Here is a 114,461-nt window from a genome sequence, read left to right as displayed (position 1 = left end):
CTGCCCGGGCTCGCCCTCAACGCCGGCAGCAGCGCGTGCGTGAGCAGCATCGGGGCGCGGAAGTTCACGTTCATGACGTGCTCGAACTGGTCCACGCCGACCTGGTCGAAACGTCCGCCCAGGGCCACGCCGGCGTTGTTGATCAGCAGACCGAGGGAGGCCGGGACGCGGCTCGCCACCTGGTCGACGGCCGCGCGGTCGGACAGGTCCGCCACGATCGTCTCCACCGACCGGCCGGGGTGCACATTGCGGATCCGCGTGGCGACCGGCTCCAGCCGGGAGCCGTCGACGTCGACCAGGACGAGATTGCTGCCGCGGTGCGCCAGGCCGTAGGCGAGTTGCTCGCCGATGCCGCTGGCGGCGCCGGTGAGCACTGCCGTGCGACCGGCGAACCGGTAGGGATCGAGACGGGTCATCGGACCACCTCAGGGTTGGGGACGGGAGCGGTACGCGGGGTGAACGTCATGTCCTGGGTCACGTCGGCGCGGGGCGTGGTGAGCACGTCGCGCAGGTAGTTCTGCCGGACCAGCCACGGGTCGCGGTCGCCCTGCCGGGGGAACTTCTCCAGCGCGCGCTGGACGTACCCGGAGGAGAGGTCGAGCAGGGGACGACCGGAACCGGTCAGCGGGACCGGGGTGGCGACGGCGAGATCGTTGCGGTCCAGGTGGTCGAGCAGCTTGAGGACGTAGCGGTGGGACAGGTCGGCGCGCAGCGTCCAGGACGCGTTGACGTAGCCGATGCAGTACGCGAAGTTCGGCACGCCGGAGAGCATCATGCCCCGGTACGCCGCCTGCTGACCGATCTCGATCGGGGTGCCGTCGAGGCTGACCCGGATGCCGCCGACCGCCTGCAGCGACAGGCCGGTCGCGGAGACCACGAGGTCCGCCTCCAGCACCTTGCCGGACCTCAGCCGGATGCCCTCCGGGACGAACGTGTCGATGTGGTCGGTGACGACCGACGCGCGGCCGGACGTGATGCTGTGGAACAGGTCGCCGTTCGGGATCACGCAGAGCCGCTGGTCCCAGGGGTCGTAGCGCGGCTTGAAGTGCTCGTCGACGTACCCCGGGTTCTTCAGGAAGCGGCCGGCCAGGCCCTGCAGGATGCGGCGGACCTGCTTCGGGCGCTTGCGCGCGAGCTGGTAGAAGAGCTGGGTGGCCAGGACGTTCTTGCTACGGGCGACCCGGTTCGCGGCCTTCGGCGGGAGGACGCGGCGGGCCAGGTTCGCGATGCCGTCCCGGTTCGGCAGCGGCAGCACGTACGTGGGGGAGCGCTGCAGCATAGTGACGTGCTTCGCGTCGGCGGCCATCGCGGGGACCAGGGTGACCGCGGTGGCGCCGCTGCCGATGATGACGACGCGCTTGTCCCGGTAGTCGAGGTCCTCCGGCCAGAACTGCGGATGGACGAGCCTCCCGCCGTACGACGCGACCCCGGGGAAGTCGGGCAGGTAGCCCTCGTCGTAGCTGTAGTAGCCGGCACAGGCGTACAGGAATCGCGCGGTGTAGACCTCGCCGCTCTCCGTTCTCAGCGACCAGCGCGCGTCCGCGGCGGACCAGTCGGCGCTCACCACCCGCGCCCCGAACCGGATGTGTCCCGTTATCCCCGCCTCGTCCGCCGTGTCCTCGATGTACCGCCGGATCTTGTCCCCGGAGGCGAGCGACTCCGGCTCCCGCCACGGCCGCCACGGATAGCTCAACGTGAACATGTCCGAATCGGATCGCACCCCGGGATAGCGGAAGAGGTCCCACGTCCCGCCGATCGCGTCCCGGGCCTCCAGGATCGCGTAGGTGTCGGCGGGCCGCTGCTTCTGCAGCCGCCAGGCCGCCCCGATCCCGGACAGCCCGGCACCGATGATCACCACGTCGAAGTCGTTCACGAGGCCACCACCGCGGGGAACCAGGGCGGCGTCCCGGTGCCGCTGATCCGCACCCCGCCCCACGGGTCGGGCTCGCTCAGCCGTACCGCCGTCTCCGCCGCTCCCGGGATCACGATGACCGCCTTGCGCAGGCCGCCGCTGACGCGTTCCCGCAGGTCCTCGACCGGGTTGGTGCGCCCGGCCCAGCGGAACCGGCCCTCGATCGGCTCGAAGTGCGCGGACATCCGCACCTCGACCGCCACCTCACCGTGGTCCAGCCTCAGCGTCGCCGGCCCGCGGTACTCCTCCTCGTCCGTCACGTGGTCGCCCACCCTTCCTGTTGAGCCGCCAAGCCGCCGGGCGTGTCCGCCGCGCGACTGATTCCGGAGACGCCACCCCAGAGGAACGTCGTCAGGTACTCGCCGAGCGCCTCGCGGCTGATCGGCTGCTGCTGCCGGAGCCACCAGTCGCCGACCGACTGGACGTAACCGACCACGCCGTACGCCCAGGGCAGTGACGCCCCGGAGTCCAGCCCGCGCGCTCGCAGCCGGTCGCCGAAGATCCGCGCCAGACCGCTGGCCACCGTGTCCACCACGTCGGCGACCACGTCGCGATGCCGGGCGATGTCCGGCTGGTGCACGACGAACCGGTAGAGGTTCAGATCGCCCTCGATGTGCGCCAGGTAGACGTCGATCGCCGCGGCGATCGCGGCCCGCTCCTCGCGCATCGCCGCGACCGCCGGGATCATCGCGTCCAGCACCATCGCGCCGGCCGCCTGCCCGACCGCGAGCCACAGCTCGGACTTGTCGGCGAAGTACCGGTAGAGCACCGGTTTGCTCACGCCGGCGTGCGCGGCGATCGCCTCCATGCCGACATCCGGCCCGTGCTGCCGGATCGCCTCGACGGCCGCGGCGGTGAGTTCCGCGCGGCGCTGTTCGCGATGACCGTCCCATCGACCGCGGCGACCGTCGGTGTTGACGGGAGGAGTGACCGAGTTCATAGTACTAGAAGTAACTGTTACCGCCGGTAACGTCAAGTACCTGGACCTTCTGGAGGGCCGATGACAGTGACAGATCGGGACCGCACCGCCACCCGGCTCCTGCGGTCCTCCGCCGAGCACTCCTACGACCCCGAGATCGAGATCGACTGGGAGGCCCCGTTCGCCGACGGGAAGTACTTCGTCCCCGCCCACCGGTCGAGCCTCTACGGCACCGCGCTCTGGGACCGGATGTCCGAGGACCAGCGGATCGAGCTCACCAAGCACGAGGTCGCGAGCATCGCCGGGCTCGGCGTCTGGTTCGAGACGATCCTGATGCAGTTGCTCATCAGGGGTTACTTCAAGCAGGACCCGACCGCCCCGCACGCGCAGTACGCGCTCACCGAGATCGGCGACGAGTGCCGCCACTCGGTCATGTTCGGCAAGATGATCGCCCGCCTCGGCACCCCGGTCTACCGCCCGCAGGGCATCGACGAGTTCCTCGGCAAGTGGATCGCGCACACCGCCACCGGCCCGCGCATGTTCGCCGCGATCCTGATCGCCGAGGAGATCCTGGACACGCTGCAACGCGAGGCGATGTCCGACGAGACCGTCCAGCCCTTGGTCCGGATGGTCTCCCGCATCCACGTCGTCGAGGAGGCGCGGCACGTCCGCTTCGCCCGCGAGGAGCTCGCCCGCCAGATCCGCCTCGCCGGCAAGTCCCGGCTCGCCTTCGACAAGCTCGTCATCGGCCGCGCCGCCTACCTGACCGGCACCCGCCTGGTCGACCCCCGCGTCTACCGCGCCGTCGGCATCGACCCGGAGGAGGGCCGCCGCGCCGCCCGCGCCAACCCCCACCACCAGGAGACGATGCGCTGGGCCGGCGAACGCATCGTCGCCTACCTCGCCGAGCTCGACCTCATCGGCGGCGGCCCGGCCCGCTCCCTCTGGAAGGCGAGCGGCCTCCTGCCCCGCTGAGAGACCCCGTTGAGAGACCCCAGCCCGCGGCCCGCGTCCTCCGAAGACGCGGGCCGCGCTCCTTCTCCCGATCAACCCCAAGATCAAATGCTTCATGTCCTACGTCCGCCGTGGTCCGGGCCGTCGCTCCCGCGGGGACCCTTGCGGGCTTCGCAGGGCCGTGGCCGGCCCAGAACGCGAAACCCTCCAGGGCGGCCTCCGTGGCGGGGCACGGTCACAGCACAAAACAACGGCGGTGTGAGCGAGGTCGCCCGGGTGCAGGACGGTTTCAGCTCGGTTGCCGGTGTGCGGATGCCGCCCGGTTGAGGGGGAGCGGCCGACGGGTGGAGGGATCGAGACCTACGGACGGTTCTGCGGTCCGGCCCGGCGTGCAAGATTGACGCCCGACGTATGCCGGATGGGGAGTGGGATCGATGGACGACGCGCTGGTGGCCTACAACGCCGGACGGGTGGACGGGGCTGCCGGACTGCGCGACCCGCAGATCGCCGACGACCCCGAGGTCGGCCCCGACTACCGCATCGGCCTGCTCGACGGCCGCATCGCCGCCTTCCACCTGCGCAAGGAACTCCGCGACCTGCTCGGCGCCGACTCCCTCTTCGACCACCCCGACGACCCCCGCTGACCCCTCGCCCGTCCCGACCAGCTCCCGCGCGCGAAGCCGTCGCCGCCGCGCGCGAGGTGGTCCCCACTCCAGCTCGCGGCGCGGCTAGCCCTCGCCAGCTGGTTCTCATGGGCGTTATCCGTCCCGGATAACGCCCATGAGAACCAGCTGTGGGGCGGGCGGCGTGTTGCGGGCGGGCGTCGGGCTGGGGTGGCGTCGGGCGGCTGAGGGGGCGGGGCGGGCTCGTCGGGCGTGGTCGCGCTGGGAGGAGTGGATCTCGGGCGAGCGACACTTGATCGGTGGGGCCTGATGATCGACTGCCCACAAGCGGGTTCGGCGGGGAAGTGAGTCGGCGTTATCACCGTGGAAACATTCACCTACCGTTCCCGAAATCAGGTCTTAGGAGTCTTGCAGCGGAAACGGCGGCACAGGATGGGGACCGGATGACCGAGGGCGCACTGGCCGGCTTCACCGTGGCGGTCACCGCGGAGCGACGCCGCAGTGAGATGACCGCGTTGCTGGAGCGGCGCGGCGCGCGGGTGGTCAGCGCGCCGGCGATCACCATCGTGCCGCTGATCGACGACGACGCGCTGCGCGCGGCGACCGAGGCCTGCATCGGACTGGAGCCGCATCTCGTGGTGGCGACCACCGGGTTCGGGTTCCGCGGCTGGCTGGAGGCGGCCGAGGGCTGGGGGCTCGGCGAGTCCCTGCGGGAGTCGCTGCGCGGGGCGAAGATCATCGCGCGCGGGCCGAAGCCGTGCGGGGCGATCCGGGCGGCCGGGCTCACCGAGGACTGGGCGGCGAAGACGGAGGCCTCCGAGGAGGTGCTCGAGCGGCTGCTGCAGGACGGCGTGGCGGGGCAGCGGATCGTGGTGCAGGAGCACGGCGAGCCGCAGATCGAGTTCGTGAACGCGCTGCGTGCGGCCGGGGCGGCGGTCGTCGAGGTGCCGGTCTACCGCTGGGCGCTGCCGCCGGACGTCGCCCCGGTGCGCAGGCTCGCCGAGCAGGTCGCGGCCGGGCAGATCGACGCGGTGACGTTCACCAGCGCGCCCGCGGTGAAGGCGTTCCTGCAGATCGCCGGGGACGCCGGGGCCGATGTGGCGCGCGCTTTCCAGGCCGGGACGCTGGCCGCCTGCGTCGGGCCGGTGACCGCGGCGCCCCTCGTCGAGCGGGGAGTCCCGGTCGTGATGCCGGAACGCTACCGGCTCGGCGCACTGATCAAGACGGTCACCGACGAGCTGCCGCGGCGGGTGGTGAAGCTGCGGGTGGCCGGTTCGACCCTGGAGGTGCGGGGGCACGCCGCCCTCATCGACGGCGTCCCGCACGTCCTGGCGCCGGCCGCGATGGCGATCCTGTCCGCGCTGGCCGCGCGGCCCGGGTCGGTCGTCTCCAAGGATCAGCTCGCGGCCGCCCTGCCGCGGGGCAACGACGGGCACGCCGTGGACGTGGCGGTCGCCCGGTTGCGGGCCGCGCTCGGCTCGGGCAAGCACATCGAGACGGTCATCAAACGTGGCTATCGCCTCCGGGTGGACGACGCCGCCTGACCGGATGCGCCGCGGGACGCCTTCCCGCACTCCGCAGGCGGAGCCCGATGTCCGTGCCGGGCCGCCGAACCGACTCCCACGGCGGGCCCGATGTGATGCCGGGCCGCCGTGACGCCCGGCGACGATGCCGGGCCGAAGACACATCGAGCCCACCGTGACGCCCGGCGACGATGCCGGTCCCGCCCCGGGAATCAGCGCCGATCGCCCGGGCGGTGTCGCCGGTCTGGCCGGCTGGCGCTCACGGTTGTATCCCGGCGCTGATGCAACCCTCAGCGCCAGCCGGCGGCGGAAAGCTGGCGCTCACGGTTGTATCCCAGCGCGGATGCAGCCCTGAGCGCCAGCCGGAACCGGGGGCGCGGCTGGGCCCCGGCCCGCAACCCGGCTCGCGTCAGCCCGGGCCCGGCGCGCGGGGGATACGCCGCTGCGGCCGTGGGCGGGTCTGCTGCTCTGACCGTGCCCCGCCACGGAGGCCGCCCTGGAGGGTTTCGCGTTCAGGGCCGGCCACGGCCCTGCGAAACCCGCAAGGGTCCCCGCGGGAGCAGCGGAGAAGGACCACAGCGGACGTAGGACATGAAGCATTTGATCTTTAAGGAGACCGTCGTGACCACTCTGATCGCTGTTGCCCACGGGACTCGCTCGGCGAACGGCCGGCGGCAGTTGCAGGAGCTCGCGGCCTCGGTCGCGCGGCGGCGGCGCGGGCTCGACGTGCGGCTCTGTTACGTGGACGTGCAGGAGCCGAAGGTCGCGGACGTCGTGCCGACGGTGACCGATGCCGTCGTCGTGCCGCTGCTGCTGTCGTGCGGGTATCACGTGCGGGTCGACATCGCGGAGGCGGTGGCCGGCACCGGCATTCCGGTGACCGCGCCGCTCGGGCCGGATCCGGTGCTGCTCGCGAGCCTGCTGCGCAATCTGCCGGACGCGGACGCGATCGTGCTGGCCGCGGCGGGCTCCTCGGACCCGGGGTGGCGTGCCGATGTGGCGGGCGTCGCGGCGCAACTGCCGGGCGGGGCACGCGTCGGTTACGTCTCGGGGACCGGCCCGCGGGTGCCGGACGTGGTCGCCCAGCTGCGCGCCGAGGGGGCGCAACGGGTCGCGATCGCCACGTATCTGCTGGCCGACGGCCTGTTCTACCGATCGCTGGCCACCGCCGGCGCGGACTCGGTGACGCCCCCGCTGTGCCGTGATGTTGCGGTGGCCGACCTTGTTCTGGGTCGGTTCGATAGCGCTCTCCTCACAACTGTCGGTAGCCGCTTGTAGTCACAACGGGTGCGGTCCGGTTGTAGGGATTTCCGAACAACAGCGTCACGGCAAGTGGTCCTCCGGGTTAACGGGCGGCCGACAGAGTTCCTCTCATGGCGGTGCCAACCAGCCAGAAGGGACCGAGTGCAGTGACTCAGAAACTTGTCGTCATCGGCAACGGCATGGCGGGGGCCCGCACGGTCGAGGAGATTCTCGCCCGCAACGGGGACTTCGCCGTCACGATGTTCGGGGACGAGCCGTACGGCAACTACAACCGGATCATGTTGTCCAACCTGCTCGCCGGGGTGGAGACCGAGGAGGGCATCTTCCTCAACGACCTCGCCTGGTACCGGGACAACGGGATCACGCTGAACGCCGGCGTCAAGATCGAGCGGATCGACGCGGCGGCCAAGACGGTCCACGACAGCAACGGCGTGGCGACCCCGTACGACAAGCTGATCATCGCGACCGGCAGCTACTCGTGGACGCCGCCGATGAAGAACGTGCACAACCCGAAGCGGGGTTACCACCAGGGCGTCTTCGCGTTCCGCACGCTCGACGACACCCGCGGCATGATCCGTTACGCCCGGGACCACGAGCGCGCGGTCGTGATCGGCGGCGGCCTGCTCGGCCTGGAGGCGGCGCGCGGCCTGCAGAACCACGTCAGCCACGTGACCCTGCTGCACGCCATGGGTCACCTGATGGAGCGCCAGCTCGACCCCAAGGCCGGCCAGATGCTGCAGGCCAGCGTCGAGGGCAAGCTCGGCATCAAGGTGATCACCAACGCGATGACCACCGAGATCCTCGGCAAGGACCGGGTCACCGGGGTGAAGCTCGCCGACGGCACGGTCATCGAGTGCGACGTGGTGGTGATCGCCGCCGGCATCCGGCCGAACACCGAGATGGTGGCGAACAGCGGCCTGCCGGTCGAGCGCGGCATCGTGGTCGACGACCAGATGCGGGTCGAGGGCCAGAGCGACATCTACTCGGTGGGCGAGTGCGCCCAGCACCGCGGCAGCCTCTACGGCCTGGTCGCGCCGCTGTGGGACCAGGCGAAGGTGCTCGCCGACCACATCACCGGCACGACCGACGTCGCCTACACCGGCTCGAAGCTGCACACCAAGCTCAAGGTGGCCGGCATCGACGTGGCCTCGATGGGGCTGATCGCCCCGGAGCACGACGAGGACGAGGTGATCGTCTACAACGAGCCGAAGAAGGGCGTCTACAAGCAGCTGATCATCCGGGAGGACGTGCTGGTCGGCGCGACCCTGGTGGGCGACAACAGCAAGGCTGCGTCGCTGATCCAGCACTTCGACCGGGGCACCCCGCTGCCGGAGGAACGCTCCGAGCTGATCTTCGACATCGGCGGCCCGGCCGGCGAGCAGTCGCCGGAGGAGATGCCGGACGACACCCAGGTCTGCAACTGCAACGGGGTCAGCAAGGGCGCGATCTGCGGCGTGGTGGCCGGTGGCTGCGGAACTGTCAGCGGCGTGATGGACAAGACCCGCGCCGGCAAGGGCTGCGGCACCTGCAAGCCGCTCGTGCAGCGGATCGTGGAGTGGGCCAACGGCGGTGCGGCCGAGGAGGACCCGGCGGCGTCCTGGTACGTCCCGGGCGTGCCGATGCCGAAGCCCGAGCTGATGGCGGCGATCCGGAAGTACGAGCTCAAGAGCGTCTCGTCGGTCTTCGCGAAACTCGTTCCGGGGCAGAAGGAGGACGCCAAGAGCAAGATGGGCCTCGCGTCGCTGCTCAAGATGATGTGGGCCGACGAGTACGTCGACGAGCGCGACGCCCGCTTCATCAACGACCGGGTCCACGCCAACATCCAGCGCGACGGCACGTTCTCGGTCGTCCCGCAGATGAAGGGCGGCGTCACCACGCCCGCCCAGCTGCGGAAGATCGCCGAGGTCGCGGAGAAGTACGACGTGCCGATGGTCAAGCTGACCGGTGGCCAGCGCATCGACCTGCTCGGCGTGCCGAAGGAGCAGCTGCCGGCCATGTGGGCGGACCTGGACATGCCCTCCGGGTACGCCTACGCCAAGAGCTTCCGCACCGTGAAAACCTGTGTCGGCTCGGACTTCTGCCGCTTCGGCGTCGGTGACTCCACGGCGCTGGGCATCGCGATCGAGGAGCGTTTCCAGGGGCTCGAGGGTCCCGGGAAGATGAAGCTGGCGGTCACCGGGTGCCCGCGCAACTGCGCCGAGGCGTACGTGAAGGACCTCGGTGTCGTCGCGATCGACGGCGGCCGGTGGGAGATCTACGTCGGCGGCGCGGCCGGCGCCCACATCCGCAAGGGTGACCTGCTCGCCACGGTGGACTCCGCCGAAGAGGTGATCCGGCTGACCGGACGCTTCCTGCAGTACTACCGGGAGAACGCCAACTGGCTGGAGCGGACCTACTCGTTCGTCCCGCGGATCGGCATCGACCGGATCCGGGAGATCGTCATCGACGACGCGGACGGCATCGCTGCCGCCCTGGACGCCGCTGTCGAGGAGGCCGTGCAGGCCTACAAGGACCCCTGGAAGGAGCGGGCCGAGCCGGCCACGCCCGGCCAGTTCCGTACCTCCCTTCCCCTGACCGTCCTCCCTCAGGTTCCGGTGCGCTCATGACCATCGCAGCAGTAGCGAAAACCATCCTCGGCCCCCTCTCGGACATCCCTTTCGGCGAAGGGCGCACCTACGCCGTCGGGGACGACATGATCGCGATCTTCCGCCTGCGCGACGGCTCCCTGCGCGCGGTCTCGGCGGTCTGCCCCCACAAGGGCGGGCCGCTGGCGGACGGGCAGATCGACAACTCCGTGGTCGTCTGCCCACTGCACCTGTTTGCCTGGGACCTCTCCACCGGGTGCTCCCAGTCCGGCCAGCCCTCGATCGACGTCTACCCGGTCCGGGTCGACGACGGTCAGATCGTCTTGGGAGAGTGACATGACCGCTGTTGCCGAACGCCCGGCAGCGTCCTCGATACGAGGCCACTGGATCGACGACTGGAACCCCGAAGACCCGGCGTTCTGGGCCAACGGCGGGTCGAAGATCGCCAAGCGCAACCTGATCTTCTCGATCTTCTCCGAGCACATCGGCTTCTCGGTCTGGTCGCTGTGGTCGGTGATGGTGCTCTTCCTCGGCCCGCAGTACGGGTTCGACCCGGCGCAGAAGTTCCTGCTGACCGCCGTGCCGACGCTGGTCGGGGCGCTGCTGCGGATCCCGTACACCTTCGCGGTGGCCCGGTTCGGCGGCCGCAACTGGACCATCATCAGCGCGTCGATGCTCCTGGTGCCCGCGGTGCTGGCGGCCTTCCTGATCGAGCCGGGGGTCTCGTTCACCACGTGCCTGATCCTGGGCGCGCTGGCCGGCGTCGGCGGTGGCAACTTCGCCTCGTCGATGGCGAACATCAACGCGTTCTTCCCGAACCGGTACAAGGGCTGGGCGCTCGGCATCAACGCGGGCGGCGGCAACATCGGGGTCGCCGCGGTGCAGCTGGTCGGCCTGTTCGTGCTCGCGGTCTTCGGCGCCGGCCATCCCGGGATCGTGGCGGGGATCTACATCCCGCTGATCGTGCTGGCCACGATCGGCTCGGCGATCTGGATGGACAACCTCTCCCAGGCCCGCAACGAGAAGCGGGGCATGCGTGACGCCGTCAAGGAGTCGCACACCTGGGTGATGTCGCTGCTCTACATCGGGACGTTCGGCTCGTTCATCGGGTTCGGGTTCGCCTTCGGGCAGGTGCTGCAGGTGCAGTTCCACGACCAGTTCGACACCCCGATCAAGGCGGCGTACCTGACGTTCCTCGGACCGCTGCTGGGCTCGCTGATCCGGCCCGTCGGCGGGGCGCTCGCCGACCGGCTCGGCGGGGCGAAGGTCACCTTCGTCAACTTCATCGCGATGGGGCTCGCCACCACCGTCGTCCTGGTCGCGGCACAGCAGCGTTCCCTGCCGCTCTACCTGGTCGGCTTCATCTCGCTCTTCGTGCTCTCCGGGGTCGGCAACGGCTCGACGTACAAGATGATCCCGGCGATCTTCAAGGCCAAGTACGCGGACGACGACCACCAATCACGGCGAATCTCGGGGGCTGTGATCGGGGTCGCCGGCGCGATCGGCGGGGTCGGCGGGGTGCTGGTGAACCTGGCGTTCCGGCAGTCGTTCCTGACCTACAAGGACGCTGACGCGGCGTACCTGGGCTTCATCGGGTTCTACGCCCTCTGCGTGATCGTCACCTGGGTCGTCTACCTGCGGCCGGGCGCTCGCCGGACGATCGCGGTCTGACCTCTCGTCACCACCTCGGGTGGCCCGGTGCGCTGTCGGCACCGGGCCACCGTTGTCTGCGGACCCGCTGTCCGTTGCCCGGGTGGTAGTTCGGTGAATGCGGAATGAGCTGCGAAAAGCTCCTATTGATCAAGATTCGTCGAAGATCGAATTGCACGCGGGGATCACCTGATCGTGGACGTGTGTCGCCAAGCCGAAAGCCACATGTCTCCTATGATCAGTTTGTCCGAAATTACCTTTCTGAACGAAATGGTGATCCCTATGAACAAGGTGATGCGCGGTGTCGCGATGTCCGGCCTGGCCGTCGCCGCCGGCTTGATCGTCAGCGCCGGCCCGGCCGCCGCCTCGTCCGCCGCGCCCGCGGCGCCGCAGGCCGAGCCGAAGGCGCCGGCCGTCGCGAAGGCCAAGATGCGTTCCCGCGTCCTCGGCTTCTACCGCAGCCCGGGCGCCTGCCACAGCGACGGCCGGCGTGGCGAGTTCCGCCGCCAGTGGGTCGACCACGACTGCATCCCGGTGCGGGAGCGCTTCCGCCGGGGTTACGTGCTCAAGGTCTACTACGGCTGGGGCGGTCCCGACTTCCACGACGGCCCGCACGGTGGGCCCCACGACCACGACCACGGTCACGACCACGGCCCGCACGGCCCGTGGAAGAAGAACTGACGCAGGTCGTTCCCGGCCGAGGGCCGCATCCGTCGAGGATGCGGCCCTCGGCCGTTTCCGATCTCTGTTCCCGAAGGGCCTGCCGGCCGACAAGTGATCAATTGTGCCGCGGGGTTTCGTACGACCTATTCCGGGAATACCGAACCTTTTCTGTGCAATTCTGTCCGAACGGACGATCGGCTATTGGCCCCTTTCGCCGACCCGGCCGGACGGCGCTCCCAGACCGGAGCCGACGCGCCGGCAGCGGATGCCGTGCCCAGAACGGCAGCTCCCGGACCGTGACCGCGCTGACCGGACCCGTCGCCGCTTTCCGGGGTGGCGGCGCGGCGCGTGCGGCAGCGCCTGGGCCAGGCACTTCCCATCGACACTTGTGGATGACAACGTGTCCATATGAGATGGCGAACCCCTTTCCTGGCGGCGCTCGTCGTGGCCCTGGTGACAGCGTCGGCGGGACCCGCCGGCGCGGCCGTGGCCGCCCCGCGTCTCGCTCACCTGGATCCCGGCGGTCAGCCCCGCCTGATCGAGAAGGTGCCGGTCAACGTGGTCTTCGTCGGCTACACGCCGGCGCAGGCGAACAAGAGCACGTTCCTCTCCGGGCTGGCCCGGACGTACGAGCCGGTCGTCCGTTCCCGGCTTCTCTACGGCGTGACCGAGAAGCTGGGCATCACCTACACCTACGACTACCGCCTCAACTACCCGAGCAGGTCGTACCAGGACACGTTCTTCACCCAGCTCGGCAAGCTGGCCACGCCGGCCCCGCTGACGGCGTACCAGCAGGCCTACAACGACCAGGCGAACAACGTCCTGGACGTCACGTCCAACAACTACATCGACGCGCCGAGCGTGGAGAAGTGGCTGGCCCTGCACCCGCCGGCCGGCGTGGACACCCGCCGGAACACGATCTACTTCATCAACTGGTTCGGGCGGTCGGACTTCAAGTTCCACGTCTACACCAAGACCGGTGAGCCGGACCCGGACACCGGCTACGACTTCGGCAAGAACCGCGACAGCCGGAAGATGATCGCGTGGGGCGGGACGACCGCCGACGACGAGGAGACCGGCCTCGGCACGACGCGGCGGGTCTGGTTCCACGACCTGTCGGCCGGCCCCGAGTCCTGGACGTCGAACTACGACGTGGACAACGCCGACGTGGACGGCGACGATGTCCCCGACTACCGGATGCCACCGATCTGGGAGTACGCGAGGAACGGCTACCGTGACCCGGCCCAGCTCGCCGGCGACCTCTCCAGGATCACCCGCTACGTGGCGCTGAACCTGCTGATGACCACGTCCCCGCTCTACCCGGTGGAGCTGCCCGGGGCGGGCCTGCCGAAGAGCATCAACGTGGACAGCAACACCTACGAGGGCTGGGCCGGCGTCGACGCCTCGGCGCAGTACCTCAAACCGGCGCTGGTCACCGAGGAGCTCTCCGAGCTGCGCTGGCGCAACCGGCTCAGCGAGGACCAGCAGGACCTGCCCTACACCGCCGAGAACCAGGCCTGTTACCTCGCCGAGCTGAACGGCGAGTCCTGCTACCCGGAGACCGGCTACCCGGCCTTCGCCAACCTCTACCTGTACACCCGCGACCACCTGGACGGCGTGCTCGACGGCAGGCCGGACTACGAGGTGCCGGTCTTCAACTACGCGGTCGGGCCGGGCATCGGCGTGCCGGCGCTCGGCTACGCCGACGACAACTACGAGACCGGTGACCAGACCTACGTCTTCTGCTTCATCTCGCCCGAGGTCGTGACCAGCGGATACGGTCTGACCACCACGCAGATCCACGAGGTCGGCCACCACCTGGGCATGTCGCATCCGCACGACGGGTACGACAGCGCGACCGGCGTCGCCTACGAGCCGACCGGCGACTTCCTGTTCGCCAACGCCGGCGACGAGAGCAACACGATGATGAGCTACATCGACGTGAACTGGGACTTCAGCCAGTTCGACAGGGACAACAGCGACCGCTTCCTGACCGCCGCGTACTGGGAGGCGGCGAACCGGGTGGCCGCGACCGTCCCGGCCGGCAAGGGCCGCACGTCGCTCAAGGTGGCGGACGCCCTGCTCGGCCTCGCCGCCAAGGCGTTCGCGGCGCACGAGTACCGCGCCGCCTACACCCTCGCCGAGAAGGCCTACTACACGGTCGCCGCGATCCCCGGCGCCCACACCGCCCAGGTGACCACGCAGCTCAAGGCCGAGGCGAACGCGGCCCGCCGCAACGTCGAGATCCACGACCCGCACGAGTTCATCGACACCCTGGCCCCGGACAGCCCCCGTAGCAAGCCCTAGAAAACTCCAGATCAAGACATTCCTTGCCGATCTCCGCTGTGGTCCGGATCGTCGCTCCCGCGGGGACCCTTGCGGGCCGAGCAGGGCCGTGGCCGGCCCAGAACGCTCAACCCGCAAGGGCGGCGTCCGCGGGTGGGCACGGTCAGAGCAGAAAACCGGCACGGGTTTCAGCTGTTCAGGCGCTGTGGCGGCCGCGGTCGGAGCGCAAACCCCACGCGACGAAGCGGGTGGTCACGGAGGCGCCGCGCCCGCTCTCCCGGCTGGTTCTCATGGGCGTTATGAGGCACGAATAACGCCCATGAGAACCAGCCGGGAACCGTGAGCCCGGCGCATGGCCGGCTGCGGGCGGAGCCGGGGAGTCGAACAGCGCGAACCGGGAGGAACGGAACGGCTCACGGGTGCGGGCACTCGCGGACCGTTCCCGTCTGGCAAGATCCGCCGCATGCTCGAAGCGGGGCGCCGATGGCGCTGATCCTCCGGCGTGCGGCGGCAGCCCGGGGACTGCTCGCCGCGGCGGCCGCGGTCATGATCGCCGCGACGCTCCTTCTCACAGGGCTGACCGCGTACGCCACCGCTTCGGCCGGTGCGGGCGTGCGCGCCGCGATCGCCGCCGCCGGCCCGGACGAGCGATCCGTGCTGGTGCGCGGCGCCGACCCGCAGGCCCACGACCGGGCCGTCCGTGACGCCTACGCCGGCGCGCAGGTCAGCGCCGCGCGGTACGGCTCCGGCTGGGCCGTCAAGGGCGCCGCCGGCAGCGCCGTCCCGGACACGTCAGGGGTCGTCTACGCCTCGCTGGTCCGCCTCGACGACCTGCGCGAGCACGCCGACCTGGTCTCCGGCGCCTGGCCGACCGGCACCGAGCTGGCGCTGGCCCAGCCGGCCGCCGCGGCGCTCGGCGTGACCAGTGGCAAGACGTTGCGCCTGGAGGACCGGCGCACCGGCAAGCTGGTCACCCGCAAGGTCGGCGCCGTGTGGCGCCCGCGGGACGCCGGCGACCCGTACTGGCTGCTCACCCCGGACGTCGCCGGGGGACATCTGCCTCAGACGTCGACCTACGGCCCGATCGTCAGCTCCGAGGCCGGCTTCTTCACCGGCGCGTCCGGTGGCTGGGTGGCCGAGCCGGACCTTTCCGCGCCGACGCTGGACTCCATCCGCCGTACCGCGGAAATGATCTCCTCGACCGGAGCGGACCTGCCGCGGTCCAGCGGCCTGGGGTCGTCGGCGACGATCACCACCGGCCTGCCCGATCTGGCCGGCCGCCTGGACCGCGCCGACCTGGTCCGCCGCTCCACGCTGGTCACGCCGATGCTGCTGGTCGTGGTCCTCGGCGGTTACGCGCTGTCGCTGGTCGCCCTGCTGCTCGCCGAGTCGCGCCGGGGCGAGACGGCGCTGCTGCGGGCCCGCGGCGCGTCCCGGCGTCAGCTCACCGGGCTGGCCGCCGCCGAAGGGCTGGCGCTGGTGCTGCCGGCCACGCTGATCGGCCCGCCGCTGGCCGTCGCGCTGCTGCGCCTGCGCTATCCCGAGGTGCGTCTCGACGGCGGGGTGTGGCTGGTCGCGGCCCTGATCGCGGTCGGTGGCGTGCTCGCGCTGACCGCCCCGGCGACCCGTCGCGGCGGCACCTACGTCGCGGAGACCTCGAGCCGCAAGCGGCTGCCCATCCTGCGCCGCGCCGGCCTGGACCTGGCGGTGGTCGCGCTGGCCGCGCTCGGCTGGCTGCAACTGCGGCAGTACTCGGCGCCGACCGGCGCGGGCGGCCTGGGCATCGACCCACTGCTCGCCGCCGCGCCGACCCTGGGCGTGCTCACCGGCGCGGTCCTCGCGATCCGGCTGCTGCCGCCGGTCGCCAGGCTCGCCGCCGCCCGCCTGAACCGCGGCCGGGCCCGCGCCTCGCTGCTCGGCACCTGGCAGGCCGGTCGCCGCGCACACGCCGGCCCGATGGTCATGCTCGCCCTCGCGGTCGCCGCTGCCACCGTCTCGTGGTGCCTGGCCGCGACCGCCGGCCAGTCCCGCGCCGACCAGGCGTTGCAGACCACCGGCGCGGACCTGCGCCTGGCCGAGGGATCCGGGGTCGCGCCGGCCGGCCGCGCCGAGGAGCTCGCGAAGCTGCCCGGGGTGCGCGCGGTCGTCCCGGCGTGGCGTGACTCGGTCACGCTGACCGCCGGGAAGGACCCGGCCGAACTGGTCGCGATCGACGCCGCCGCGGCCGGCGGCGTGGTCCAGTCCCGTGCGGACACCACCGGCGGACCGGCCTCCGACCTGCTCGCGAAGCTCGCCGCGGCCGGCGGGCCGGGAGTGACGCCGGCGCTGCGACCGGGCCGGATCACCACGTCCGGGCCGGCCCGCACCACCGCGATCTTCGCCGACGGGAACCACGTCGACCTGGGGGCCAGCGACCGCGGCGCGCCGCTGACGATCAGCGCGAGCCGGCCGGGCCTGCTCGGGTTCCGGGTCGAGGCGACCGGCGGCACCACCGTGGATTGGCAGGTCAGCGGCCAGGAGGGCAAGTGGCAGACAGCCGCTCAGTACCCGTCGCCCGGCCCGGTCTTCCCGGTGGAGGGCAGCGTCTCGATCGTGCAGGAGCAGGAGAAGGAACGGGTCCCGGTGCCGATCGCCATCACGCCGGCGACCCGGGAGGCACTCGGTGACTTCACCCAGCTGCTGGTCGGCGGCGCGTCGGTGCCGGTGCGGGTGGTCGCCACGATCGACCGGGTGCCCGGCACCACAGCGGACGCGGCGATCCTGGCCGACCGGGCCGCTCTGGACGCCAGGCTCTTCCAGGGGTACGGCATCTCCCACGCCACCGGCGAATGGTGGATCAGCGGGACCCCTGACGTCTCCGGGCTCAGCGGCCTGCAGGTCTTCGACCAGCGGGAGCTGGCCCGGGGCGGTGACCCGTTCGGCGACGCGGCCCGGGTCGCGCTGTTCGGCGCCGCCCTCGGGGCGATGCTGCTGGCCGCGGCCGGCATCGCCGCCGACGCCCGGGCCACCGCCCGCCACCGCGCGGTCGAACTCGCCGTCCTGAACACGCTCGGCGCCGGCCCGCGGCTCCTCGCCCGCTCGATGATCGTCGAGCAGGCGCTGCTGGCCGGGCTCGGCGCGCTCGCCGGTCTCGGCGTCGGGCTGCTGGTCGCGGCCGCGATGGCGCCGCTGCTGGTGCTCACTCCGTCGGCCCGGCGACCGGTGCCGGACGCGATCCTGCAGGTCCTGTGGGGCCGCACGGTCGGCAGCGCGGCGCTGCTGGTCCTGGTCGCTCTCGCGGTCAGCGCTTTCACCGCGGTGGCCGCGACCCGTCGTCTGCCGGCGTCCCGCCTGCGTCTGGGGGAGGACCGATGACCGTCCTGCGTCGTGTCCGGGCTTTTCTTGGTCAGCTCCTGCTGCTCGCGGTGCTGGCGGGACTGACCGCGTTCCTGGTCACCGGCCCGGCCCGGCTCGCGAACGGCCGCACCGACGACGGCCTGCGCGGTGACCTCCGCAAGCTGGCCGCCACGAACCGCGACCTGACCTTCTCCGGGTTCCACGTCAACGGCGAGGTCAGCGCGGCCATCGAGGCGGGTCGCCTGGAGGAGATCCAGCAGCAGTTGCCCGCCCCGCTGCCCGGCCTGATCGGCGGCGCCTGGTACATCGCCGAGAGCGGCCAGAACTCGATCGTCCCGGCCGGCGCCGCGACGCAGTCCTGCCCGAACCTGGCCGTGCTGCGCTACGAGCCGGCCACCACCGAGGCGTTCCGGATCGTCGGCGGCCGGGCCGCGGCGTCCCGGTCGACGACCGAGGTGGTGATCGGTCAGGACGCGGCGCAGATGCTCGGGCTCGAGGTCGGCGACGGCCTCGAGATGGGCGCCCGTTACGGCAGCGCCCCGTTGCGGGTCGTCGGCGTGTTCGCCCCGGTGAACCCGGACGACCCGATCTGGTCCGACCAGATGCCCCACCGCGCCGAGTGCCCGAGCCCGCTGGACGGTCTGCGCCAGCAGGCGGTGCTGCTGACCGATCAGGCCGGCGCGCGGCTGGCCGGGAACCGGATGAACGACCTCACCGACCGGTGGCGGTACCGGCTGGACGAGAACCGCATCACCGCCGACCAGGTGGACGGCATGACCAGGGCGGTCGCCACGATCAGGCGCACGCCGCCGGACCGGACCAGCATCCAGAGCAGCGTGGACAGCACCCTCGCCGACTTCGACCGGCAGGTGGGGGCCGTGCGGGCGCTGCTGGCCGTGGTGCAGGCCGGCATCCTGGCCACCGCGGCCGGGCTGATCCTGCTCGCGGCCCGGCTGATGACCGACCGGCGGCGGGCCGAGTTCGCGCTGCTGCGGGCCCGTGGGGGTACGGTCGGCGCGGTGGCCGGCCGTACGCTGCTGGAGGTCCTGGTCGTGGTCCCGATCGCCGTGGCGGCCGGCTGGATCGGCGGCACCCTGGCACCCGGTCGCGCCGACGACACCGAGCCGCTGCTGCTCGCCGCCGTCGCGGTGATCGCGCTGCTCGCCGCCCCGATCTCCGCGGCGCTGGTCGCTCGCCGGCCGTCGTTCTCCGGGCACCGCTCGGACGTGGTCGCGCTGCGCCCCTCGCTGCGCCGGATCACCGCCGAGGGCTTGCTGGTGCTGCTCGCGGCCGGTGGTATCTACCTGGTGCGGCTGCGCGGGCTGGACGCGGGGGCGGGCGTGGATCCGTACCTCGTCGCGGCTCCTGTGCTCCTGGCCCTGGCCGCCTCGGTCGTCGCGCTGCGCGGGGTCCCGTTCCCGCTGCGCTGGGCCGGCGACCTGGCCGCCCGGGCCCGCGGCGCGATCGCCTTCCTCGGCCTCAGCGGCGCCGGGCGCGCCCCACTGCACTCCGGGCCGCTCGCCGTGCTCGTCGTCGCGATCGCGACCGGCCTGTTCACCGGGACCGTGACCAGCACCGTCGGCACCGCCCGGGACCGGGCCGCGAACCTGGCCGTCCCGGCCGACGCCGTGGTCCGGGGCTTCTACTTCAGCCCGGAGACCGCGCCGCGGATCGCCGCGCTGCCGCACGTCACCAAGGTGGTGCCGATGCTGCTCGCCTCCGGCGCCACGATCCACGGCGACACCGCCGCCGCCATCCTGCAGGGTCAGGTGATGGTGGTGGACGCGTCGAGCGCCGGGCTGGACCTCCCGGCGGCGCTCACCGGCGCGCGGAGGTCGGACGGGCCGGCGCCCGCGGTCGTGTCGCCGCACCTCGCCGCGCAGGTCGGGACGGCCGGGACGGCCGGGACGGCCGAGGTGATGGGACGGACGTACCGCTTCACCGTCGCGCAGGTCAGCGAGGTGACGCCCGGGCTGCCGGCCGGCACCACCGACTTCATCGTGCTGCCGCAGCAGGCCCTGGCGGTCCCGGACTACCAGCCGATCCAGCCGAACCGGATCCTGATCGACGGGCACGGGTTCGACGCCGGCCAGGTGCGGGCGATCGCCGACGCCGGGCAGCGTGAGCAGTTGCAACGGACGACCGGCAAGACCGTGACGGATGCGCAGCTGGCCGTTCCGGCGACCGTGGTCACCTGGGACTCGTACCGGGAAAGCCTGGAGCAACGGGGTGTCGACGGGGCGCTGAGCTTCACGTTCGTCACCGGCATGGTCGCGGCGGCGGTGCTGTCACTGATGGCGGTGGCGCTCGCCGTGCTGACCGGGGCGCCGGCCCGCGGCCGTACGCTGTCCCGCCTGCGCACCATGGGCCTGTCCCCGGGCCAGGGCCGGCGCCTGCTGGTCTTCGAGCTGGTTCCGCTGATCGCCGTGGCGGTGATCGCCGGTGGCCTGGCCGGGTTCGCGCTGCCGCTGCTGATCGGGCCGGCGCTGGGACTGAGCGGGTTCACGGCGGGGGTGGCCGCCGGGGTCAGCCTCGACCCGTGGTTCGCCGGTGGGGTCCTGGCGCTCGCGGTGCTCGCCGTGGTCGCCGCGCTCGCCGTGGAGAACGTCGCCAACCGCCGCCTGCGCCTCGGCACGGTGTTGCGGCTCGGAGAGGAGCAGTCGTGATGGGTAGGTGGCAGTCGTGACCGATCTTGCCGATCTGGAGCGGAAGGCGGCCCAGCAGGCCGCGGCCCGTGCCGGTGGACAGGACCGGCTCAGTGGGCACATCGTCTGCGACGGCCTCGTCCGGATCTTCCGCACCGAAGGCGTCGAGGTCATGGCATTGCAGGGCCTGGACCTGGTGGTCGACCGCGGCGAGTTGCTCGCCGTCGTGGGCGCGTCCGGCTCCGGCAAGTCGACGATGCTCAACATCCTCTCCGGGCTGGACGAGCCGACCGCCGGGATCGCCAGGGTGGCCGGTTTCGATCTGCTCGGCATGACCGCGAAGAAGCGCCTGGAGTACCGTCGCCGGATCGTCGGCTTCGTCTGGCAGCAGACCGCGCGCAACCTGCTGCCGTACCTGACTGCGCGGGAGAACGTCGAGCTGCCGATGCGGCTGGCCGGCACCCGCAAGCGGAAGCGGGCCGACGAGCTGCTCGAGATGGTCGGCGTCGCCCACCGGGCCGGTCGCCGCCCGGCCGAGATGTCCGGCGGCGAGCAGCAGCGCGCCGCGGTCGCCGTCGCGCTGGCCAACGACCCCGAGGTGCTCTTCGCCGACGAACCGACCGGTGAGCTGGACGAGGCCACCGCCGACGAGGTCTTCGGGGCGCTGCGCACGGTCAACGCCGAGCTCGGGGTCACCGTCGTCGTGGTCACCCACGACAAGGCGGTGGCGGGCCAGGTCCGCCGGGCGGTCGCGATCCGCGACGGGAAGACCGCTTCCGAGGTACGGCGTTCCGCCCGTCTCGCCGCCGACGGCACCGAGCACCACGTCTCCGAGGAGTACGCCGTCCTCGACCGGGCCGGACGGCTGCAGCTTCCGGCCGCGTTCGTCGAGGCGCTGGAGCTGCGGGACCGCGTACGCCTGAATCTCGAACCCGACCACGTCGAAGTCCGTCCCGGAGAGTCCGCATGAGCGTCGTAGAGGTTGCCGGGCTGAACCGTGACTACGGCAGCGGCGAGCGCGTCGTCCACGCCCTGTCCGGGGTCTCGTTCACCGCGGAGAAGGGCGAACTGGTCGCGGTCCGTGGCCGTTCCGGCGCCGGCAAGACCACCCTGCTGAACCTGATCGGCGGCCTCGACAGCCCCACCTCGGGCAGCATCACGGTCGCCGGCCGCACCGTCACCGGCGCCGCCGAGTCCGACCTGCTCGACCTGCGCCGGGACACGATCGGGTTCGTCTTCCAGTCGTTCGGCCTGATCCCGATCCTGTCCGCGGCCGAGAACGTCAGCATCCCGATGCGTCTGGCCCGGCGCGACCCGCGCGAGCGCGACGAACGGGTGTCCGTGCTGCTGGAGCTGGTCGGGCTCGGCGGCCAGGCGAACCAGCGGCCCGGCGAGCTCTCCGGCGGCCAGCAGCAGCGCGTCGCCCTGGCCCGCGCGCTCGCCAACGACCCGGACCTGCTGATCGCCGACGAGCCGACCGGCCAGCTCGACTCGGACACCGGGCGGGCCATCATGGACCTGCTCCGGGCAGTCGTCGACGCCCGCGGGATGACGGCGCTGGTCGCCACCCACGACCCGAACCTGATCGACAGGGCCGACCGCGTCCTCAGCCTCCGCGACGGTCGCCTGGTGGAGTCGCTTTAGATCTCACACAGCTTGGCGCCGGAGCTGATCTCCGCCAGGTATCCCCGCAGGGCGGCGGTCCGGGCTTCGGCCTCGGCGATCAGGGTCTCGGCGACCCGTCCCCAGTCCTCGCAGGACGGCTCCTGCGGGAAGCCGGCGAAGACGTCAGCGATCTCCCGCACGGTCAGCCCGACCCGCTGCGCGACCTTGGCGACCTTGATCCGGCAGGCCGCGCTGTCGTCGAAGCGCCGCTGGTCACCGCTGGTGCGCTCGGCGCGGATCACGCCGTGCTGCTCGTAGAACCGGACCGCGGACGGCGCGACCCCGGCCTCCGCGGCGACCTCGCCCACCGTCTTCACGTACCCCGTCGGTGTCTCCGTGATGCTCATCGCCCCATCCTGCCTTGACTTCAACATATGTTGAAGGGCGAGCCTGGGCGACATGACCGATTCTCCCCTGCACCTCGCGGTGATCGCCGGAAGCGTCCGGGACCAGCGGATGAGCCGCGCCGTCGCGGAATGGGCGGCCTTCCGCGCGGCCACCGCCAAGACCGAGGTCGAGCTCATCGACTGCGCCGAGACCGACCTGCCCGACGACGGCGGCCTGCGGCCCGGTGGCAGCGCCGCGTCCCCGGTCGCGGCTCGCATCGACGCCGCCGACGCCTATCTGATCGTGACGCCGGAATACAACCACAGTTACCCGGCGGGTCTGAAGCGCCTGATCGACTGGCACTACCGCGAGTGGATGTTCAAACCCGCGACCATCATCTCGTACGGCGTCCAGGGCGGCCTGCTCGCCGCCGAGCACCTCCGCGGCGTCTTCGCCGAACTGCACGTCGTCACGACCCGCCGCGTGGTCGGGCTGACCCGCCCGTGGGAGCACCTCGGCGCGGTCGGCTTCGCCCCGCCGGACCCGGTCGGGGAGGCGTTCGACGCGGCCGTCCACGAGCTGAGCTGGTGGGCCACGACCCTGCGCACGGCCCGGCACGACCGCCCGTACAACCGCTGATGCGTCGCCTCGGACTGACCCTGGCGCTGGGCGGTCTGCTGGTGGTGGTCGACACGACGGTCACCGTCGTCGCGGTCCCGGCCCTGGTCACCGGTTTGCACGCGACGCTCACCGAGGTCCAGTGGGTGACCACGGCGTACCTGCTCGGGATCGTCGCGGTCATTCCGCTGGCCGGCTGGTCCGCGTCCCGCTTCGGCGCCCGCCGCGTCTATCTGGTCGCGCTGGGGGTCTTCACGCTGTGCTCGCTGCTGGCCGGGCTGGCCTGGAACGTGGCCGCTCTGGCCGTGTTCCGGGCCCTCCAGGGGATCGGCGGCGGCCTGCTCAACCCGGTCGGCCAGGCGATCGGCCTGCGGGCCGTGCCCAGGTCGCATCGTGGCCGTCTGATGAGCCTGCTCGCGTTGCCTCTGATCATCGGCCCGGTCTGTGGGCCGCCGCTGGCCGGCTGGCTGATCGCGTCGGCGTCCTGGCGCTGGATCTTCCTGATCAACATCCCGCTCGGTGTCGTGGCCGTGATCGCCTCCGCCCGCATCCTGCCCGCCGACCCGGCTCGGGCGCCACGGGAGCCGGTCGAGCGGATCGACTGGGCCGGGCTCCTGCTGCTCTCCGGCGGCGCCGTCCTGATCGTCCTCGGCGGAACCCTGCTGGACCACACTTGGCACGGCATCACCGTCCTGCTCACGGGCTTGACGATGGCCGGACTCTTCGCGAGGCGCGCGCTGCGCCCCGCCGGGCCGGTGACCCCGCTGGTGGATCTCCGGTTGCTGAGCCGGCGACCGTTCCGGGGCGGGACCGCGGTGATGGTGTGCTTCAGCGCTGCGTACTTCGGCTCCATGGTGCTGCTGCCGCTCTACGCCCAGGGTGTCCGCGGGGACTCGGCCGCCGTGGTGGGTGCTCTCAGCCTCCCGCAGGCGATCGCCGTGGGCCTGACCGCCCAGGTCGCCAGCCGCCTGACCGACCGCGTCCCGCCGCACCGCATCGTCGTCGCCGGCACCGCCACGGGCCTTGCCGGGGCCGTCGGCCTGCTCGCCGCGACCTGGGCCGACGCCGGGTATCCGCTGCTGCTGGCCGCGACCGTGCTGGTGGGCGTCGGCTCCGGGGGCACGCTGATGCCCGCCATGATCCTGGTCATGCGCGACCTGGACGGCGCCGACACCCCGCGCGCCACCACTCTCCTGAACCTCCTGCAGCGCCTGGCCGCGGCCGTTGGCACCGCAGCCGTCGCGGTGACCGCGAACCTCCTGCTCGCGAGAGACCTGCCAGGCGGAGCAGCGTCGATGATGGCGCTTTCCGCGGAGGCGCGGGAGTTGCACCGCCCGACCTTGTCCACCGCGATGGCCCTCACCTACGTCCCGGCCGTCACCCTGATCGCGGCAGCCCTGTTCGTGGCCCTCCGCTCGCTGCGCCCGCCCTCGGGTCACCCTCCCGAAAGCCGCCCGGTCGCCGAAGAAGTCACCCGCGCCCACCCCTGAGCGTCCGCTCCGCCGTCAGGCCGCACGCGAGGCACGCCCCGGGTAGGGCCAGTGCCGCGGCTGACGCTTCCGGGCTGGTTCTCACGGTCGTTATTCGTGCCTCATTCCGACCGTGAGAACCAGCCCGGGACCGCGAGCCGCGGCACTGGCCGGCGTTGGGACCGGCTCGCGCGCCCGGCGTGCGTGAGCACGGCGTTGGGTTCGGGGCTGTGCTGCGGCTCGCGCGCTGGGCGTGCGTGAGCGCGGCGTTGGGTTGGGGCTGTGCTGCGGCTCGCGCTGGGCGTTTGCGAGGCGGGCGGGGGTCGAGGCGGTGCCGCGATCGCGGTCTTGGCTGGTGCTCATGGACGTTATGAGGGACGAATAACGTCCATGAGCACCAGCCGGCGGGAGTGAGCCGCGCCGGGGGCCGAGGGGAGCGGGGATCGCGGGCTGCTCGCGGGTGACTCGGCCTCTTGCCTGCGGACGGGCAGATCCATCGTCGTACTGCGGCAATCGCCAGAGGGAGCACGGCGGAGCGGGAGGGAAAAGCGAACCGGGGCCACGCCGGACGGCGCAGCCCCGGAAGGGGTGTGACGACGGGCGTCAGCCCTTGACGCTGCCCGCGAGGAGACCTCGGACGAAGTAGCGCTGGAGCAGCAGGAACACCGTCACCGGCACGATGATCGAGACGAACGTGCCGGATGCCAGCAGGTGCCAGGCCGTGCCTCGGGTGCCGGTGAGGTTGGCCAGCTGGAGGGTGATCGGCGCGACCGCGTCGCCGCCGCCGGCGAAGACCAGCGAGACGAGCAGGTCGTTCCAGACCCAGAGGAACTGGAAGATGCCGAACGCCGCCAGGGCCGGGGTGAGCAGCGGCAGCATCACCTTGAAGAAGATCGCCACGTGGCCCGCGCCGTCCATCCGGGCCGCCTCGATGAGGGTGGCCGGGATCTCCTTGATGAAGTTGTGCAGCAGGTAGATCGCCAGCGGCAGGGCGAACGTGGTGTGCGCCAGCCACAGCGGCCAGAACGTGCCGGCGATCCCGACCTTCCCGAAGATGGTCAGCAGCGGGATCAGGGTGACCTGCAGCGGGACGATCTGCAGGGCGAAGACCGCCACGAACAGGATGTTCTTGCCGCGGAAGTTGATCCAGGCGAACGCGTACGCCGCCAGGGCCGCCAGCGAGAGCGGGATCAGCACCGAGGGGATGCAGATCATCAGCGAGTTGATGAAGTAGGTGCCGAGGTTGACACCGCTGTCGCTGTCGAAGACCGCGCGGTAGTTGTCGAGCGTGACCGTCGGGTCGGTGAAGAACGTCCACCAGCCCGTTCGCTTGATGGCGAGCTCCGGCCGGAACGACGACAGCAGCAGCCCGAACGTCGGGAGGGTCCAGAGGATCGCGATCACGATCGCGGCCAGGGACGCCCACGGCGAGCTGAGTCGCTTCTTCGCCACCGCGGCGGCGCTCAGCTGGACCGGAGTGATCTCCGGCGTGGTCGTCAGCGGGGTGACCGTCATCATGCCTCCTGACGGACTTGGCGGATGTTGTACACGATGATCGGAATCACCAGGATGAACAGCACCACCGCGAGCGCCGCGGCGAGACCCTGGTTGTCGGCCCGGATCAGCTGGCTGTAGAACTCGTTGGCGATGACGCTGGTCTTGAAGTTACCGCCGGTCATCGTGCGCACCACGTCGAAGACCTTGAGCGTGCCGATGGCCAGGGTGGTCAGCACCACGACGATGCTCGTCCGGACGCTGGGCAGCGTGATCTTGACGAACATGCTCCACGGGTTGACGCCGTCGAGGCGGGCGGCCTCGATGATCTCGTCCGGGATGGCCTTGATCGCCGCGGACAGGATCGTCATGGCGAAGCCGGCCTGGATCCAGATGAAGACCACGATCAGCAGCAGCGAGTTCAGCTTGCCGGTGTCGGTGATCAGCAGCTGGACCGGGTCACCGCCGAGCCACACGATGATCTGGTTGATCAGGCCGATCTGCTTCACGTTCGGCTGGTTGACGCGGTACTCGTACATGAACTTCCAGATGACGCCGGCCGCGACCATCGAGATCGCCATCGGCAGGAAGATCAGCGCCTTGGCGAACGACTCGAACCGCGACTTGTCCACCAGGATCGCGTAGACCAGGCCGATGCCGGTGGCCAGCGGCGGGACGAGGAGCACCCACACGACCGTGTTGCCCAGCACGGTGAGCAGGTCACCGTCGGTGAAGATGGTCTTGTAGTTGTCGACGCCGATGAACGCCTTGCCCTGGGCGTCCAGGAACGACTCGTAGATCGTGCGCAGGCCTGGGTAGACCAGGCCGACGGCGAGCAGCAGCACGACCGGTAGCAGGTACAGATAGCCGACCAGATTGTCGGAGCGCTTGCCCCGAACCCTGCTCGCCAGGAAGAGGACGACTCCGACCACTGCGCCGAACAGCAGCAGAGCCGCGAGCATCTGCAGAAGTTTCTCAGGGGTGTTGTTAGCGGTATCGAACACGCGACCCGGACCTCCTTCGGTGTTCCGAGGGGAAAGAGGGCGATGGCCGGCCGGGATGCTGGGAGCATCCCGGCCGGCCTCGGAGTACTACTCAGATCACTTGGGCCACGCGGCTTCGATGCTGTTCACCGTGGTCTGCGTGTCCTGTCCGGTGATCCAGGCCGTGGCCTGCTTCCAGAAGGCGTTCGAGCCGACCGCGGCGGGCATCTGGTCCGAGCCGTCGAAGCGGAACTGCGCGTTCGGGTCCTGCAGGATCTTCGCGGAGAGCGCGTCGATCGGGTTGGTCAGGTTCTCGACCTTGAGGCCCTTGTTGGCACTCACCCAGCCGCTCGACGCCTTGGCCTTCAGGTTCGCCCAGGTGTCGGTCGACAGGAAGTACTGGAACGCCTTGACCTCGGGACGGTCGGCGAAGGCCAGCACGAACTCGCCACCACCCAGAACCGGCTTGCTGGCAGCGTCCTTGCCGGGCAGGTAGAAGGCGAAGATGTCGCCGTTCTCCGAGATCTCGGTGCCCTTGGGGAAGTTGGCCGCGTAGAACGAGGCCTGGCGGTGCAGCGAGCAGTTGCCCTCGAGGATCTGCAGGCCGGCGTCCTGGAACGTGGTGGACGCGACGCTCTTGACGTCACCGAGACCACCGTTGACGTACTTGTCGTTCTTCAGGTAACCACCGACCGCGTCCCACGCCGCGATGTCCTCGGCGGAGTTGAACGGGGTCTCGTGCTTGACCCACTTGTCGTACGCGTCCACGCCGTTGAGGCGCAGGTAGAAGTCCTCGATCCAGTCGGTGACCGGCCAGCCGGTGGCGTCACCGGAGCCGATGCCCGCGCACCACGGCTTCGAGCCGGTGCCGGCGATCTGGTCGCTGAGGGTCTTCAGCTCGTCCAGGGTGGTGGGGACCTTGTAGCCCTTCTCCTGGAACTCCTTCGGCGAGTACCACACGAGGGACTTCACGTTGGCACCCAGCGGCGCGGCGTAGAACTTGCCGTCGACGGAGCCGTAGGCCTTCCAGTCCTTGCCGAACCACTTGTCGGTGTTGTCGGCGACCTCCTTGGGGGCCGCGACAGCCTTGCCGGTGGCGACGAGCTGCTGGACCAGACCCGGCTGCGGCACGTACGCGATGTCCGGCGGGGTGCCGGCCTTCGCGCGCACGAGGATCTGGGTCTCGAAGGACTTGTCACCCTCATACTTGATCGTGACGCCGGTGCACTTCTCGAACGGCTCGTACGACTTCTTCTGCGGAGTGTCCTCCGGGGTGACGATGCCGGTGTAGACCGAGACCGACTTGCCCTTGAGGTCGCCGAACTGAGTGAACTGCGAGCAGTCGATGCCCGCCGACGCTGTATCGGAGGAACCGCTCGAGTCGTCCTTGTCGCCGCCGCAGGCAGCCAGGCTGAACACCAGCCCGACGCCGAGGGCACCGGCGAGCGCGACTCGAGATCGCGAACTCCCACTGTGACCGAACATACCGCTCCCTATGTCTTGACGCGCCTCCGGCGTCATGTGACGCCGCCGTCCGAAGCGCTTCTTGACCAACAGTCAAGAGGTAACCGGCAAGTTGCGCAATGATTTCCGCGTGATCGAGTCGGTAACGATATAGCAGCGACGGCCGGGCACCTTAACCGGTTAAGGAGATTGACGGAAGAGTTCAGTTGTTCCGGGGTGGTTTAGAGGCATTTTTCCGTACTTAGCGCTCATGATACGGACGGTGAGTCGGTTTTGTTGGGCTTCGCCTGAACCCACTTCCACCGTCTACGGATCGACGCACGTGACGGATCCGCCTCGTCGTGTCGGCGTAAGAACTTGCATCAGGTGATCGCGTCTTGATCGGAACGATTCAGACAAAAAAGAACCGCCGTGGCAGAACGCCACGGCGGTTCGGGGGAGTGCCGGGAACGGTCAGCCGGCGATCGCCACGTACTTGTAGCCCAGGCGCGCCATCCGCTCGGCGTCCAGCGCGTGCCGCCCGTCGAGGACCAGCGGGTTGCGCATCAGCCCGACGAACTTGCTCCAGTCGAGCTCCAGGTACTGCGCCCACTCGGTGACCAGGACGACCGCGTCGCAGTCGTCGAAGACGCCGTCCAGGTCCTCGCTCAGGTACGGCGCGAGCTCCGGCTGCTCGCGGCGGAAGCGCTCGGCCGCGACCGGGTCGTGCAGGCGCACCCGGGCGCCGCGGGCCAGCAGCAGGTTCGCGATGTCCAGCGCGGGGGAGTCCCGCAGGTCGTCGGTGTTCGGCTTGAACGCCAGCCCGAGCAGGCCGATCTTGCGGCCCTTGAGGATGCGCAGCTCGTTCTGCAGCCGCTCGACCGCGATCGCGCGCTGCCGCTGGTTGACCTCGCGGGCCGCCTTGACGATCGGCATCTCGAGGTTGTACTCACTCGCGGTGGCGACCAGCGCCTTGGTGTCCTTGCCGAAGCAGGAGCCGCCCCAGCCGACGCCCGGCTGCAGGAACCGCGAGCCGATCCGCTGGTCCAGGCCCATGCCGCGGGCGACCTCGGTGATGTCGGCGCCGACCTTCGCGGCGAGCTGGCCGATCTCGTTGACGTAACTGATCTTGAGGGCCAGGAACGCGTTGGCCGCGTATTTGATCAGCTCTGCCGAGGCCAGGTCGGTGGAGACCAGCGGGACCGCTGTGGCGTCCTCCGGCCGGGGCAGGAAGGTCGGCGGCGTGAACGTCTGGTTGATGATCGGCCGGTAGAGCCGGTTCAGCACCTCGAGGCTGCGCGGGTTGTCCGAGCCGATGACGATCCGGTCCGGGAAGAGGGTGTCGGCGATGGCGTTGCCCTCACGCAGGAACTCCGGGTTCGACGCGACGGCGAACTCGACGCCGGCCGGCCGGTCGTCACGCTGGGCGAACGACTCGCGCAGGATGGCGTCCACCCAGTTGCCGCTGCCGATCGGCACCGTCGACTTGTTCACCACGACGGTGAAGTCGTGGTGCAGTGAGCGGGCCACGCTCTCCGCGGCCGAGCGCAGGAAGCGCAGATCCGGGCTGCCGTCCTCGGCGGACGGGGTCTGCACCGCCACGAACACCACGTCGGCGCCGGGCACACCCTCGTCGTAGCTGGTGGTGAAGCTCAGGTTCGGTGCGGCCTCGGCGAGAAGGTCTTCCATTCCGGGCTCGTAGATCGGGCATTTCCCGGCGCGCAGCATGTCGACCTTGTTCTGGTCGAGATCCACGCACGTCACCTCGTGCCCCAGGAAGGCGAGGCTGACGCCGGTGGTCAGACCGACATAGCCGGTACCGACAACGCAAACCTTCATGCAATCTCCTCCACCGCTACGCCCGGCTGTCGTCACGCCGTGTACCGGTCATTTCGCCGCCGATCGGCTGCGGGCCCGACCGGTAGGTGCTGACCCGCGCATTCCGCCGAATGATACACAGCCGCCCCATCGGTAACTTGTCGCAGCTCACAGCGTTACGTCCGCCGATAAGCGCGCTGACTAGGGGTTTTACCCCGCAGGGCGGAGATCGAACCCGATCGCTCACCCCATTGTCGCTCTGCGTAGTTGAACGGCGACGGACGCCAGATGTTTCAGGCTCTTGACACAGAGATGACGGGGACAGACGCTTTGGGAGCGCTCCCACCTTCATGTACGTCAATGGAAGGTAACGCCCTATGAGAAGGTCCCCCGGCGGTGCCCTGATCGCCGCCCTGGTGGTCGCCGCCACCGCCGTCGCCGTCGTCACCACCGCGCCGCTGTCCGCCACCGCCGCGGCCGTCGACCCGTACGCCTGGAAGAACGTCCGGATCGACGGGGGCGGCTTCGTTCCCGGTGTCGTCTTCAACCCGGGCGAGCGGAACCTGATCTACGCCCGCACCGACATCGGCGGCGCCTATCGCTGGAGCCAGGCGAGCCAGAGCTGGACGCCGCTGCTCGACTGGGTCGGTCAGGACGACTGGGGTCACAACGGCGTGCTCAGCATCGCGCCGGACCCGGTCGAGACGAACCGTGTCTACGCCGCGGTCGGGATGTACACGAACAGCTGGGACCCGAACAACGGCGCGATCCTGCGCTCCACCGACAGGGGCGACACCTGGCAGCAGACGAACCTGCCGTTCAAGGTCGGCGGCAACATGCCGGGCCGGGGCATGGGGGAGCGCCTCGCCGTCGACCCGGCGAACCACAAGAACGTCTACTTCGCGGCCGAGGGCGGCAACGGACTCTGGCGCAGCACCGACTACGGCGCGACCTGGGGCAAGGTCGGGAACTTCCCCAACGCCGGGAACTACGTCCAGGACCCCGGCGACGCGAACGGCTACCTGAACCAGAACCAGGGCTTGACCTGGGTCACCTTCAGCGGCTCCCAGATCTACGTCGGTGTCGCCGACAAGGAGAACCCGATCTACCGTTCGATCGACTCCGGGGCGACCTGGGAGCGGGTGGCCGGCCAGCCGACCGGCTACCTTGCTCACAAGGGCGTGATCCAGGGCAAGTACCTCTATATCGCCACCAGTGACACCGGCGGTCCCTACGACGGCGCGGCCGGCCAGGTCCATCGCCTGGACACGTCCACCGGCGTCTGGACGGACATCTCGCCCACGCCGGTCGCCGACCGTTACTACGGCTACTCCGGGCTGACCGTCGACACGCTGCACCCCGGCACCCTGATGGTCGCCACCCAGATCTCCTGGTGGCCGGACGCGATCTTCTTCCGCAGCACCGACTACGGCGCCACCTGGACCCGCGCCTGGGACTGGACCAGCTATCCCAGCCGCTCCAAGCGCTACACGCTCGACATCTCCGCCAACCCGTGGCTGGACTTCAACAGCACCGTGCAGCCGCCCGAGGAGAGCCCGAAGCTCGGCTGGATGAACGAGTCCCTCGCGATCGACCCGTTCGACTCGAACCGGATGCTCTACGGCACCGGCGCCACCCTCTACGGCACCACCGACCTGACCAAGTGGGACTCCGGCGGCACGATCACGATCAAGCCGGTCGCCAAGGGGATCGAGGAGACCGCGGTCCTCGACCTGGCCAGCCCGCCCAGCGGCGCACCGCTGGTCAGCGCGCTCGGTGACATCGGCGGCTTCTACCACGCCGGCCTCGACACGGTGCCTGCCAACTTCCACGACACCCCGAGCCTGGGCAGCAACACCAGCCTCGACTTCGCCGAGCTCAGCCCCAGCTTCTTCGTGCGGGCGGGAAACGCCGACGCCGCACCCCACCTCGGGATCTCCAACGACGGCGGCAAGACCTGGTACCAGGGGCAGGAACCGTCCGGCGTGACCGGCGGCGGGACCGTCGCGGCCGGCGCCGACGCGAACAACGTCGTGTGGTCACCGGGCGGCATCGGCGTCCACTACTCCACCACCCGCGGCAGCACCTGGACGGCCAGCACCGGGATCCCGGCCGGGGCGATCGTCGAATCCGACCGGGTCGACCCCAGGACCTTCTACGCGTACGCCGGTGGCAAGTTCTACACCAGCACTGACGGCGGCGCGACGTTCACCGCGCAGTCCGTGGCCCTGCCGGCGACCGGGCGCCTGCACCTGAAGGCGGTCCCGGGCATCGCCGGTGAGGTCTGGGTGGCCGGCAGCACGGGGCTGTTCCGCTCCACCGACTCCGGCAAGACCTTCTCGTCGGTGTCGCCGACGGTCACCGAAGCCGTGAACGTCGCCTTCGGCAAGGCGGCACCGGGCGCGACCCACCCGGCGGTGTTCCTGGTCGGCACGGTCGACGGTGTCGACGGGGTGTTCCGCTCCGACGACACCGGTTCCACCTGGCTGCGGATCAACGACGACAAGCACCGGTACGGCAACGCCGGCGACGCACTGGCCGGCGATCCGCGCATCTGGGGGCGCGTCTACCTGGGCACCAACGGCCGCGGCATCCTCTACGCCGACCGGACCGGCCCGGTGCCCTCCACCTCGGCGTCCGTCTCCACGACGGCCTCACCCTCGGCCTCGGTCTCGGCTTCGGTCTCCCCGTCGGCGTCGCCTTCCACGGGCACCGGCTGCACGGCGGCCTACAAGGTCACCGGCTCGTGGTCCGGCGGCTTCCAGGGCGAGGTCACGGTCACCAACAACGGCGGTACGGCCACCACCGGCTGGACCGTCAAGTGGGCCTGGACCGGCGGCCAGACCGTCACCCAGACCTGGGGCGGCACCACCACCCAGTCCGGCACGGCGGTGACCGTCGCCAACGCGTCCTACAACGGCGCCCTCGCGTCCGGGGCATCCACGACCTTCGGGTTCCTCGGCAGCACCACCGGCACCACCAACCCCATCCCGTCTCCCGTCTCCTGCTCCCGAGTCCCCTAGGAGGACACTCCGTGAGACAGTCCCGGTTTTTCAGAGGGCGCCTGCGACGCAGGCTGGCCGTCCTCGGCGTCGCCGTCCTCGGCGCCGGCGCGGCCTTCGCCGCGGGCGGCCCGCCCGCCTATGCCGCCGCCGGTTGCGCCGTCGTGTACAAGGTCCAGAGCCAGTGGACCGGTGGTTTCACCGGCGACATCGCCATCACCAACTCCGGTGACCCGCTGACGTCCTGGAAGCTGGAGTACGACTTCCCGGACGCCGCCCAGAAGGTGACTCAGGGCTGGAGCGGCACCTACGCGCAGAGCGGCAAGCACGTCACCGTGACCAACGCGTCGTGGAACGGCACGCTCGGCACCGGCGCCTCCACCAGCACCGGGTTCAACGGGACGTTCGGCTCGGCCAACCCGGTGCCGACCGCGTTCACGCTCAACGGGCAGCCCTGCAACGGGGTGACCGCCGCGCCGACCGTGGCGATCAGCAGCCCGGCCGCGAACACCCGCTACACCGCTCCGGCCTCCATCCCGATCGCGGCCACGGCCACGGCGGCGAGCGGGCAGAGCATCGCGAAGGTCGAGTTCTACCACGACGGGCTGCTGCTGGGCACCGACACGTCAGCTCCGTACGCGTACACCTGGAGCGGTGTCCCCTCCCAGGCGGCGGCCTATCACCTGCAGGCCATCGCCTACGACAACGCCGGCACCAAGAGCAACACCGCCGACGTGCCGGTCTTCGTGGACGCCTCGACCACCCCGGCGATCGTCGCGGACGCCACGTCGGCGACCCTGGAGCCCGGCGCGAGCGGGTCGTTCAAGGTGGCGCTGAACGCGGCGCCCACCGCGAACGTCACCGTCGCGGTGGCCCGCAGCACCGGCAGCACCAACGTCACCGTCACCCCGGCCACGCTCACGTTCACCCCGTCGAACTGGAGCACCGGCCAGGCCGTGACCGTCGCGGCGGCCAGCTCGGCCGCGGCCGGCGACACCGCCACGATCGCGGCCACCGCCACCGGTTACACCGCCGCGAGCGTCGCGGTGACAGTGGTCAAGCCGGGCGCCGTCGACGCCCGGTTCACCCAGATGTACAACGACATCAAGAGCCCGGCCAACGGCTACTTCAGCCAGGAGGGCGTGCCCTACCACTCGATCGAGACGCTGATCGACGAGGCGCCCGACCACGGGCACGAGACGACCAGTGAGGCGTTCAGCTACTGGCTGTGGCTGGAGGCCGAGCACGGTCAGGTCAGCGGGGACTGGGCGCCGTTCAACAGCGCCTGGGCCGCGATGGAGAAGTACATCATCCCGTCGCACGCGGACCAGCCGACGAACGCGAACTACAACCCGGCGAAGCCGGCCACGTACGCGGCCGAGTACCCGTTGCCCTCGCAGTACCCGTCGCAGCTGGACAGCAGCGTGTCGGTCGGGACGGATCCGCTGGCGGCGGAGCTGAAGAGCACGTACAACACCGACGACATCTACGGCATGCACTGGCTGATGGACGTCGACAACGTCTACGGCTTCGGCCACTGCGGTGACGGGACCAGCCGGGTCACGTACATCAACACGTTCCAGCGTGGCCAGCAGGAGTCGACCTTCGAGACCGTCCCGCAGCCGGCCTGCGACACGTTCAAGCACGGCGGCCCCAACGGCTACCTGGACCTGTTCACCAAGGACACGTCCTACGCCAAGCAGTGGAAGTACACCAACGCCCCGGACGCCGACGCCCGGGCCGTTCAGGTCGCCTACTGGGCCAACCAGTGGGCCACCGCCCAGGGCAAGCAGTCGCAGATCTCCACCACCGTGGCGAACGCCGCCAAGATGGGCGACTACCTGCGGTACTCGTTCTACGACAAGTACTTCAAGCAGCCCGGCTGCACCTCGACGGCCTGCGCGCCGGGCACCGGCAAGAACAGCTCCAACAACCTGATGTCCTGGTACTACGCCTGGGGCGGCGCCTACGACACCAGCGCCGGCTGGGCGTGGCGGATCGGCTCGAGCACCAGCCACTTCGGCTACCAGAACCCGATGGCGGCGTACGCGCTGTCCAGCACCGCCGCGCTCACGCCGAAGTCGGCGACGGGCAAGGCCGACTGGCAGTCCAGCCTGAGCCGGCAGCTCGAGTTCTACCAGTGGCTGCAGTCCAGTGAGGGTGCCATCGCCGGTGGCGCGACGAACAGCTGGAACGGCAACTACTCGGCGCCGCCGGCCGGCACGCCGACCTTCTACGGGCTGTCGTACGTCGAGGCGCCGGTCTACGCCGACCCGCCGTCCAACCAGTGGTTCGGCATGCAGACCTGGTCGCTGGAGCGCCTGGCCGAGTACTACTACACGACCGGGGATGCCAAGGCCAAGACGGTGCTGGACAAGTGGGTGACCTGGGCCCTGGCGAACTCCACGATCACCGCCAGCAGCTTCGAGATCCCGTCCGACCTGACCTGGTCCGGCGCGCCGGCCACCTGGAACGCCTCCAGCCCGGCCGCCAACACCAACCTGCACGTCACGGTGAAGACCAAGGGCACCGACCTGGGCGTGGCGGGCTCGTTCGCCAAGCTGCTGACCTACTACGCCGCGAAGTCCGGCAACGCGACGGCGAAGACGGCGGCCAAGAACCTGCTCGACGCGATCTGGACGCACAAGGACGCGAAGGGCGTGTCGGTCACCGAGACCCGCGCCGACTACAACCGCATGGACGACACGTACAACGCCACCACCGGTCAGGGCATCTACATCCCCAACGGCTGGACCGGCAAGATGCCGAACGGTGACGTGATCAAGCCCGGGGTGTCGTTCCTCGACATCCGCTCCTTCTACAAGAACGACCCGGACTTCCCGAAGGTCCAGGCGTACTTGGACGGCGGAGCCGCACCGACCTTCAACTACCACCGGTTCTGGGCCCAGGTCGACGTCGCCACCGGCTACGCCGACTTCGCCCGGTTGTTCCCGAACGGGTGACCCGCATGAGAATTGTCCGTATCGTCGCGGCGCTGGCCCTCGCCACCGCCGCGGGAATCCTCGCCCTGCCGGGCGCGGCACAGGCGCACGGTGCGCTGCAGGTGCCTGGCAGCCGGACCTGGCTCTGCTACCAGGACGGCCGTAACCCGAGCACCGGCGCGATCGAGCCGAAGAACCCGGCCTGTGCCGCGGCGGTCGCGCAGAGCGGCACCACCTCGCTCTACAACTGGTTCGCCGTGCTCCGCTCCGACGGGGCCGGCCGGGTCAGCGGCTTCATCCCGGACGGCCAGCTGTGCAGTGGCGGGACGGGTGGGCCGTACAACTTCACCGGCTTCAACCTGGCCCGCAACGACTGGCCGCAGACCCACCTGACCGCCGGCGCGAGCGTCCAGTTCCGCTACAACGACTGGGCCAAGCACCCCGGCACGTTCTACCTGTACATCACCAAGGACGGCTACGACCCGACCAAGCCGCTCGCCTGGAGCGACCTCGAGCCGACGCCGTTCGACCAGGTGACCAACCCGCCGGCCAACGGCGGGCCGGGCACCGACGACGGGCACTACTACTGGACCGGGAAGCTGCCGTCCGGCAAGACCGGCAAGCACCTGATCTACTCGGTCTGGTCCCGGTCGGACAGCACGGAGACCTTCTACGGCTGCTCCGACGTCGTCTTCGACGGCGGCAACGGCGAGGTCACCGGGGTCGGCGGCACGCCGACCTCGCCGAGCCCGTCCGCTCCGGCCAGCCCGTCGGCGTCGGTGTCGGCCGGCCCGTCGCCGTCCACGTCGACCCCCGGCGGGAACCCCGGCACCGGCTGCACCGCCATGTACAACATCACCTCGACCTGGTCCGGTGGGTTCCAGGGCGAGATCATGGTGCACGCCGGCACCACAGCGGTGAACGGCTGGAACGTCTCCTGGACCTGGCCGGGCAGTCAGAAGCTGGCCAGCGCCTGGAGCGCCAAGGCCACCAGCAGCGGCTCGCTGGTCACCGCGACCAACGAGGCGTGGAACGGCTCCATCGCGGCCGGTAACCACACCTCGTTCGGGTTCCTCGGTTCCGGCACGGCCCCGGCCACCGTGCAGAACCTCAGCTGTTCGACAGGCTGATCGAGACCGGCCCGGGGGAGTGCGGTTGTCACACCCCCGGGTCGGCTTCCCGCCAAGTTCTTGACGGTGTCCGCACCGTTTCCTACGTTGCGGTTATCTCGCTGAAACCGCACCTCACCGACCTGGGGCGCGCCGCCACGCGGCGCGCCCTGCTCTTCGGCGGCGTGGGCGCCGCGGCGCTGATCGCCACGCCGGGCAACGCCGGCCGGCCGCGCCCGGCCCGCGCCGGGACGCCGTGGACCGGCACCTGGGCCACCGCGGCGACCGCGACGCCGGCCGAGTTCGACGCGGACTGCACCGTCCGCCAGGTCGTGCATCTCAGCCTCGGCGGGGACGCTCCCCGGATCCGGCTGTCCAACGACTACGGCACCGAGGACGTACGCGTCGGCGAGGTCTGGGCCGGCCTGCGGGCGGGCGACCCGGACAGCTGCGCGATGTGGCCCGACACCATCCGGCCGGTCACGTTCGGCGGGCGTACCGGCGTCCGGCTCCCCGGCGGGCAGCACCGGGTCAGCGACCCGATCCCGGATCTGCCGCTCGCCGCCGGCGCCGACCTGGTGATCAGTTTCCACCTGCCGGAGCGCACCCCGGCCGGCACTGTCGGCCCGCAGGCGTTCCAGCGCAACCAGCTGCTGCGCGGCAACCTGGCGGCCGCGCCGTTCCCGTCCGGCGGTGCCGACCTGAGCCGGTACGTGCTGCTCGCCGGGGTCAGCGTGCGGACCCGGCGGCGGGGCTCCACGGTGGTCGCGTTCGGTGACTCGATCACCTGCGGGTCGAACACCACGCGCGGCGCCAACCGCCGGTGGCCGGACCTGCTGGCCGCCCGGGCCCGCGCCGGTGGGCTGCCGGTCGGCGTGCTGAACGCCGGCATCGGCGGCAACCAGCTGCTCGCCGGCCCGGGCCGGCCGGCGCCGGCCGCCCGTTCCCGCGGGAACGGGCGCGAGCTCGACCAGGGGCCGGCCGGGCTGCGCCGCTTCGCCCACGACGTGCTGGGCCAGCCCGGCGTCTCCCAGGTGATCACGCTGATCGGGGTGAACGACATCGGTCACGGCGCGAGCGCGGACGCGTTGATAGCGGGACATCGTCAGCTGATCAGACGCGGTCACGCGGCCGGGCTCACCGTGGTGGGCGGCACGGTCCTCCCGTTCGGCGGCAGCGTGCACGACCGGGACGGCCACCTCGCGGTCCGCGCCACGCTGAACCGCTGGCTCCGGGAGAGCGGCGAGTTCGACGCGGTCGTCGACTTCGACGCCGCGGTCCGCGACGGCACGAGCCGGGACCGGCTGTGGCCCGGTTACGACTGCGGTGACCACCTGCACCCGAACGACGCCGGCATGCTCGCGCTGGCCTCCGCGGTGCCGCTCATCCTGCTCGGTTGAGATTCCGGGGAGGTCAGTCGCTGAACCGGCCCGGGTCGCCCGCACCCACCCGCAGGATCTCCGGAACACCCTCGGACAGGTCCACGACGGTGGTCGGCTCGGTGCCGCACTCGCCCTCGACCACCGCGTCGACCGCGTGGTCCAGGGCTTCCTTGATCTCCCAGGCCTGGGTCATGGGCTCCACCTCGCCGGGCAGCAGCAGCGTGCTGGTGACCAGCGGCTCGCCCAGCTCGGCGAGGATGGCCTGTGCGGTGGTGTGCGCGGTGATCCGTACGCCGACCGTCTTCTTCTTGGGGTGCAGAAGGCGCCGCGGGACCTCTTTGGTGGCGGGCAGGATGAACGTGTAGGGGCCCGGGGTGCTCGCCTTCACCGCCCGGAACAGCGCGTTGTTGATCTGCACGAACTGCCCGAGCTGGGCGAAGTCGTGACACATCAGGGTGAAATGGTGCTTGTCGTCGAGATGCCGGATGCTGCGGATCCGGTCGAGCCCGTCCTTGTTGCCCATCCGGCAGCCGAGCCCGAAGCACGAGTCGGTCGGATAGGCGATCAGCCCGTCCTCCCGGATCAGCTGCACGATCTGGGAGATGGTCCGCGGCTGCGGATTGTCCGGGTGCACGTCGAAGTACTTCGCCACTCCGCCCAGCTTAGGCTGTGCCTAGACTGGGCGGTCATGGAGTCGGTCGTTCGCCCAGCGGTCCGGATCATCTGCGTCGACGCCGACGGCCGCGTGCTGCTGCTGAACTGGCGCGACCCGATCGACGGCCATCGACTCTGGGAGCCGCCGGGTGGTGGCATCGACCCCGGCGAGACCCCGCTGGAGGCGGCCCGCCGCGAGCTGACCGAGGAGACCGGCCTCGACCCGGACGCCATCGACCCGCATTTCGTCGTCGTCGACCGGGACACGATCTGGAAGGGCCGTCGCATGGTCGGCCCCGAGCAGTTCTTCGCCGCCGCCTACCCGGGCTCCGCCCCGCCGATCGGCCGCGACGGTCTCCTGCCCTACGAGAAGGCCGAGTTGCAGGGGCACGCCTGGGTCCATCCATCGGACTTCCCGGCGCTCTCCGACAGCCTCGAGCCCCCGTCCCTCGGCGAGATCCTGAGATCAAGTTCCCGATTCGGTACGTGGTGAGCACGCCCGTTCTCAGCGGGATTCGAGCGCCCGGATGACCGCGGCCATGTCCTCACCCCCGTGCCCGGCCGACGCGGTCTCCGCGTAGAGCTCCAGGCACGTGTCCAGCAGCGGTGACGGGATGCCGGCGGCCTCGGCGGCCTCGACGATCAGCTGGTTGTTGTAGAGCACGTCCCGGATCGACGCCTGCACGCCGAAGTCCCGGTCGAGCAGCTTGCGTCCCTTGATCCGGGAGACCGGGCTGGCCATCGGCCCCGCGTCCAGCGCGGACAGCAGCGTCCCGCGGTCCAGGTCGTGCCGCGCCGCGAAGTGGAACGCCTCGGCCAGCCCGGTGACCAGGCTGATCAGGAACGTGTTGACGGACAGCTTCATCAGCAGCCCGTTCGGGACCGGCCCGCACCGGACGACCTCCCGGCACATCGGGCGCACCACCGCCGTGACCCGTTCCACGTCCGCGTCCGCACCGGCGAGCATCGCGACCAGCTCGGCGTTCTCGGCCGGCACCCGCGACCCGGAGACCGGCGCCTCGACGTAGCGGCCGCCGGCGTCGCGCACCTGCTCGGCCAGCCCTCGCGACCAGGCCGGCGCGGTCGTTCCCATGTGCACCAGCGTCCGCCCGGCGACCATCCGGGCGAAGCCGTCGCCGTCCCGCCCGAGCACCTCGTCCGCGACCTTGTCGTTCGCGAGCATCATCAGGACGACGTCCGCTCTCCGGAACAGCTCGCCGACGTCGGCGGCCACCTCGGCGCCGGCCTCGCGCAGAGCGTCGGCGGCCGCGGCCGACCGGTTCCACACGACCAGCTCCGTCCCGGCACGGGCCAGGTTGAGCGCCATCGGCCGGCCCATCACGCCCAGCCCCAGAAATCCCACGATCACCCAGCTCACGCTAGACGCCGGCACGGGTCGGCGCGGTAGCCAATCCGTGAAGCGTGGCGGCGGCCGCCGATCCGGAGAATGCTGGGGCGTAACCGGACCTTGTTGGAGGAGCTTCAGTGGAGACCGAACTTTTCATCGGCGGCAAGTGGGTGGCCGCGTCCTCGGGGAACCGGTTCGACGTGCTCGACCCGGCGACCGGGGACACCATCGCCTCGGTCGCGGACGGCGGTGAGGCGGACGCGATCCTCGCGGTGGACGCGGCGGCCGCGGCGGGCCCCGGGTGGGCCGCGACCCCTCCGCGCGTACGCGGTGAGGCGCTCCGCAAGGCGTTCGAGCTGATGACCGAGCGGGCGGCGGACCTGGCCAAGCTGATCAGCCTGGAGAACGGGAAGGCGTTCGTCGACGCGAAGGGCGAGGTGACGTACGCGGCCGAGTTCTTCCGCTGGTTCGCCGAGGAGGCCGTGCGCGTCGACGGCAACCTGACGTCCGCGCCCGGCGGCACCAACCGGATCCTCGTCACCCGCCAGCCGGTCGGCGTGTGTGTGCTGGTCACCCCGTGGAACTTCCCGGCCGCCATGGCCACCCGCAAGATCGGCCCGGCGCTGGCGGCCGGCTGCACCGTGGTCCTCAAACCGGCCAGCGACACGCCGCTGACCGCGCTCGCGATGGCCGCGATCCTGGCCGAGGCCGGCGTGCCCGAGGGGGTGGTGAACGTGCTGCCGTCCCGCAGCTCGGGCAAGGTCGTCTCGGCGATGCTGCGCGACTCCCGGGTCCGCAAGCTGTCGTTCACCGGCTCCACCGAGGTCGGGAGGATCCTGCTGGCCCAGGCCGCCGAGAACGTGGTGAACACGTCGATGGAGCTCGGCGGCAACGCCCCGTTCCTGGTCTTCGCGGACGCCGACCTGGACGCCGCGATCGAGGGCGCGATGCTGGCGAAGATGCGCAACGGCGGCGAGGCGTGCACGGCGGCGAACCGGTTCTTCGTCGAGGCGGGCATCGCCGACGAGTTCGCCCGGCGGCTCGCCCAGCGCATGTCGGCCCTGGTCGTGGGCCCCGGCACGGAGGAGAAGACGCAGGTCGGCCCGCTGGTCAACGAGGACACCGTGGCGAAGGTCGACGCGCTGGTCAAGGGCGCCCTGGAGGCCGGCGCGTCAGCGGTCACCGGCGGCAGCCGGCCGGACGGCCCGGGCTTCTACTACCCGCCGACCGTGCTCACCGGCGTCGCGGCGGACTCGGCGATCCTGCGTGAGGAGATCTTCGGCCCGGTCGCGCCGATCGTCACGTTCACCGGGGAGGACGAGGGGGTCCGGCTGGCCAACGACACCGAGTACGGCCTGGTGGCCTACGTCTACACCGGCGACCTGGCGCGCGGGCTGCGGGTCAGCGAGAAGATCGAGGCCGGCATGGTCGGCCTGAATCGTGGCCTGGTCAGCGACCCGGCGGCCCCGTTCGGCGGGGTGAAGCAGAGCGGCATCGGCCGGGAGGGCGGTCACGAGGGTCTCCTGGAGTACCTGGAGTCCAAGTACATCGCCGTGAACTGGTAACGCGGTGAACTGGTAACTCAGCGGCGACGCAGCAGCGCGTCGGCGTCCAGCTCGAAGGGGAACGGCTCGGTGGCGACCAGCCGTTCCCCGTGCTCGGCCACGGCGTGCTCGGCGTAGTGGTCTCCTTGGATCCGGAACAGCCGCACCGTGATCGACTCCTTGTCGGGCTCGATCAGCAGATACCACTCGATCCGAGCGGCGGCGTAGAGCGCCATCTTCAGAACTCGGTCGTTCCCCGCGTTGCCCGGGGAGACCACTTCGGCGACCAGCACGACCTGCCCGGCCTCCACCTGGGCGCCATCCTGCTCCGGCGTGACCACGACATCCGGGATGAAGATCCGGTTCGCTTGCAGCCGTACGTTGATCGCCTCGAAGACCCAGAATCCGGCGTTGTCGGCACCTGGGTCCAGCAGGCTGGCCAGGCGGCGGGCGATGTGCTGATGGCGCATGGTCGGTGCCGGGCTCACCAGCAGGCTCCCGTCGAAGAGCTCGATGCGGTCAGGGGTCTCGCCAAGGGCTAGGTAGTCCTCCTCGGTCCACGGCCCGAGATGTTCGGTCACGGCGATGCTCATGCCCTCCAGCCTGCCATGGCCGCCGCCGGCCGGGCCATGTCCTTCATCTGCCTGTGGACAACCCTCTTTCCAGGATGGACTCATGTCGCTAATGTACTAGGAAACTAGTGGAATGGTGGTGGTGACGTGATCGAGTTCCACCTGGACGCGCGGTCCGGGGTGGCGCCGTACATGCAGCTGATCCAGCAGGTGCGGCACGCGCTGCGGCTCGGGGTGCTGCGGGAGGGCGACAAGCTGCCCACCGTCAAGGAGGTGGTCGCGCGCCTCGCGATCAACCCGAACACGGTCTCCAAGGCGTACCGCGAGCTGGAGTACGAGGGGCTGGTCACCGCCCGCCCCGGCGTCGGCACGTTCGTCACCAAGACGCTGGGCTCACTGAGCACGCACGAGCCGCTGCGCGCGAGCCTGCAGGACTGGCTCGCCGGGGCCCGGGAGGCCGGCCTGGACAACGAGAGCATCGAGGCCCTCTTTCTCAGTACTTTTCGGAGCTTTTCGGAGGCGCGGACATGACTAGCGCACTACGCACCGAGCAACTGACCAAGCGGTACGGCCGCCGCACCGCCCTCGACCGCTGCACCCTCGACGTCCCGGCCGGTCACGTGGTCGGCCTGGTAGGCCCGAACGGCGCCGGCAAGTCCACGCTGCTGCAGCTCGCCTGCGGGCTCCTCGATCCGACCGCGGGGCGGATCGAGACGCTCGGTGAGCGGCCGGCCAGCGGCTCGCCGCGGGTCGGTTTCGTCGCGCAGGACACGCCGGTCTACGGCGGCCTGACCGTCGCCGAGCACCTGAGGCTGGGCGCCCACCTGAACCCGTCCTGGGACGCCACGCTCGCCGAGCGGCGGATCGCCCAGGTCGGCCTGGACCCGGCGCAGCGGGCCGGGAAGCTCTCCGGCGGCCAGCGGGCCCAGCTCGCCCTGACCGTCGCCGCCGCCAAGCGTCCGGAGCTGCTGCTGCTCGACGAGCCGGTGGCCGCGCTGGACCCGCTGGCCCGGCGCACGTTCCTGCAGGGCCTGATGGAGCTCACCGCGGAGAGCGGGATGAGCGTGATCATGTCCTCGCACCTGGTCGCCGACCTGGAGCGGGTCTGTGACCACATGATCGTGCTGGTCGGCTCGCGGGTGCAGATCGCCGGCGACGTCGACGAGATGCTGGCCGGCCACCACCGGCTGGTCGGCCCGCGGCGACCGGTCGGCGAGGGGTCCGGCTGGGACGTGATCGAGGAGAGTCACACCGACGTCCAGTCGACGCTGGTGGTGCGCAGCACCGCGCCGATCGACGACCCGTCGTGGCAGGTGAACCGGCTGGATCTGGAGGACATCGTGCTGGCGTACATGGCGGGGGCAGCGGGCGGCGCGGGCCGCGAGCGAGTGCTGGAGGGGCAGCGATGATCTGGCTCACCTGGCGGCAGTTCCGGGTCCAGGTGATCACCGGGGCGGCTCTGCTCGTGCTCGTTCTCGCCGCCGTCCTGATCTCCTGGGGCGAGGTGAGCGGCCTGGCGTCGAGCAGTGGCTATGCCGGTTGCGCCGGGACCGCGTGCGCCGCTGCCGCGGAAACGTTCCTGGACGCGCTGCAGGAAACCGCTTCCCGCCTGGTCTACGTGGGCACGATCGCCGCGTTGTTCCTGGTCCCGGCCCTGGTCGGAGTGTTCTGGGGCGCGCCGACGGTGGCTCGTGAGCTGGAGTCCGGGACCTACCGGATGATCTTCAGCCAGTCGGTGAGCCGTGGGCGGTGGCTGCTGGCCAAGCTCGGGCTGGGCGCCGCCGCGGTGGTGGCCGGCGTCGGTCTGCTCAGCCTGCTGCTGACCCGGTGGGCGCACCTGATCGACCAGGCCGCCGGCAACCGGATCACGCCGCTGATCTTCCCGGGCCGTGGTCTCGTGCCGGTGGGCTACGCCGCGGCCGGGTTCGTCATCGGGGTGACCCTCGGCTTGGTGCTGCGCCGAACCGTGGTGGCGATGGCGGTGACCCTGATGGTGGTCGCCGGTCTGCAGGTCGCGGCGCCGCTGGTCGTCCGCCCCTGGCTGGCCCAGCCGATCAGTACCGCGGCCGCGCTGAACGTCGACGACCTGGACGGGATCGGGATGAACGTCGAGACCGGCGAGATGCATCTGCGGGTCCAGTCGTCGATCAACGGCGCGTGGGTTCTGCAGAACACGGTGCTGGGCGCGGACGGAAAGTCGTTCGTCGGTCCGGCGGATCTCACCAAGTGTGGTCCCCGGGCTGGCTTCGAGACCTGTCAGGAGTGGCTGAAGAGCCAGAATCTTCAGGTCCGGATGACGTACGTTCCCGGCGCGAAGTTCTGGACCGTGCAGTGGCGCGAGTTCGGGCTCCTGGTCGCGCTCACCACCCTGCTGTCCCTTCTCGCCCTGTGGTGGATTCGGCGAAAGCTGGTCTGACCAGGCATTTCCGGCGGCTCGTGGAGGCGGGCCGCCGTGTTGTGCAAACAGTTCCGGAAACAGGAACCTGTCGATACGTTCCGTGATGGCTTGCCCGTGACAGGGGGCGAAGTGAATAATCTTGCACTCAGGTCTCCACCCGATGTTGCGGCCGAGGCGCAGTAGCCGATACTTGGCGGGCTTCCCGGCACCCCCCACGCACGTCGGGATCCACCCCTGAGAGGACTTCTTCTGCCATGCGCAAGGCACTGATCGGACTGGCCGCTGCCGGGCTGATGACGTCGGTCACGCTCACGGCGTGTGACGGCGGCTCGGGCGACGGTGACACCAGCGGCAGCAACGACACCTTCAGCTCGACAGCGAGTTCCTCGGGCGAGGGCCGCAACGGCGTCGGCGTGGTCATGCCGGACACCCAGAGCTCCACCCGATGGAGCAAGGACGACCCGACGTACCTGAAAGCCGCCTTCAAGCGGGCGAACGTGCCGGTCGAGATCCAGAACGCCCAGGGCGACGCGGAGCAGTTCAAGGGCATCGCGAAGGCGATGCTCGACAGCGGCGTCAAGGTCCTGATCATCGCGAACCTGGACTCGGGCAGCGGCAAGTGGGTGATCGACCTCGCGAGGTCCCGCAAGGTGCCGGTGATCGACTACGACCGGCTGACGCTCAACGGCGGCGCCGACTTCTACGTCAGCTTCGACAACGAGCTGGTCGGCCGCAAGCAGGCCGAGGGCTTGATCAAGTGCTTGGACGCGAAGAACCTGCCGGCCAAGCCGGCGCCGGTGATCGCCGAGCTGAACGGCTCGCCCACCGACAACAACGCCACCCTGTTCAAGGCCGGCTACGACAGCGTGCTGCAGCCGAAGTTCGACAGCGGCGCCTACACCAAGGGTCCTGACCAGTTCGTCCCGGCGTGGGACAACAAGGAGGGCGCGAAGATCTTCACCCAGATGCTGCAGCAGTGGCCGAACATCGCGGGAGTGCTCTCCGCCAACGACGGTCTCGGCGCCGCGGCGATCTCGGTGATGAAGACCGCCAAGCCGCCGCTGAACGGCAAGGTCCCGGTCACCGGGCAGGACGCCACGGTCGAGGGGCTGCAGAACATCCTCGCCGGTGACCAGTGCATGACCGTCTTCAAGAACACGAAGACCGAGGCGGACGCGGCCGCGGACCTGGCCATCCAGCTCGTCAAGGGCCAGAAGCAGACCGCGCAGATGGGGAAGGTGAAGGACCCGGAGTCCGGCGCCTACATCCCGTCCCTCCTGCTGCCGCCGATCTCGGTCACCGCTGACAACATCTACAAGGACGTCGTGGCGACCGGCGCGGTCAAGGCAGCGGACATCTGCACCGACAAGTTCCTGGCTCTCTGCAAGGACCACAAGCTCGCACAGTGATCCCGGATGAGAACAGTGATCCCGGATGAGAGAAGCCAGGGCCGGTCCCGCCGGTCCTGGCTTCCTTCTTCTCCCGGTACGGACTATCGGCGTCCCTTGAGTCGCCGGCCCATCTCCTTGGCGATCTCCTTCTTGGCGTCCCGCTCGGCCAGCACCTGACGCTTGTCCCAGGACTTGAGGCCGCGGGCGATCCCCAGCTCGACCTTGACCCAGCCGTCCTTGAAGTACATCGAGAGCGGCACCAGGGTCAGCCCGGAACCGTCCCGCAGCGTGTTCAAGATCTTGATGATCTCGACCTTGTGCAGGAGCAGTTTCCGGGTACGCCGCGGGGCGTGGTTGGTCCAGCTGCCGAACCCGTACTCCGCGATGTGCAGCCCGTACAGCATGATCTCGCCCTCGTGCTCCTGGGCGAACGCGTCGACCAGCGACGCGCGGCCCAGGCGCAACGACTTCACCTCGGTGCCGGCCAGCACCAGGCCCGCCTCGTACGTCTTCAGAATCGCGTAGTCGTGACGCGCCTTCTTGTTCGAGGCGATCAGTTTGGTCCCGGTCTCCTTGCCCACCGGTAAAGGTTAGCCAGAGATGCCGTCGGTGGGGATCGGGCGGCGCATGGAATAGGTGACGCTGCTCAGCCGGTGCGGCTCGTCCTTCACGTGGATGACCGCGCGGTCGTAGGCCTGCCAGCCCGCCGCCCCCGCCCGGTTCAGATGGCGCAAGTCATCGAAGCGCTCGTCGGTGCCCCACCGCAGGACTCCGCCCGGATGATGGAACGTCGCGGTCCAGTCCATGAACCTGTCGGTGCCGAGCGTGCCCGCCGCGCGGTACTCCAACCGCGCATACTCCCAATTGGTCACCTGGACGATTATGCCCCTTGGCGGACGTACGCCGCCGTCCGTACTGGACATGGGCCTGCGTAAGCCGGTGGGCGTAGACCTACCCTGAGTAATCCCTGATCTGCCATCGCGCGGGTTAATCTCGATCTCTCTCCGCGAATACGCTCCGCCCGTCCAAGTCTCTCGGGGGGAAGCGATGACAACGGGTTACTTCGGCCAGCTGGTCTGCGGCCGCCGCGCGAAATGGATCGTGGTGGCACTGTGGGCGGTGGTGCTGGTCTTCGCGTTTCCGCTGGCCGGCAAGCTCGGCGACGTCGAGAAGAACGACAACGCCTCCTGGCTGCCCGGCGACGCCGAGGCCACTCAGGTCGCCGACCTGCAGAAACAGTTCCAGCCGGACGACATCGTGCCGGCCATCCTGGTCTACGAGCGGGCCGGCGGGGTCACCCCGGCCGACCAGGAGAAAGCCGTCGCCGATGCCAGGGCGATCGCCGCGGTGCCGGGGGTGACCGGTCAGGTCATCGGCCCGGTGCCCGCCGGGGACAAGGCCGCGTTGCAGGTCATCGCGCCGATCAAGGTCGACGCGGACGGCTGGGACAAGATCGCCGGCTCCGTCGCCGACATCAAAGCCATCTCCGGTACGGGCGAGAACGGCCTCGGCATCTACCTGACCGGCCCGGCCGGGGTCGCGGCCGACTCCGCCAGCGCGTTCGAGGGCATCGACGGCACGCTGCTCTACACCACGCTCATCGTGGTCGCGATCATCCTGCTCGTCACCTACCGCAGTCCGGTCCTGTGGCTGCTGCCGATCGTCACCGCCGGGTTCGCGCTGATCACCGCTCAAGCCGTGATCTACCTGCTCGCCAAGAACGCCGGCCTGGTGGTGAACGCGCAGAGCGCCGGCATCCTGACCGTGCTGGTGTTCGGCGCCGGCACCGACTACGCCCTGCTGCTCGTCGCGCGCTATCGGGAGGAGTTGCGCCGGCACGCCGACCGGCACGAGGCGATGATCTTCGCCCTGCACCGGGCCGGCCCGGCGATCATCGCCAGCGCCGCAACCGTGGCGATCGGCATGGGCTGCCTGACGCTCGCCGAGGTCAACTCGACCAGAGGGCTCGGCCCGGTCGCCGCGCTCGGCGTCGTGGTCGGCCTGCTGGCCATGATGACCCTGCTCCCGGCCCTGCTGGTGATCTGCGGCCGCTGGCTGTTCTGGCCGGTCCGCCCGCGGTACGGCACCGCCGAGCCGACGGCGACCGGTATCTGGGCCCGGATGGGCGCCCGGATCGCCCGCCGGCCGCGCATCGTCTGGATCGGCACCGCCGCCGCGCTCGGCGTGATGGCGCTCGGCCTGCTCCAGCTCAACGCGAACGGGCTGAGCCAGAAGGACTCGTTCACCAGCGAGCAGCCGTCGGTCGCCGGCCTCGAGGTGCTGGGCCGGCACTTCCCGGCGGGTCAGGGCGACCCGGTCGTGGTGATCGCCGACGCGGCCCGGCGGGACCAGGTGGGGACGACGCTCGCCGCGGTGCCCGGCATCAGCGCCGTCGGCGACCCGGTGGTCAAGAACGGCCTGGTCGAGTTCGAGGGGACACTCACTTCAGCGCCGGACAGCCAGGCCGCCGAGGACACCGTCCTCGCCGTCCGGGAGGCGCTGCGCGACACCGGCGCCAAGGTCGGCGGGACCACCGCGATGACCTACGACATCAACGAGGCGAACAAGCACGACAACCGGCTGATCATCCCGCTCGTCCTGCTGGTCGTGCTGGTCATCCTGGCGGTGCTGCTGCGCTCGCTGGTCGCCCCGGTGATCCTGATGGCGACCGTGGTGCTCTCGTTCGCGGCCGCCCTGGGGGTCAGCACCCTGGTCTTCCGGCACGTCTTCGGCTTCGCCGGGGAGGACACCGCGTTCCCGCTGTTCGTCTTCGTGTTCCTGGTCGCGCTCGGCATCGACTACAACATCTTCCTGATGACCCGGGTCCGTGAGGAGGCCCGCGAGCACGGCACCCGCCGCGGCGCGCTGATCGGCCTGGCCGCCACCGGGGGCGTGATCACCTCGGCCGGCATCGTGCTGGCCGGCACGTTCGCGGCGCTCGGCAGCCTGCCGCTGGTCGCGTTCGCGGAGATCGGGTTCGCCGTCGCGTTCGGCGTGCTGCTGGACACGCTGGTCGTGCGGTCGGTGCTGGTCACCGCACTGAACCTGGACATCGGCCGGTGGATGTGGTGGCCCAGCCGGCTGACCCGTCAGGACCCGGCGGCCGACGCCCCGGTCTCTCCGGCCCCGGCCGTGCTCGTCCGGCAGCCGGATTGACCCGTGTCCTGCCGATCACTGCCGATCACCGGGACACGCCGCAGCCCCGGTGATCGGCAGGACCCGACCTGAGTCGTTGTCACAGTCTGAACGGGCGCTTCCACCATGAACCGTCCTCCTTGCAGAGTCCGCGGAGAACGGACCATGTTCTTCATCCGGCCGAAACGCGGAGCACGGCTTGAGCGGAGAAGCATGACCGGTCGAGGCGGACCGAGCCGGCGCGGCGTCGTTGCCGAGACGCCGCGCCACTGCCGCCCCCGCGGGGTGGCCGGCTCGGAGGGCTCAGAGCGGGCTGGCGCTGCCGGTGTGCAGGGCCCTGCGCAGGGCCATCGCGCGGCTGGCCCGGACCCCGCCGAGGCGGACGACCCTTTCGACGGTACGGCGGTCGGCGCGCAAGCGTGGCGTGGGCAGCGACACCGCGACCGCGCCGACGAACCGGCCGGCCGCGTCGTTGACCGGCGCGGCGAGGCAGCTCAGGTCGGGCTGGAACTCGTTGACCTCGACCGCAAGCCCCGCGCCGCGGACCTGGTGGAGCTGGCGCAGCAGCTGGGAGCGGTCGGTGACGGTGGCCGGGGTGACCGCGGGCGTGCCGTGCCGGTCGAGCAGCTCCTCCCGGTCGGCCGGGTTCAGCGTCGCCAGCATCAGCTTGCCGAACGCGGTGGCGTGCGGAGCCTCGTGGAAGCCCACGCCGAGGACGGGCACCCGCGGATGGTCGGGGCACTCGTCGACGTGCGCGACGATCATCTCGGCATTGCGCAGGGCGGCGTAGTACGCCGGGGCGTGCGCCTGCCGATGCACGACGGCGGCGACCCGGCGGATCTCGGGCGGGGCGGCGATCTGCCGGTGCAGGCCGCGCGCCAGGTCGTCCACGCGGTGGCCCAGGGCGTACGCCTTCAGCTCGCTGAGATGGACCAGGTAACCGCTCTCGACCAGGGTGGTGAGCAGGTGGTACGTCGTCGGCAGGGTGAGTCCGAGCGCCGCGGCGACGTCCCGGGCCGGCACCGGGCCGGCCGCGGCGGCGACGTGATCGAGAACTCGCATCGCCCGCTCGACGGACTGCAGCAGCCCGGCTCCTTTGCCTCGCATGACCCCAGCCTGCGTCCGGGACGATGATGAGGGAACCCGATCGACCGATGGTGCGAAAGGAAGCCGCTGGAGGCCCCGCCCGGACTGGAGGCCCCGCTCGGGCTGGATGCCCCCGGCCCGGAGGCCCGGCCCGGCCGGGGAGCCGGGCCGGGCCGTGGGTCAGGAGATGGCGGCGGCCAGCGGCCGGTACCACCTGTCGGCGATCTTGACGTTGCCGGCGTCGTTGGGGTGGACGCCGTCGTAGGTGTCGGCGGCCGTGTCGAAACCGGTCCACTGGTCGACCACCGTGATCGGGGACGCGGCAGTGGTCAGGCCCGCGGCCCAGGCCGGGATCGCGGCGTTCAGGCTGACCACGCGCTGGGCGCACTCGGCGCACGTGGACGGATTCATCGGGATGATCTGTGCGACCAGGATCTTCATGGCCGGGTTGGCGGCGCGCATCTGGCCGACGAGCGTGGTGTAGGCCGCCAGGATCGTCGAGGCCGGCAGGTTGCTCCAGACGTCGTTGGTGCCGAAGTGCATGAGCACGACGTCCGGGCCGGTCGCGGCGAGCCAGCCGACCAGCAGGTTCTGATTCGCGACGTTGGTTACCAGGTATCCACCGTGCCCCTCGTTCTCGCCGTCGTAGTCGAAGCCGCAGCCCTGCCCGGGCAGGGTTCCGACGAAGTCGACCCGGTCGGCGGGAAGTTTCTGCCAGAGCAGCGCGCGCCAGCAGCCGGGCGAGCCGGTGATCGAGTCACCGAGCGCCATGATCTTGGTCTTCCGCGTGGCCGGCGGCGAACTCGAGCTCGCCGAGGGTGACGGTGCCGGGCTGGACGGCGCAGGACCGGATGCCGACGGTGACGGGCTCGACGGCGCGGGGCCCGACACCGACGGTGACGGGTTCGTGGTGCCGCCGTTGCAGGTCACGCCGTTCAGCGCGAACCCGGTCGGCACCGGATTCGTCCCGGTCCACGAGCCGTTGAGGCCGAACGAGGCGGTGCCGCCGGTGGAGACGGCGCCGTTCCAGGCGGCGTTGCGGACGGTGACGGTCGCGCCGGACTGGGTGAACGAGCCGTTCCAGAGCTGCGTGATCGTCTGGCCGCCGGGGAACGTGAACGCCAGCGACCACGAGGTCAGCGGATCGCCGAGGTTCGTGACGTCGACCGTGGCTCCGAAGCCACCCGGCCACTGACTGCTCACGGTGTACCGCACGGAACAGCCGGCCGCCGCGTCGGCCCTGGTGGCGGTGACGGCGAGAAAGCCGGCGAGGAGTGCACAGACGCTGGCGGGGACGGCCAGCACACGTCGATGCATGGGGATCTACCTCCGTTGACGGGGAAACGGGAGCGCTCCCATCAACGTACGTGAATGTCGAGCCGTCAGGAACGGGCCCGGCCGCCTACGGGCCCGGCCGCCCACGGGCGGGGTCAAGCCCGGCGATCGGTGAGCGCCGCCGCGCCCAGCCCGCGCAGGGAGGCGTCCAGCACCTGAGCGGTGTGGGCCAGCGCGATCGACCCGCCCTGCCGCCGGACCGCCGCCGCCACCTGCATCAGACAGCCCGGATTCGCGGTGACCAGCAGCGACGCCCCGGTCCCCAGAACCGCTGCCGCCTTGCGATCACCCAGCTCGGCGGCCGGCGCCGGATTCAGCACGTTCCACACCCCGGCCGAGCCGCAGCAGATCTCCGCCTCGGCGATCTCCCGCAGCTCCAGCCCGGGGATCGCGCGCAGCAGAGCCCGGGGCTGTGCCCGGACGCCCTGCGCGTGCGCGAGATGGCAGGCGTCGTGATAGGCCACCGTCACCGGCAGGGGATGCCGCACCGCCACGGGACCCAGCTCCACCAGCAGCTCCGCCAGGTCACGGACCTTGGCCGCGAAGGCCGCGGCCCGCGCCGCATACGCCGGATCGTCGGCGAGCAACTCCCCGTACTCCTTCAGCGAGGACCCGCACCCCGCCGCGTTCACCACGAAGTAGTCCATCCCGGACCGTTCGAACGTGTCGACGAGCCGTCGCGCGAACCCCTCCGCCTCGGCCCGCCGCCCGTTGTGCACGCTCAACGCCCCGCAGCACCCCTGACCGGAAGGGATCACCACGTCACACCCCTCGGCGGCGAGGATGCGGACCGTCGCGGCATTGACGTCCGGGAAGAACGCCGACTGCACACAGCCGGTCAGCATCCCGACCACGGCTCGCCGGGTGCCGTGCGCGGCGACCCGCCGGGGCGGCCGGGGCACGCCCCGCAACCTCGGCGCGAGTGCGTCCAGCGTGGCCAGGGTCGGGGCGAGCCGCTCCAGGAGACCGCTGCGGGCGACGAGCCTCTGCAGACCCGATCGCTGGTACGCCCACAACGGCCCCCGCAGCAATCGCAGCCGCCGCGGATAGGGGAACACCGCGAAGATCGCCGCCCGCAGCGCCCGCTCCCGTGCGGTGCGCGGATGCCGCCGCTCGACCTGCGCGCGGGTGTCCTCGATCAGCCGGTCGTAGCGCACCCCGGACGGGCACGCGGTCACGCACGCCATGCAGCCCAGACACCTGTCGAAGTGCTCGACCATCGCGTCGCTGAGCGGCTCGCCCTCCAGCCCCTGCGCGATCAGATGGATCCGTCCCCGCGGCGAGTCCATCTCCTCGCCCCACAACACGTACGTCGGGCAGGTCGTCAGGCAGAATCCGCAGTGCACGCAGTCCGACACGAGATCGGCCCGCGGCCGGTGCCGGTCGTCGAAGGCCCCGGTGCCGCTCTCGGCGGCCCGCAGCGCGTCGGGCGGGGTCGGCCCGGTGCCGCTCCCGGTGGCTCGCACCGCGTCGGGCGGGGTCGGCCCGGTGCCCCGGGTGGCGTCGACGTCGGACATCAGATGCCTCCCACGAAGCGGCCCGGAGCGAATCGGTGGCCCGGATCGAACTGGTCCTTGACCCGGCGCATCAGCGCGAGCCCGTGCACCGGCCCCCACATGTCCAGCGTCTCGCGCACACCGGCCGGGGCGGTCAGCACCACCGCGTGCCCGCCGGCCCGGACAGCCGCGGCCCGTAGCAACTCGACCGCGCGCCCGGCCTCGACGGTTCTCTGGTCGGCGGTGACTCCCGCGTCTCCCTGGTCGACGGCGAGTCCCGCGTAGAGAACGCCGGCGCCGGCCGAGCCGCGGACCGTCGCGCCAGCGCCCACAGCGGTCGCCACCAGCGCCGGGACCTGCGACAACCTCCCGGTCAGCTTGACACCGACCCCGTCCGCCGGCCAGGGCGGCACGTCCCACCACTGCGGAGGCTCGGGCGAGACCTCACCCCCGAGCAGCTCGGCGACGGCGGCGGCCCGCTCCCGCACCCCGGCGGCGGTGCCCTCCAGCAGGACCGCGAGCTCCGGCTCGGCGCCGGGGCCGGCGTTGACCTCGAGGGCGCTGGCCGCGAACTGCCCGGCCAGGATCTTCGCCGCGTGCAGGGGCGGGGCCACCGCTCGTACCCACAAAGAGGCGGCCGGGACCGGATGCAACCGGAACACGCACTCGGTGATCAACCCGAGGGTGCCGAAGGCCCCGGTGTAGAGCTTGCCGAGGTCATAGCCGGCGACGTTCTTGACCACCTTGCCGCCGGCCTTGGTGATCGTCCCGTCCGGCCGGACGACGGTGATGCCGATCAGCAGGTCACGGGCGGTGCCGTAGCGCAACCGCCGCGGACCGGAGGCGTTCGCCGCGACGGTGCCCCCGGCGGTCGCCGACGGCGGCGCGTCGAGCGCGAGCTGCTGCCCGGGCAGGCCGTGCAGCTCGGCCATCGGCGTCCCGGCGCGGACCACCGTGATCAGGTCGCCGGCGGCGTGCTCCACCACCCCGGCCAGCCGGCGCGTGTCGATGATCAGATCCAGCTCGCGGGGCGGCGGCCCCCAGCCCAGCTTGGTCGCGCCGCCGCGGATCACCACGGCCAGGCCCCGCGCGGCCGTGACCAGCGCGGCCGCCTCCGCGGTGTCCCGGGGCGCCGCCACCAGCCGGGCCGGCACCCCGCAGACGGCGTCCCCGTCACCGGCGGGGGAGGTCAGCTCGTCCAGGGCGCCCATCAGAAGATCTCCGCCACGCCGGCCTCGTGCCGCGGATGGGTGCCCTGGTGGCGGCCCGGACGCTCGCCGCACAGCCGGGGCGTCGGGAAGACCTTGCCCGGATTCGCGATCCCGTCCGGGTCGAAGGCGCACCGCACCAGCTGCATCGTGTCCAGGTCGTCGTCGCTGAACATGCGCGGCATGTACTTCGCCTTGTCGACGCCGACGCCGTGCTCGCCGGTGATCGAGCCGCCGTGCTCGATGCACAGGTCGAGGATCGCCGCGGACACCGTCTCGGCCCGCGACGCCTGGCCGGGCACCGCGTCGTCGAAGAGCACCAGCGGGTGCAGGTTGCCGTCGCCGGCGTGGAACACGTTCGCCACCCGGACGCCGTGCTCGGCCGCGACCTCGCCGATCCGGCGCAGCACGGCAGGCAGCGCGGTGCGGGGGATCACCCCGTCCTGCACGATGTAATCCGGGCTGATCCGGCCGACAGCGGCGAACGCCGACTTGCGCCCGCGCCAGATCAGCGCCCGCTCGGCGTCGTCGGCGGCGATCCGCGTCTCGAATGCGCCGTGCTTCGCGCAGAGCTCGCTGACCTCGTCGAACTGTGCCGCGACCTCGGCCGCCGGCCCGTCCAGCTCGACGATCAGCACCGCGCCCGCGCCGGCCGGATAACCGCACCTCACCGCCGCCTCGGCGGCCTCGATGGCCAGCGCGTCCATCATCTCGATGGCGGCGGGCACCACGCCGGCCGCGATGATCGCCGACGTGGCGGCGCCGGCCTGGTCGGTGGAGGAGAAGCCCGCCAGCAGCGTACGGACGGTCTCCGGCAACCGGGTCAGCCGGACCGTGACCTCGGTGGCGACCCCGAGCGTCCCCTCCGAGCCGACGAACGCGCCGAGCAGGTCGTAGCCCGGCGCGTCGGGTGCGGCGCCGCCCAGCCGGACCCGCTCACCGTCCGGCGTGACGACCTCCAGCCCGGTCACGTGATTGGTGGTGAATCCATACTTCAGGCAGTGGGCGCCGCCCGAGTTCTCCGCCACGTTCCCGCCGATCGAGCAGATCTGCTGGCTGGACGGGTCGGGCGCGTAGTAATAGCCGTGCGGCGTGGCGGCCTGGGTCACGTGCAGGTTGATCACGCCGGGCTGGACGACGGCGCGCTCGTCCTCCGGGCGCACCTCCAGGATGTCGCGCAGCTGGGACGTCACGATCAGGACGCCGTCGGCGTGCGGCAGCGCGCCCCCGGACAGCCCGGTGCCGGAGCCGCGCGCGACGAACGGGGTGCCGGTCTCCGCGCACGCCCGGACCACGGCGGCGACCTGCTCGGCGGTCCGCGGCAGCGCGACCAGGGCGGGGATGACCTTGTAGTGCGCGAGCCCGTCGCACTCGTAGGTCCGCAGCTCCTGACGGTCGGTCAGGACCTGCCGGGCCCCGATCGCGGCGCGCAGCCGTGCCGCCAGTGCATCGATGTCGGTCATCGCCGGCCTCCTCGCTGACGCCTGCCATCACGCTAGCGGCGATCGACCCCGAACGCGACGGCCAAGTCACGGCCTGTGGACAACTCAGCGGGGCGGGAGCATCCAGTGCCGCTTCGTCGACCAGCCGGTGAACGGCTGGACCTGCTCGCCGCGGACCGCCGCGCGCAACCCGGCGACCGCCGGACCGAGTGGCCCGTCCGACGGCAGGGCCGCCACGAAACCCGCCACGTCGTCGCTCAGGGCCAGGTGGAACATCATCTGCCGCCACGCGTACGCGATGTCCTTGACCGTGGTGAGGCCGAGCGGCCGGGCCGCGAGCCTCCGGGCCGCCGCGAAACACCGGGAAGCCCCGTCCGGGTCGAGCGCGACCCCGACCTTCACCAGGGTGGCCAGGTTGTGCGTGGTCAGGATCTGGGCCTGCTCGATGACCATCCCGTTCTGCGCCGGGGCGCCCCACGCCGTGGTCACGCCCGCCCGCTCGCGGCAGAGCGTCGCGAACCGCGGCGAGATCCGCGCGTCCTGCTCGTCGATCCGGCCGATCGCGCGGTAGTCGATCCCGTAGTACCACTCGTAGATCGTCCCGAACAGCAACTCCCCGGCGAGCTGCGCGGCGTGCAGGAACTTCACCACGAACCGCCCGTCGAAGATGTCCGCGGCCAGCTCCTCCACCCAGGGCAGCTCCAGCCACGCCTCCCGGCTCAGTTGCCGCAGCTCACGGACCATCGGATTGGGGATCAGGGTGCCCGGGAACGTGCGCAGCGTCAGCCCGCCGAGCCGCCGCAGCGCCGCGCCGACCGCCGCGCGGCTCTCGCCCGGATGCTTGTGGCCCTCGACCGCCCGGACCCAGGGCAGCTCCTCCAGCCGCACCTGCGATTCCAGGTTCGTCAGCAGCAGCGAGCGCCGGTTGCGGAACGCCAGATAGTTCCCGGCTATCAGCGCCCGCAGGCCCGGGTCGGGGTAGGCAGCGGACACCGCCTGCGCGGCGATCCGCGGAGCGAGCCGGGCGAGCACCTCGGCCGACGGCACGAGACCGGAATCGATCAGCTCTTCCACGGGCGCGGCGACGGCGCGACGCACCACGGCGGTGATCGACGGCGGCGTTCCCTCCTCGATCGGCGGGAGTGACACGAGGCCGGTGTGCTGCGGGAACCCGGCCAGCCGGGCGGCGAGCGCGTGCGCGGCGAGGTGGTGCGGCGGGATCGCCGCGTCCCGCGCCTGCCGTGCCCGGAGCGCGGCGAAACCCGGCCCACGACGCCGGACCATGTCGTCGACCACGGTCTGCACCAGGCCACGCCGCCACGGCCGGCCGGCCAGCACGTCCTGCGCCGCGGTGCGCAGCACGGTCAGGTTCGCCTTCGGCCCGGCGTGCCGCCGGCTCGGCGGATGCTTCGCCGCGAGCTGCGCATACTCCTCCAGGAGGGCGCGCGCGTCACGGTTCCAATCAAGGTCCCGCGGTACGCCGGCACGCCCGTCCACGCAGGCCCGGAGCCAGAGCTCGAGCATCCGGTCCGCGAACGGGTTCCACACCCGCAGGGTCGTGCGCATCGTCTCGACCCGCTCGTTCGGCCGGCGGCGCTCCAGGGCGGCCCGCACCTCGCCGGCCGTCGCTCGCCACGCCGTCTCGGGCCCCGGCACCTGGCCGGTTCCGATCGGCTCGGGCGCGAATCGCAGCCGCCCGCTGAACGGCAGGATCTGCCCGAGCAGGCTCAACGCCGACGCCTCGTCCCCGGCCCGCAGCAGCCAGGCGAGCACCGGGAGCGCCGCCTCCTCCGGCAGCGCGACGTGCGACGGTGTGTCCAGTTCCTCCGGGTGCGCGATCAGCTGGTCGAACATCGCCTGCCGGGACCGCGGCAGGCCGTGACGCCGCAGGAACGCCAGCTCCCACGGCTGCAGCGGCTGGTCGGCGAGAGCCCTGCCACTGGCGAACCCGCCGTGCAGCACCTCGATGGTGACCCAGGCCGGCAGGTCGGTGACCGGGGTGCGCGAGCCGGTGCGAATCCGCCCGCCCAGCATCCCGCGGATGGCGCCGAGCCAGCTCGCCGCCCTGTCCCGGGCCTGCTCACGGGTGGCCGGATCGGGGTGGGCCGAGGCGGTGTCGAGGGCGCGCTGCCACTGGCCCTCTGGGTAACTGCTCATGCCGGCGTGGCGGGTCCTGCCCCCGCGCCCTCCCGGTTAAGAGCCGGGTGCTCTGCTGCTGAGCTACACGCCGTGTGTGTCGCGGGCCGACGATAGCGCGCCCGCCATCGGCCGTGCGCCCGGTTTTCCACAGCCCTGGGTGGGCGGGGGATGACACCCCGTCGATGCTGTGGACAAGCTTTTCGCCGACGGCCGGAAGTCTGTCAAGATGGCCCGATGCTCGTGACCGCCAGACCCTCCAGGCTCGCCGTCGCCGCCGCGTTCGCCCTGCTCGCGGTGGCCGGCTGCAGTTCGGACGACGACAAGCCGGATGCCGGCCGGATCGACGTGACCACCATGCGCGGCGCGTTCCTGCAGGCCACCGAGATCGGTCCGACCTGGACCGCTCCCGAGACCAGCGCCGACCCGCAGCAGCTGGTCAGCTTCTGCGGCGGGAGCACGCCCGCTCCCGCCCTGCCGCCCGGCGCCGAGCGGGTGTCCTCGTCCTTCGCCGACGAGGGGGAGAAGGGCGCGCAGACGCTGGAGCAGCTCGCCCTGGTCTACCCGGACGACAAAGCGGCGCAAGCCGGGCAGGCGCTGCTGCGCGCGGTCGCCGACGGCTGCGCCCCCACGGTCTCCGTCCCGGCGGCGGTGACCTCGGACAAGTCGGAGCCGGCCTACACCGAGACGGTCGAGGTGCGCGAGCTCAACGAGGGCGCCTGGTCCGGGTTCGTGCTGGTTCGTCACAAGAGCTACGAGAAGACGCACCCCGGCACCGCGGACACCGCCGTGGCCGTCGTGACCTCGCGCAACGTGGTGCTCGTGGACACCTATGCGATCTACCAGCTGGAGAAGTCGGAGCCCGCGGCGGGCTTCGAGGCGGACTGGAAGAAGCTGGTCGGCTCGGTCGTCCAGCGGGTGGGATAGACAGCCGGACGCGGTTGGTCTAGTGTTCGCGGTGCGCCGTTGCGAGTTCTTCCCCCGTGGAATTCGCAGCGGCGTCTTACTGTGCCCGGTGACCACTCCGGGTCTCGGTGGCCGACACCGAATCTCCACTCACGAGATCGCCTGCGCATGCTCACGTCACACCGCCGTGCGCGTTACTGCTCGGAGAGAGCGCGATCCGAACACCCGTCCACGCACCGGTGTGGAAAAAGCCACGGCACTGTTAACTATTAGCCGCACCCACGCTTAGCCTTACGAATCCCGGGGCACTGAACAAGTTAAGCCGCGGATTCTTAGGCGGAGGTGGGTGCGGCATGAAGTTCGTCTACGACTTCCACGAAGGCAACAAGGACCTCAAAGACCTGCTGGGTGGCAAGGGCGCCAATCTCGCGGAGATGACGAACCTCGGCCTCCCCGTTCCTCCCGGTTTCACGATCACCAGCGAGGCCTGCCAGGAATACCTGCGCCACGGCACGCACGTCGACGGCCTGGCCGGCGAGATCGACGCGCATCTCGCCACGCTCGAACAGGCCATGGGCCGCAAACTCGGCGACGCGCAGGACCCGCTGCTGGTCTCGGTGCGGTCCGGCGCGAAGTTCTCGATGCCCGGCATGATGGAGACCGTCCTCAACGTCGGGCTCAACGACGAGTCGGTGGCCGGGCTGTCCCGGCAGGCGGGTGGCAACGACCGGTTCGCCTGGGACTCGTACCGCCGGTTGATCCAGATGTTCGGCAAGACCGTGTGCGACGTGCCGGGCGGCGAGTTCGAGGACGCGCTGCACGACGCGAAGACCGCCAAGGGCGTCTCCGACGACGTCCAGCTCGACGCCGACGATCTGAAAGCGCTGGTCACGGCGTACAAGCAAGTGTTCGTGAAACACACCGGCCATGACTTCCCGCAGGACCCCCGGGAGCAGCTCGACCTCGCGATCGAAGCCGTCTTCCGGTCGTGGAACGCCGAGCGCGCCATTCTCTACCGTCGCCAGGAGCGCATCCCGGCCGACCTCGGCACCGCCGTCAACGTGGTCGCGATGGTCTTCGGGAACCTGGGCGACGACTCCGGCACCGGCGTCGCCTTCACGCGCGACCCGGCCAGTGGTGAGCAGGGCATCTACGGTGACTACCTGGCCAACGCGCAGGGTGAGGACGTGGTCGCCGGCATCCGGAACACGCTCGCGCTCGCGGAGCTCGAGAAACTCGACAAGCGCAGCTACGACGAGCTGCTGCGGATCATGGCGAAGCTCGAGGGCCACTACCGCGATCTGTGCGACATCGAGTTCACGATCGAGCGCGGCAAGCTGTGGATGTTGCAGACCCGGGTCGGCAAGCGCACCGCGGCCGCCGCGTTCACCATCGCCGCGCAGCTCGTCGACGAGGGCGTGATCGACCTGGACGAGGCGCTGACCCGGGTCACCGGCGCGCAGCTCGGCCAGCTGATGTTCCCGCGGTTCGACCTGTCCGGCGACCCGGCTCCGATCACCCGCGGCGTCGGTGCCTCACCGGGCGCGGCCTACGGCGAGGTGGTCTTCACGTCGCGGCGCGCCGTCGAGGTGGCGGCCGAGGGCCGGCCGGTCATCCTGGTCCGCCGCGAGACCAATCCCGACGATCTGCCCGGCATGATCGCGGCGAACGGCATCCTGACCAGCCGCGGTGGCAAGACCTCGCATGCTGCCGTGGTCGCCCGCGGCATGGGTAAGACCTGTGTCTGCGGCGCCGACGAACTGTCGGTCAGCGAATCGTCGTTCTCGGTCGGCGACACGACCGTCGACGAGGGCGACATCATCTCGGTCGACGGCACCACGGGTCGCGTCTACCTCGGCGAGGTGCCGGTGCGCCCCAGCGAGGTCGTGCAGTACTTCGAGGGCGACCTGGACCCGGCCCAGGCCAACGAACCGCTGGTCGAGGCAGTGCACCGGATCATCACGCACGCCGACGCGAAGCGCCGGCTCAAGGTTCGCACCAACGCGGACACCGGGATGGACGCGGCTCGCGCCCGGCGTTTCGGCGCGCAGGGCATCGGCCTGTGCCGGACCGAGCACATGTTCCTCGGCGATCGCCGTGAGCTGGTCGAACGCCTGATCCTGGCGCGCACCGAGACCGACCGCAACGACGCGCTCGCGGCGCTGCAACCGCTGCAGCGGGCCGACTTCCTGCAGATCCTGCGCGAGATGAACGGACTGCCGGTCACCATCCGGCTCATCGACCCGCCGCTGCACGAGTTCCTGCCGTCGCTGGAGGAGCTCGCGGTCAAGGTCGCGGTCGCCCACGAGCAGGGCCAGCGCGTCGAGCACGACGAGCGGATGCTCGCCGCGGTCCGCCGGATGCACGAGCAGAACCCGATGCTGGGCCTGCGCGGCGTCCGCCTCGGACTTGTCATTCCCGGACTCTTCGCGATGCAGGTGCGGGCCATCGCCGAGGCCGCTGTCGCGCTCGCCGCCGAGGGTGGCAACCCGCGCCCCGAGATCATGGTGCCGCTGGTCGGTGCCGTGCAGGAGCTGGAGACGGTCCGCGCCGAGGCCGAGAAGATCATCGCCGAGGTGGCCGGTGACTCCGGCGTACAGGTGGCGATCGGCACCATGATCGAGGTGCCGCGCGCCGCACTGACCGCCGGCCAGATCGCCGAGGCCGCCGAGTTCTTCTCGTTCGGCACCAACGACCTGACCCAGATGGCCTGGGGTTTCTCCCGCGACGACGTCGAGGGTGCGTTCTTCTGGCGTTACCTCGAACTCGGGATCTTCGGCATCAGCCCGTTCGAGTCGATCGACGCCGAGGGCGTCGGCCGCCTCGTGCGGATCGCCGCGGAGGAGGGCCGCGCCGCCCGTCCCGGCCTCAAGCTGGGCGTCTGCGGCGAACACGGCGGCGACCCGGACTCGGTGCACTTCTTCCACGAGGTCGGGCTCGACTACGTCTCCTGCTCGCCGTTCCGCGTGCCGATCGCCCGCCTCGAAGCGGGCCGCGCCGCCGTCGAGTCGGAAGGCTCCGACCACCGCTGACCGATTCTGGTCAGGTCCCTGAGTAGGGCCGGGATCTCTTCGCATCAATGGCACCCACCATGCGGAGAGATCCCGGCCGATGTCCTGCCATCAAGATCAAAGTCTTCCTTGCCTCTCTCCGCTGTGGTCCGGATCGTCGCTCCCGCGGGGACCCTTGCGGGCTTCGCAGGGCCGTGGCCGGCCCAGAACGCAAAGCCCTCCAGGGCGGCCTCCGCGGCGGGGCACGGTCACCCCTCGTCCGGGGTCTCGTCCGGGTACGGCTGCCGCGATCCCCGGAAAACGTCAGGGGGTGGGTCTACCGTGCCGGGTGACAGCAATCGATGGCAAGGGAGCCTGTGATGACGTCCCGACTCAATCCGTACCTGACGTTCGACGGCAACGCCCGCGAGGCCGTGGAGTTCTACCGGTCCGTCTTCGGCGGCGAGCTGCGGGTCAACACGTTCGGCGAGTTCGGCGCGCCCGACGAGTCGATCAAGGACAAGGTGATGCACGCGATGCTGGAGACCCCGCAGGGCTACACGCTGATGGCGTCGGACCTCCCGCCCGGCATGCCGTTCACCCCGGGCAACACCAACACGGTCAGCATCAGCGGCGATGCTGGCGACAACCTGCGCGACTTCTGGGACAAGCTCGCCGACGGCGGCACCGTCCACGTCCCCTTCGAGAAGCAGATGTGGGGCGACGAGTTCGGCCAGCTCGTCGACAAGTTCGGTGTCCCCTGGATGATCAACGTGGTCGTCGGCCACTGACCGGGAATCCCGCTGCACGGCTTCGCCCCGCGCGGGCGGTGTCGACCCGGCGCGGACGGTGCCGACCCGGCGCGGGCCGCCACCGCGGGCCGCCACCGCGGGCCGCCACCGCGGGCCGGGCGGCGTCATCCGCGGACCGCGCTCCGGGCCGCTCGACGGTGGCGAGCGGCGGCGCACCGGTCGCGGCGGCGCTCTCCGTGCCCCCTCGGTCCGACGCGTCGGCCTGCGTCGAAGCCGTGCCCCCTCGGTCCGATGCGTCGGCCCGCGTCGAAGCCGTGGCGGTCAGAGGGCTTCTTCGAGGGCGGCCCGGATCGGCTCCAGGGCGCGCAGCGCCTTGCCGAAGGAGTCCTCCCACAGGTCGCGCCACTCCGAGTCCTCCCCGGCGACCCGGGCCAGCGCCTGCAATGCCAGCTCCGGCAGGTCGTCGGGCAGGTCGATCGTGCCGCCCTGCACGAGGAAGTCCGGGCCGTAGGACGTGGTGATCGCCGGCCCGCCCGGCAGTTGCGACGCGACGACGGCCGCCGCCGCGATCGCCTCGCAGGCGTAGTCGCTGTCCAGGTACTCGTCCTCGTTCGCCGCCGCGGTGAGGGCTTCGCGGATCAGCTCCACGCGCCGGCCCGGCTCGGCGTCGTTCAGCTCACCGGACCAGTCGGCGGCCGTGTCGTTGTCGAACGGCCCGAAATCCCAGGTCCCCATCGCCATCCTCCATGCTGTCCCACCGGCGTCCCGGGAATGATCACATACGACTCAGGGACACGAGCGGCGGTAGGCGGCACCCGGCACGTACTGGCCCCATTCGATCGCGGTCATCGCGTCGCCGCCGCCCGCGCACAGGGCGGCGATCACCTTCCGCTCGTCGGTGTCCCAGAAGGTGACGGTGCCCGCGGTGCCCGCCGCGGCCAGTGTCGCACCGTCCGGCAGGTAGGCGATCGCGTAGGTCTTCCCGCCCGGGTTCGCCGCGTGCAGAGTGCCGGTGGCCGGCGAGACCACCCCGTCGCCGAGGCGCCACGTCCACACCGACCCGTCCCCGCCCGAGGCGGCCAGCTCTTTCCCGTCGGGCCGGAAGGCGAGACTGAACACGTAGTGGGTGGGTCCGCTCAGCGGTTTCCCGACGGCCCGTGGCCCGCCTGCCGCGCTGAGGTCCCAGAGCCGGATGGTGTCGTCGGCCCCGCCCGCGGCGAGTGTCCGGGAGTCCGGTGAGAACGTCACCGACCACGCGTAGTTGTCGAAGCCTCCCAGCGAAGGCAGGGCCCGCGGCGTGTCCGGGTCGCTGAGGTCCCACAGGTGGACGAGCCGGTCGACGCCGGCCGCGGCGAGGTAGTGCCCGTCCGGGCTGAACGCCACGTTGGCGGTGAGCCCGCCGGCGTCCAGGGCGGGCAGCGCGCGTGGCCGGTCCGGGTCGGAGATGTCCCACAGGTGCACCTGCTCGTCGTCGGATCCGGCCGCGACCAGTCTCCCGTCCGCACTGAACTGCAGCGATTCGATCAGGGCGGTGGATCCGGTGAGCAGGGTCCGCCCGTTGAGCAGCACCGTTCCGGCCCGGTTGCCGGTGACCACGGACCGGCCGTCCGGCGAGATCGCGACCGACCCGGCTGACGGCCCGAACGTGGCCGGGTTGGCGAAGCCCGGCAGGCGACGGGGTGCCGCCCCGGCGAGCGACCACAGCTCCACGTGCCCTTGCGGGCCGGAGGAGGCGACCGCGAGCCGGGTGCCGGAACGGTCCACCCCCAGCCCGAACAGCCCACCGGCCCCGGAGTCGATGAGGCGTCGCCGGGCCGGGAAGCCGCGGACCACCCCGTCGGACCCGGCGACGTGCAGCATCGCACCGTCGGGGGAGTACCCGACCGACGTGACCTGGGCGGCGCTCGCGATGGAGTCCAGCCGTACGCCGGTCGCCACGTCGAAGACCGCCATCGTGTTGTTCGACCCGCCGACCGCCACCAGGTCGCCGCCGGGTGCGTAGGCGGCCGCGTTCACCCAGGACGTGAACCCGGTCTCCAGCCGTCTGCGGACGGTCCGGCCGGGGACGTCGAGGATGGTCGCGCCGCCGTCCTTGGCGCCGGCCAGCAGCGCGTCGCTCCCCGGTGACCAGGCGATCGAGGTCACCGCCGCCGAGCCCAGCGGCATCTGGACCGGTGCCGACCCGAGCCGTGCGGCCGGCCACAGCTGGATCGTGCCGGTCGCGCCGGCCGCGGCGAGGTGCTGCCCGTCCGGGCTGAAGGCGACCGCCTGGATGACGTCCCGCCCACCGGCGACCGGCAGCGCGGCCGGCGCGCGCCAGTCGGCTCCGGCCGCGATCTGCCAGGCACGCAGCGGCGGCGTCCCGCCCCCGGCCACCAGACGGGTCCCAGCCGGGTCGAACGTCAGTGACTCCACCGCCTGCCCGAACTCGCCGGGGGCGGCCCCGAGAGCGACCGGGCGGGCCGGATCCCGTACGTCGTGGAGGTGCACCTCGCCGCCCTCTCCGCCGACGGCGAGGGTGTGCCCGTCCGGGCTGAACGCCAGCGCGAACACCACCTTGCCCGGTTCCGCGGCCGGCACCACGCCCAGCCGCTCCCGGGGGCGGTTCCCGTCGTAACGGAACAGCCCCACGCTTCCGTCCTGGGCGCTGCTGACCGCCATCACCGTCCCGTCCGGGCCGACCCGCAGCACTGTCGGCCCGGACGTGCCGACGAGCCGGTGCACGATGCCGGCGGCGGTCGCGTCGAGGAGGGCGGAGCGGGCGTCCACTGTCGGCGAGATCCGGTACGCCGCGAGTGCCAGCTGCCCGGCGAGCGCCGGGTCGACGTCGCGTGCCCGGGCCGATTCGATCGCCACCTGCCGGGAGAGCGCTCCGTCGCGCGCCTGGTCGGCCGCTCGGCGCTGGTCGGCGGCGATCGAACTGGCCCGGAACGCGTACCCGGTGAGCCCGACCGCCACCAGCACCAGCACCAGCAGCGCGCCCACGAGCCGGCGCAGCACCTGGACCCGGCGGCGGGCGTCGTGCTGTTCCCGGTCCCGGGCGGCCACGCTGCGGTTCAGGACGTCGCGTTCGGCGTCGTTCATCGCGGCGTGGTGGTCCGGGTCGCGCGCCCATTCGGCGACCTGGGCCAGCAGGTTGCCGCGCAGCAGGCTCTGCTCGTCGTCGCGCCAGTCCTCGGCGGCCCGGGTCAGCCGCCGGTGCACGAGCAGTCCGGCGTGGTCCGCGGTGATCCATTCGGCGAGGCGGGGCCATGCGGTGAGCAGCGCGTCGTGGCTGATCTCCAGGTGCTGCTCGTGCGCGGTGATCAGGCGCCGGGCGACGAACCGTTCGATCACCGGCGCCATCGCGTCCCGCCCGGCTGGCAACTCGTCGAGGGTGATCCGGCGCTTCGTGGTGATCACGTCCTCGTCGACGGTGACGAGTCGCAGGAACAGGCGCCGGACGAGTTCCCGCTCGGGCTCGCCCAGCTCGGCGTACGCCCGTTCGGCGCTCTGCTGCACCGCTCCGCCGAGCCCACCGGCCTCCCGATAGTGCCGCAGCGTCAGCCGCCCCCGGTCGCGGCGTTCCCAGGCGGCCAGCAGCGCGTGCGACAGCAGCGGCAACGCGTTGCGGGCCGGCCGCACGTCGGCGAGCGCCACCTCGACCAGAGCTTCGTCGACCTGCAGCCCGCAGGCGGCGGCCGGTTCGACGATGGCCGCGCGCAGTTGCGTCTCGGTCAGTGGCGGCACCACCAGCTGCCACGCCTGCAGGGCCGGGACCAGCACCGGGTCGGCGGCGGCGTCCGCGAAGAAGTCGGCTCGGATGCCGGCCAGGATCAGCGTGTCCGGGCCGAGCCCGGTGAGCGCGGCGACGAACCGGGGCGCCTGGCCGGCGGCGACGGTGTAGAGCTCCTCGAACTGGTCCACGATCAGCAGCCGGGGCCCGGTGACGCCGTCCAGCGCGCGGGTGAGGGCACCGACCGGGTCCGAGCCGGGCACCATGACCGCGACCGGGAACTGCCCGGCGCCCAGCACGGCAGGCAGCACCCCGGCCCGCAGCAGCGACGACTTGCCGGAGCCGGACGCGCCGACGAGGAAGAGCAACCGCAGGCCGGGGCCGTCGGCACGGAGTCGGGCGAGCCGGTCGAGGATGTCGCCCACGAAGCTCTCGCGGCCGAAGAAGAGCCCGGCGTCCTCCGGTCCGAACGGCCGCAGCCCGCGGTACGGCGGCCCGTCCGCCCCGCGCCGCCCCTGCCGCCCGTCGGTCCGGGCGCGCACCCGCAGCAGCGCGTCCTCCCAGGCGGGCAGCTCGTCGCCGGTGACGCCGCACGCGGTGAGCAGCGCGCGGAACTGGCCGAGCTGCGCTGGCCCGGGCAGGTGGGTGGCCTTGACGTAGCCGCCGACCGTCGCGACCGGCAGCTCGGAACGCGTGGCCAGCGCCCGGATGGTCAGTCCGGCGCGCTGGCGCAGCGTGGTCAGCGCCGCACCGAGTTCCTCCCGCGTCCCGATCCGATCCGGTCCGACGTCAACCCGATCCACCATGTGCCGCCCCTTGCCGGAGAAGGTGCTCCGAACCCTAGGGAGCGAAGGCATGCACGGGCATCATTCCAACGGGGGACAGGGGCTCACCGTCCTGTCCGGACGATCAGCCGGAGGACGCCGCCGATCGTCCGCCCTCGGCGTCCGTCCAGTCCAGCCGCCCGGCCTCCGGCATCCCGGCAGGACCGCCGGAGGTCGGCCCCGGCGCGCTCTTCTCCGGACAACCCCGGACATGAGTCCTGCTCAGAGCCTGTCCGAGGTTGTACGGGAATCCCCGCGACAGCGGCGCCGGTCGTCTCCCGGCTCCTACCGTGGCGTGGCCGATCCCGATCTCCGCACCCCGGAAGAGGTGGCCGAAGTGGACGACCTGGCGGCCGCGGCCCTCGCGGCCCTCACCCCCTACCTGCCGCTCACCCTGCCCAGCTCACCGGCCGAGGTGGCGGCCGACGTCCTCCAGCGTCTGATCGAGAAGGCGTTCGCCGAGATCGGCGCGGAGGGCCTCTGGGCGGCGTACGCCCGTCATCCGTCGAACCCGTCCGCGGTCGAGCCGGTGCTCGCCGCGGCCCTGCAAGCCGACCCGGGCCTGGCGGCCCAGTTGAAAGGAGCGGTACGCACCGTGGAGGACAACTCGAGCAACCGGGCCTACCAGCGGGACATCTCGGCCGGCGGTGACGTCACGGGCCGCGACAAGATCAGCCACACCAACAGTCACAACAGCAGCGACACCCGCAACTACGGCGGCATGATCGCGGTGATCGCCGTGGTGATCGTGGCCGTCGTCGCGATCTTCTTCGCCGGCCGCGCCATCCTCGGCAAGATCACCGACAGTCTGACCATCGACAAGGATTCCAGCTGCTCGAAGTTCCTCGAGGCATCACAGGAGCAGGAGCTCACCGCGATGCGCAAGGTCGGCGTCGAACTCGGCGTCCGCGGCATCGGCAGCCCGCTGGCACTCCCGGCCATCACCTACGAGTGCAGCGGCCACCCCGACGAAACCCTTGGCGAAGCCATCGCCAAGTACAAGAACTCCTTCTGACCCCCGACCGATCCCCAGCCGCGGCAACGGCTCGGGTGGCGGCCCGAGCCGTTGCCGATCCACGGCGAACCGTCAGTCGTCGGCGCCGTCCACGACATCGGGAATGTCCGGACCGCCGACCTCCGGGTCCTCGCCGCGGACCACGGCCAGGACGTCGTCGCCGAACTTCGTCAGCTTGCTCTGCCCGACGCCGCTGACCGTGCCCAGCTGGTCCAGCGACGACGGCTCCAGCGTGGCGATCGCGCGCAGCGTCTTGTCGTGGAAGATCACGTACGGCGGGATGCTCTGGGCCTTCGCGATCGAGGCCCGCCACGCCCGCAACCGCTCGAACAGCGGCTCCGCCGACGCGGGGAAGTCGGCCAGGTCGACAGCCGGTGCCTTCGAGGAGGAAGAGGAGGAGCCCGGGGAGCGCGACGACGATCGGCGCTGGGCCGGCGTCTCCCGCCGCATCATCAGGGTCACCTCGCCGCGCAGGACGGAGCCGCTGCGCTCGGTGAGGACGAGCGTCCCGTATTCACCCTCGACCGCCAGGTAACCCCCGGCGAGCAGTTGCCGCACCACCCCGCGCCACTCGGCCTCGCGCAGGTCGGCTCCGATGCCGAAGACGGTCAGCTCGTCGTGGCGGAACTGGGACACCTTGTCGGTGCGCTTGCCGAGCAGGATGTCGATGGACTGCCCGGCACCGAACTTCTGGTTGCGTTCCTTCTGCAGGCGGAACACCGTGGACAGCAGTTTCTGCGCGGGAACCGTCCCGTCCCAGGACTCCGGCGGGGTCAGGCACGTGTCGCAGTTCCCGCAGGTCTCGGCGGTGGCCGCCTGATCGAAGTAGGCCAGGAGCTGCCCGCGCCGGCAGGACACCGTCTCGCACAGGGCCAGCATCGCGTCGAGGTGCCGGTTCGCGTTGCGCCGGAAGTTGAGGTCCCCCTCCGAGCTGTCGATCATCTTGCGCAGCTGGACGACGTCCTGCAGCCCGTACGACAACCAGGCCGTCGACGGCAGCCCGTCGCGCCCGGCGCGGCCCGTCTCCTGGTAGTACCCCTCGACGGATTTCGGCAGGTCGAGGTGCGCGACGAACCTGACGTCGGGCTTGTCGATCCCCATCCCGAACGCGATCGTCGCGACCATGACCAGCCCTTCCTCGCGGAGGAAGCGGGACTGGTTCCGCGCGCGGGTCCGCGGGTCGAGCCCGGCGTGGTAGGGCAGCGCGGGGATCCCGTTGGCCGACAGGTATTCCGCGTGTTTCTCGACCGACGCGCGGGACAGGCAGTAGACGATGCCGGCGTCGCCCGGGTGCTCGGTGCGCAGCAGGTCGAGCAGCTGCTTCTTGGGGTCGTTCTTGGCGACGATCCGGTACTGGATGTTGGGCCGGTCGAAGCTGGCGGTGAAGTGCCGCGCGTCGGTGAGCTGCAGCCGGGTCGCGATCTCGTCCCGCGTCGCGGTGGTCGCGGTGGCGGTCAGCGCGATGCGGGGCACCTCCGGCCAGCGCTCGTGCAGCATCGACAGCGCCAGATAATCCGGCCGGAAGTCGTGGCCCCACTGGGCGACGCAGTGCGCCTCGTCGATGGCGAACAGGGAGATCGTGCCGCGGTCGAGCAGCCGCTGGACCGCCGGCGTGCCGAGCCCCTCGGGCGCGACGTAGAGCAGGTCCAGCTCGCCGCCGACGAACTCGGCCTCGACCAGGCGCCGCTCGTCGTAGTCCTGCGTCGAGTTCAGGAAGTTCGCCCGGACGCCGGCCGTGCGCAGCGCGTCGACCTGGTCCTGCATGAGGGCGATCAGCGGGGAGATGACCACGCCGGTGCCGGGGCGGACCAGGGCCGGGATCTGATAGCACAGCGACTTGCCGCCGCCGGTCGGCATCAGCACGAGCGCGTCGCCGCCGCCGATCACGTGCTCGACGATCTCGCGCTGCTGACCGCGGAACTCCGGATAGCCGAAGACGCGGTTGAGCGCGTCGACGGCGTCGGACACTGGGATCGGGGGAGCGGAAGTCACCCAGCGATAGTAGTGAGCCGGACCGGTGTTCTGCCCAGGCCTGTGGACGGCCCTAAGGGGTGACAGGCAGCCCGACCAGGTCGAGGATCTGCCGGGAAGGGCTACCAGGGGACGCGACAAGGGTCAGCGCCGCCTTCTGCTCGTGGTGCCGCTCACCGATCTGGTAGAGCGCGGAGACCCCGGCGCTGGCCAGGTGGGTGACCCCGGTCAGGTCGATCGTCATCGACACGGTCCCGCCCCGGCTGCGGCGCAGCAGCTCGGGCATCAGCCGCTGGGCCGTGGTGGCGTCGACCGGGCCCGAGACCGTGACCCGCGCCTCGTTCCCGCCGGGCAGCTCCGCCAGCACCATGTCGGGTATGTCCGGTGCGGCGACCGGGGCGTCGTCGAAGCTGGCCAGCAGTCGCGCCGGCCGGCTCAGCGGATGCCGGACGGTCGCCACCGTCCCGTGCGCGCCCGGCTCCACGCGCAGGCTCTCCACCAGCTGACCGGTCAGCGCCAGGCCACGCCCGCGGATCGGCTGCCGCTCCGGCGTGCGCCACCCGCCGTGATCGGTCACCGTCGCCTCGACCCGGCCGGAGGGCGTGAGCACCGCCCGTACGCAAATCGGGGTCGTGCTCGAAGAATGCTCGATGGCGTTGGTCGCCAGCTCACCCAGCGCGTGCTGGAGCGCGAACACGTCGTGCTCGCCCGCGCCGACCGTGTGCAGCCAGGACGCCAGCCGGGTCCGCGCGCCGCGCAGAGCCGCCGGGTCCGCCGGAAGATCAAGTGCCAGTTCCGGTACGGCCGCCACCCGTTGCGCCGCGAGCAGCGTGATGTCGTCGGCATGCCCGCCGGCCCGCACCAGCAGCTCGATCGTCTGCGCGCAGACCCGTTCGGCAGCAGTCGACGACGGGTCGTGCAGCGCGCGCCCGGCGGCCGCGTCCGCGGCGACCCGGGCCAGCTCGCCGGCGGCCGTGACGGCACCCGGAGCGGCCGCCGAAAGCGCCCCCGCCGGCCCGGGGAAGGAGCCTGCCAGCGGCCGCTCCAGGATCCCGTCGCTGTAGAGGAGCAGCAGGTCACCGGGCTCCAGCCGGTCCTGCCGGACGAAGAACGCGCTCCCGGTCCCGAGCGGTCCGGCCCCGGTCGCCGGCAGGAACCGCGTCGAGCCGTCCGCCCGCACCACGAGCGGCGGCGGATGCCCGGCCGTGCAGTACGTCACCTCGCCGTTGCCGGGGTCGAGGTCGGCCAGGCACACGGTCGTCGCGTGCGCGGTCCGCATCCGCCCGGCGAACCGGTCCGCCGCCGTCAGCGCTTCGGCCGGCGTGGCCCCGGAGTCGAGGCGTTCCTGCAGCACCGCGCGCAGCTGCCCCATCACGCCGGACGCGGTGATCCCGTGCCCGACCACGTCCCCGACGACCAGGGCGACCCGCCCGTCCGGCCGGGCCACCGCGTCGAACCAGTCGCCGCCGGCCGCGGTGTCGGCGTCGGCGAGCAGGTAGCTGGCGGCCACCTGCAGGCCGGGCAGCACGGGCAGCCCGGGTGGCAGGAGCTCCCGCTGCAGCTCGGTGATCACGTCCCGGCTCCGCTCGTAGCGGCGGCGCAGCTGGGCCGTCTCGGCCTCGGCGGCCTGCCGGTTGCGGGCCATCTCGGTGACGTCGAACGCGGCGCCGATCACGCCGCGCAGCGACCCGTCAGCGGCCCGCCACGGCATGATCGTGAACGTCACGAAGATCTCGTGCACCGAGCCGTCCGGCTGGTCCAGGTGCACCCGCCACTGCCGCCCGGCGACGGTCTCGCCGGTGCGGTAGACCTCGTGGAACACGTCGAGGAACTGCTGGCCGGCGAGGTCGCCGAGCACCTCCCGGCACGGGCGGCCGATCACCTCCCGGCCGGGCAGCACGGCGCGGGTCGCCGCGTTCGCGCCGACCGTCAGCAACTCCGGGCCCTCGAAGAGGATGACGATGAACGGCAGTTGATCGACCGCGGCCACCAGGGCGTCCCGATCGCCCGCTTCCGGAATGTCCACCAGGACATCGTGCCGGAAACCGGGCGTTCGGGAACCTGGCGTCACTCGGCCAGGGGCAACTCGATCGTGTGGGAGGTGTGCGATGCCTTGGCGCGCAGATAGCGGACGTTGGCCGCGGAGACGTGCACGCCGGTCGGAATCTGCTGGGTCACCTCGATGCCGAGGGAGTCCAGCTGGATCGCCTTGTCCGGGTTGTTGCTGAGCAGCCGGATCCGGTCCGCGCCGACCGCGAGCAGCATCTGCGCGGCCGGGCTGTAGTCCCGCTCGTCCTCGCCACGGCCCAGAGCGACATTCGCCTCGTACGTGTCCAGGCCGTCGTCCTGCAGCGCGTACGCGTCGAGCTTGGCGTAGAGGCCGATGCCCCGCCCCTCCTGACGCAGGTAGAGCAGGAAGCCGCCCTGCTCGGTGATCCGCTCGGCGGCCTCGCGCAACTGCGGGCCGCAGTCGCAGCGCTGGCTGCCGAAGACGTCACCGGTCAGGCACTCGCTGTGCGGCCGGACCAGCGGCGCCCGCCCGCCCGCGGCCGACTTGGTCAGCGCCCGCCGCCAGTCGCCCAGGCCGAGCAGGAGGTGCTCACGCTTGTCCGTCAGGCCGTCGAACGTCATCACCTGCGCGGTCGTTACATAACCGTCGGAAAACCGCAGCGGCACGGTCACCTGCCGTCGGACGGTGGCCTTCAACATCGGTCCTCCCATTGTGACTCCGGTGGCGGAAGCTGTGCCCGAAGATCGGCCGCCGCACACCGCGGATTATCGTGGACGCACGATGGCTGAGCGTCCGTACACCTTGTTGAGTTGTGGGATGTCGATCGACGGTTATCTCGACGACACCACCGAGGAGCGCCTGCTCCTCTCGAATGACGCGGATTTCGACCGGGTCGACGAGGTGCGCGCCGGCTGCGACGCCATCCTGGTCGGTGCGGCGACGATCCGCCAGGACAATCCGCGCCTGCTGGTGCGCTCGGAGCGCCGCCGGGCGGCCCGGATCGCCCGCGGCGAGCCGGCCGACCCGGTGAAGGTCACCGTGACCGGCCGCTGCGACCTCGACCCTGCGGCGGCGTTCTTCACCGCCGGCGAGGCGGAGAAACTCGTCTACTGCGCCACCCCGGCGGTCGCCCAGGCCCGCGAGCGGCTCGGCGCCCTCGCGACGGTCGTCGACGGCGGTGACCCGGTCGACGTGCGGCTGGTCTCGGCTGACCTGGCGGCGCGCGGCGTGCGGCGGCTGATGGTGGAGGGCGGTGGCACCATGCACACCCAGTTCCTCACCCGCGATCTCGCGGACGAGTTGCAGCTGGTGGTCGCGCCGTTCTTCGTCGGTGACTCGCGGGCGCCGCGGTTCGTGCACGACGGGACGTTCCCGGCCGGCCCGAAGAACCGTGCCGGCCTGGCCGAGGTCCGCCAGATCGGCGACGTGGTCCTGCTGCGCTACGCCCTGTCCGAGCGGTTCGAGAAGTAACGCGGGGGTCAAGCCGGCGCCCCGCTCGAGCTGTAGGCCGGCTGCCGCACCGTGGTGCGCCGGGTCCGCACCGGGATGGGCGCCGGTGAGGTGGCCACGACAGCGGGGGAGACGGGCGCGGTGATCCGCACCCGGAAGGCGGCCTCGGCGGCAACGATCGGCGCGGGAGCGACCGGAGCGGGCCGCATCTTGCGCGCGGCACGCACGGCGACCACGATCGCGCCCGGCGCCGCCGCGACGAACGCGCAGATCCCGTACGCCACCGCGATCGTCACCCCCTGCTCGGCGCTGAGCCCGGCCGCGCCGAACGCCCACGCCATCACGCCCTCGCGCGGGCCCCAGCCGCCCACGTTCAGCGGGATCCCCATCGCCAGCAGCGCGAGCAGCAGCATCGGCGCGAGCGACAGGAACGACACCTGGTTGCCGGCGACCCGGGCCGCGACCAGGAACGTCGCCAGGTGGCCGAAGAGCACCATCGCCGAGGCGAACAGCACGCCCGGCCAGTTGCGCCGCGCCAGCAGCCCGGAGCGGATCTCCGCGGCACCGGTCCGGGCGGCGCCGGCCAGCTTCGAGGCGGCGCCGGTCCGCGCGGCGCCGGCCAGGTTCGAGCCGCTGCGCCGCACCCGCCGCGCGATGCCGAGGGCCAGCAGCGCCGCGATCGCGACCACCGCTGTCACCATGGCGATCGCCTTGCCGTTCGCCGAGATCAGGGTCAGGACCGGCGACGGCACGGTCACCAGCACCGCGGCACCCACGACGACCAGCACGATCTGCCCGGCCGTGCGTTCGAGCACCACGGCCCGGACACCGCGCCCCACGTCGCCCTCCTCGCGCCCGTGCGAGACGGCCCGCCCGACGTCGCCGAGCACCCCGCCGGGCAGCGCCGCGTTGAGGAACAGCGCTTGGTAGTAGTCGGCGGTCGCGTCCTTCAGCGACAGCCGCATGCCGAGCCCGCGGGCGACCAGGCACCAGCGCCAGGCGCTGAGCACCGTGGTCACCACGCCGATCCCGAAGGCCAGCGCCAGCGTGCCGCCGTCCAGAACGCGCAGCCCGTCCAGGAACGCGCCGGTGCCGAGTCGCCACAGCACCAGCGCGATGATGGCCGCCCCGCCCAGCAGGCGGGCCCAAGCCCAGAACGATCGGCTCACTTTGCCTGTCCCCTCGTCGATCCCTCAGGGACTAGTACGCCCGACCGCCCGGACTCGGTTCAGTCGAAGATCGCCAAAACATCCTTGTGACCGACGGAAACCTCGGGAAGGTTCGCGGTCCGGGCCGCGAGATAGTCGTCGAACCGCAGGTCAGAGTGCTCCTCGGCGGCCGCGCCGACCCAGCCGCGCAACCATTCGGCGGTCAGATCCGGCCGCTGTGAGCCGAGTCGCCATGGACTCTCCCGGACGACGACGCGCGCCCCGGCCCGCTCGAACGCGGCCGCCGCGTAGTCCGGGGCGTCCGGGCCCAGCTTGGCGTCACGGCGCTGGTGCGCGTTGAACGCGTCCCGCACCTCGGCGTCGCGCGGATCCTCCGGAGTGAGCCGCACCACCCCGGTCACCGAGAGCGTGAACAGCGCGTTCGTCCGGGCCTGCGCGCACACCTCGGCCAGCCGGTCGATCTGCGGCGCGGTGAGCAGATCGAGCAGGGCCGAACACGTGACCAGGTCAGCACCGATCAGGTCGTCGCTGGTGAGCGCGGTCACGTCCCGCTCGTCGATCGCCACGTTGACGCCCTCGGGCATCCGGTCGGCGGCGATCTCCAGCAGGTCGTGGTCGCGGTCGGTGAGGATCCACAGCTGGGGGACCGGCAGCCGCGGCGCCAGCCACCGCCCGAGCGAGCCGGTGCCGCAACCCAGGTCCCGGATCACCTTCGTCGGGGCCGGCAGCAGCCCGACGAGCTCCAGGGATCGGGCGTCGGCGTCGGCGGGCTCGCGCAGGCCGAGCCAGTCGGGGCTGAATTCTCCGGTCATCGACTTCCTTCCTCGGTTTTCTTCAGAATGAGCTCATCCAGGATCGCTGTCAGACGGCGGGCCGTCTCGTCCCAGCCGGTCAGGGTCTCGCGCCGGGCCTCGGCACGGGAGCGCCAGAGCTCGCGCAGGCCGGCGTCGGTCAGCCAGGCACGCAGGGTCGCCGCCAGCGCCTCAGGATCCTCAGGAGCCACCAGCTTTCCCGGTACGGCGCCGGCCACCGTCCCCAGGGCTTCCGGGACGCCGCCCACCTCGGTCGCCACCACCGGCAGCGCGTGGGCGAGCGCCTCGGTGACGACCATGCCGTACGTCTCGGCGCGCGACGGGAGCACGAACAGGTCAGCGTTCGCGTAGGCCGCCTCGAGTTCCGCCCCGGCCAGCGGCCCGGCGAAGCGGAGCTGCCGGGTGTCGGCGGTCAGGGGCCGGCCCGCGCCCGCGAACGTGCACTCCCAGTCCAGGTCGGTCAGCCGCGCGAGGGCGCTGAGCAGCACGTCCTGGCCCTTGCGCGGGGTCAGTGACGCCACGCAGAGCAGCCGGCGCCCGGTGGGGGAGGGGACCGACGGCGTCGCCCGATCGACCCCGGGAGCCGCGACGTGCACCGTCGCCAGCCCGTGCATCGCCGCGACGTGAGCGGCCGCCTGGGTGCTGGTCGCGATCACCCTCGTGGCCAGGTGCAACGCCCGCCCTTCGAGGGCGCGCAGCTCGGCCGCGTCGGTGTCGGACAGGCCGGTCTCGTCACTCAGCGGCAGGTGGACCAGGATCGCCAGGCGCAGGCGGGCGGCGTGCGGTTCCAGGACCTCCGGGACCCCGCACGCGACCAGGCCGTCGAGCAGCACCGTCGCGCCGTCCGGGATCTCGGCGAGAACGCGGGACAGGCGCTCCCGGTCCGCCGGGGCGGGGCGGGGCCAGTCACCGGGTGCGGCCACCTCCCGTACGGGAAACCGGTCCTGAAGGTGGTCGAGAACGGCGCGATCGTAGCGATTGCCACCGCTGGGTGCTGCCGGATCGTCGACGCCTTCCGGCAGCACCACGTGGAGCGTGAAGGTCACCGCAGGGTTCGCTCGTAGCTCGCCCAGGCGATGTGCGACTCGTGCAGGGTGATCTCGAGGCCGGTCAGGCCGGCCGCGCCGGGGCCGAGCTCGCCCGCGCCGATCCGGACGGCGAGCCGGTCGGCGATCACCTTGGCCAGGAACTCGGTGGACGTGTTGACGCCGGAGAACTCCGGGTCCTCGTCGAGGTTGCGGTAGCTGAGGCTGCCGCAGATCGTCTTCAGCTGCTCGCTCGCGAGGCCGATGTCGACGACGATGTTGTCATCGTCCAGCTCCGGGCGGCGGAAGGTGGCGTCCACCACGAACGTGGCGCCGTGCAGCCGCTGGGCAGGCCCGAAGACCTCACCCGAGAAGCTGTGCGCGATCATGATGTGGTCGCGGACGGTGACGCTGAACAAGTTTCACTCCTCGATTGGCGGATCTTCAACTCCACAACGGTTACCCGGTCCGGAAAGATCAATTCCGGCCCGGGTAGTCGATCACGTGACACAGGGCCGGCAGGCTGCCGTCGGCGAGCCGGGGCATGACCCCGGGCAGCTCGTCGAAGCGTGACCGGCCGGTGATCAGGGCGTCGAAGCGGTCGTCGCGCAGCAACGCGAGCGCGAGGCTCAACCGCTCGGCGTAGGTACGCCCGCGCTGCGGCAGGATGCCGCCGACCTGGCTGCTGCGGATCGTCAGCCGGCGCGAGTGGAAGTTCTCGCCCAGCCGCAGCGGGACGTCCCGGTCGCCGTACCAGCTCAGCTCGACGACAGTGCCCTCGGTCCGCAGCAGCTCGAGCGAGCGGGCCAGGCCGGCCGGGTTCGCGCTGGCGTGGATCACCAGGTCACGGTCCTCCGCGGCGTCCTGCGGCAGGGCGAAGTCGACGCCCAGCGCCTCGGCGACGGACTTCTTCGCCGGATCCGCGTCGACCAGGTGAACGTCGGCGGCGGGGAAGCCGGCCAGGATCGCGGCCACCGACGAGCCGACCATGCCGGCGCCGACGACCGTGATGCGGTCACCCACCTGGGGGTTCGCGTCCCAGACGGCGTTGACGGCGGTCTCGACGGTGCCGGTCAGGACGGCCCGCGCCGCGGGGACGCCGTCCGGGACGACGGTGACAGCGGTTCGCGGCACCACGTAGCGGGTCTGATGCGGGTAAAGCGCGAAAACCCGCTTCCCGCGAAGATCGTCGGGACCTTCCTCGACCACGCCGACGTTCAGGTAGCCGTACTTCACCGGCCCCGGGAAGTCACCCGCCTGGAACGGCGCGCGCATCGTCGCCCACTGGCTCTCCGGCACCCGCCCCTGGAACACCAGGGTCTCCGTGCCACGGCTCACCCCGGAGTGCAGCGTGCGCACCAGCACCTCGCCGGGACCGGGCTCCGGCACCGATTCGGTGCGTAACTCACCCGATCCAGGGGAACTGACCCAAAAGGCCCTCTCGTCGAACACGTACCAACTCCTCTGAACCGAAAGTCCTCGACAAGCGTGTGAGTGGAGGACAGCGCGGTTAGACCCTAAGTCCAGGAGGCATGGTGACCATCACTACCGCCACGACGACCCCGTACCGGGCGCCTTTCGCCGGGTTCGCGGCCCAGCTCGCGCTCCTCGCGCTGCTGGCCGGGACAGCGGGACTCACGCTGGCCGGTGGGATCGCCGGGATCGCGTACGGCGTGGTTCTCTGCGGCCTGCTCGGCATCGCCCTGGACCGGGCCCGGATGACGTTCCTCGGCTGGGCGAACCTGGTCACGTTCAGCCGGGCCATCCTCACCGGCGGGGTGACCGCCCTGGTCACCAGCTCGCTGATCGGGCACGAGATCCCGGTCTGGCTGCTGGTGACGCTCGCCACCGTGGCGCTCGCCATGGACGGCGTCGACGGTCAGGTCGCCCGGCGCACCGGGACGTCCTCGGAGCTGGGCGCGCGCTTCGACATGGAGGTCGACGCGTTCCTGATCCTGGTGCTCAGCGTCTACGCCGGGTTCTCGTACGGCTGGTGGGCGCTCGCCATCGGCGCGTTCCGTTACGCCTTCGTCGCCGCCTCCTGGGCCCTGCCCTGGCTGAACACCGCCCTGCCGCCGCGCTTCTCCCGCAAGGTTGTCGCCGCTCAGCAGGGCGTCCTGCTCGCCGTCGTCGCGACCGGGCTGCTGCCGACGTGGGCCGCCGTCGCGACCCTCGCCATCGCGCTCGGGTCGCTGGCCTGGTCGTTCGGCCGGGACATCCACTGGCTCTACAGGGCGTCGCAGGTCCGGGAAGCGGCCCGCACCCGGTGGTCCGCCCGCCCGATGACCCTGGTCACTGGACGCGCCTGATCGTTCCCGGACGCGCCTCGGGCACGACCTCCGGGTGCAGGATCGCCGCGATCGCCTCGACCCCGTCGACCAGCCGTGGCCCCGGGCGCACGACCAGGCCGTCCCCGTCGATCGCCCACACCTGTGCCTCCGGGAAGTGCGGCAGCAGCGCCTCGGCCTGCCGCACCGCCCCGTCCAGGTGATACCCGCACGGCGTGACGAGCACGACCTCCGGCTCGGGTGCGGCCAGCTCCGCCCAGGACACCCGCACCGACCGCCGCCCGGGCCGCGCCGCCACCGCCTCACCACCGGCCGCCGCGACCAGATCGGGAACCCAGTGCCCACCCGTGAACGGCGGATCCACCCACTCCACGATGGCCACTCTCGGTCGCGGCCGGCCGGCCACCGCCTTCTCCACGGCCCCCAGGCGAGCCTCGAGATCCGCGACCAGGCGCAGAGCCCTTTCCCGTACGCCCGTGGCCGCGCCCACCTCCACGAACGTGGCCAGCACGTCGGCCAGCGTGTGCGGATCCAGGCTCAGCACCTCCGCCCGGCACCCGAGATGGGACAACGCGTCGTCCACATGGCCGGACGGCAGCGCGCACACCCGGCACAGATCCTGGGTGAGGATGAGATCCGGCGCGAGCCCGGCCAGCGCGTCGGCGTGCAACGTGTAGAGATCACCGCCGGCCGCCATCTGCGTACGCACATAGTCGTCGATCTCGCCGGGTGACATGTCCCGCGTGTCGCGTCCGCCGACCACCACGGTCTTCGACGAACGCGCCGCGGCCGGCTCGTCGCACTCGAACGTCACCCCGACCAGATCGTCCCCCAGACCCAGGGCATAGACGATCTCGGTCGCGGACGGAAGCAGAGAGACCAGGCGCATACCCCCGACCATAGGCCGAAAGTCTGATACCGGCGCCGCGGAATACAACCCTGGTCCGATGTGCCCGCCCGCACGGGGGTCGATGCTGAACGGCATCGCTGCCTCGTGAAGGAGGACCGGGATGACGACCGCCCTGCCTGCCACCATGCCCACCGCGCCACTCGCCGACGGCGACGCGCTGGTGCTCGACTACCTCGCCGCGCTGTGGGCTGCCAGCGACGACCTGCCGCCCGACCTGCGCGACGAGCTCATGCGCACGGTCTCCGACTACGTGGCGGCCCGTCACGAGCCGGGCGCCGACCCCGGGCCGGTGCTGAGCCGGTTAGGGCCTCCGGAGCAGCTGGCCGCGGCCACCCGCCGCGGCTTCCTGCCGGTGCATCTGCGCCTGCCCGCCCCGGCGCCCCACGTCCCACCGGAACCCCGGGTCGCGGTGGTGGGCGGCGGAGCCGAATCCGCGGCGCTCGCCCTGCTGATCGGCGGCACGTTCCTGATGCCGGTGATCAGCCCGGCCGCCGGGATGCTGATCGCGACCGGCTCGTCCCGCTGGACGCCGGCCCAGAAAGCGGCCGGCTGGGTCCTGACCGCCGGCTCGGCCGCCACCGCGTTCCTGGCAGTCCTCGTGCTGGCCGGGCTCGGCGTCGCGGCCGGCCCGGTCCTGGTCTTCGGCTACCTCGCGGCCTGCGCCGGCTCCGTCGTCGCCGGCCTGGCCCTGCTGACCGGCGTGCGCGCGCGCCCCTGACCGGCGTGCGCGCCCGCCCCTGACCGGCATGCGGGTTTGCCCCTGACCGGCGCGGGCCCGCCCCTGATCCGCTCGCCCGGACGACTGTCGAGCCTCAAGCGGCGGGGGTCAGCGGATCGGCGGGCTCGCCGAGGATCTCGGTGAGCACCTGGCTCCACACGGCACGCGGCGGAACCTCGTGGCCCACGCCCTCCAGCCACACCAGTCGCGAGCCCGGGATCACCCGTGCCAGCTCGCGCGGATGCTCGGCCGGGAAGCGCTGGTCCAGCGTCCCGTGCAGGATCAGCGTCGGCGCCTCGATGGCGGCCAGCCGATCCCGCACCGGTGGCCCGTAACCGGCCCGGCGGTGATTCGCCCGCGAGGTTCCCAGGTCACCGGACCGGTCGAAGACGCGCTCGGCGAGGCGGCGCAACTGCGGCTCGTCCGGCGTGAACGGGCCACCCCGCGCCCGGATCTCCGTGATCAGGCAGGTCACTGCGGCACGCCGGTTCGACCAGTCGACCTCGTCGGTCGTGGCCCGGACGCGAACCTCGGTGGCCGGTGGTGTCCGGACGGCGACCGCGGCCACGCCCGCGAGGACCGGGGTGGCGTCCGGCCCGAGCCCGGCGCTGGTCGCGATCAGGGTGAGGGAGAGGACGCGATGTGGCTGCTCGACGGCGATCCGCTGGGCGAGCGCGCCGCCCAGGGACAGCCCGACCAGGTGGGCGGCGGGCACCCCGAGCGCGTCGAGCACCCCGAGCGCGTCGTTCATCAGGTCCACACCCGAATACGCCGCGCCGGCCGGGAACGCGCTGGACCGCCCGGTGTCGCGATGGTCGTAGCGGATCACGAACCGGCCACCGGCGGCGAGCCGGCGGCAGAACTCGTCGTCCCACCAGTCCATCGAGCTGGCCTCCCCGGCGAGCAGCAGGAGAGGGGGCTCGGTGCGTTCACCGAAGGTTTCCAGGCACACCTGGATGCCGTTGACCGGCATCATCGTCTCGGTCACCACCAGGCCATTGTGGCGGTGCTCACCGACAGTCAGGTTAAAAGGGGATCACAACGGATGACGAGATCAATGTGAACAAACCACGCCCGGCCGGTACCGCGGAGTTCGGGAGCTCGTGGCCAGGCCTGTGGTTGACTCCGAGCCGTGACACTACCCGATTTGTCGGAATTCGAGCCCCATCGGACCGAGGTGGACGCGTCCTTCGAGGGGACGAAAGTGCCGGGCCTGCGCGCCGAGTTCTTCCGGCGACCCGAGGGGGACCGGATCGCGAGCGTGGGCCGCTACTCGTTCGGCGGCGAGGAGTTGCTGCTCGCCTGGGGCTATGTCGACGAGGAGCATTGCCGGCACAACGCCGTACGGGACGGATCGGGTTCCTGGTCCCCGGCACAAGCCGGATGCCCTCAGGTGCGACTGGTAAAGAACGGCCAGGCCGTGATCGGCCTGGCCGTGCGCGCCCCCACCGGCGTTTGGGTGCGCGCGGTGGGTGGTTAGCGGGACGTCGCCGGCGTCGTGACGGCGGCGCGGGACTGGTTGCGGGCGGTCCGCAGGGAGACCGCGGTCAGGCCGATGGCCAGCAGGAACAGGGCGAGGTGCAGGTAGGGGTTCACGATCGGGACGAACCCGATCACCGCGACCGGGATCTGCACCACCGCGATCAGTGCGGCCATCAGCCACGTGCGGCGGCCGCTCCACAACATCGCCGTCCAGACCGGCGCCGAGACGACCAGCAGGGTCAGCGCGTCGAGGACGGTGTGGAAGTAGACGTTGTGAACGTTGTTGTGGGCGAACGCCTGGGCCGGCGCGGCGATCCAGAGACCGGCGACGAGGACGGCGAGAACGACAGCGGCACGACGCATGGGGTTCCTCCAGCGTGATCAGACCGTTGCTCCGAGTAATCACGGTATAAAAGCGGCAGCCGTCCCGTAAAGCCTCATCCGGATTCATTCCCCCGGAATGGCACAGTCGCTTTCCGTGCCCGTGATCATGCCCGATCGGGCCACTGTCACGCGCGGTGATGATGGCTAGCCTGCTCCAGTGCGCTTGATGGAGATGGCAATGGCGGCAGCGGTGACGGTAAGTGTTGCGGGCGGTTCTTACGCAGCGTTAAACCCGGACAAAATCACGGCTGACGCGCGGGCGGTCGCGGACAAGGCGACCTGCCGGACGGTGGACACGGCGATCGTCGGTTTCATCGCCGTGAACGAGACCGACCCGACATCGATCACGCAGCTGAAGCCCTACGTCGACGGCGACATCTCGCGCTACCGGATCGTCGGCGGTCGCGCCGCCGGCCCCGGCTGCTGAGTTCACCGGGGCTCTGAGCTGCCGGCGCGTCTCGCCTGCCGGAGTCCGCGAGGAGGCTGGTGGGCACGGCGGTGGCGCGCTCACTGTTCCGGCTGGCGCTCGTGGGCGTTATTCGTGCCTCATAACGCCCATGAGCACCAGCCGGAAGACCGCGCCGCGCCGCTGGCTCGACCCTGCCGGGCCTGGCGGCTTCAGCTCGCGGCGGGCGTGGCGGCTCAGGCGGGTGGGCCTCGTGGCTCCAGCCCGCGGCGGGGTGCGCCGGGAAACGGGAAGCGCGGCCCCGCAGGGCCGCGCTCCGATTGCTGGGACGACGGGTCAGACCGTGCGAGCCAGGCGGTCGGCGAGGAGCTTGGCGAAGCGCGCCGGGTCCTCCAGGTCACCGCCCTCAGCCAGCAGCGCCGTGCCGTAGAGGAGCTCCGCGGTCTCCGGCAGCGCCGGGTCCTCCGCGCCCCTCTCGTGGGCCGAGCGCAGCCCCGCGACCAGCGGGTGGTTCGGGTTCAGCTCGAGGATCCGCTTGACCCGCGGCCCCTCCTGGCCCATCGCGCGGTACATCTTCTCCAGCGCCGGCGTGATGTCGTCCTGGTCGCTGACCAGGCACGCGGCCGAGGTGGTGAGCCGGTGCGAGAGCCGGACCTCCTTGACCTGCTCGTCGAGCTTCTCCTTGAGGAAGCCGAGCAGCGGGGCGAAGTCACCCTCGGGCGCCTTCTCCTCCTCGTCCTTCTTCAGGTCGACCGAGCCACGCGCGATGGAGCGCAGTTTCTTGCCGTCGAAGTCGGGGACCGCGTCGACCCAGATCTCGTCGACCGGGTCGGTGAGGATCAGCACCTCGTAGCCCTGCTCGGCGAACGCCTCCATGTGCGGCGAGTTCACCACCTGGGAGCGGCTCTCGCCGGTCAGGAAGTAGATCTCCTCCTGACCCTCCTTCATCCGCTCGACGTAGGCGGCCAGGGTGGTCGGCTCGTCCTGCGCGGTGGTCGCGAACGACGCGATCTCCAGGATCGGCTTGTGGTTGTCCGGCTCGCTGAGCAGGCCCTCCTTGACGGCCCGGCCGAACTCGCGCCAGAACGTCGCGTACTTCTCCGGGTTGCTGGTCATCAGGTCCTTGATCGTGGACAGGACCTTCTTGACCAGGCGCCGGCGGATCATCTGGATGTGCCGGTCCTGCTGCAGGATCTCGCGCGAGATGTTCAGCGACAGGTCGGCCGCGTCGACGACACCCTTGACGAAGCGCAGGTAGTCCGGGATCAGCTCCTTGCTGTCGTCCATGATGAAGACGCGCTTGACGTAGAGCTGCAGGCCACGGCGGGCGTCGCGCTGGAACAGGTCGTGCGGGGCGCGCGACGGGATGAAGAGCAGCGCCTCGTACTCGAAGGTGCCCTCCGCCTTCATGTTGATGATCTCGAGCGGGTCGGTCCAGTCGTGGCTGATGTGCTTGTAGAACTCGTGGTACTCCTCGTCGGTGACCTCGCTGCGCGGGCGCGCCCACAGGGCCTTCTGCGAGTTCAGCGTCTCGTCGCCGAGCCGGATCGGGAACGAGATGAAGTCCGAGTATCGCTTGACGATCTGCTTGATCCGCCACTCGTCGGCGTAGTCGTAGAGCGCGTCCTCCTCGTCCTTCGGCCGCAGCTGCAGCGTGACGGTGGTGCCGACCGGGGCGTCCGGCTCGTCGTCGATCGTGTAGGTGCCCTCGCCCGCCGACTCCCAGCGCGTGCCGTGCCCCTCGGTCCCGGCCTTGCGGGTCACCAGCGTGACCTTGTCGGCGACCATGAACGTCGAGTAGAAGCCGACACCGAACTGACCGATCAGCTCGGCGTCGCCCTTGGCCTCGGACGCCTCCTTGAGCTTGGCCAGCAGGTCGGCCGTCCCGGACTTGGCGATCGTGCCGATCAGGGCCACGACCTCCTCGCGGGTCATGCCGATGCCGTTGTCCCGCACGGTCAGCGTCCGTGCCTCGGTGTCCGCCTCGATCTCGATGTGCAGGTCGGAGGTGTCCGCCTCGAGGCCGTCCTGCAGCTTGGCCAGGCGCAGCTTGTCCAGCGCGTCGGACGCGTTCGAGATCAGCTCACGCAGGAAGATGTCCTTGTTCGAATAGATCGAGTGGACCATCAGCTGCAACAGCTGGCGCGCCTCGGCCTGGAACTCCAACGTCTCCATCGTCACCCGTTTCCGTCCTTGTCCGGTGGTTCACGCCGATCGTATGACGACGCCGGGTCGCCCTGTCGGCCACCACGGGTAGTGCCGCTCCCGGGTTGTGCCCATCCACGGAAATCGCCCTTGCGCCGGGGGGTCGCGCAGCGGCCGGCGGCGGCTTCACGCGCCGTCGTCAATGGACTGCGCGGGCGGTGACTCAGCCGTTCGACAGGTTGACGAAGAACGTGCCGATGTTGGTGAAGATCTGGGCGACGCCGTCGGCGATGCTGCGCGCCACGTCGGCGGCCGGCCCCGGGTTCGTGCCGATCCAGAAGACCAGCAGGAACAGCAGCACCCAGCCGAGAACCTTCTTCACGGCATCCCCACCCCCATCCCCAGCCATGATCCTCACACAACATGAGAGATCTGTGGGAAAGGCACGCCCAAGGCTGAGAGGACTCTGAGCAAACTGACAGCGCATAGCTTTTGAGAGTTACTGTCATTCCATGGCTACTTCCCAAGCGCGCTGGTTCGCGCTCGCCGCTCTGGCGTTCTGCACCCTCGCGGTCGGCCTCGACGGCACGGTGCTCAGCGTGGCGCTGCCCACGCTCGCCAACGACCTCGGCGCCACCACCGGTGACCTGCAGTGGTTCACCAACTCGTACCTGCTGGTGCTGGCCGCGGCGCTGCTGCCGGCCGGCATGCTCGGCGACCGGTACGGCCGCAAGAAGTTCCTGCTCGGCGCGCTCCTGCTCTTCGGCGCGGCCTCCGCGTGGTGCGCGTTCGCCGGCAGCACCGGCCAGCTGATCGCCGCGCGCGCCGTGCTCGGCCTCGCCTCCGCGGTGATCATGCCGCTGATCGGGGCGGTCCTCACTGTCGTCTTCGACGAGCAGACCCGGCCCCGCGCGCTCGGCATCTGGGTGACCGCCAACGCGCTCGGCATCCCGCTCGGCCCGCTGCTCGGCGGCTGGCTGCTCGACCACCTCTGGTGGGGCTCGGTGTTCCTGATCAACCTGCCGGTCGTCGCGTTCGGCCTGCTCGCGGTCACCGCCTGGGTGCCGGAGTCGCACGGCGACCGGACACGGCGCCTCGACCCGCTCGGGGTGGTGCTCTCCGCCGCCGGGCTGGTCGCGGTGACGTACGGGATCGTCGAAGCCGGCGAGAAGGGCCTGGGTGACCTGCGGTCGTCCCTCACGATCACCGGCGGCGTCGTCGCCCTGATCGCCCTGGCCGTGTGGCAGCGCCGCGCGACAGCGCCGCTGATCGACCTCGACCTGTTCCGTTCCCGCGGCTTCACCGGCGGCGCGGTGCTCGCCACGGTCGCCAGCTTCGCGTTCTTCGGCCTGCTCTTCGCGGTGCCGCAGTTCCTGCAGGCGGTCGGCGGGCACGACGCGTTCGGCACCGGCCTGCGGCTGCTCCCGGTGATCGGCGGCCTGCTCGTCGGCGCCCGGCTCGCCGATCGGCTGGTCGCGCGGCTCGGCGCCCGGGTCGTCGTCGGCGCCGGGCTGGCGCTGATCGCCGCCGCGCTGCTCGCCGGCGCCCGGACCGGCGTGGACACCGGTTACGGCTATGTCGCCGCCTGGGTCGGCGTCGCCGGCCTCGGACTCGGCTTCACCCTGCCGCCGTCGATGAACGCCGCCCTCGCCGCCCTCACCCCGGAGCGCAGCGGCGTCGGCTCCGGCCTGATCCAGGCGATGCGGCAGGTCGGCGGCGCGATCGGCGTCGCGGTGCTGGGCACCGTCCTGAACGCGGGATACCGCGACGAGATCGACGCCGCCGGGCTGCCGGCCGCCGCGCGGGACAGCGCCGCGTCCGGGGTCGCGCTGGCCCAGCGCGCCGGTGACCCGGGCATGCTGGAGACGGTCCAGCACGCGTTCACCCACGGCATGGACGTCGCGCTGGTCACCACCGGCGCGGTGGCCGCGGCCGGCGTGCTGCTCGCGCTGATCCTGCCCCGGCACGTGCGCCGCCCGGCCACCGGCTCTGCCGAGACCGTGCTGGCAGAATCGGGGGTATGACCTCGCCCCCCACCAGTCTGCGCGAACGCAAGAAGGCGAAGACCCGGGCCGCCATCCGCGAGCACGCGATGCGGTTGTTCGAGGAGCAGGGGTACGCGTCGACCACCGTGGACCAGATCGCGGAGGCGGCCGAGGTCTCGCCGAGCACGTTCTTCCGCTACTTCCCGGCGAAGGAGGACGTGATCCTGGTCGACGACTACGACCCGATCCTGGTGGAGGCGGTGCGGGCGCAGCCGCCGGAAGTGCCGCCGATCGAGGCGATCCGGCGGGCGATGCGCGACGTCTTCCTCACCATGTCGCCGGAGGTGTGGGAGAGCGAGCGCCGCCGGCAGAAACTCTTCGCCGAGGTGCCGGAGCTGCGGTCCCGGGCGTTGAACCAGATGGCCGAGGCACTCGACCTCATCTGCGACGTGATCGCCGAGCGCACCGGTCTCGCGGCCGGCGACCTCCGGGTCCGGGCGATGGGCGGCGCGGTGGCCGGCGTGGTGCTCGCGATCCTGCCGCCCGGCCGGATGACCGGGAACTCCACGCTCGAGCGGGGCGACTTCGATCGCCTGCTGGACGGCTTGGACCTGCTCCAGAGGGGCTTACCGCTCGTCTAGTGCCTGCTTCGCCGCGGCCAGGAGGTGCTCGGAGATCTCGGTGCCGGCCGTGGCGCGGGACAGGATCAGCGCGCCGACCATCATGCTGACCGCCGCCAGGTCGGGCTCGTCGTCGGTGCCCAGCATCCGGGCGTAGGCGGCGACGCCGTCGGCGTAGGACTGCCGCGCCGCCTCCCCACCCGCCGCGCGCGCGACATCACCGGCGAACCCGGCCGCCGGGCAGCCCGTCCCGGGAGTGTCCCGGTGCTCCGGGGTGAGGTAGCCGTCCAGCAGCGTGGGATCCGCCTCGAGACGGGTCGCCTGCTGGGCGAACGCGTACGCGATGGCCTCGCTGACCAGCGCCTCCTTCGACTCGAACTGCTTGTAGAAGCCCCCGTGGGTCAGCCCGGCCGCCGCGCTCACATCGGCGACGCTGATCCCGTTGATGCCCTTCTCCCGGAGGAGCCGGGCCGCCGTGGCGACGATCCGTTCCCGGTTCTCCCGGGCCTGTGCCTGCGATACCCGTCCCATGCCTCCCACTATAGATGACGCGTGTCATCTATCACCTTGTCGCATCTTAGATGACGTGCGTAATCTAAGACGCATGGAACTTACCAACGCCGTCGCCGTCGTCACCGGAGCCAACCGCGGGTTCGGCCGTCACCTCGCCGCCCAGCTGCTCGCACGCGGCGCCAAGGTCTACGCCGCGGCCCGCAACCCGTCCTCGATCGACCTGCCCGGCGCGATCCCGCTGCGCCTCGACGTCACCGACCCGCAGTCGATCGCCGAGGCCGCCGCCACCGCGGCGGACGCCACCCTCCTGATCAACAACGCCGGCGCCTCGACCGGGCAGCCGCTGCTCGGCGGCGACCTGGCGCTGATCCGCGCCGAGATGGAGACCAACTACTTCGGCCCGCTCGCGGTCACCGAGGCGTTCGCCCCGGTCATCGAGGGCAACGGCGGGGGAGCGGTGCTCAACGTGCTCTCCGTGCTGTCCTGGTTCCACCCCGCGCCGCTCGGGTCCTACTCGGCGACGAAGGCCGCGGCGTGGGCGCTCACCAACGCGACCCGCGAGCAACTGGCGCCGAAGGGCATCACCGTGACCGGGCTGCACGTCGGCTACATGGACACCGACATGGCGGCGTCCGTCCCCGCCGACCAGAAGACCGACCCCGCGCTGGTGGCCGGGCTGGCCCTCGACGCGGTCGCCGCCGGTGCCCCGGAGGTCCTCGGTGACGATCTGACCCGCACGGTCAAGTCAGGCCTCGCCGCCTGACATTCACGATCCCGACCCCGCTGGGGTACGTCGTCAGGCCGCCACTCCTCGCCCGCCCGCGCCCGACGCCCGGCCGGTGCTCACGGTTGTTCCCGGCCCCGATGGGAGCCGTGAGTGCCGGCCGGGGTCGTGCGTCGCGGTGCGGCCCTGCCCCGAGCCGGGCTCGCGGCGGGGCTGGGCGGTGGTTCCGGCGGGCGGGGGCGGGCTATCCCCGTACGCGCAATGGGGTCTGGGGTTGAATGAAGAGTTTTCCCTGCTCGCGGGCCTGCTCGTGGGCGAGGGAGCGGGCTGTCGCGGCGTCCGCGGTGGCAAGGTTCGGCCGGAAGTGGATCTCGGTCTGGTGGTGGACGCCGGCCCAGTGGAGCCAGTCGGCGAAGTAGGTGGACTGGAAGTCGCTGCCGAACGCGGGCGCCCGGCCGGGGCCGTAGACCGCGCTGGTGTAGATCACCGCTGCCCTCTTGTCCCGCAGCAGCCCGGAATAGCCCTGCTCGGGGTCGAACCCGAAGACCAGGCCGGGCTGGCTGACGACGTCGATGAACTGCTTCAGGATGTACGGGATCCCGGCGTTCCACATCGGCACGCTGAACAGGTAGAGATCGGCGGAGTCGAAGCGGCGGAACGCGTCGGTGGCCGCGTTCCAGGCGTCGGCGGCCGGGCCGGTCGGCTCCTCGCCGGCAAAGACGGTCATCTTGGCGGCGGCCGCGTCCGGGCCGAAGGGCGGCAGCGAGCCGTCCCAGAGGTTCCACTCGGCGGTCTCGAGCCCGGGATCCGCCAAGCGCGCCGAGGTCAGGAACGTGCTCGCCAGGGCCAGCGACTCGGAACGCTCGCCGCGCGGGGAGGCGGCGATGTGCAGCAGCTTCACGGTGTGCTCCTCATGGATTAGAAGTGTGCGCACGCACATTCCTACTCCCAGTGTGTGCGCACGCACAAGATTTGGGTACGCTGACGTGATGAGCGACACCGACACCACCGCCTGGGCCGCGCTGCTCCGGGTGCACGCCGCCGTCGTGCCGGTGCTGGACCGGACCCTCCAGTCCACCTGCGGCCTACCCCTGACCTGGTACGACGTGCTGCTCGAGCTGCGACACGCGCCGGACGGGCGGCTCAGCATGGGCGAGCTGGGGGAGCGGGCGGTGGTCAGCCGCACCCGGGTGAGCCGCGTGGTCGACCAGCTCGTCGCCGCCGGCCTCGCCGTCCGGGAGACGAATCCGGACGATCGCCGGTCCGCACACGCCGCCATCACCGACGCCGGTCGGCAGCGGCTGCGCGAGGCCGCACCGGTCTACCTGGACGGCATCCAGCGGCACTTCACCGGGTTGATGACGCCCGAGGAGGCGGCCGTCGTGGGCCGCGCGCTGGAGAAGGTGCTCCGGCCCCCGGCGCCCGCCGGGCCGTTGCGCAAGGCGCTCGACAGGCAGGGCGAGACGGCGGTCGTGCTGCCCGGGGAGGAGAAACCCGCAGGCCCCGCCCGGAAGCCCGGCAGTCGGTAACAGGCGTGAAATCCCGGCAGGATGGGTAAGCGCGCGGCATGTCGACCATCACCGATGCGGGCACCGCCCAACTGATCGTCGCCGCGGTGCTCGGCATCGCGGTCGTCGTGCTGCTGATCGCCTGGGCGAAGTTCCATCCGTTCCTGGCGCTGATCCTCGGCACCGCCGCCCTCGGCCTGATCGCCGGCGCCGACCCCGCCAAGATCGTCACGTCGTTCACCACCGGGCTGGGCAGCACGGTCGGCAGCGTCGGCGTGCTGATCGCGCTGGGCTCCATGATCGGTGCGCTGCTGACCGAGTCCGGCGGCGCGGACGGGATCGTCCAGCGGATCGTCACCGGCGTCTCCAGCTCCGCGCTGCCCTGGGCGATGGCCGGGGTCGCGGCGCTCGTCGGGCTGCCGCTGTTCTTCGAGATCGGCGTGGTGCTGCTCGTGCCGATCGTGCTGCTGGTCGCCCGCCGCACCGACGTGGGGCTGCTGCGGATCGGGATCCCGGCGCTGGCCGGCCTCTCCGTGCTGCACGGTCTGGTGCCGCCCCACCCCGGCCCGCTCGTCGCGATCGACAGCCTGCACGCCGACCTCGGCCTGACCCTGATGTTCGGCCTGATCTGCGCGATCCCGACGGTGATCGTCGCCGGTCCGCTCTTCGGCAACTTCATCGCCGCGCGCGTGCCGGTGGCCGTCCCGTCGCGCGAGGCGGTCGCGATCAGCACCGGCGGATCCGCGGAGAGCGCCGGCATCACCGACCACGACCGCGACGGTGTGCCGGACAGCGCCGAGGGGCGCCGCCGCAACCCCGGGTTCTGGCCGGCGGTGCTCACCGTGCTGCTGCCGATCGTGCTGATGCTGGCCCGCGCCGTCGCCGAGCTGACGCTCCCCGAGGGCAACAGCGCGCGGTCGGTCCTCGAGGTCCTCGGCACCCCCGTCGTCGCGCTGCTCTTCGGCGTGCTGCTGGCGATGTGGTCGCTCGGTCACCGGGCCGGCTTCGACCGCCGCGAGACGTCCTCGGTGATCGGCGGATCGCTGCCCCCGATCGCCGCGATCCTGCTCATCGTGGCCGCGGGCGGCGGATTCAAGCAGGTCCTGGTCGACACCGGGGTCGGCAACGTGATCGCGGACGCTGCCAAGGACGCCAACATCAACGCGCTGCTGCTCGGCTTCCTCGTCGCGGTCGGCATCCGGGTCGCGACCGGCTCGGCCACCGTCGCCACGATCACCGCGGCCGGCATCGTGGCGCCGCTCGCGGCCACCCTGGACAAGCCGACGGTGTCGCTGCTGGTGCTGGCGATCGGCTCCGGGTCGCTGTTCTTCTCGCACGTCAACGACGCCGGCTTCTGGCTGGTCAAGGAATACTTCGGGATGACCGTCGGCCAGACCATCAAGACGTGGTCGGTGATGGAGACGATCATCTCGGTGGTGGGCTTCGCCTGCGTGATGCTCATCAGCCTGGTGGTCTGACGGCTCGTCGGGCGATCCGTGCTCAGACCCATTCGAGGTGGGCGCCGAACCGCTGCAGTTGCAGAAACGCACCGTAGGAGTAGGCGCCCAGCCGCACGGATGGACGCGGCGCTGTGCTTGGTGTGCCGGCGCGACTGATGCCGGTGGGACTGGCTCAGCCGTCCATGCTGAGCCGGTCCGCCACGCGGTGGGCCGGGCTACGCGTTCAGTTTGTCGCGCCAGGCGAGGAACTCGCGGAGTTCGGTGAGGTCGGGCGTGGGGCCGCCGGTGTGGACGGTGAAGAGGCGGGCGCCGAGCTCGTACATCCGGTCGCGGTTCTCGGTCTTGCCCATGACCGAGATCTCGATCTCGGAGGGGTCGCGGCCGAGGTCCGCGCAGTGCTGTCCGAGGATGCCCAGTTTGCGTTCGAGGGTTTCCGGGTCGGAGAAGCTGTGCCAGATGTCGGCGTGCTTGGCGGTCAGGCGCAGGGTCTTCTTCTCACCGCCGCCGCCGATCAGGACGGGGATGTCGCGGGTGGGCGGCGGATTCAGCTTCTCCCAGCGGGACTCGATGCGCGGGAGTGCGGTGGCCAGGTCGTCGAGGCGGCCGCCGGCCGTGCCGAACTCGTAGCCGTACTCGGTGTAGTCACGTTCGAACCAGCCCGAGCCGATACCGAGGATCAGCCGGCCCTCGGAGATGTGGTCCACGGTGCGGGCCATGTCGGCGAGCAGCTCCGGGTTGCGGTAGCTGTTGCAGGAGACCAGGGCGCCGATCTCGACGCGGGAGGTGGACTCGGCCCACGCGGCAAGCATGGTCCAGCACTCGAAGTGCAGGCCGTCCGGCTCGCCGCTCAACGGGAAGAAGTGGTCCCAGTTGAACAGCACGTCGACGCCGGCCTCCTCGGCCTCGGCGGCGGTGCGGCGGATGGTGGCATAGTCCATGTGCTGCGGCTGCAACTGGAGCCCGATCCGGACCCGTCTGTCGATCATGGGTCCAGCCTAAGGCCTGACCACGCCGCGGCCCTGGCCGAACTTCACAACGCGCCTCAGGGGCAGGTGTCGTCGATCTTCTGGCTGATCGTGCTGAACTCGCCGTTCAGGAAGGCCTTCGGATCGGTTGCCGTGCTGGCCGCCGTCAACCGGGCGGCGATCAGGTCGGCCGCTGTCCTCTGCGCGGGTGCCTCGCTCTTCGCCCCGGCTGCGGTGACCTGCGTGGCCATCTCGCCGAACGTCTGGCGCAGGCCGTCCTTGGCGGCGTCGTCCGTGCCGGTCGCGTAGGCGGCGGCCTTCACCGCGCCGTCGGTGAGGATCTTGTAGATCGCCGTGCACACGTACGCCGGCTGACCGGCCGAGGCGGAGGGCACCGGCGCGACGCTGAACGGCGCGGAGACCGAGCCGGGGTTCACCTTGATCTCGCAGCCGGCGGCGAGGGCCACGACGGCGAGCAGGGTGACGGGCACGGCGATGCGGCGGCGCAGCGGCACGGCATTCCCCTTTCTCGATTGCAGTACGCGGCAGCATAGTGGCCCCGCCACCTTTGTGCAGCCAACAAGTTAGCTATCAACGTGGCCAATCTCCATAAAAGGGTCCTTGTCGCCGGCATCGCGACTGTCCTCGCCACCGCCGGCGGCCCGGCCTTCGCCGAGATCGTCTCGCCGAGCCCGGTGACCTCGCCGTCCTTCAACGGCCCGGTCTACGCGGTTGCCTACCGGGGCAGCACCGTCTATGTCGGTGGCAGTTTCACCAAGGCCAGCGCAGGCGGTCGCACCGTGGAGCGCATCCGGCTGGCCGCGTTCGACTCGCTCACCGGCGCCCTGCTCGACTGGAGGCCCAGCGCGGACGCGAACGTGCGCGCTCTCGCCGTGGACGGTGACACGGTTTACGCGGCCGGTGACTTCGACCGCGTGAACGGTCAGCTCCGGGACTCGATCGCCGGGCTGGACGCGGCCGGCGGCTGGCTCACGTCAATGCGGCACACCGTGCTGGGGCAGCCGAACGCGCTGGCCACCGGGCACGGGCGCGTGTATCTCGGCGGGCGGATCGCAGCCGTGGACGGGCTGCCGCGGGCCAACCTTGCCGCGTTCAGCACGGCGACCGGTGAGCTCGAGGCCTGGGCGCCGACGACCGACGACACGGTGCACGCGCTCGCGTCCGGCCCCGATCGGATCTACCTGGGCGGAAGCTTCCACCGGACGAACGGGGCCCGCTCGACCCTGCGCCTGTCCGCGGTCGACCCGGTCACCGGCGCGCTCGACCCCAGGTTCGTGCCGAGACCGGTCTCGCAGGTGTTCGCGCTGGCCGCCGCCCCGGACGGGGTGTACGCGGCGCTCGGCGGCCTCGGCGGGCGGGCCGTGTCGTACACCAGGGAGGGCGCCATCCGCTGGACCCGGGTCTTCGACGGCGACGCGCAGGCGATCACCGTGCTGGGCGGGACCGTCTACGTCGGGGGACACTTCGACAGCGCCTGCACCACGACGAACAACGGGGTCAAGGGCAGTTGCACCGACGGTTCGGTGACCCGCGGGAAACTGGCCGCCGTCGACCCGCAGGGCAACCTGCTCGCCTGGGCGCCGCAGGCCAACGGGGTCGCCGGGACACGATCGCTGGCCGCGAGCCCGGAACTCGCCTCGATCAGCGCGGTGGGTGACTTCACCACTGTCGGCGGGTTGCCGCGCAAGCGATACGCCGAGTTCGGCGCTTTCCGGAGGACCGAAAGTGGTCAGCTGAGGTCGGACTACGTGGCGTCGTACAACTTCGACACCACGGTCACGGACGGCACCTTCGACGACGGCTCCGGGCGCGGTCACCTGCTCCGGACGGTCACGCGCAACGGCGCCACGCCGAAGATGATCACTCATGGCCTCGGCCAGGCGCTGCAGTTCCCGGCGAAATGCACCGGCCCTGCCTGCCCACGCCTGATCCTGCGGAGCCAGCCGGCCCTCGATCTCAACCCCGGGAACCGGCCCATCCGGTACGGCGCGGGAGTGCTCCTGTCCTCGGCGGAGACGTCCAGCGGCGAGAACATCCTGCAGAAGGGCTACTCGACCGGTGGCGGCCAGTACAAGCTGCAGGTCGACGGCATCTCCGGCAAGCCCAGCTGCGGCATCGGCGACGGCACGATCCACCTGGCGCGCAGCCGTGTCTCGGTCGCCGACGGGAACTGGCACAGCCTGGAGTGCCGCCGCACCGGCTCGGCGCTGTCCCTCCTGGTGGACGGCGTGGTGCGGGCCATCGTGCCGGTGGCGGCCACGCTCGCGATCGACACCGACGCGCCGCTGACCGTCGGGGGCAAGGGCGGCGGGACCGACAACGATCAGTTCCACGGCAGCCTCGACGACGTGTGGGTGCACATCGGATAGGTCCTGTCGTACGGGTCCGGTACCTTGCCCGCATGCCTGATCTCGACCGCCTGCTGCAGGCCGGTTCCCGTCACGTCCAGGACGACGTGGCCTACGTCGTCGAGCCACACCCGCTCGGCGCCCTCAAGCTGCCCACCGGTCGGCTGGCCGCCTTCGACCCGGGCGTCACCGACGAGGAGGACGAGCCGTTCTCGGTCGCCCTGACGCCGGGGGATTATCAGGTCGTCGCCTGGGTCGCGGTGCTGGAGAAGGAGGATCGGGAGTGGCAGCGGCGGGTCTCCGCCCTGCAACTGGTGGTCCGCGACGAGCCGGTCGCGTCGTGGGAGCTGGCCCTGGTCGACAGCGACGAGCCGGATCAGCTGGAGCCGGGCGAGTTCTTCGGGTACGGCGTCGACACCGGCGCCGGCGCGTTCGCCGATCTCAGCGCGTCCCGCATCCTCGCCGAGTGGGACTCGGAGGACTTCGAGGAGGCGTTCGACCCCGACGAGTTCCCGGAGGAGCCGGTGCCGGGCCACTTCGACCAGGTCGTCGACGAGGACTCCGGCGCCAACGTGATCATGGTCGAGTCGGGCTGGGGCGACGGTTACTACCCGACCTACGTGGGCCGCACCGAGTCGGGCGAGGTTGCCTGCTTCGTCACGGACTTCCTCGTCATGCCCTGAGCTCTCAGCAGGCTGGAAACGCACAGCGTGTGCCGGTCGGAGGTCCGGCACACGCTGTCTTCGCTCCGCCGGGGTGGCGGGCGGCGGTGCTGTCCGGGTCGACGGCGACCGCGAGGCGGGGTCCCGCCGGCCGGACGTAGCCGGTAGCCCCGCGGTAACCATGCGTCCCGGAATCGAAGGTCATCGTTGCAGCCATGTTGCGCCAGTGCAACAGTCCGCCGCAATTGTTTCCGCCCGTCGCATTCCGCCCGTCGCATAGACGGCCGGACGCGATGCTCTGCCGACCCGAGGCGCCGGGCGCCGAGCCGGGCTGCGCCGAGCCGCGCTGCGCCGAGCCGGACCGCGCCGCGCCGGGAAGGGCCGTGCTGCGCCGCGCCGTCGCGTGGACGGCCGGACGCGAGGTATTGCCGGACCCAGGCTGCGGCCGCGGCTGGGGGTTCCGGCTGGTGCTCATGGGCGTTATCCGGGACGGATAACGCCCATGAGCACCAGCCGGGAGGGGTGGGCGCGGCTGGGCCTTGAGCCGGGACTGGCTCGCGGAGGTGGACCAGGGGTGCGGAGTGTGGCTGCGGGTGGGGACTGGCTGGCGGAAGTGGGCCGGGGAGTGTGGCTGCGGGTGGGGACTGGCTGGCGGAAGTGGAGCGGGGACTGCGGAGTGCGGTCGCGGGCCGGCTTACTCCGTACCGGGAAACGGATCTTGGTCGGGGAAAGTGCTCAGCAGTGAACGCATCCACGGCTGGCTGGGGACCGGGTCGGGGCCGATGACGCGCATCGCGCCGAGGACCGTGATCAGCATGCCCATGGCGAAGAAGTCGCGGGCCTCCTCCGGGGAGGCGCCGGTCAGGTCACAGACGGTCTGGTAGAGGTGGCCGTAACAGGTGCGAACGGCGTCGCCGACGACCGGGTCCTCGGCGGCGGCGTAGCCGTGCAGGAGGACGGCCAGCAGCTCGCGCTCGGCGAGCAGGTCCTTGTAGGCCAGGCCGAGGCTCGCCAGGGACGGCTCGCGGTCGGCGGCGGCGCGCCAGGTGGCCTCGATGCGCTCGCCCGCGTAACGCAGGGTGGCCAGGAAGAGCTCCTGCTTCGAGCCGAAGATGCGGATCACGTACGGCTGTGACACGCCGGACAGTCGCGCCACCTGGTCGGTGCTCGTGCCGGCGTATCCGCCCTGCGAGAACGCGATGAGGGCGGCCTGGACGATCTGCTCCTGGCGCTCCGATGCGGTGAGGCGGCTCCGAGTCATGTTGACAGGTTATCAGTTGATGCTTACCGTCCTTAGTTATCAGTCGATAACAACTTACGGGGGAGCCGTGACAACTCTCGCTCTGGAAAAGACCGGCGCACCGGTCAGGCGGACCCGGCCGATCGCGGCCGTCCTCGCCGCCGTCGGCATCCCGACGTTCATGGTTTCGCTGGACAACCTGGTGGTCAGCACGGCGCTGCCGGTGATCCGCACGGAGTTGCACGCGTCGATCACCGACCTGCAGTGGTTCGTCAACGCGTACACGCTGCCGTTCGCGGCGTTCCTGCTCACCGCTGCCGCGCTCGGCGACAGGCTCGGCCGGCGGCGGATGTTCATCGGCGGCATCATCATCTTCACGCTCGCCTCCGCGGCGGCCGCGCTCAGCGCCGAGGCGTGGCAGCTCACGGCGGCCCGGGCGATCCAGGGGCTGGGTGGCGCGGCGATCACCCCGCTGGCGCTGACCCTGCTGGCCAGAGCGGTGCCGGCCAACTTCCGGAACGCGGCGGTCGGCATCTGGGGCGGGATCACCGGGCTGGGGGTGGCGGTCGGCCCGGTGGTCGGCGGCGCGGTCGTCGACGGACTGCACTGGTCGTGGATCTTCTGGCTGAACGTGCCGGTCGGCGTGGTCGCGGTGGTGCTGGCGGCGACGGTGCTCGACGAGAGCCGTGGGGACGGGCGCAGGCTCGACCCGATCGGCCTGGTCCTCTCCGCCGGCGGGATGCTGCTGCTCGTCTGGGGTGTCGTCGACGGGCCGGACCGCGGCTGGACCTCCGGGCGGGTGCCGGTCATGCTCGGCGCCGCGGTCGTGATGCTCGCCGGGTTCGTCTTCTGGCAGGCGCGCAACAGTGCGCCGATGCTGCCGCTGCGACTGTTCCGCAGCCGCGGGTTCAGCCTGGTCAACGTGGTGACGCTGACGTTCTCGGCGGGTGCTTTCGGGTCGGTGTTCCTGCTCGCCCAGTTCTTCCAGGTGGTGCAGGGGCTGAGCCCGTTGCAGGCCGGCCTGCGGACGCTGCCGTGGACCGCGGCACCGATGATCGTGGCACCGCTCGCCGGTCTGTTCGCGGGGCGGATCGGTCAGCGGAACCTGATCTTCGCCGGTCAGGTCTTCCTGGCGGGCGGCCTGCTGTGGATGGCGCTCGGGCTGTCGGTGACCGCTTCCTACACCTCGCTGATCGGGGCGTTCGCGCTCGCCGGGATCGGCATGGGCCTGACCTTCGCGCCGGTCAGCACGATGGTCCTGGCCAGCGTGGACCAGGATTCCCAGGGCGTGGCGTCGGGCACGAACAACACCATCCGGGAGTTCGGGGTGGCGGCTGGCGTGGCGGCGCTGTCGTCGATCTTCAGCTCGCTCGGCGGGTTCACGAGCTTCGATTCCTTCATCGACGGTACGCGTCCGGCCGTGCTGACCGGGGCTGCGGTGATCGCCGTCGGGGCGGTGGTCGCGCTGGCCCTCCCGCGCCGCGCCTGACCGCCACGCCACCGAGGGGGACCTGCCGCGTGCGGGCCGGCGTTCCAGCTGGTCCGCACGGTGCTGTGCCGGTTACCGGTCATCCACGCGCCGACCCTGCCGGTCGCGCCGCACCGCCCGTACGCGGGAAGGTCTCAGATGTTGTGTTTGAGGTAGGCGGGCTCGCGCCAGCCCAGCATCGCCTCCGTCATCCGGACAGCGTCGTACGCGGCGCGAACGTCGTGCACGCGCATGATCCGCGCCCCGCGCAGGATGCTGAAGACGACGGTGGCCAGGGTGCCGGCGAGCCGTTCCTGCTGGGGCCGGTCGAGGGTCTCCCCGATGAAGTCCTTGTTGCTGAGCGCCGCCAGCATCGGGTAACCGATGGCCGCGATCTCGTCGAGCCGGCGGGTCAGCTCGAGCGAGTGCAGCGTGTTCTTGTTCAGGTCGTGACCGGGATCGATGATGATCTGATCCGGTCGCACGCCGCGGGAGAGCGCGAGCGCGACCTTCTCCCGCAGGAACGCGGCCACCTCGAGCGTGACGTCCTGGTAGCGGGGGCTCGGGTAGTGGGTGCGCGGCGCGGCCAGGCTGTGGCAGATGACCAGCTGGGCGTCGGTGCCGGCGACCACGTCGGCCATGGCCGGGTCGCGCAGGCCGGACGTGTCGTTGACAACCCCGGCGCCGTGCCTGATCACCTCGGCGGCGACCTCCGGGCGGAACGTGTCGACGGAGACGACGGCCAGGTCGCGGGCCGCTTCGACGACCGGCAGGACGCGGTCCAGCTCCTCGGCCGCGGAGACTTCCGGCCCGGGCGCGAACGGCACCCCGCCGATGTCGATCCAGTCGGCGCCCTCGGAGGCCGCGTGCCGGACGGCCTCGGTCGCCTTCTCCAGCGCGAACGTCCGGCCCCGGTCGTGGAACGAGTCCGGTGTCCGGTTGATGATCGCCATCACGACGACCTGGCGGGAGAAGTCGTAGGTCCGGCCACCGATGATCCGGGCGCTGTTGTCGCTCACAACGGGCGACCCTAACAGCGCCCGGTCGACCGGTTCCCAGGCGGATCCGCAGCTCATCCGTGCCGCGCGGCGCAGCCCTTGACCAGCTCGGTGACCCAGTCGACGGCGACCTGGGCCTGTTCCGGCCGCCCGCTGTGCAGCCCGTCCACGATCAGCCAGACGCGGTCGGCCAGCAGATCGTCGCCGCCGAGCTCGGCCACCAGCCGGTCCACCAGCGCGCGACTGTCCGCCAGGTAGCCCCGCGCCACCCGGGCCGGCTCGTCGTCGGCGCCCGGGAACTCGGTCAGGTAGTTCCGGAACGCGCACCCTCGCCAGCCGGGCCGCCGGGTGTTCTCGGCGATCTCGCTGACCAGCGCGATCAGCTGCCCGGCCGGCCCGTGTGCCCAGCGCATCGCCTCCGCGGCGGCCTGCTCCCGTTCCCGGCGGACCAGTCGCAGGTACGCCGCGGCCAGCTCGGCCTTGCTCGGGAAGTGCCGGTAGAGCAGGTTCTTCCCGCACCCGGCCACCTCGACGACCTGGGCCATGCCGACCGCCCGGACCCCGTACCGGTAGAACAGCCCGGCGGCGGCGGTCAGGATCGTGTCGCGGGTTCCCGGGACCGGCGTACGTGCCATGCTGCCTAGACTAGAGGACTCCGACATTTAGGCGTCCGTCGGACAGTTCGTAGATTTCGTCCACGAGGTGCAGGCCCTCGGCGCGATGCGCGAAGACCAGCACGGTCCGCCCCGAAGCCGCGCTCAGCAGGTCGTTCATCAACTCGCGGGCCCCCGCCTCGTCGATGCCCTCGGTCGGCTCGTCCAGGATCAGCAGCGCCGGGTCGGCCAGCAGCGCCCGCGCCGTCGCGAACCGCCGCCGCTGCCCGCCCGACATCGTGCCGCCCCCGGTCCCGAGCCAGGTGTCCAGCCCCCGCGGCAGCCCGGCCAGCCACGGTCCGAGCCCGACCCGCCGCAGCACGGCGACGAGCTCCGGATCGGTCACGCCGGGCGACGCGAGACGCAGATTCTCCCGTACGGTCGAGGCGAACACGTGTCCTGTCTCGTCCCCGACGAGCACGGCCTTCCCGCCGACCCGCACGGTTCCGGCGCGCGCCGCGAGCAGCCCGCCGAGCACCGCGCCCAGCGTCGACTTCCCCGATCCGGAGCGGCCGGTCACCGCGACCCTCGCCCCGGGCGCGAGTCGCAGGTCCACGCCGTCGAGGGCGGGCTCGCCCGCCGGATCCCAGCCCGCCACGAGTCCGGAAACGATCACGGCCCCGTCCGCGCAGGGCTCGGCGGCCCGGTCGCCGGCCGGGGTGCCGGCGGGGGTGTCGGCGGTCAGGGCGGCGACGCGGCGTTCGGCGCCGGCGGCCCGGCGGCGGGCGATCGCGGCGTCCGGCAGGGCCACCACGGGCTCGCCGAGCGCGATCACCGCGAGCAGCACCACGGCGCTCCACTCGGCGGAGATCCCCGCGCCGGCCAGGGCCAGCGCGGTCCCGGCCGCCGCCACGGCCCAGCCGAGCTGGGCGACGGCCGCGGCCAGTCCCGACGTCCGCGCCGCCCGCGCCTCCAGCTCCGCGAGGGTCCGGCTTCTCTCCTCCGGTACGCCGGAGCGCCCGGCCCCGGCGCCGATCTCCTCGACCCCGTCGACCGTCTCGACCATCGCGTCCCGCAGGGCGGCCCGGGCCACCCCGGTCGCCGTGTCCTGCCGGCCGGCCTGCCACGACGCGATCATCGGCGCGACGACCGCGGAGATCAGCACGCCGAGCGCGAGGGCCCCCGCCACGCCGAGCGCGATCCCGGCCGCGGCGACCCCGGCGACCGCGACCACCACGCCCGCCGTGATCGCCGGCAGCCGGCCCCGCAGCAGCCCGTCCACCCGGGCGTCGACGTCGTCGACCAGGCGGGTGAGCAGATCCCCGCGCCGGTGCAGGCGAGCCCCCGGCACCCGCGGGATCAGCTCCCGGTAGACGGCCGCCCGCCGGCTCCCCAGCCGGGCGAACGCCACGTCGTGCGCCACCAGCCGCTCCAGGTACCGCAGCAGCGGCCGGGTCACCGCGCTGCCGCGCACCAGCACGACCGCCGCCGAGAGCGTCAGCACCGGCGGCAGGGCGGCCGCCCGGACCAGCAGCCACGCCGCCGACCCGGTCAGCACGATCCCGCCGAGCGTCGCCCCCGCCCCGAGCGCGACAGCCACCCAGGAACGCCGCCACCATGCCCGCGCCGGCGTGTCCGCCGGCTCGGACGCCGCGTCCCGGCCGGCGCGCCCGGCCGGCGCGGCAGGTGCGGTCTGCGTAGTAGGCGCGGTTCGCGCGGCGGACGCGTTTGGCGCGGTTGCCGTGGCGGATGCGGTTGCCGCGGCGGACGTGTCCACTTCGGCGGGGCCGTCGACGGCGGACGGGACCGGCGCATGGACCTCGACGACGCGGTCGGCGGCGGCCAGCAGCGCCGGCCGGTGCGCCACGACGAGGACGGCGCAACCCCGCTGGGCGAACTCCCGCAGCCGTTCCACCACCAGGCGCTCGGCAGCCGGGTCGAGGTGCGCGGTCGGCTCGTCCAGCAGCAGTGTGACCACCGGGAGCGGGCGCCGCTTCGGCCCGGGCTCGTCGCGCTGCGGGCGGTCGGCGGCGCGCCGCGTCAGGGCGGCGGCCCGGCCGGCCCGGTGCAGCAGCGCGGCCAGGGCCAGGCGCTGCCGCTGACCGGCCGAGATGCCGTTGCCGTGCTCGCCCAGCGGGGTGTCCGCGCCGACCTCGGTGTCCAGGCCGACCATGCCCAGCGCGGACTGGATCTCATCCTGGGAAGCGTCGGCCGCGAAGGCCTCGCCCACGGTCCGGGCGTGCGGCAGAGCCGGCCGTTGCGACAGGTGGAACGCCCGCCCGACGGCGACCGCCCCCGCGTCGGCCGGATGCAGCCCGGCGAACACCCGCAGTGCGGTGCTCTTGCCCGCCCCCGACGCTCCGCGCAGCGCCACGATCTCCCCGGCCCGGACCGTCAGCTCGTCCAGCCGCAGGGCGTCGCCACCCGCGCCGGGATACGACGCGCGCAGGCCCGCCGCGGAAACTCCCCACCGGGCCGTCTCCGCCAACGCCGTCCACTCCGCGGCCGGTGTGCCCGCGGCCGGTGTGCCTGCGGCCGGTGTGCCCGCGGCCGGTGTGCCCGCGGCCGGTGTGCCTGCCTCCAGCGTGTCGGCGGTGGCGGACGGGTGCGCGGACGCCTCGGAGTCCGGCTGGGACGCGTGCTGCGGGGCGGTGAGGATCTCGTCGACGTCGGCGATCACGGCGGTGGCGTCGGTGGCGGCGTGGTAGCGCGCGGCCATCTCCCGCAGCGGGCGGTAGACCTCGGGCGCCAGCAGGATCGCGAGCAGGGCCGGCGCCAGCGACATCGAGCCGCCGGCCACCCGGATCCCGGCCTGGACCGCGACCAGCCCGACGGAGAGCGTGCCGACCAGGTCCAGGGCGGTCGAGGAGAGGAAGGCGACGCGCAGGACCCGCAGCGTGGCCCGGCGGTGGCGATCGGTCAGGTCGGCGATGACGTCGACCTGGCGCTCGGCGCGGCCGTACATCCTGAGGGTCCCGAGACCGCGGACGACGTCGAGGAAATGTCCGGCGAGCCGGGCGTCCGCCGCCCAGCGCTGCCGCGCGCGGGCCTGCGTGGCCCAGCCGATCAGCGCGCCGAGCAGCGGGATCAGCGGGAGGGTGAGGAGCGCGATCGCCGCCGAGGCCGGGTCGGTCAGGAACATCACGGCGATCACCGCGGGCGGCAGCAGCACGCCGAGGACCAGGGACGGCAGGTAGCCTGCGAACCACGGCCGCAACGAGTCGAGCCCGGTGCCCAGGACGGTGGTGAGCCGGCCCGCGCCGTAGGAGGCGACCCACGCCGGGCCGCGCCGGACCACCGTGGCCAGCAGCGAGCGCCGCAACTCGTCGGTGACGCGCGCGGCCGTCCGGCGGGCGGTGACCTGCTCGGCCCAGGAGAGCAGCCCGCGCGCGGCGAACGCCCCGGCCAGCAGCGCGATCGCCGCGGCGCGCGTCCCGCCGGGGAAGAGGGACGACGGGGCCACGATCTGGGTGAGCGCCGCCGCGATGACGAGCGTGGCCGCGGCCTGACCGGTCCCGATCACTGCGAGCACTGCCACCCCGCCGCGTGAGCTGCGGGCGTGACGCAGCAGCCGCGGGTCGATCGGCCCGCGCACGACCCGCCGTGCGCCGGACGGCGGGGCGGGGGTGGACGGTGGCGGGGCTGACGGCGTACGGGAAACGGGGTGGAAGGAACCTGGACCGGAAGCGGCCGGGAGTGATCCGGAGGGCCCGGTGGCCGGCGCGAAGCGAGCCGGTCCGACGCGGCGCAGGGCGGCCTTCACGACGCGATCCGCTCACTGGCGACGCGGCGCCGGAAGACCCAGTAGGACCAGGCCTGATAGGCGAGCACCCCGGGCAGGACGATCACCCCGGCGATCGTGATCAGCTGCAGGGCGGACGGGGTGGCCGCAGCCTCGGCGCGGGTCAGCGACCACAGCGGGTCGAGGGTGCTGCGCAGCACGACCGACCCGTGCGCGGTGAAGACCGTGACGACCGCACCGGCGACGCCGACCGCGACCGCGGTGAACGCGCTGCCCTCGCGGCCTCGGCGGGCGAGCATGCCGGCGACGAAGCAGACCACCGCGGCGACCAGCGTGATCCGGGAGCCGGTGGCGACGCCGGCCAGCAGCAGGCCGACAGTGCCGAGGTTGCCGCCGTTACGGGCCAGCGACACCGCGCGGCGCCGGACCGGGCCGGTGGTGCGCAGGGCCAGGAACGTCGCGCCGAGCAGCACCGTGCCGAGCAGGGCGGCCAGCGCGCCCAGGCCTGCGGCGGGCGTGACCAGTGGCGCGAGGCTGCGGCCGAGCCCGGACCCGATCACGGCGCCGTCGGCGTTCAGGGCCAGGCCGTGCACGAAGACGCCGAGCTGCGCGCCCCACAGCAGCACCACCCCGGCCGACGATCCGGCCAGGAGCCAGTCGCAGCGGCGGCGCCAGGCCGGCGAGTCGTGCTTGCCGCGGAACTCCAGGGCGACGCCGCGCACCGCGAGCAGCAGCAGGATGGCGACCATCGGCAGGTAGAGGGCGGAGAGCAGCACCGCGTACCACGCGGGGAAGGCGGCGAAGGTGACGCCGATCGCGGCGACCAGCCACACCTCGTTGCCGTCCCAGAACGGGCCGATCGTGCGGATCGCCGCGCCCCGCTCGTGCTCGTCACGCCCGAGGAACGGCGCGAGCACGCCGACCCCGAAGTCGAAGCCCTCGAGGACGAAGTAGAGCACCCAGGCGAGGACGAGGATCGCGAACCAGAAGGTGATCATGACTCGGACTCCTAGTAGGCGGGAACGGGCTGGGCCTCGGCCGCCTCGACCGGGGTCTCCGGCGCGAGGGGCTTGCGGGACAGGTGGACGACGAGCTTGTACCAGGCGACCGCGAGCAGGCCGTAGATCAGCGTGAACCCGGCGAGCGACGCGACGACCTCGGCGCTGGTGAGCCCGGGGGAGATGCCGTCGGACACCTTCGAGATGCCGAACGCCAGCCACGGTTGCCGGGCGGTCTCGGTGAACACCCAGCCGAACGTGTTGGCGGCCGCCGGCAGCAGCGGCGAGAGCAGCAGGATCCGCTTGGCCCAGCCGGGCACCCCGGCGCCCAGCTGCAGGAACGCCGGCAGCAGCGGGATCCTGAAGCGGCGCGAGGAGGAGGACGCCCAGAGGTAGTACGCCGCGAGGGCCATCCCGGCCACCCCGGCGCCGATCATCAGGCGGAACGTCCAGAACGCGACCGGGATCATCGGCACGTAACTGCCGGGGCCGAACTGAGCCACGTACTGCGCCTGCAGGTCGTCGATGCCCTGCACCGTCCCGTCGAACGAGCCGGTGCCCAGGAACGAGAGCAGGTGCGGGATCTCCACTGTGAGGAACGGCTTCTCGTGCCCCAGCTTGCCGAGCGCGAACACCGAGAACGGCGCCCCGGTCGTCGTCTCGTAGAGCGCCTCGGCGGCGGCCATCTTCATCGGCTGCACCGCGGTCATCACCTTGCCGAGGTGGTCGCCGGTGATGGCGGTCATCGCGCCGCCGATCAGCATCAGCCACGCGCCGGCCCGGGCGAGCGTCCGGAACGCGGCGTCCGCGGCGAGCCGCCACACCCCGATCGCCAGGAGCAGGCCACCGCCGGCCATCGCCGCGCCGGCCATCGTGTGCGGGAAGGCGGCGAGCACCACCTCGTTGGTGAGCAGCTCGCCGAAGCTCGTCAGGTGGGCCCGGCCGGTCTGCGGGTCCAGCGCGTACGCCACCGGGTTCTGCATGAAGGAGTTCGCCGCGAGGATGATGTACGCCGAGAGCAGCGTCCCGACCGCGACGACGACGATCGTGGCGGCGTGCAGCCTGCGGGGCAGCCGGCCCCACCCGAAGTACCAGAGCGCGAGGAACGTCGCCTCCAGGAAGAACGCGAGCATCCCCTCGATCGCCAGGGTCGGGCCGAACACGTCGCCGTAGAACTTGGCGAACGCGCTCCAGCCGAGCCCGAACTGGAACTCCTGCACCAGGCCGGTGACCACGCCGACCGCGAACGTGACGATCAGCAGCTTGCCGACGAACTTCGTCAGGTGCAGGAACTTCTCCGAGCCGGTATGCATCCAGGTCAGGTGCAGGCCGGCCGCGACCGCCGACAGGCTGATCGACAGCGGCACGAACAGGTAGTGATAGATCGTCACGACCGCGAACTGCAGCCGGGTCAGGTCGAGCACGTCCATCGGGTGTCCCCCTCTACGACTCTTCGTAGTAGATACTACGAGACGTAGTACGACGGTCCCTAGTAGGATGGGTCACATGGCACTTGGCGAACTTGAACGTGAGGTCATGGCGCAGCTGTGGGACGCGCCCGAACCGCTGACCGTGCGGCAGGTCCACGCCGGGATCCTGGCCGGCCGCGACCTGGCGTACACGACCGTGATGACGGTCCTCGACCGTCTCGCCAAGAAGAAGCTCGTCGTGCGGACGACCGAGGACCGCGCTTACAAGTACGCGCCGGCGCAGTCGCGGGCCGAGCTGACCGCAGCCCTGATGTTCGACGCGCTCAACGGCACTCCCGATCAGGACGCCGCGCTGGCATACTTCCTCGGTCAGTTGCCGCCCGGCGCGATCCAAGCCGCCCTGGATGCCACACCGAAAGAGACGTGACCGCCCTTCTTCTCGGCGCTCTCGGGCTGACCCTCTCGCTGGTCGTCCCGGGACTCCTCGCCCCTGCCCGCTGGCCCGACCGCGCACCGGTCGCCGCCGTCCTGCTCTGGCAGGCGCTCACCCTCACCGCGGTGCTCTGTGCCCTCGGCGTCGTGCTGGCCGCCCCGGAGGAGCTGACCCGCGCGGCCGGCGCGGACCACCCGTGGGTCGTCGCGGCGCTGGTCTTCTCCCTGGTGGTCGCCGCCACCATCGTGATCCGGCTGCTGATCTCGCTGATCAAGGTGAGTGTGCGGGCGCGGGCCCGGCGCGAGCGGCACCGGATGCTCGCCGACCTGCTCGACCGGGCCGAGCGCCACCGGGAACTGGGCGGGGCCGAGGTGCGCGTGCTGGACGGTGCGCTGCCGCTGGCCTACTGCGTGCCCGGCCGCGAGCCGCGGGTCGTGCTCAGCGACGCGGTGCTCACAATCCTGGACCGTGAGCAGGTCGACGCGGTGCTCGCGCACGAGCAGGCGCACCTGCGGCACAAGCACGAGCTGGTGATGGAGTCGTTCACCGCCTTCTACCAGGCGGTGCCGCGGCCGCTGCGGTCCCGGGCGCCGCTCGACGCCGTGCATCTGCTCCTGGAGATGGTCGCCGACGACGCCGCGCGCCGCCGCACCGGGCCGGCTCCGCTGCGCGCCGCGCTGGCCCGGCTCTCCGACGCCGTCCCCCTTGCGGAGGAGGCGCCGGCGGACCCGGCGGGTGAATCCCGGCGCCGCAGACTTGACCGGCTGGCCGGCCCGGCGCCCCGCTCGACGGGACTGTCGGCCCTCGCCGGGGCCGCCGCCGTGGGCCTGCTGGTGCTACCCACGGTGATCCTGATCGTGCCCTGGCTCGCTCGGGCGCTGGACGCGTGGCCGTTCCGTTCACTGTGAGTGCTCATCCTGGTGCGGGTAGTTTCCCTCCGGACGCGACCTTCATTTGCCTGCATGATCCGAGTACGGTGGTCCCCGGTTCGACAGCCCCCCATCGTCCAACCGGCCGATCTGACGAGCCACCGCCCAATCGCCGCGAGGCGAGCCGGGGACCCAGGTTCCTCGGGGTGAAGCCGCGGTGACGCGGCCGGGTGTGCTTCCCGCCCGAACCCGTCAGCTAACCCGGTCGGCGGCCGAGAGGAAGAAAGGACAACGCACCTACGTGAAACGGATAGGCGCGCGGGGTGTGCTACGCAGTCTGGTCTGCGCCGTCATCGCTGCCGGGTTTGTTGTCACCGGACCTGTCGTCGCCCACGCCGATCCAACGTCGAGCGAGGTCGAAGCCCAGATCGACAAGCAGTGGAACCAGCTCGAGCCCGTCATCGAGGACTACAACGACGTGCACGGGAAGCTGACCAAGCTGCAGAAGCAGCAGAAGCAGCTGTCCACGACGCTGGCCCCGCTGCAGAAGCAGGTCGACGCGGCGATGGGCGAGGTGCGGGTCATGGCGGCGGACGCCTACATGCAGGGCCCGCCGACCGCTGTCGCGGCGCTCCTCAGCGGGTCCCCGAGCAGTCTGACCGAGAAGCTCTCGCTCCTCGAGCAGCTGGCCGCCAACCGGCAGGCGTCGATCGGCGACGTCGTGAAACTCCGCGACAAGTACGCCGCCGACAAGGCCAAGGTGGACGCCCTGGCCACCGAGATCAGCACTCGGGACGCCGACCTCAAGAACAAGAAGACGGCGATCGAGAAAGAGATCACCTCCCTGCAGAAACTGCGCCTGAAGGTGTACGACGCCGAGGACACCGAGTTCAAGACCGGTCCCTGCCCGGCCACCTACACCAACGACAAGGGCGGTCGGGCGGCGCAGCGGGCGTGTGACCTGATCGGTAAGCCGTACGTCTTCGGTTCCGAGGGCCCGAACAGCTACGACTGTTCCGGCCTGACGAAGGAGGCGTGGGCCGCCGTCGGCGTGCACCTCGAGCACTACACGAAGGACCAGTGGGGTTCCGGAAGGTCGGTGAGCCGGGACGAGTTGAAGCCCGGTGACCTGGTCTTCTACTACTCCGACGTGCACCACGTGGCCATCTACATCGGCAACGGCATGGTGGTGCACGCGCCGCACACGGGCGACCACGTGCGGATGGCCACCATCGATCGCGGCCCCATCGCCGGTTATCGCCGGCCGGGCTGATCCACGCTCGAGCTCGACAAGGCCGCTCCCGGTCCGCCGGGGGCGGCCTTTTCTTCACCCCATTCCGCCGTACGGCGTGGAGGCCGCCCGCCGCGCGATGCCGCCCGTCTCGGGGGCCGCGGTGACCCGGCCCGCGCCCCGGTGATGCTCCAGGAGCCGTCGCAGCAGCGTGACCAGCTCCTCCCGCTCGTCGGCGGCCAGCGGCGCCAGCAACTCCTCCTGCATCCGGGCGGCCCGCTCGGCCAGTTGCGCGGCCCGGGCGAGCCCGTCGTCGGTGATCGCGATGATGTTGCGCCGCCGGTCGGCCGGGTCGGGGGAGCGGCCCACGAACCCGTCCGCCTCCAGCTCGTTGAGCGCGCCGACCAGGTCGCTGAGGTGAATGCCGGTGCGCCTGCCGAGATCCGCCTGACTGGCCGGCCCCTCGGTGGCCAGTGACCTGAGCAGCCGCAGGTGATAGCCCCGCGCCCCGACCTGCGCGAAACCGTCGCTGACGAGGCGGTGGGCGTGTGCGGCGGTCTGGGTGAGCAGCCAACTCGCCAGGTGGTCCATGTCCCGACGATACCATTGGACAGACAAACGTTAGTCCGTCTAACGTTAGTCGCATGAACGAATTCTCGCTCCATGTTCCGCAGTCCGAGCTCGACGACCTCGACGATCGGCTGGCGCGCACCCGCTGGCCCGATGAGCTGCCCGACGCCGGTGACGAGTACGGCATCTCGCTGTCCCGCGTGCGCGGGCTCGCCGAGCGGTGGCGGCGGTTCGACTGGCGGGCGCACGAGAAGGAGCTGAACGCGTACCCCCAGTTCGTCCTCGACGTCGACGGCGACCGCGTGCACTTCCTGCACCTGCGCAACGCCGACCCCGGGGCGCTGCCGATCGTCCTCACGCACGGCTGGCCCGGTTCCACTGTCGAGTTCCTGGATGTGGTGCTGCGGCTCGCCCAGCACTTCCACGTCGTCGTCCCCGCGATTCCCGGCTTCGGGCTGTCCGGGCCGACCACCCGCCGCGGCTGGAGCCAGCAGCGGGTGGCCGCGGCCTGGGCGACGCTGATGAGCGAGCTGGGCTATCGGCGCTACGGCGCGCAGGGCGGCGACTGGGGCTCCGGCATCTCCCGCCACCTGGCCGTCGTCGCGCCGGAGAACGTGGTCGGCGTGCACGTCAACTACCTGCCCACCCTCGGCCCGCCGGACGGGCTCTCGGAGAGTGATCAGGCGCGCCTCGCCAGAACCCAGGAGCTGTCCCGGAACAGGCATCCCCACCAGTGGCTCTTCGCTTCAGGGCCGCAGACCCCGGCGTACGGGTTCACCGACTCGCCGGCCGGTCTGCTCGCCTTCTGGGCGGACAAGTTCGACCGCTGGTGCGATCCGGCCACGCCCGTTCCCGACGACAGGATTCTCGCCGACGTGGCCCACCACTGGTTCCACCGCACCGGCGGGTCGTCCGCGAGACTGGTGAAGGAGAGCGGGGTGAACGTGCCGGTGACGTGCGCGGCGCCGCTGGGCGTGGCCGTTCTCCCGGGTGACATCACCCAGTCGATCCGGCCGCTCGTCGAGAAGCAGTACAACGTCCGGCACTGGACCGAGTTTCCCCGCGGCGGGCATTTCGCGGCGCTGGAGGTGCCGGATCTGTTCGCCGACGACGTGATCACGTTCTTCCGGACACTGGCCGATGGCTGATCGTGCCGCCCGGCTGGTCCGCACGGTCGTTGTTCGTGTCTCATGACCACCGTGGGGACCAGCCGGGGGTGGGCGTCGCGGCTGGTCCTGGCGGTGATTGTTCGTGCCTTGTGGCCACCGTGAGGGCCAGCCCGGGGGTGGGCGTCGCGGCTGGTGGGGAAAGGGTGAGCGGCCGGGGCCAGGGCGGCGCGGGCATAATCGCGTCTCATGAGCGATGCCTTGATCGACAGCCTCACCGCGGCGGTGCAGGCCCGCCCCGACGACCTGCCGTTGCGGCTGCACCTGGCCGAGCTGCTGGTCGCGGCCGGGCGTGGGGCGGAAGCGATCGAGCACGCCGCTCAGGTGCTCAGCCGCGAGCCGGGCAACGAGGCCGCGCGGGGGTTGATGGCGTCCGCGCTGGCCCCGCCGAAGGCCGCGGAGCAGACCGGCCCGGCGCCCTCAGTCGGCCCGGCGCCGTCAGCCGGGCCGTCCGGCGCGGATCCGGCGGCGGGTCGCCCGGCGGCGCAGGCCGGCGGCGTCGACTGGGCCGCGATGGAGCAGGAGTTCGGCGACGTCGTCCCGCCCCGGTTCGCCAAGGCCGGCGACGAGCCCGAGCCGGTGACGGGCCACGCGGACCGCTCGTTCGACGTCGAGCGCTCCACGGTCACCCTCGCCGACGTCGGTGGCATGGCCGAGGTCAAGAAGCGGCTCGAGGTCTCGTTCCTCGGTCCGCTGCGCAATCCGAAGCTGCGCAGCCTGTTCGGCAAGAGCCTGCGGGGCGGCCTGCTGCTCTACGGCCCGCCCGGCTGCGGGAAGACGTTCCTGGCCCGCGCTGTCGCGGGGGAGATGGGCGCCGCGTTCATCTCGCTGTCGATCACCGACGTGCTGAACATGTGGATCGGCAGCTCCGAGAAGAATCTGCACGACCTGTTCGAGTCGGCGCGCGGCCACGCCCCGTGCGTGCTGTTCCTGGACGAGATCGACGCGCTCGGGCACAAGCGCAGCCAGCTCAACTCGTCGGCGATGCGGACCGTGGTCAACCAGCTGCTCACCGAGCTCGACGGGGTGCAGGGCGGCAACGAGGGCGTCTTCGTGCTGGCCGCGACGAACGCGCCGTGGGACGTCGACGGCGCGCTGCGGCGGCCGGGCCGCCTCGACCGTACTGTCCTGGTGCTCCCTCCGGACGCCCCGGCCCGGGCCTCGATCATCGAGTACCACCTGCGCGACCGCCCGGTCGCCGGCGTCGATCTGACGGCGGTCGCCGCGGCCACCGAGAACTTCTCCGGAGCCGACCTGGCACACCTCTGCGAGACCGCCGCGGAGTACGCGATGCGCGACTCGATCGCCACCGGCGAGATCCGCATGATCAACCAGTCGGACATGCTGAACGCGGCCCGTGAGGTCCGCCCGTCCACCGACGCCTGGTTCACCACTGCCCGCAACGTCGCCATGTTCGCCAACCAGAGCGGCGAATACGACGACCTGGCCGCGTACCTCAAGAAGCGTAAATCTCGGTGACGGCGCTGTGACGGCGGCCGCGCGCGCACGTCTGCTCGCCGAACTGGGCCGTTTCGACCAGGCCGAAGCCGAACTCCGCCTCGGCCTGCTGACCCGGCCCGGTGATCCGGAACTGCTGGCGCTGCTCGCGTCGGTGCTCAGGCTCGACGAGCGGCACGACGACGCCCTCGCCGCCGCGGATGCCGCGGTCGAGGCGGCACCCGGATCCGCCGGGGCGCACGCGGAACGTGCCGAGAATCTGATCGCCCTTGCCCGTACGCGGGAAGCTGTCGAAGCCGCGAGTGAGGCGGCGCGCCTGCGACCGGCGGAACCGGAGGTCCACCGGGTCCTGGCCAGAGCCCATGCCGCCGGCCGGGACTTCGGCCGTGCCCGCGCGGCGGCGCGGCAGGCCCTGGCGTTCGACCCTCGATCGGTGTCCAGCCTGCTGACCCTCGCCGAGGTGGAACGCGTCGCCGGTCGCCGCCGTGCCGCGGCCCGGGCCACCCGGGCGGCACTGGCCGAGGATCCGGGACATCCCGGCGGCCGCTGGCTGATCGCCCTGCTCAACGCGGAGCGGCTGCACGTCGGCGAGGCCATGCGAGGCCTGCGTGACCTGGCCGCCGAGAACCCGGCCCGGCTGCGCGCCGAGGCTCTCGCCTGGCCCGTCCTCGGTGTGCTCGCCGGGCTGCGGCGCGGCCTGGCGGTCGGGGTGCCGCTGACCCTGGCCGTGCGCCTCGCGATGCCGTGGTGGAGTCTTGCGGGCCTGTTCGCGCAGGGGATCGCTCTGGTCGTGGCGGTGGTCATGATGTCCTTCACGGCTCGCGTCCTGCTGCCCGCGGGCCGCCTGCCGTGGCGGTCCCTGGCGTTGCTGCCGCGGCACCCGGTGACCACCGAACTGGTCACGGCGGGCGTGTCGGTTCCGCTGCTCGTCTGGTACGCCCTGGGCGCCCGGTGGCTACCGCTCGCCCTATCAGTCGTTACTGTGAGCGTGCTGATCATTTCGGGTTCGTTACGGATGCGGGTTACATCACTAAACTCGCGCTAAAACTTGCCCATATGGCAAGATCGCCGGATGCTGTGCGTCATGGTTCATTCAAGCTCCGCTTGACCGGCCTTCACCCCGCGGCTACCGGCCACGAGGTCATCGCAGGTCAAGGCCAGTGTTGCCGGTCCTCACTAGAGTGACGCGGTGTCACGTGATGTGGCCATTTTTAGCTTTTTATCGTGCCGGCGCGCCTTCCCCCGCACGCCGGCCGGCTCATCGAGGAGCTTGCCGTGAGCGTCGACGTCCCACCCGCTTCAACGCGGTCCCGCTGGCTCTCCGCGCTCCGTGAGCTCGGCCTGGTAGCGATCATGTTCCTGGTTTACAAGATCGGCCGGATCGCGGCGACCGGGCACGTCAACGAGGCGTTCGACAATGCGCACAAGGTCTGGGACTTCGAACGATGGCTGCATCTCCCGGGTGAGCTGAGCGTGCAACACCGGCTGATGTCCTGGCACTGGCTGGTCGAAGTGGCGAACAGCTACTACGCGTACGTACACTTCCCGGCCACCGTGATCTGCCTGATCTGGCTGTACCTCCGGCGGCCCGCGCACTACCGGTGGACCCGCAACGTGCTCGCCCTGCTCACCGGGGCCGCGCTGCTCGTGCACTTCGCCTACCCGCTGGCGCCGCCCCGGATGCTCGGCGACACCGGGATGCTCGACCTGGGACGCCTCTACGGCCCCGCGGTGTACGGCGCTCCGGAGACCGACCAGCTCTCCAACCAGTACGCCGCCATGCCGTCCCTGCACGTCGCCTGGGCCGTGGTGGTCGCGGTCGTGCTGATCACCGCCACCTCGGCGCGCTGGCGTGGGCTGTGGCTGCTGCACCCCGTCATCACGCTGATGGTGGTCGTGGCGACCGGCAACCACTACTGGCTGGACGCGATCGCCGCGGTGGCGTTGCTCGCCATCGCGTATGTGCTGATGCGCCCGTACTACCCGTCGGGCCGGGTGGAGGTGGTCGTCGCCGGCGGTGTGCCGTCCGCCGAGCTTCTGCCCGCGGTGCAAGCGAGCTCCGAGGCCGGGGCCGCGCCGCACCAGCGGCTGCCGATCGAGGAGCCTGTCCTGCGCCGGTAGATCCGGGGTT

Annotated in this window: 96 protein-coding genes, 1 tRNA gene and 1 riboswitch (1 of these 98 running past the window's edge); of the genes, 50 read left to right on the top strand and 47 right to left on the bottom strand. The window is 71.4% G+C overall.

The window, feature by feature from the left end:
• The 4 genes in view from Acy02nite_RS14805 to Acy02nite_RS14790 are tightly spaced (each overlapping or abutting the next) and all read right to left on the bottom strand, a layout consistent with a single transcriptional unit that may run on beyond the window.
• A protein-coding gene (locus Acy02nite_RS14805) for an SDR family NAD(P)-dependent oxidoreductase (protein WP_203740927.1) crosses the window boundary here: on the bottom strand, positions 1-416 show its beginning. Its footprint begins 451 nt before the window's first position; the window shows 416 of its 867 coding nt (coding positions 1-416); the start codon lies at positions 414-416; its stop codon lies beyond the left edge, outside the window.
• Positions 413-1,873, bottom strand: a complete 1,461-nt coding sequence (locus Acy02nite_RS14800; RefSeq protein WP_203740925.1) for a flavin-containing monooxygenase — start codon at positions 1,871-1,873, stop codon at positions 413-415. Before Acy02nite_RS14800 ends, Acy02nite_RS14805 begins: the two co-directional genes overlap by 4 nt.
• Positions 1,870-2,172 (bottom strand): DUF4873 domain-containing protein, encoded by a 303-nt coding sequence (locus Acy02nite_RS14795; RefSeq protein ID WP_203740923.1) that lies wholly within the window; start codon positions 2,170-2,172, stop codon positions 1,870-1,872. Before Acy02nite_RS14795 ends, Acy02nite_RS14800 begins: the two co-directional genes overlap by 4 nt.
• Entirely contained in the window at positions 2,169-2,852 is a 684-nt protein-coding gene (locus tag Acy02nite_RS14790) for a TetR/AcrR family transcriptional regulator (RefSeq protein ID WP_203740921.1), read from the bottom strand. Before Acy02nite_RS14790 ends, Acy02nite_RS14795 begins: the two co-directional genes overlap by 4 nt.
• 60 nt (positions 2,853-2,912) lie before the next feature.
• Between Acy02nite_RS14790 and Acy02nite_RS14785 the strand changes: the two genes are divergently transcribed.
• The 13 genes from Acy02nite_RS14785 (at position 2,913) to Acy02nite_RS14725 (ending at position 22,003) form a co-directional block, all read left to right on the top strand.
• A complete protein-coding gene (locus tag Acy02nite_RS14785; protein WP_203740919.1) occupies positions 2,913-3,806 on the top strand; it encodes an AurF N-oxygenase family protein in 894 nt (297 codons plus the stop codon).
• A gap of 413 nt (positions 3,807-4,219) precedes the next feature.
• The gene (locus Acy02nite_RS14780) at positions 4,220-4,429 is read left to right on the top strand and encodes a hypothetical protein (protein ID WP_203740917.1); all 210 of its coding nucleotides are present in this window, start codon (positions 4,220-4,222) and stop codon (positions 4,427-4,429) included.
• 422 nt (positions 4,430-4,851) lie between these two features.
• A complete protein-coding gene (locus tag Acy02nite_RS14775; RefSeq protein WP_203740915.1) occupies positions 4,852-5,952 on the top strand; it encodes a uroporphyrinogen-III synthase in 1,101 nt (366 codons plus the stop codon).
• 600 nt (positions 5,953-6,552) lie between these two features.
• Positions 6,553-7,209 carry a sirohydrochlorin chelatase gene (locus Acy02nite_RS14770; RefSeq protein WP_239174802.1) on the top strand — a complete coding sequence of 219 codons (657 nt, stop codon included), beginning with the start codon at positions 6,553-6,555 and terminating at the stop codon, positions 7,207-7,209.
• A 131-nt stretch (positions 7,210-7,340) separates the two neighbouring features.
• A complete protein-coding gene (nirB, locus tag Acy02nite_RS14765) occupies positions 7,341-9,800 on the top strand; it encodes a nitrite reductase large subunit NirB (protein WP_203740911.1) in 2,460 nt (819 codons plus the stop codon).
• Positions 9,797-10,114, top strand: a complete 318-nt coding sequence (locus Acy02nite_RS14760; RefSeq protein ID WP_203740909.1) for a Rieske (2Fe-2S) protein — start codon at positions 9,797-9,799, stop codon at positions 10,112-10,114. Before nirB ends, Acy02nite_RS14760 begins: the two co-directional genes overlap by 4 nt.
• Before the next feature lies 1 nt (position 10,115).
• Positions 10,116-11,450: an MFS transporter gene (locus Acy02nite_RS14755; RefSeq protein WP_203740907.1), complete on the top strand. Its 1,335-nt coding sequence runs from the start codon at positions 10,116-10,118 to the stop codon at positions 11,448-11,450.
• Between the two features lie 261 nt (positions 11,451-11,711).
• On the top strand, positions 11,712-12,110 hold the full coding sequence (locus Acy02nite_RS14750) for a hypothetical protein (protein WP_203740905.1): 399 nt from the start codon (positions 11,712-11,714) through the stop codon (positions 12,108-12,110).
• A gap of 390 nt (positions 12,111-12,500) precedes the next feature.
• A complete protein-coding gene (locus Acy02nite_RS14745) occupies positions 12,501-14,399 on the top strand; it encodes a zinc metalloprotease (RefSeq protein WP_203740903.1) in 1,899 nt (632 codons plus the stop codon).
• 462 nt (positions 14,400-14,861) lie between these two features.
• Positions 14,862-17,732 (top strand): FtsX-like permease family protein, encoded by a 2,871-nt coding sequence (locus tag Acy02nite_RS14740; RefSeq protein ID WP_203740901.1) that lies wholly within the window; start codon positions 14,862-14,864, stop codon positions 17,730-17,732.
• Positions 17,729-20,380: an FtsX-like permease family protein gene (locus Acy02nite_RS14735; protein ID WP_203740899.1), complete on the top strand. Its 2,652-nt coding sequence runs from the start codon at positions 17,729-17,731 to the stop codon at positions 20,378-20,380. Before Acy02nite_RS14740 ends, Acy02nite_RS14735 begins: the two co-directional genes overlap by 4 nt.
• A 16-nt stretch (positions 20,381-20,396) precedes the next feature.
• The gene (locus Acy02nite_RS14730) at positions 20,397-21,329 is read left to right on the top strand and encodes an ABC transporter ATP-binding protein (RefSeq protein WP_239174800.1); all 933 of its coding nucleotides are present in this window, start codon (positions 20,397-20,399) and stop codon (positions 21,327-21,329) included.
• Complete coding sequence (locus Acy02nite_RS14725; protein ID WP_203740896.1) at positions 21,326-22,003, top strand: ABC transporter ATP-binding protein; 678 nt, start codon at positions 21,326-21,328, stop codon at positions 22,001-22,003. Before Acy02nite_RS14730 ends, Acy02nite_RS14725 begins: the two co-directional genes overlap by 4 nt.
• On the opposite strand, the gene Acy02nite_RS14720 is transcribed toward Acy02nite_RS14725, so the two are convergent.
• On the bottom strand, positions 22,000-22,371 hold the full coding sequence (locus tag Acy02nite_RS14720) for a MerR family transcriptional regulator (protein WP_203740894.1): 372 nt from the start codon (positions 22,369-22,371) through the stop codon (positions 22,000-22,002). The two genes, Acy02nite_RS14725 and Acy02nite_RS14720, sit on opposite strands and share 4 nt — an antisense overlap.
• Before the next feature lie 52 nt (positions 22,372-22,423).
• On the opposite strand from Acy02nite_RS14720, the gene Acy02nite_RS14715 reads away from it, so the two are divergent.
• Positions 22,424-22,990: an NADPH-dependent FMN reductase gene (locus Acy02nite_RS14715; protein ID WP_203740892.1), complete on the top strand. Its 567-nt coding sequence runs from the start codon at positions 22,424-22,426 to the stop codon at positions 22,988-22,990.
• The gene (locus Acy02nite_RS14710; protein ID WP_203740890.1) at positions 22,990-24,459 is read left to right on the top strand and encodes a DHA2 family efflux MFS transporter permease subunit; all 1,470 of its coding nucleotides are present in this window, start codon (positions 22,990-22,992) and stop codon (positions 24,457-24,459) included. Before Acy02nite_RS14715 ends, Acy02nite_RS14710 begins: the two co-directional genes overlap by 1 nt.
• Positions 24,460-25,041: 582 nt before the next feature.
• Here the strand turns inward: Acy02nite_RS14710 and Acy02nite_RS14705 are convergent.
• The 4 genes from Acy02nite_RS14705 to Acy02nite_RS14690 form a co-directional block, all read right to left on the bottom strand.
• The gene (locus Acy02nite_RS14705) at positions 25,042-25,953 is read right to left on the bottom strand and encodes a carbohydrate ABC transporter permease (protein WP_203740888.1); all 912 of its coding nucleotides are present in this window, start codon (positions 25,951-25,953) and stop codon (positions 25,042-25,044) included.
• On the bottom strand, positions 25,953-26,894 hold the full coding sequence (locus Acy02nite_RS14700; protein WP_203741052.1) for a carbohydrate ABC transporter permease: 942 nt from the start codon (positions 26,892-26,894) through the stop codon (positions 25,953-25,955). Before Acy02nite_RS14700 ends, Acy02nite_RS14705 begins: the two co-directional genes overlap by 1 nt.
• A 138-nt stretch (positions 26,895-27,032) precedes the next feature.
• Positions 27,033-28,400 carry an ABC transporter substrate-binding protein gene (locus tag Acy02nite_RS14695; RefSeq protein WP_203740886.1) on the bottom strand — a complete coding sequence of 456 codons (1,368 nt, stop codon included), beginning with the start codon at positions 28,398-28,400 and terminating at the stop codon, positions 27,033-27,035.
• 432 nt (positions 28,401-28,832) lie between these two features.
• Positions 28,833-30,197, bottom strand: coding sequence for a UDP-glucose dehydrogenase family protein (locus Acy02nite_RS14690; RefSeq protein ID WP_203740884.1), 1,365 nt, complete (start codon positions 30,195-30,197; stop codon positions 28,833-28,835).
• 356 nt (positions 30,198-30,553) lie between these two features.
• Between Acy02nite_RS14690 and Acy02nite_RS14685 the strand changes: the two genes are divergently transcribed.
• The 4 genes from Acy02nite_RS14685 (at position 30,554) to Acy02nite_RS14670 (ending at position 38,629) form a co-directional block, all read left to right on the top strand.
• Positions 30,554-33,199 (top strand): cellulose binding domain-containing protein, encoded by a 2,646-nt coding sequence (locus tag Acy02nite_RS14685; protein ID WP_203740882.1) that lies wholly within the window; start codon positions 30,554-30,556, stop codon positions 33,197-33,199.
• 11 nt (positions 33,200-33,210) lie between these two features.
• On the top strand, positions 33,211-36,141 hold the full coding sequence (locus Acy02nite_RS14680; protein ID WP_239174798.1) for a glycoside hydrolase family 48 protein: 2,931 nt from the start codon (positions 33,211-33,213) through the stop codon (positions 36,139-36,141).
• 5 nt (positions 36,142-36,146) lie between these two features.
• Positions 36,147-37,250: a lytic polysaccharide monooxygenase auxiliary activity family 9 protein gene (locus tag Acy02nite_RS14675; RefSeq protein ID WP_203740880.1), complete on the top strand. Its 1,104-nt coding sequence runs from the start codon at positions 36,147-36,149 to the stop codon at positions 37,248-37,250.
• Positions 37,251-37,414: 164 nt separating this feature from the next.
• Entirely contained in the window at positions 37,415-38,629 is a 1,215-nt protein-coding gene (locus Acy02nite_RS14670) for an SGNH/GDSL hydrolase family protein (RefSeq protein ID WP_239174796.1), read from the top strand.
• A gap of 13 nt (positions 38,630-38,642) precedes the next feature.
• Here the strand turns inward: Acy02nite_RS14670 and Acy02nite_RS14665 are convergent, their stop codons facing one another.
• The gene (locus Acy02nite_RS14665) at positions 38,643-39,263 is read right to left on the bottom strand and encodes an L-threonylcarbamoyladenylate synthase (protein ID WP_203740878.1); all 621 of its coding nucleotides are present in this window, start codon (positions 39,261-39,263) and stop codon (positions 38,643-38,645) included.
• Positions 39,264-39,299: 36 nt separating this feature from the next.
• On the opposite strand from Acy02nite_RS14665, the gene Acy02nite_RS14660 reads away from it, so the two are divergent.
• Positions 39,300-39,758, top strand: coding sequence for an NUDIX hydrolase (locus Acy02nite_RS14660; RefSeq protein ID WP_203740876.1), 459 nt, complete (start codon positions 39,300-39,302; stop codon positions 39,756-39,758).
• Positions 39,759-39,770: 12 nt separating this feature from the next.
• Here Acy02nite_RS14660 and Acy02nite_RS14655 read toward each other — a convergent pair whose 3' ends face one another.
• Positions 39,771-40,751 (bottom strand): NAD(P)-dependent oxidoreductase, encoded by a 981-nt coding sequence (locus Acy02nite_RS14655; protein WP_264653271.1) that lies wholly within the window; start codon positions 40,749-40,751, stop codon positions 39,771-39,773.
• On the opposite strand from Acy02nite_RS14655, the gene Acy02nite_RS14650 reads away from it, so the two are divergent.
• A complete protein-coding gene (locus Acy02nite_RS14650) occupies positions 40,751-42,178 on the top strand; it encodes an NAD-dependent succinate-semialdehyde dehydrogenase (RefSeq protein ID WP_203740871.1) in 1,428 nt (475 codons plus the stop codon). The genes Acy02nite_RS14655 and Acy02nite_RS14650 overlap by 1 nt on opposite strands.
• Before the next feature lie 17 nt (positions 42,179-42,195).
• Here Acy02nite_RS14650 and Acy02nite_RS14645 read toward each other — a convergent pair whose 3' ends face one another.
• A complete protein-coding gene (locus tag Acy02nite_RS14645; protein ID WP_203740870.1) occupies positions 42,196-42,750 on the bottom strand; it encodes a Uma2 family endonuclease in 555 nt (184 codons plus the stop codon).
• Between the two features lie 126 nt (positions 42,751-42,876).
• On the opposite strand from Acy02nite_RS14645, the gene Acy02nite_RS14640 reads away from it, so the two are divergent.
• From Acy02nite_RS14640 to Acy02nite_RS14625, 4 genes are all read left to right on the top strand, one after another.
• Positions 42,877-43,260 carry a GntR family transcriptional regulator gene (locus Acy02nite_RS14640; RefSeq protein WP_203740868.1) on the top strand — a complete coding sequence of 128 codons (384 nt, stop codon included), beginning with the start codon at positions 42,877-42,879 and terminating at the stop codon, positions 43,258-43,260.
• A complete protein-coding gene (locus tag Acy02nite_RS14635) occupies positions 43,257-44,138 on the top strand; it encodes an ABC transporter ATP-binding protein (protein WP_203740866.1) in 882 nt (293 codons plus the stop codon). Before Acy02nite_RS14640 ends, Acy02nite_RS14635 begins: the two co-directional genes overlap by 4 nt.
• Complete coding sequence (locus Acy02nite_RS14630; RefSeq protein WP_203740864.1) at positions 44,135-45,145, top strand: ABC-2 membrane transporter-related protein; 1,011 nt, start codon at positions 44,135-44,137, stop codon at positions 45,143-45,145. The genes Acy02nite_RS14635 and Acy02nite_RS14630 overlap by 4 nt, the downstream gene beginning before the upstream one ends.
• A gap of 236 nt (positions 45,146-45,381) precedes the next feature.
• The gene (locus tag Acy02nite_RS14625) at positions 45,382-46,536 is read left to right on the top strand and encodes a sugar ABC transporter substrate-binding protein (RefSeq protein WP_203740862.1); all 1,155 of its coding nucleotides are present in this window, start codon (positions 45,382-45,384) and stop codon (positions 46,534-46,536) included.
• An 83-nt stretch (positions 46,537-46,619) separates the two neighbouring features.
• Here the strand turns inward: Acy02nite_RS14625 and smpB are convergent, their stop codons facing one another.
• Together smpB and Acy02nite_RS14615 are read right to left on the bottom strand one after the other, a co-directional pair.
• Positions 46,620-47,099 (bottom strand): SsrA-binding protein SmpB, encoded by a 480-nt coding sequence (gene smpB / locus Acy02nite_RS14620; RefSeq protein ID WP_203740860.1) that lies wholly within the window; start codon positions 47,097-47,099, stop codon positions 46,620-46,622.
• 9 nt (positions 47,100-47,108) lie between these two features.
• Positions 47,109-47,390 carry a hypothetical protein gene (locus Acy02nite_RS14615; RefSeq protein ID WP_203740858.1) on the bottom strand — a complete coding sequence of 94 codons (282 nt, stop codon included), beginning with the start codon at positions 47,388-47,390 and terminating at the stop codon, positions 47,109-47,111.
• Between the two features lie 175 nt (positions 47,391-47,565).
• On the opposite strand from Acy02nite_RS14615, the gene Acy02nite_RS14610 reads away from it, so the two are divergent.
• Positions 47,566-49,674 carry an MMPL family transporter gene (locus Acy02nite_RS14610; protein WP_203740857.1) on the top strand — a complete coding sequence of 703 codons (2,109 nt, stop codon included), beginning with the start codon at positions 47,566-47,568 and terminating at the stop codon, positions 49,672-49,674.
• Positions 49,675-49,956: 282 nt separating this feature from the next.
• Here Acy02nite_RS14610 and Acy02nite_RS14605 read toward each other — a convergent pair whose 3' ends face one another.
• The 7 genes from Acy02nite_RS14605 to Acy02nite_RS14575 form a co-directional block, all read right to left on the bottom strand.
• Complete coding sequence (locus Acy02nite_RS14605) at positions 49,957-50,760, bottom strand: IclR family transcriptional regulator (RefSeq protein ID WP_203740856.1); 804 nt, start codon at positions 50,758-50,760, stop codon at positions 49,957-49,959.
• 159 nt (positions 50,761-50,919) lie between these two features.
• Positions 50,920-52,056, bottom strand: coding sequence for a cellulose binding domain-containing protein (locus tag Acy02nite_RS14600; RefSeq protein WP_203740855.1), 1,137 nt, complete (start codon positions 52,054-52,056; stop codon positions 50,920-50,922).
• Between the two features lie 113 nt (positions 52,057-52,169).
• A complete protein-coding gene (locus tag Acy02nite_RS14595) occupies positions 52,170-53,591 on the bottom strand; it encodes a (Fe-S)-binding protein (RefSeq protein ID WP_203740854.1) in 1,422 nt (473 codons plus the stop codon).
• A complete protein-coding gene (locus Acy02nite_RS14590) occupies positions 53,591-54,781 on the bottom strand; it encodes an FAD-binding oxidoreductase (protein WP_203740853.1) in 1,191 nt (396 codons plus the stop codon). The genes Acy02nite_RS14595 and Acy02nite_RS14590 overlap by 1 nt, the downstream gene beginning before the upstream one ends.
• The gene (locus Acy02nite_RS14585) at positions 54,781-56,241 is read right to left on the bottom strand and encodes an FAD-linked oxidase C-terminal domain-containing protein (RefSeq protein WP_203740852.1); all 1,461 of its coding nucleotides are present in this window, start codon (positions 56,239-56,241) and stop codon (positions 54,781-54,783) included. The genes Acy02nite_RS14590 and Acy02nite_RS14585 overlap by 1 nt, the downstream gene beginning before the upstream one ends.
• An 84-nt stretch (positions 56,242-56,325) precedes the next feature.
• The gene (locus Acy02nite_RS14580) at positions 56,326-58,377 is read right to left on the bottom strand and encodes a hypothetical protein (RefSeq protein WP_203740850.1); all 2,052 of its coding nucleotides are present in this window, start codon (positions 58,375-58,377) and stop codon (positions 56,326-56,328) included.
• A 1-nt stretch (position 58,378) separates the two neighbouring features.
• Positions 58,379-58,450 (bottom strand) — tRNA-Lys (locus Acy02nite_RS14575).
• Between the two features lie 143 nt (positions 58,451-58,593).
• Here Acy02nite_RS14575 and Acy02nite_RS14570 point away from each other — a divergent pair.
• The 3 genes from Acy02nite_RS14570 to Acy02nite_RS14560 all read left to right on the top strand — a co-directional run bounded on the left by Acy02nite_RS14570 (position 58,594) and on the right by Acy02nite_RS14560 (position 63,043).
• Positions 58,594-59,283, top strand: coding sequence for a hypothetical protein (locus Acy02nite_RS14570; RefSeq protein ID WP_203740849.1), 690 nt, complete (start codon positions 58,594-58,596; stop codon positions 59,281-59,283).
• 332 nt (positions 59,284-59,615) lie between these two features.
• Entirely contained in the window at positions 59,616-62,294 is a 2,679-nt protein-coding gene (gene ppdK / locus Acy02nite_RS14565; protein WP_203740848.1) for a pyruvate, phosphate dikinase, read from the top strand.
• Between the two features lie 338 nt (positions 62,295-62,632).
• A complete protein-coding gene (locus tag Acy02nite_RS14560) occupies positions 62,633-63,043 on the top strand; it encodes a VOC family protein (RefSeq protein WP_203740847.1) in 411 nt (136 codons plus the stop codon).
• A 282-nt stretch (positions 63,044-63,325) separates the two neighbouring features.
• Here the strand turns inward: Acy02nite_RS14560 and Acy02nite_RS14555 are convergent, their stop codons facing one another.
• Together Acy02nite_RS14555 and Acy02nite_RS14550 are read right to left on the bottom strand one after the other, a co-directional pair.
• Positions 63,326-63,739: a DUF4259 domain-containing protein gene (locus Acy02nite_RS14555; RefSeq protein ID WP_203740846.1), complete on the bottom strand. Its 414-nt coding sequence runs from the start codon at positions 63,737-63,739 to the stop codon at positions 63,326-63,328.
• A 51-nt stretch (positions 63,740-63,790) separates the two neighbouring features.
• Entirely contained in the window at positions 63,791-67,525 is a 3,735-nt protein-coding gene (locus Acy02nite_RS14550; RefSeq protein ID WP_203740845.1) for an nSTAND1 domain-containing NTPase, read from the bottom strand.
• Between the two features lie 313 nt (positions 67,526-67,838).
• On the opposite strand from Acy02nite_RS14550, the gene Acy02nite_RS14545 reads away from it, so the two are divergent.
• Positions 67,839-68,558: a hypothetical protein gene (locus Acy02nite_RS14545; RefSeq protein ID WP_203740844.1), complete on the top strand. Its 720-nt coding sequence runs from the start codon at positions 67,839-67,841 to the stop codon at positions 68,556-68,558.
• Positions 68,559-68,630: 72 nt separating this feature from the next.
• Here Acy02nite_RS14545 and recQ read toward each other — a convergent pair whose 3' ends face one another.
• From recQ to Acy02nite_RS14530, 3 genes are read right to left on the bottom strand one after another with little or no spacing between them, the layout of a single operon-like run.
• A complete protein-coding gene (gene recQ, locus Acy02nite_RS14540; RefSeq protein WP_203740842.1) occupies positions 68,631-70,550 on the bottom strand; it encodes a DNA helicase RecQ in 1,920 nt (639 codons plus the stop codon).
• A gap of 52 nt (positions 70,551-70,602) precedes the next feature.
• The gene (locus tag Acy02nite_RS14535; protein WP_239174792.1) at positions 70,603-72,555 is read right to left on the bottom strand and encodes a SpoIIE family protein phosphatase; all 1,953 of its coding nucleotides are present in this window, start codon (positions 72,553-72,555) and stop codon (positions 70,603-70,605) included.
• 41 nt (positions 72,556-72,596) lie between these two features.
• Positions 72,597-73,238: a GTP cyclohydrolase II gene (locus Acy02nite_RS14530; RefSeq protein WP_203740840.1), complete on the bottom strand. Its 642-nt coding sequence runs from the start codon at positions 73,236-73,238 to the stop codon at positions 72,597-72,599.
• Between the two features lie 82 nt (positions 73,239-73,320).
• On the opposite strand from Acy02nite_RS14530, the gene Acy02nite_RS14525 reads away from it, so the two are divergent.
• Complete coding sequence (locus Acy02nite_RS14525; protein WP_203740838.1) at positions 73,321-74,010, top strand: RibD family protein; 690 nt, start codon at positions 73,321-73,323, stop codon at positions 74,008-74,010.
• 8 nt (positions 74,011-74,018) lie between these two features.
• Here the strand turns inward: Acy02nite_RS14525 and Acy02nite_RS14520 are convergent, their stop codons facing one another.
• The 5 genes from Acy02nite_RS14520 to Acy02nite_RS14500 are packed head-to-tail and all read right to left on the bottom strand — an operon-like array spanning position 74,019 to position 78,447.
• A complete protein-coding gene (locus Acy02nite_RS14520; protein ID WP_203740836.1) occupies positions 74,019-75,158 on the bottom strand; it encodes a lysylphosphatidylglycerol synthase transmembrane domain-containing protein in 1,140 nt (379 codons plus the stop codon).
• A gap of 59 nt (positions 75,159-75,217) precedes the next feature.
• On the bottom strand, positions 75,218-75,970 hold the full coding sequence (locus tag Acy02nite_RS14515) for a class I SAM-dependent methyltransferase (RefSeq protein WP_203740834.1): 753 nt from the start codon (positions 75,968-75,970) through the stop codon (positions 75,218-75,220).
• Positions 75,967-77,016 (bottom strand): glycosyltransferase family 4 protein, encoded by a 1,050-nt coding sequence (locus Acy02nite_RS14510; protein ID WP_203740832.1) that lies wholly within the window; start codon positions 77,014-77,016, stop codon positions 75,967-75,969. Before Acy02nite_RS14510 ends, Acy02nite_RS14515 begins: the two co-directional genes overlap by 4 nt.
• The gene (locus Acy02nite_RS14505) at positions 77,013-77,414 is read right to left on the bottom strand and encodes a 6-pyruvoyl trahydropterin synthase family protein (protein WP_203740830.1); all 402 of its coding nucleotides are present in this window, start codon (positions 77,412-77,414) and stop codon (positions 77,013-77,015) included. Before Acy02nite_RS14505 ends, Acy02nite_RS14510 begins: the two co-directional genes overlap by 4 nt.
• Before the next feature lie 58 nt (positions 77,415-77,472).
• A complete protein-coding gene (locus Acy02nite_RS14500) occupies positions 77,473-78,447 on the bottom strand; it encodes a zinc-dependent alcohol dehydrogenase (RefSeq protein ID WP_203740828.1) in 975 nt (324 codons plus the stop codon).
• 83 nt (positions 78,448-78,530) lie between these two features.
• Between Acy02nite_RS14500 and Acy02nite_RS14495 the strand changes: the two genes are divergently transcribed.
• Positions 78,531-79,304, top strand: coding sequence for a CDP-alcohol phosphatidyltransferase family protein (locus Acy02nite_RS14495; protein ID WP_203740826.1), 774 nt, complete (start codon positions 78,531-78,533; stop codon positions 79,302-79,304).
• On the opposite strand, the gene Acy02nite_RS14490 is transcribed toward Acy02nite_RS14495, so the two are convergent.
• The gene (locus tag Acy02nite_RS14490) at positions 79,288-80,172 is read right to left on the bottom strand and encodes an ABC transporter substrate-binding protein (RefSeq protein WP_203740824.1); all 885 of its coding nucleotides are present in this window, start codon (positions 80,170-80,172) and stop codon (positions 79,288-79,290) included. The genes Acy02nite_RS14495 and Acy02nite_RS14490 overlap by 17 nt on opposite strands.
• A 121-nt stretch (positions 80,173-80,293) precedes the next feature.
• Between Acy02nite_RS14490 and Acy02nite_RS14485 the strand changes: the two genes are divergently transcribed.
• Positions 80,294-80,911: an HAAS signaling domain-containing protein gene (locus Acy02nite_RS14485; RefSeq protein ID WP_239174791.1), complete on the top strand. Its 618-nt coding sequence runs from the start codon at positions 80,294-80,296 to the stop codon at positions 80,909-80,911.
• Positions 80,912-81,005: 94 nt separating this feature from the next.
• Here Acy02nite_RS14485 and Acy02nite_RS14480 read toward each other — a convergent pair whose 3' ends face one another.
• The gene (locus Acy02nite_RS14480; protein ID WP_239174789.1) at positions 81,006-81,902 is read right to left on the bottom strand and encodes an alpha/beta fold hydrolase; all 897 of its coding nucleotides are present in this window, start codon (positions 81,900-81,902) and stop codon (positions 81,006-81,008) included.
• A 141-nt stretch (positions 81,903-82,043) separates the two neighbouring features.
• Between Acy02nite_RS14480 and Acy02nite_RS14475 the strand changes: the two genes are divergently transcribed.
• Entirely contained in the window at positions 82,044-82,391 is a 348-nt protein-coding gene (locus Acy02nite_RS14475) for a hypothetical protein (RefSeq protein WP_203740822.1), read from the top strand.
• On the opposite strand, the gene Acy02nite_RS14470 is transcribed toward Acy02nite_RS14475, so the two are convergent.
• Positions 82,388-82,756, bottom strand: a complete 369-nt coding sequence (locus Acy02nite_RS14470; protein WP_203740820.1) for a hypothetical protein — start codon at positions 82,754-82,756, stop codon at positions 82,388-82,390. The two genes, Acy02nite_RS14475 and Acy02nite_RS14470, sit on opposite strands and share 4 nt — an antisense overlap.
• A gap of 187 nt (positions 82,757-82,943) precedes the next feature.
• Between Acy02nite_RS14470 and Acy02nite_RS14465 the strand changes: the two genes are divergently transcribed.
• Positions 82,944-83,204: a hypothetical protein gene (locus Acy02nite_RS14465; protein WP_239174822.1), complete on the top strand. Its 261-nt coding sequence runs from the start codon at positions 82,944-82,946 to the stop codon at positions 83,202-83,204.
• A gap of 315 nt (positions 83,205-83,519) precedes the next feature.
• On the opposite strand, the gene htpG is transcribed toward Acy02nite_RS14465, so the two are convergent.
• Positions 83,520-85,364, bottom strand: a complete 1,845-nt coding sequence (gene htpG / locus Acy02nite_RS14460; protein ID WP_203740816.1) for a molecular chaperone HtpG — start codon at positions 85,362-85,364, stop codon at positions 83,520-83,522.
• 187 nt (positions 85,365-85,551) lie between these two features.
• Positions 85,552-85,710, bottom strand: a complete 159-nt coding sequence (locus Acy02nite_RS14455) for a hypothetical protein (RefSeq protein WP_203740814.1) — start codon at positions 85,708-85,710, stop codon at positions 85,552-85,554.
• 130 nt (positions 85,711-85,840) lie between these two features.
• Here Acy02nite_RS14455 and Acy02nite_RS14450 point away from each other — a divergent pair, with 130 nt between their 5' ends.
• Both Acy02nite_RS14450 and Acy02nite_RS14445 read left to right on the top strand, forming a co-directional pair.
• Entirely contained in the window at positions 85,841-87,352 is a 1,512-nt protein-coding gene (locus Acy02nite_RS14450) for an MFS transporter (protein ID WP_203740813.1), read from the top strand.
• Positions 87,349-87,954, top strand: a complete 606-nt coding sequence (locus Acy02nite_RS14445) for an acyl-CoA-like ligand-binding transcription factor (RefSeq protein ID WP_203740812.1) — start codon at positions 87,349-87,351, stop codon at positions 87,952-87,954. The genes Acy02nite_RS14450 and Acy02nite_RS14445 overlap by 4 nt, the downstream gene beginning before the upstream one ends.
• Here the strand turns inward: Acy02nite_RS14445 and Acy02nite_RS14440 are convergent.
• Complete coding sequence (locus tag Acy02nite_RS14440) at positions 87,940-88,464, bottom strand: TetR/AcrR family transcriptional regulator (RefSeq protein WP_203740811.1); 525 nt, start codon at positions 88,462-88,464, stop codon at positions 87,940-87,942. The genes Acy02nite_RS14445 and Acy02nite_RS14440 overlap by 15 nt on opposite strands.
• 73 nt (positions 88,465-88,537) lie before the next feature.
• On the opposite strand from Acy02nite_RS14440, the gene Acy02nite_RS14435 reads away from it, so the two are divergent.
• On the top strand, positions 88,538-89,209 hold the full coding sequence (locus Acy02nite_RS14435; protein ID WP_203740810.1) for an SDR family oxidoreductase: 672 nt from the start codon (positions 88,538-88,540) through the stop codon (positions 89,207-89,209).
• Between the two features lie 205 nt (positions 89,210-89,414).
• On the opposite strand, the gene Acy02nite_RS14430 is transcribed toward Acy02nite_RS14435, so the two are convergent.
• Entirely contained in the window at positions 89,415-90,104 is a 690-nt protein-coding gene (locus Acy02nite_RS14430; RefSeq protein WP_239174787.1) for an FMN-dependent NADH-azoreductase, read from the bottom strand.
• Positions 90,105-90,159: 55 nt separating this feature from the next.
• Here Acy02nite_RS14430 and Acy02nite_RS14425 point away from each other — a divergent pair, with 55 nt between their 5' ends.
• Together Acy02nite_RS14425 and Acy02nite_RS14420 are read left to right on the top strand one after the other, a co-directional pair.
• A complete protein-coding gene (locus Acy02nite_RS14425; RefSeq protein WP_203740809.1) occupies positions 90,160-90,699 on the top strand; it encodes a MarR family winged helix-turn-helix transcriptional regulator in 540 nt (179 codons plus the stop codon).
• A gap of 38 nt (positions 90,700-90,737) precedes the next feature.
• Entirely contained in the window at positions 90,738-92,156 is a 1,419-nt protein-coding gene (locus Acy02nite_RS14420) for a GntP family permease (RefSeq protein ID WP_203740808.1), read from the top strand.
• Positions 92,157-92,353: 197 nt separating this feature from the next.
• Here Acy02nite_RS14420 and Acy02nite_RS14415 read toward each other — a convergent pair whose 3' ends face one another.
• Together Acy02nite_RS14415 and Acy02nite_RS14410 are read right to left on the bottom strand one after the other, a co-directional pair.
• Positions 92,354-93,124 carry an LLM class F420-dependent oxidoreductase gene (locus tag Acy02nite_RS14415; RefSeq protein ID WP_203740806.1) on the bottom strand — a complete coding sequence of 257 codons (771 nt, stop codon included), beginning with the start codon at positions 93,122-93,124 and terminating at the stop codon, positions 92,354-92,356.
• Between the two features lie 56 nt (positions 93,125-93,180).
• A complete protein-coding gene (locus Acy02nite_RS14410) occupies positions 93,181-93,618 on the bottom strand; it encodes a hypothetical protein (protein ID WP_239174785.1) in 438 nt (145 codons plus the stop codon).
• 81 nt (positions 93,619-93,699) lie between these two features.
• Between Acy02nite_RS14410 and Acy02nite_RS14405 the strand changes: the two genes are divergently transcribed.
• Together Acy02nite_RS14405 and Acy02nite_RS14400 are read left to right on the top strand one after the other, a co-directional pair.
• The gene (locus Acy02nite_RS14405) at positions 93,700-95,493 is read left to right on the top strand and encodes a LamG-like jellyroll fold domain-containing protein (RefSeq protein ID WP_239174783.1); all 1,794 of its coding nucleotides are present in this window, start codon (positions 93,700-93,702) and stop codon (positions 95,491-95,493) included.
• A 32-nt stretch (positions 95,494-95,525) separates the two neighbouring features.
• Positions 95,526-96,155 (top strand): DUF4241 domain-containing protein, encoded by a 630-nt coding sequence (locus tag Acy02nite_RS14400; protein ID WP_203740805.1) that lies wholly within the window; start codon positions 95,526-95,528, stop codon positions 96,153-96,155.
• 673 nt (positions 96,156-96,828) lie between these two features.
• On the opposite strand, the gene Acy02nite_RS14395 is transcribed toward Acy02nite_RS14400, so the two are convergent.
• A complete protein-coding gene (locus Acy02nite_RS14395) occupies positions 96,829-97,395 on the bottom strand; it encodes a TetR/AcrR family transcriptional regulator (RefSeq protein WP_203740803.1) in 567 nt (188 codons plus the stop codon).
• Between the two features lie 67 nt (positions 97,396-97,462).
• On the opposite strand from Acy02nite_RS14395, the gene Acy02nite_RS14390 reads away from it, so the two are divergent.
• Positions 97,463-98,863, top strand: coding sequence for an MFS transporter (locus Acy02nite_RS14390; RefSeq protein WP_203740801.1), 1,401 nt, complete (start codon positions 97,463-97,465; stop codon positions 98,861-98,863).
• 134 nt (positions 98,864-98,997) lie between these two features.
• Here the strand turns inward: Acy02nite_RS14390 and folP are convergent, their stop codons facing one another.
• The 5 genes from folP to Acy02nite_RS14365 all read right to left on the bottom strand — a co-directional run bounded on the left by folP (position 98,998) and on the right by Acy02nite_RS14365 (position 106,603).
• On the bottom strand, positions 98,998-99,795 hold the full coding sequence (gene folP / locus Acy02nite_RS14385) for a dihydropteroate synthase (RefSeq protein ID WP_425548162.1): 798 nt from the start codon (positions 99,793-99,795) through the stop codon (positions 98,998-99,000).
• Positions 99,796-99,914: 119 nt separating this feature from the next.
• Positions 99,915-100,475, bottom strand: a complete 561-nt coding sequence (locus Acy02nite_RS14380) for a TetR/AcrR family transcriptional regulator (protein WP_203740798.1) — start codon at positions 100,473-100,475, stop codon at positions 99,915-99,917.
• 10 nt (positions 100,476-100,485) lie between these two features.
• On the bottom strand, positions 100,486-104,028 hold the full coding sequence (gene cydC, locus Acy02nite_RS14375) for a thiol reductant ABC exporter subunit CydC (RefSeq protein ID WP_239174781.1): 3,543 nt from the start codon (positions 104,026-104,028) through the stop codon (positions 100,486-100,488).
• Between the two features lie 164 nt (positions 104,029-104,192).
• On the bottom strand, positions 104,193-105,173 hold the full coding sequence (gene cydB / locus Acy02nite_RS14370) for a cytochrome d ubiquinol oxidase subunit II (RefSeq protein ID WP_203740796.1): 981 nt from the start codon (positions 105,171-105,173) through the stop codon (positions 104,193-104,195).
• 11 nt (positions 105,174-105,184) lie between these two features.
• Entirely contained in the window at positions 105,185-106,603 is a 1,419-nt protein-coding gene (locus tag Acy02nite_RS14365; protein ID WP_203740794.1) for a cytochrome ubiquinol oxidase subunit I, read from the bottom strand.
• Positions 106,604-106,679: 76 nt separating this feature from the next.
• On the opposite strand from Acy02nite_RS14365, the gene Acy02nite_RS14360 reads away from it, so the two are divergent.
• The 3 genes from Acy02nite_RS14360 (at position 106,680) to Acy02nite_RS14350 (ending at position 109,178) form a co-directional block, all read left to right on the top strand.
• Entirely contained in the window at positions 106,680-107,030 is a 351-nt protein-coding gene (locus tag Acy02nite_RS14360) for a BlaI/MecI/CopY family transcriptional regulator (RefSeq protein WP_203740792.1), read from the top strand.
• Positions 107,027-107,944 (top strand): M56 family metallopeptidase, encoded by a 918-nt coding sequence (locus Acy02nite_RS14355; RefSeq protein ID WP_203740790.1) that lies wholly within the window; start codon positions 107,027-107,029, stop codon positions 107,942-107,944. The genes Acy02nite_RS14360 and Acy02nite_RS14355 overlap by 4 nt, the downstream gene beginning before the upstream one ends.
• Positions 107,945-108,057: 113 nt before the next feature.
• Positions 108,058-108,191, top strand: a riboswitch (cyclic di-AMP (ydaO/yuaA leader).
• Between the two features lie 15 nt (positions 108,192-108,206).
• Positions 108,207-109,178, top strand: coding sequence for a C40 family peptidase (locus tag Acy02nite_RS14350; RefSeq protein WP_239174778.1), 972 nt, complete (start codon positions 108,207-108,209; stop codon positions 109,176-109,178).
• A 54-nt stretch (positions 109,179-109,232) separates the two neighbouring features.
• Here the strand turns inward: Acy02nite_RS14350 and Acy02nite_RS14345 are convergent, their stop codons facing one another.
• Complete coding sequence (locus Acy02nite_RS14345; protein WP_203740788.1) at positions 109,233-109,727, bottom strand: MarR family winged helix-turn-helix transcriptional regulator; 495 nt, start codon at positions 109,725-109,727, stop codon at positions 109,233-109,235.
• A 53-nt stretch (positions 109,728-109,780) separates the two neighbouring features.
• On the opposite strand from Acy02nite_RS14345, the gene Acy02nite_RS14340 reads away from it, so the two are divergent.
• The 4 genes from Acy02nite_RS14340 (at position 109,781) to Acy02nite_RS14325 (ending at position 114,451) form a co-directional block, all read left to right on the top strand.
• Entirely contained in the window at positions 109,781-110,854 is a 1,074-nt protein-coding gene (locus Acy02nite_RS14340) for an epoxide hydrolase family protein (protein ID WP_203740786.1), read from the top strand.
• 207 nt (positions 110,855-111,061) lie between these two features.
• Complete coding sequence (locus Acy02nite_RS14335) at positions 111,062-112,351, top strand: AAA family ATPase (RefSeq protein ID WP_203740784.1); 1,290 nt, start codon at positions 111,062-111,064, stop codon at positions 112,349-112,351.
• 7 nt (positions 112,352-112,358) lie between these two features.
• Positions 112,359-113,375: a tetratricopeptide repeat protein gene (locus tag Acy02nite_RS14330; protein ID WP_203740782.1), complete on the top strand. Its 1,017-nt coding sequence runs from the start codon at positions 112,359-112,361 to the stop codon at positions 113,373-113,375.
• 230 nt (positions 113,376-113,605) lie between these two features.
• A complete protein-coding gene (locus tag Acy02nite_RS14325) occupies positions 113,606-114,451 on the top strand; it encodes a phosphatase PAP2 family protein (RefSeq protein ID WP_203740780.1) in 846 nt (281 codons plus the stop codon).
• Positions 114,452-114,461: the final 10 nt, after the last annotated feature.

Source organism: Actinoplanes cyaneus, assembly GCF_016862095.1.
Classification (GTDB): Bacteria; Actinomycetota; Actinomycetes; order Mycobacteriales; family Micromonosporaceae; genus Actinoplanes; species Actinoplanes cyaneus.
Note: the sequence above shows the minus strand (reverse complement) of the source record. Positions and strands in the feature narration are given on the sequence as shown.

Bases quoted from the DNA above. Each gene is read 5' to 3' on its own strand.
- Acy02nite_RS14790 (WP_203740921.1), bottom strand. From the start codon at position 2,852: ATGAACTCGGTCACTCCTCCCGTCAACACCGACGGTCGCCGCGGTCGA.
- Acy02nite_RS14785 (WP_203740919.1), top strand. From the start codon at position 2,913: ATGACAGTGACAGATCGGGACCGCACCGCCACCCGGCTCCTGCGGTCC.
- Acy02nite_RS14780 (WP_203740917.1), top strand. From the start codon at position 4,220: ATGGACGACGCGCTGGTGGCCTACAACGCCGGACGGGTGGACGGGGCT.
- Acy02nite_RS14775 (WP_203740915.1), top strand. From the start codon at position 4,852: ATGACCGAGGGCGCACTGGCCGGCTTCACCGTGGCGGTCACCGCGGAG.
- Acy02nite_RS14760 (WP_203740909.1), top strand. From the start codon at position 9,797: ATGACCATCGCAGCAGTAGCGAAAACCATCCTCGGCCCCCTCTCGGAC.
- Acy02nite_RS14755 (WP_203740907.1), top strand. From the start codon at position 10,116: ATGACCGCTGTTGCCGAACGCCCGGCAGCGTCCTCGATACGAGGCCAC.
- Acy02nite_RS14750 (WP_203740905.1), top strand. From the start codon at position 11,712: ATGAACAAGGTGATGCGCGGTGTCGCGATGTCCGGCCTGGCCGTCGCC.
- Acy02nite_RS14745 (WP_203740903.1), top strand. From the start codon at position 12,501: ATGAGATGGCGAACCCCTTTCCTGGCGGCGCTCGTCGTGGCCCTGGTG.
- Acy02nite_RS14740 (WP_203740901.1), top strand. From the start codon at position 14,862: ATGGCGCTGATCCTCCGGCGTGCGGCGGCAGCCCGGGGACTGCTCGCC.
- Acy02nite_RS14735 (WP_203740899.1), top strand. From the start codon at position 17,729: ATGACCGTCCTGCGTCGTGTCCGGGCTTTTCTTGGTCAGCTCCTGCTG.
- Acy02nite_RS14725 (WP_203740896.1), top strand. From the start codon at position 21,326: ATGAGCGTCGTAGAGGTTGCCGGGCTGAACCGTGACTACGGCAGCGGC.
- Acy02nite_RS14720 (WP_203740894.1), bottom strand. From the start codon at position 22,371: ATGAGCATCACGGAGACACCGACGGGGTACGTGAAGACGGTGGGCGAG.
- Acy02nite_RS14715 (WP_203740892.1), top strand. From the start codon at position 22,424: ATGACCGATTCTCCCCTGCACCTCGCGGTGATCGCCGGAAGCGTCCGG.
- Acy02nite_RS14710 (WP_203740890.1), top strand. From the start codon at position 22,990: ATGCGTCGCCTCGGACTGACCCTGGCGCTGGGCGGTCTGCTGGTGGTG.
- Acy02nite_RS14705 (WP_203740888.1), bottom strand. From the start codon at position 25,953: ATGACGGTCACCCCGCTGACGACCACGCCGGAGATCACTCCGGTCCAG.
- Acy02nite_RS14700 (WP_203741052.1), bottom strand. From the start codon at position 26,894: ATGCTCGCGGCTCTGCTGCTGTTCGGCGCAGTGGTCGGAGTCGTCCTC.
- Acy02nite_RS14695 (WP_203740886.1), bottom strand. From the start codon at position 28,400: ATGTTCGGTCACAGTGGGAGTTCGCGATCTCGAGTCGCGCTCGCCGGT.
- Acy02nite_RS14690 (WP_203740884.1), bottom strand. From the start codon at position 30,197: ATGAAGGTTTGCGTTGTCGGTACCGGCTATGTCGGTCTGACCACCGGC.
- Acy02nite_RS14685 (WP_203740882.1), top strand. From the start codon at position 30,554: ATGAGAAGGTCCCCCGGCGGTGCCCTGATCGCCGCCCTGGTGGTCGCC.
- Acy02nite_RS14675 (WP_203740880.1), top strand. From the start codon at position 36,147: ATGAGAATTGTCCGTATCGTCGCGGCGCTGGCCCTCGCCACCGCCGCG.
- Acy02nite_RS14660 (WP_203740876.1), top strand. From the start codon at position 39,300: ATGGAGTCGGTCGTTCGCCCAGCGGTCCGGATCATCTGCGTCGACGCC.
- Acy02nite_RS14645 (WP_203740870.1), bottom strand. From the start codon at position 42,750: ATGAGCATCGCCGTGACCGAACATCTCGGGCCGTGGACCGAGGAGGAC.
- Acy02nite_RS14635 (WP_203740866.1), top strand. From the start codon at position 43,257: ATGACTAGCGCACTACGCACCGAGCAACTGACCAAGCGGTACGGCCGC.
- Acy02nite_RS14630 (WP_203740864.1), top strand. From the start codon at position 44,135: ATGATCTGGCTCACCTGGCGGCAGTTCCGGGTCCAGGTGATCACCGGG.
- Acy02nite_RS14625 (WP_203740862.1), top strand. From the start codon at position 45,382: ATGCGCAAGGCACTGATCGGACTGGCCGCTGCCGGGCTGATGACGTCG.
- Acy02nite_RS14610 (WP_203740857.1), top strand. From the start codon at position 47,566: ATGACAACGGGTTACTTCGGCCAGCTGGTCTGCGGCCGCCGCGCGAAA.
- Acy02nite_RS14605 (WP_203740856.1), bottom strand. From the start codon at position 50,760: ATGCGAGGCAAAGGAGCCGGGCTGCTGCAGTCCGTCGAGCGGGCGATG.
- Acy02nite_RS14600 (WP_203740855.1), bottom strand. From the start codon at position 52,056: ATGCATCGACGTGTGCTGGCCGTCCCCGCCAGCGTCTGTGCACTCCTC.
- Acy02nite_RS14595 (WP_203740854.1), bottom strand. From the start codon at position 53,591: ATGTCCGACGTCGACGCCACCCGGGGCACCGGGCCGACCCCGCCCGAC.
- Acy02nite_RS14590 (WP_203740853.1), bottom strand. From the start codon at position 54,781: ATGGGCGCCCTGGACGAGCTGACCTCCCCCGCCGGTGACGGGGACGCC.
- Acy02nite_RS14585 (WP_203740852.1), bottom strand. From the start codon at position 56,241: ATGACCGACATCGATGCACTGGCGGCACGGCTGCGCGCCGCGATCGGG.
- Acy02nite_RS14580 (WP_203740850.1), bottom strand. From the start codon at position 58,377: ATGAGCAGTTACCCAGAGGGCCAGTGGCAGCGCGCCCTCGACACCGCC.
- Acy02nite_RS14570 (WP_203740849.1), top strand. From the start codon at position 58,594: ATGCTCGTGACCGCCAGACCCTCCAGGCTCGCCGTCGCCGCCGCGTTC.
- ppdK (WP_203740848.1), top strand. From the start codon at position 59,616: ATGAAGTTCGTCTACGACTTCCACGAAGGCAACAAGGACCTCAAAGAC.
- Acy02nite_RS14560 (WP_203740847.1), top strand. From the start codon at position 62,633: ATGACGTCCCGACTCAATCCGTACCTGACGTTCGACGGCAACGCCCGC.
- Acy02nite_RS14555 (WP_203740846.1), bottom strand. From the start codon at position 63,739: ATGGGGACCTGGGATTTCGGGCCGTTCGACAACGACACGGCCGCCGAC.
- Acy02nite_RS14550 (WP_203740845.1), bottom strand. From the start codon at position 67,525: ATGGTGGATCGGGTTGACGTCGGACCGGATCGGATCGGGACGCGGGAG.
- Acy02nite_RS14530 (WP_203740840.1), bottom strand. From the start codon at position 73,238: ATGTTGAAGGCCACCGTCCGACGGCAGGTGACCGTGCCGCTGCGGTTT.
- Acy02nite_RS14525 (WP_203740838.1), top strand. From the start codon at position 73,321: ATGGCTGAGCGTCCGTACACCTTGTTGAGTTGTGGGATGTCGATCGAC.
- Acy02nite_RS14515 (WP_203740834.1), bottom strand. From the start codon at position 75,970: ATGACCGGAGAATTCAGCCCCGACTGGCTCGGCCTGCGCGAGCCCGCC.
- Acy02nite_RS14490 (WP_203740824.1), bottom strand. From the start codon at position 80,172: ATGCGCCTGGTCTCTCTGCTTCCGTCCGCGACCGAGATCGTCTATGCC.
- Acy02nite_RS14485 (WP_239174791.1), top strand. From the start codon at position 80,294: ATGACGACCGCCCTGCCTGCCACCATGCCCACCGCGCCACTCGCCGAC.
- Acy02nite_RS14470 (WP_203740820.1), bottom strand. From the start codon at position 82,756: ATGCGTCGTGCCGCTGTCGTTCTCGCCGTCCTCGTCGCCGGTCTCTGG.
- Acy02nite_RS14465 (WP_239174822.1), top strand. From the start codon at position 82,944: ATGGAGATGGCAATGGCGGCAGCGGTGACGGTAAGTGTTGCGGGCGGT.
- Acy02nite_RS14450 (WP_203740813.1), top strand. From the start codon at position 85,841: ATGGCTACTTCCCAAGCGCGCTGGTTCGCGCTCGCCGCTCTGGCGTTC.
- Acy02nite_RS14445 (WP_203740812.1), top strand. From the start codon at position 87,349: ATGACCTCGCCCCCCACCAGTCTGCGCGAACGCAAGAAGGCGAAGACC.
- Acy02nite_RS14440 (WP_203740811.1), bottom strand. From the start codon at position 88,464: ATGGGACGGGTATCGCAGGCACAGGCCCGGGAGAACCGGGAACGGATC.
- Acy02nite_RS14435 (WP_203740810.1), top strand. From the start codon at position 88,538: ATGGAACTTACCAACGCCGTCGCCGTCGTCACCGGAGCCAACCGCGGG.
- Acy02nite_RS14425 (WP_203740809.1), top strand. From the start codon at position 90,160: ATGAGCGACACCGACACCACCGCCTGGGCCGCGCTGCTCCGGGTGCAC.
- Acy02nite_RS14420 (WP_203740808.1), top strand. From the start codon at position 90,738: ATGTCGACCATCACCGATGCGGGCACCGCCCAACTGATCGTCGCCGCG.
- Acy02nite_RS14415 (WP_203740806.1), bottom strand. From the start codon at position 93,124: ATGATCGACAGACGGGTCCGGATCGGGCTCCAGTTGCAGCCGCAGCAC.
- Acy02nite_RS14400 (WP_203740805.1), top strand. From the start codon at position 95,526: ATGCCTGATCTCGACCGCCTGCTGCAGGCCGGTTCCCGTCACGTCCAG.
- Acy02nite_RS14395 (WP_203740803.1), bottom strand. From the start codon at position 97,395: ATGACTCGGAGCCGCCTCACCGCATCGGAGCGCCAGGAGCAGATCGTC.
- folP (WP_425548162.1), bottom strand. From the start codon at position 99,795: ATGGCGATCATCAACCGGACACCGGACTCGTTCCACGACCGGGGCCGG.
- Acy02nite_RS14380 (WP_203740798.1), bottom strand. From the start codon at position 100,475: ATGGCACGTACGCCGGTCCCGGGAACCCGCGACACGATCCTGACCGCC.
- cydB (WP_203740796.1), bottom strand. From the start codon at position 105,173: ATGATCACCTTCTGGTTCGCGATCCTCGTCCTCGCCTGGGTGCTCTAC.
- Acy02nite_RS14365 (WP_203740794.1), bottom strand. From the start codon at position 106,603: ATGGACGTGCTCGACCTGACCCGGCTGCAGTTCGCGGTCGTGACGATC.
- Acy02nite_RS14360 (WP_203740792.1), top strand. From the start codon at position 106,680: ATGGCACTTGGCGAACTTGAACGTGAGGTCATGGCGCAGCTGTGGGAC.
- Acy02nite_RS14345 (WP_203740788.1), bottom strand. From the start codon at position 109,727: ATGGACCACCTGGCGAGTTGGCTGCTCACCCAGACCGCCGCACACGCC.
- Acy02nite_RS14340 (WP_203740786.1), top strand. From the start codon at position 109,781: ATGAACGAATTCTCGCTCCATGTTCCGCAGTCCGAGCTCGACGACCTC.
- Acy02nite_RS14335 (WP_203740784.1), top strand. From the start codon at position 111,062: ATGAGCGATGCCTTGATCGACAGCCTCACCGCGGCGGTGCAGGCCCGC.